The following is a 113,250-nucleotide window of genomic DNA, read 5'->3' on the forward strand; positions in this document are numbered from 1 at the left end:
CGTCGCGGTCGCGCTGGCCGCCTGGCCGGGGTTCAACGTCCCTGGTGTGCCCGGCCAGGTGACGGTCGGGGCGGACAACCCCGGCAGCGGGTCCGCGATCGTGACGCCGGTCAGGGTCACGTTGCCTGTGTTGGTCACGGTGAACGAGTAGTCCACCGTGTCGCCCGCCATACCGGTCGCGCCGGCAGCGAGCCCACCGGACTTCACCAGAGCGATGGCCGGGGCGGGCGCGATCTCGATGGTCGTCGTGTCGTCGCCCGTCACATCGGCCCCTCCGGGGTCCGTGCCTGTGGCCGTCGCGGTGTTCACCACCGAGCCGGCGGCCACGTCCGCTGCCGTCAGTGTGTAGGTCGCCGTCGCTGTAGCCTCCTGTCCCGGGAGCAGGGTCCCCGGCACACCCGGCCAGGCGATGGTCAACGCGGACAGCCCCGGCAGCGGGTCCGTGATCGTGACTCCCGTCAGTGTCACGTTCCCCGTGTTGCCCGCGACGAATGTGTAGTTCACCGTGTCACCAGCGGCGCCCGTCGCACCTGCGGCCAGTTCGCCCGACTTCACCAGGCTGAGGCCGGGAGCGGGTGCGACATCGACCGTCGCCGAATCGACACCGGTCACCGTTCCACCACCCGGCCCCGTGCCCGTCGCCGTGGCCGTGTTCACGACCGACCCCGCATCCACATCCGCCTGAGTCAGAACGTAGGCGGCCACCGCAGAAGCGGCCTCCCCGGGCGACAGGGTCCCCGGCGTTCCCGGCCAGGTGAAGGTCAGCGCGGACAGCCCGGGCAGCGGGTCGGCGATGGTCACGCCCGTCAACGTCACGTTCCCGGTGTTGGTGGCGACGAACTTGTAGCTCACCGTGTCCCCCGCCACGCCGCCGGCGCCCGCAGCGAGCGCACCCGTCTTGACTAGTGTGATCGCCGCAGCGGAGGCCACCGAGACCGTCGCCGAATCCGTCGCCGTCACCGAAGCTCCGCCGGGATCCGTTCCCGTCGTCGTCGCCGTGTTCACGACGGACCCGGTGTCCGCGTCCGCCTGGGTCAGAAGATAGGTGGCCGTCGCCGCCACCGACTGTCCCGCCACGAGCGTCCCCGGGGTCCCCGGCCACGAGTAGGTCAGACCGGAGAGACCCGGCAGCGGGTCCGTGATCGTCACGCCCGTCAACGTCACGTTCCCGGTGTTGGTGGCGAGGAACGAGTAGTTCACGGTGTCCCCGGCGGCGCCGGTCGACCCGGACGCCAACGCGCCGGTCTTGACCAGGGTGATCTGACCGCCCTGCGCCAGCGGAACCTGCGTCGACGACGGACCCGACTGCGTGGGAGCCGGAGCACCGGGAGCGGTCCCGTGCGCGATCGCGGTGTTGTCGATGGTCCCGGCGGCGACATCGGCGGCCGTCACCACATAGGACGCCGTACACGTCGTCTGCGCGCCTGGAGCCAGATCGCCGGGCGGACACACCGGCGCCGTCATCGACCCGCTCCCGGTGAACGTCGTCTCGGTGATCCCGATGCCGGACAACGCCACCGTGCCGGTGTTCGTGACCAGGAACGAGTAGTCGATCGTCTCGCCCACCGTCAGCGCGGTCACCGGCAATCCGCCCGATGTCGCGGACTTCACCAGCGACAGCGACGGCGCATCCAGGACGGTCGTCGTGACCGAGCTCGTGTTATTCGTCTCGTTCACGTCGACGTCGGCACCCGAGACGCTCGCGCCGTTCACCAGCGTTCCGCCGGAGGTCGTCGGAGCCGTACCTGTCAGAACGATGGGGCCGAAGGTGGCGCCGGCGTTCAGGATGCCGGGTATCAGCGCGGAGGCGTTGCCTCCGGAGAGATCGATCAGGGACGGGACGGTGCCGTTCTGCGACGGCGTCCAGCCTGCCGGCGTGCGCGTGCACACCAGGTCGTTGCCCGACAGCGAACAATCCGCTTGACCCGACACGATGCTCGGGTTGGTCACGCCGGCGGGGACGGCGTCCTTGACGATGAAGCCGTGCGACGTCGAGCTTCCCGCCGCATTCGACACCCGAATCTGCCAGGTGATCGGGCCGCCCGCTTCCACCGAGGCAGGGCCGGTCTTCGTCAGGGACAGATCCGCCCGCGGCAACCAGGCCAGCAGATGCACTCCGCGTGTCGCCGACAGCGGGTCGCCGAAGGCTGTCCCCGGGGTGTTCACGGTGATCGTCCTCATCGTGTGGAAGGTGAAGGTCACGCTCGAGATCAGGCCGCCGACCCGGAGCATCGCGTACGGGGACGCGGGCGCCTTGCACGGCGTCGCCTGCAGGGCTGTCGGGAGGTACCTCAGCCGGTTGCTGGTGAAAGTCTGCTTGGACGGATCGAGCGGCGAGTTCAGCGTGATCTGCCCGGTGGCGGGCGCCGAGCCGTTGATCGCCGAGAACGAGACGTCCTGCCACTGCGCGGCGCACTGGGTGACCGGTGTGGTGTTGGTCTCCGTTCCTGTCGCGAGCCCCAGGACGGGATTGATCACCGGATGAGGGAAGGTCACGGTCGTCGTGTGCGTCACGCACTCCGCGGTGTACCCCACGGCCGTGTTGGAGCCCAGGCATCCGGACGGAATCGTCAGCGGCTTCATCTGGATGCTGGTGTCCGACTGATACGTGGGCGTCTGCGCAGGGGCGCTGATCGAGATCGGCCCGAGCGGGGCCATGTTCCCCGGGTACGGAGCCGTCGCCGTCGTTCCCGCTGTCGTCCACGGGAGGATCTGGGCGTGCTGGGACAGCGCCACATCGGAGATCACCGGATCCTCGAGGTCCTCGGCCGCCTGGGCCGGTGCGGACAGCACCGCGAGCGATGCCGCCACGGCCAGTGCGGCGATCACGGCGGTGAATCGCACCGGCAATGAACGCGTGAGGGTGTCCGACGACGAGTGGGACCGGGACCGGCGCATGGCAGCTCCAACGACTTGTGACTGCGATTCCCCCGCGGGGCTCTGGGTTCGCGCCTGGGACCGATCGGAGACCGACGGGCCTTCCGCGCGGCGCCACCCTGCCCGGACGGCCGGGTCGCGTCGTGAAGAGACAGCGAGACCTTATGACCGCCGCCGCTCCGGCGGAGCGACTCTGGGCGTCCGCGCAGAGGGCGTTCACAGCGGATCGGAATGCGCAATCCGGGCGAAAGAACGCCGATTTCCCGCGGTATCAGCGCTCTGACGCGGCAATGAAAGCACGCCGAGGACCACGCCGATGGCCCGTCGTCGTCGATCGACGTCCACCGGACACGCAGTGGACGTCACCTACAAGGTCACCTCGCGGGCTCTCCTGCTCGGCGCTATTTCGACCCGAGGAAGCTCGCGAACTCCTTCTCGTCGCTGATCGATCCGGTGTACTGCGTGCCGTTCACCAGAACGGTCGGCGTGCCCTGGATCGTGTCGAGGACCTTCTTGCCGTCCACGGTGATCGGTCCGGACTGGGAGTGCGCGGTGTTCGCCTGCGCCCACGCCTGGTACGGCCCGCTGCGGTCGATGCAAGCGGAGATGTCGGTGATCCCGAGGTCGGTTGCTCGCTTGGCGAGCTGCTTGTCGGTGAGACCGTTCGAGTTCTCGTCCGGCTGGTCCGTGAAGAGCGCCTGGTAGTAGTCGAGCACGTGATCGGGATCGTGCACACCGACGCAGACGAGGGCCGCCGCCGCCCGCGTCGAGTAACCGGTGCCGTTCGACGCGCGGTCGAGGAACGTCAACGGGTGAAGGCGCAGCGTGATCGAGCCGTCCTTGACCGCATTCGACAGCGTCTCGCCGTTCGTCTTCTCGAATGCGCCGCACACCGGACACATCGCGTCGAACCAGATGTCGACCTTCTTCGAGCCGGTGCCCGCCGAGACGAAGCCGCCGTCGAAGTCGACAGCGGCGTCCGTGCCGGTCGGCGGCTTCGCGGTCGCGACGGGCACGTTCGAGTTGCCGCCGAGCAGTGAGCACGAAGCGACGCCGACCGTCACCGCGACTGCCAGTACAGCTGCCGCGGCGATCCTGACGAGTCTGCGCCGCGCCTCCGTGCCCTCGCCTCTCATGCGCGCTGCGGGCGGTTCTGTGCGATCTTGGCGAGCAGTCCGTTCACGAAGCCCGCGGAGTCGTCCGTCGACAACACGGTCGCCGCCTCCACCGCCTCCGAGATCGCCACGCCGTCGGGAACCTCGTCGTTGAACAGCAGTTCCCAGACGCCGATGCGCAGGATGGCGCGATCGACGGCGGGCATTCGGGCGAGGGTCCAGCCCTGCGCGTACGTCTCGATCTGCTCGTCGATCTCGTCCTGGTGGTCGATCACACCGTCGACGATCTCGCGCGCGTACAGCCAGGAGGCCTCACGCGTCGGCTCGTTCGCGGCGCGCTCCGCCTCGGCGGCCAGGGCCTGCGGCAGAGTCAGCTGCCGCAGGTCGGCGCTGAACAGCACGTCGAGCGCGCGCTTGCGCGCCTTGGTCCGGGCGCTCACTAGTCGTTGACGCGGCCGAGGTAGTCGCCGCTGCGGGTGTCGACCTTGACCTTGGTGCCGGTCTCGAGGAACAGCGGGACCTGGATCTGGTAGCCGGTCTCGACGGTCGCCGGCTTGGTGCCGCCGGTGGAGCGGTCGCCCTGGAGGCCCGGCTCGGTGTAGGTGATCTCCAGCACGACGGAGGCGGGGAGCTCGACGTAGAGCGGCGAGCCCTCGTGCAGCGCGACCGTGACGTTCTGGTTCTCGAGCATGAAGTTGGCGGCGTCGCCGACGACCGGGCCGGGGATGGTGATCTGGTCGTAGTCGCTGGTGTCCATGAACACGAAGTCCGCGCCGTCCTGGTACAGGTACTGGTAGTCGCGGCGGTCGACGTTGGTGATCTCGATCTTCGCGCCGGCGTTGTACGTGCGGTCGACCGTCTTGCCCGTGGTGACGTTCTTCAGCTTCGTGCGGACGAACGCTCCACCCTTGCCCGGCTTGACGTGCTGGAACTCGATAACGCTCCAGAGCTGTCCGTCGATGTTGAGGACGATGCCGTTCTTGATGTCAGCGGTCGATGCCATGCGCGAGTTCCATTCGGTTTGCGGAAGATTCGGGTGGATGCGGCGCTCGGCGCCGCCCACGGAGGGCTCGGCGTACGGAGCCCCACAAGATTCTAGACGTCAGCGCGCGTTTCGGCGAATGAACGCCAACGCCATCCGGTACGACTCGAACCCGAACCCGGCGATCACGCCCGTCGACACCGCGCTGATGACGCTCGTGTGCCGGAACTCCTCGCGCGCGTGCGGGTTGGACAGGTGCACCTCGATGACGGTTCCTCCGGCCTTCGTCACGAGCGAGACCGCGTCGCGAAGCGCGTACGAGTAGTGCGTCCAGGCTCCGGCGTTGAGGATGACCGGCGCGCCGCTGTCGGCCGCTCCGTGCAGCCAGCCCAGCAGCTCGCCCTCGGTGTCGGTCTGACGCAGATCGATATCGAGGTCCGGCGCGTCCTCCTGCAGGACCGCCCTCAGGTCGTCGAGCGTTCCCGCGCCGTAGACGTCGGGCTCGCGGGTGCCGAGCCGGCCGAGGTTGGGGCCGTTGAGGACGAGGACGGTTGCCATGCCGATCACCCTATCGATGCTTCGCCGTCGGCGAGCGGACGGACGCGCACGGCCGACCACACGTCGTCGATCGCGACATTGCTGATCGGGCGCCAGCCGAAGGCTCCGGCCTCCCGGATGATCGTGTCGCGGTTGACATCGGCGCGGCCGCCCTTCGGGTACAGGAACCAGACCGCCCGAGCGCCGCTCAACGCGGGGAGCTCGGTGCCGAACCGTGCCAGAAGCTCGTCGCGCGTGCGCACGAACGTGACGGAGACGGCCGCCTCCGCAGGCGCGACCTCGACGACGCCGTCCGGCAGCTCGCCGAGCACCGTGCGCTCGTCCGGGCCCGCTCCGACGAGCAGTGTCTCCTCGGGCTTGATCAGCAGCTTCTCGGCGATCGTCTTGGGCATCAGGAGCCGATCTCCTGGTAGGCGGCGAAGAGCAGACTCTGGTCGGGACCGGCGAGGACGGTCGGCCTGGCGAGGTCGTCGAGCACGATGAACCGCAACAGGCTCCCGCGCGCCTTCTTGTCCCGCTGCATGGTCGCCAGCAGCGTCTGCCAGCGGCCGGCCGGGTACGTGGTCGGCAGGGTGAGCGACTCGAGGATCCGGCGGTGCCGGTCGACGACCTCGTCGCTCAACCGGCCGCTCAGGCGCGCAAGCTCCGCGGCGAAGACCATGCCGACCGACACAGCGGCGCCGTGTCGCCACTGGTAGCGCTCTGCGTGCTCGATCGCGTGGCCGAGCGTGTGCCCGTAGTTGAGGATCTCGCGGAGGCCCTGCTCGGTGAAGTCCTCGCCGACCACGCGTGCTTTGATCCCGACCGACAGCTCGACCAGCCGACGGAACTCCGGCGACTCGGGATCGGTCGCGACGTCGACGTCGCGCTCGATGATGTCCAGGATCTCCGGCTCGGCGATGAAGCCGTACTTGACGATCTCCGCGAATCCGGCCAGCAGCTCGTTGCGCCCGAGGGAGGTCAGGGTGTCCAGGTCGCAGACCACCGCCGCGGGCGCGTAGAACGCGCCGACGAGGTTCTTGCCCTCAGCGGTGTTGATGCCGGTCTTGCCTCCGACGGCGGCGTCCACCATCCCGAGCACGGTGGTCGGGACCTGGATCAGGCGCACGCCGCGCAGCCAGGTGGCGGCGACGAATCCGGCCAGGTCGGTCACGGCGCCGCCGCCGAAGCCGATCACGGCGTCGGACCGCGTGAAGTCGGCCTGGCCCATGATGCCCCAGAGGAAGGAGGCGACCTCGACGCGCTTCGCCGCCTCGGCGTCGGGGACCTCGGCCAGCAGCACCTCGTACTGCCCGGTCAGCGACTCACGCAGCTCCGCGGCGGCCGCCCCGAGCGTCGGCGGGTGCACGACGAGCACCTTGTTCACCCCGGAACCGAGGTGCGACGACAGACCGAACCGGAGGCCGCGCCCGATGACGACCGGGTACTGGTCCGCTCCGGCGACGAGGATCTCGGTGGGCTGGTCAGTCATGCGTCTCCTTCATCGGTCCTGAGTCTTCGATCCAACGCGCGATCTCCTCCACGATGGAGTCGATCGGCCGGGTCGAGGTGTCGGCGGTGTAGTCCGCCAGCGAGCGGTACAGCGGGGTGCGCGCCTCGACGAGCCGCTCCCACGATTCGAGATCGGTCACGAGCGGGCGTTTGCTGTTGGTGATGCGCGCGGCGATGGCGTCGGGCTGCACGGTCAGCAGCACGACACGCGTCGCGGCCAGGTCTGCCTGCGTGTCCGGGTCGAGCACCGCGCCGCCGCCGAGCGATACGATGCCCGGCCGGGCCACGGCTTCTGCGACCGCAGCCCGCTCCAGCGCACGGAAGTACGGTTCACCGTGCTCTGCGAAGATCTGCGCGATCGCACCGTGCTCGGCGACCACGACGGCGTCGGTGTCCACGAACGACAGGCCGAGCCGCCGGGCCAGGCGCTTGCCCAGCCGCGTCTTGCCCGCTGCGGGAGGGCCGATCAGGACGATCGTCACGGTCGTTCAGGCGTAGGGCGCGCTGACGCGCTCGGTCGCCAGATTCTCCGGGATGGCGTCGAGGTAACCGCGCAGGTTGCGGGCCGTCTCCGCGACGGAGTCTCCCCCGAACTTCTCGAGCACCGCGTTGGCCAGCACCAGGGCGACCATGGCCTCGGCTACGACGCCCGCGGCCGGCACCGCGCAGACGTCGGAGCGCTGGTGGTGGGCGGGAGCGGCCTCACTGGTCGCAATGTCGATCGTGCGCAGCGCGTGCGGGACCGTCGCGATCGGCTTCATGCCCGCACGCACGCGCAGGACGCCACCGGTGCTCATTCCGCCTTCGGTGCCGCCCGCCTTGTCGCTGGTCCGAACGATCGTCCCGTCTTCTGCGATGAGCTCGTCGTGCGCCTGCGACCCGCGACGCGTGGTCGTCAGGAATCCGTCGCCGACCTCCACACCCTTGATCGCCTGGATGCCCATGAGCGCTGCCGCGAGCTGGCCATCGAGTCTGCGGTCCCAGTGCACGTGCGAGCCCAGCCCCGGCGGGAGGCCGTAGGCCAGGACCTCGACGACGCCGCCGAGGGTGTCGCCGTCTTTGTGGGCGTCGTCCACCTCCGCGACCATGCGCTCGGAGGTCGCGGGGTCGAAGCAGCGCAGCGGGTCGGCGTCGAGCGCCTCGACGTCGGCCGGGGTGGGCAGCGGGGCGTCCTCCGGCACGCGCACCGGGCCGATCGACAGAGTGTGGCTGACCAGCGTGATGCCGAGCTCGGCGAGGAACGAGCGGGCGACCGCGCCCAACGCGACGCGCGCAGCGGTCTCGCGGGCGCTGGCGCGCTCCAACACCGGACGCGCCTCGTCGAAACCGTACTTCTGCATGCCGACCAGGTCGGCGTGGCCCGGGCGCGGACGCGTCAGCGCGGCACCGCGACCGGTCGCGAGCTTCTCGGGGTCCACCGGCTCCGCGCTCATCACGTCGACCCACTTGGGCCACTCGGTGTTGCCGATGCGCAGGGCGATCGGGCTGCCGAGGCTCAGACCGTGACGCACACCGCCCGAGATGTCGAGGGCGTCCTGCTCGAACTTCATGCGCGCACCACGACCATAGCCGAGCTTGCGACGGGCGAGATCGGCCCGGATCGCGTCCAGCGAGACGGGGACTCCTGCGGGGAGGCCCTCGAGGACGGCGATGAGTTCGGGGCCGTGGGATTCCCCGGCCGTGAGCCAACGAAGCATGATTCGATTCTGGCACAGCGGCGCGGTCGCGCTTCGCGCCGTTACGCCTCGCCCTTGCGGTCCCCGGACGTGAAGATGTCGGAGTGCACGACGAACGCGTGCAACAGCCTGTCGTCGTCCGACCGGAACCCGTGCCGCTCGTAGACCGGCACGGCGCGCGGGCTGGAGTGCACCGTGACGCGTTCGAGCCCGAGCGCGGCGGCGCGCGCCAGCACGGCATCGATCAGGCGGCCGCCGATCCCGGTGTCGCGCCGGTCGGGCACGACGTACGCGCACTGCAGATCGCCGGAGGCGCGCTCGAACCGCCGCGCGCTCGGCACCCGATCGAGGACGGCGAGCCAGGTCATACCGAGCACGCGGCCGTCCTCGACGGCGACGAAGCACTCGTGGGTGCCACGGCTCGCGGCCCAGGCCGCGAACCGTTCAGCGAAGACCTCCCTGGTGTCGTCGGGCTCTCCCCCGGCCTCCCGGAGGGAGTCCCACCGCAGGCCGCCGACGGCAGCCCACTCGTCCGGTCGCGCCGGACGCACCTCGACGTCGGACATTCCGCTCGGCTACTCGGCTTCTGCCGCGTCGGAGCCGTCGCCGAGCGGTGCGCCCTCCGCGTCGATCCCGACGGCCGTGAGCATGGCGTCGAGCACCTCGTCCTCGTCAGGAAGCGGCTGCAGCGGGTCGCCGGAGACGAAGATCCGCACCTGGAGCAGCGCCTGGTGGGCCAGCATCGCCAGGCCGGAGACCACCGTCCCGCCCACCAGCTGCCAGGAGCGGCCGAGCGAGCTGGGCCACGGGTCGTACGCGACGTCCAGGAGCACTGCCCTGCGCCGGGTCGAATCGGTGTAGACCGCCGCCGTAGAGGCGCCGCCAGGAAGCGTGCTGATGACGAGCTCCGGCACGTCGAGCGAGCGATCCGCCTGCGCGAACGAACGGATGCGCACCATCAGGCCGAGCTCGTGTGCGAGCGGTTCCAGCCAGAGGCTCTTCTGCAGGTCGCGCACGTGCACGTCGACCCGCTCCGCTCCCAGCTCGGCAGCGGCGACGAGCGCGGACGCGGCCGTCGCTCCCCCGCCGAGCACGTGGACGTAGCGGGCGCTCTGCAGCCCGGCGGCACCGAGCGCGCGCACGATGCCCGCAACATCCGTGTTGAAGCCGCTGACGGCGTCGGCGTGGAGCAGCACGGTGTTCGCGACCCCGGTCTGCTCCGCGACCCGGTCGACGGACGTCAGCAACGGGACGACGGCCTGCTTGAGCGGCATCGTGAGCGAAAGGCCGCGCCACTCCGGCCCCAGGCCGTCGATGAACGAGGCCAGGCCGTCCTCGGCGACGTCCACAGGCTCGTACGACCACGGCAGGCCGAGAGCGGCGTACGCCGCACGGTGCAGGGCAGGAGACTTGGAGTGCCCGATCGGCGAACCGAGGACGGCCAGGCGGCGCGTCGGCTCCGTCACGGGCGGCGCGGTGCCGGTCTCGGCAGCGGTCTCCGGGAGGTCGACGACGTTCTCCTCGGAAGATTCCGGCTCGACCACCTCGACGACTTCGACGACTTCGACGACTTCGACGACTTCGACGACTTCGACGACTTCGACGACTTCGACGTCAGGCTCTGCCTCGGTTGCGGCCCCGTCGACCTCGGCAGCGGCTCCGCCGTCGCTGTCGTCGCCGTCCAGGGGCTCCCCGCTGTCCGCTGCTTCCTCGGCCTCGGCGATGGCAGCCTCCTCGGCCTCCGCCTCGCGCTCGGCCTCGACCAGAGCGGCGATCCCCGCCTCCGCCGACGCCTCGGACACGCCGTCCTCGACCGAGAGGTCCTCGCTCTGCACATCCTCGACCGGCACGGCAGGCGCTTCCGCCGGCGTACTGCTCGCATCGCGACGCGACGGGGTCTTCGGTTTCTCATCCATAGCCGGGGTTGTCCTTCATCCACTGCTGCCATTTCGCGACAGCCGCGTCGTGCTCGTCGGCCGTCGTCGAGAAGATCGTCTCGCCGGTCTTGAGGTTCCAGGTCACGAAGAACATCCACGGACCGTCCGCGGGGTGGACCACCGCGTTGATAGCCAGGTCGCCCGGGTTCGAGATCGGCCCGACCGGGAGCCCCGCGTGCGCGTACGTGTTGTACGGGTTCGAGGCGTCGGCGCGCTCGGCGTCCGTCGTCTCCACCCGGTGCGTGTTTCCCGTGCCGTAGGCGACCGTGGCGTCCGACTGCAGATCCCAGCCCTGCGCGAGCCGGTTCAGGAACACACGGGCGACCTTGGGATAGTCGTCCTTGAGGCCGGCCTCGCGCTGCACGATCGACGCGAGGACGACCGTGTTCCACCGGTCGCCCGGAGCGACTCCTGCTTCGTCCAACGCCTGGAACGAGCGGTCGACCATGGTCTTGATCACGTCGTGCGCCGTCGCGCCCGGGACGAACGTGTAGGTCGCGGGGAACAGGAAGCCCTCGAGCGTCTTCGCCTCTGCGGGGACGCCGAAGTCGGCCGGGTTGGCTGCCGCCTGCTGCAGCTCGGCGAGCGGGATCTTCGTCGCATCGGACACCGTCTGGAGCGCATCCTTCTCGGCCGTCCCCTCCGGGATGACCGCGGTGTTCTGCATGCGGTTCGCGGGATCCTGCAGGGCCGTCAGCGCCGCCTGGGCGCTCATCCCCTTCGCCAGCTTGAACACACCGGGCTGGAACTCGACCTCCGGGTGCTGGCGGAGCAGCAGCTGGTAGAAGGCGTCGTAGCTCTTGGTGACGCCCGCCTTCTGCAGGTTCGTCGCGATCGAGCCCCCGTTGTCGCCGGACTTGATCGTGAACATGACCTGGCCGGTCCCCGACCCCGTGAAGTCGTTGTCCACCGGCGACAGCGCGGTGATGAGCTTGGCGACCTGGGGCTGGAACGCCGCGTACGCGCCCCCGGCGAGGCCGCCGAGCACCGCGACGACGACGGCGGTCACGACGACCGGCTTGACCCAGCGCCGTCGACGCTTGGGCGGCTTGTCGTGCGAGAGGTAGTTCTGCTGGCGCCACGCCAGCGGGTGCTCGGAGTCCCCGCCCCCGACCTCGCCGCGATCGTCGGACAGCGGCGAGAAGATCGCGTGCACCGGGCTCCCGACGTGATCGTCGGCGGCCGTTCCGTGCGCCGCCTCGTGCCGCGCCGCCGCGCCGACCGTCTCGCGGCCGCGCGTCGTGTCGGGCTCGCGGTCGACCGAGATCGGACCGGTCACCACGGAGTCGAAGTCCAGCCCGGCGAGCGTCGCCGACTGGGCGGTCGTCTCGGCAGGGGGCGGGGTCCAGGGGCCAGGGGTCTGCGGGTTGCGTTGGTCGGCGGGCACAACCGGGGAATCGGCTGCCGCGGGGGCAGGCTGAGGCTCCTGTGCGCGCTGAGCGCCCGTGGTGTCCTGAGCTTGCTTGGCCTCGTGCGCCTCCCTGGCCTCCCGCGCCTCGCGTCGGGTCATCGGCTGCCGGTTCACGGCGGGGAAGACGGGCGGCTCCGGCTTCTCCTGCGGGTTCTGCGACAAACTAGGGTCCAATGCTCGGTTCGATGGGACGGCCCGGCGGATGGCCTGAAGCGCGCTCCGCGTCGAGGGCGTGCTGCAAAATTATCGTGGCGGCCACCTGATCCACCACTGGACGCGCGCTTTTCGAGTTCTTGCCCGACGCTCGCAGGGCCGAGTGCGCCGAAACGGTCGACAGCCGCTCGTCCACCAGCCGCACGGGCACCTCGACCTCGGCTTCGAGCGTCTCCGCGAAGGAGACGGCGTCAGCCGTCGATGCGGTGTGCGCACCCGAGAGCGCCAGGGGTAACCCGACGATAATCTCGAAAACTCCGAGTTCGGTCACAATCTCACCGATCCTGCGGCGATCCGCAGCGTCTTCGGAGCGTGCGACCGTCTCCAGCGGCGTCGCCAGCATCCCGTGCGGGTCGGATCGGCTCACGCCGATCCGGACCTTGCCGACGTCGATGCCGAGCCGCACTCCGCTCCGCACGCGTCAGCCGATCGCCGCGACCACTGCCGAGAGCGCTGCGGGGATCGCCTCGGCATCGGTGCCGCCGCCCTGCGCGAGGTCGGCCTTGCCGCCGCCGCCGCCGCCGAGGACACCGGCCGCGGTCTTGGCGAGAGCACCGGCGTTCACGCCGGCGTCGCGTGCGGCCTGGTTCGTCGCGACGATGACCACGGGCTTGCCCGCGGCGCGTGCCGCGAGTGCGACCGCAGCCGGGTCGGAGCCCAGACGCTCACGCACGGTCGTCACCAGCAGGCGCAGATCGTCGGCGGAGTTCAGTTCGCCGGCGTCCTCCGCGACGACCGTGACGGCGCCGCGGCGGCTCGCCGATTCCAGCAGGGCCGGCACCTTGTCGAGCACCGCGCGGGCCTCGAACGCCTGGATGCGCTTCTCCGCGGCCTTGAGGCTCGCCATGAGATCCGCGATCTTCTCGGGGAGCTGCTCGCGCGGGGTCTTCAGCGCACCGGAAAGCTGGGAGACGATGGTGCGCTCGACGGCCAGATCCTGGAAGGCCTCCAGCCCCACCAGGGACTCCACGCGCCGGTTGGTCGAGCCCACCGACGACTCGCTGATCAGGTTGATCATGCCGATCTCGGCGCTGGTGGACACGTGCGTGCCCGCGCAGAGCTCGCGCGACCAGGGGCCGCCGATATCGACCACGCGCACGACATCGCCGTACTTCTCACCGAAGAGCGCCATCGCCCCGAGGGCCTTGGCCTCGGCGAGCGGAAGCTCGCGGGTCGTCACCTGGAGGTTGTCGCGGATCGCGTTGTTCGAAATCTCCTCGATCTCGCTGCGGGTCTCCGGCGACAGCGCCTGATTCCAGGAGAAGTCGAGGCGGAGGTAGCCCGCCTTGTTGAACGATCCCGACTGATGGGCGTTCGGGCCGAGCACCTGGCGCAGGGCCGCGTGGATGATGTGCGTGCCCGAGTGCGCCTGCGTCGCGCCCCGGCGGTACTGGGCGTCGACCAGGCTGGTCGCCGGAGCTCCGACGCCGACCTCGCCGCTGCGCACGAGCACCTTGTGGCTGATCAGGCCCTTGACCGGCTTCTGCACGTCGAGCACGTCGAGCTCGTAGCCCGGGCCCACGATCGTGCCGGCGTCGGCGCTCTGGCCGCCCGACTCCGCGTACAGCGAGGTGGCACCGAGGATGACCTCGGCGACCTGGCCCTCGCGGGCGACGGTGACCGACTGGCCGTCGACGATCAGGCCGAGCACGCTCGACTCGGTCTCGAGGTCGGTGTACCCGGTGAACACGGTCTCGCCCTGCGCGCGGAACGCGCTGTAGACGGAAAGGTCGGCGAGAGCGGTCTTCTTGGCCTTGGCGTCGGCCTTCGCGCGGGCGCGCTGGTCGGCCATCAGCGTGTCGAACGCCGCACGGTCGACGCTGAGCCCGGCCTCCTCTGCCATCTCGAGCGTCAGGTCGATCGGGAAGCCGTACGTGTCGTGCAGCAGGAACGCGGTGTCGCCCGCGAGCTGATCGCTGCCCGCCTTGCGCGTGTTCGCGACCGCGGTGTCGAGGATGCTGGTGCCCGACGCGAGCGTGCGCAGGAAGGTCTCCTCCTCCGCGTACGCGAGCTGCGACGTGCGGCCGAACTCGGCCTCCACCTCGGGGTAGGCCGCCTTCATCGCGTCGCGAGAGGCGGGGAAGAGCTCGGGGAACGTCGCCGTCTCCACGCCCAGCAGGCGCATCGCACGGACGGTGCGACGCAGCAGGCGGCGCAGCACGTAGCCGCGGCCCTCGTTCGACGGCGTCACGCCATCGGTCATCAGCATGAGCGCGCTGCGGACGTGGTCGGCGACCACGCGCAGGCGCACGTCGTCTTCGTGAGCCTCGTTGCCATAGGGCTTGCCGGCAAGCTCCGCTGCGCGATCGAGGACAGGGCGCACCTGGTCGATCTCGTACATGTTGTCGACGCCCTGCTTGATGAACGCGACGCGCTCGAGACCGAGCCCGGTGTCGATGTTCTTCTTGGGCAGGTCGCCGAGGATCTCGAAGTCCTTCTTGCCGGTGCCCTCGCCGCGCAGGTACTGCATGAAGACGAGGTTCCAGATCTCCACGTACCGGTCGTCGTCGGTCGCGGGACCGCCGTCGATGCCGTAGGCCGGGCCACGGTCGAAGAAGATCTCGGAGCAGGGGCCGGCCGGACCGGGCTGGCCGGTCGACCAGTAGTTGGTGTCCTTGCCGAGGCCCTGGATGCGCTCGTCGGGGAGGCCGGCGACACGGCTCCAGATCTCGCGGGCCTCGTCGTCCTCCTCATAGACGGTGACCCACAGGTCCTTCGGATCGAAGCCGAGGCCGCCGTCGGCTTCCGCCGAGGTCAGCAGCTCCCAGGCGAAGGTGATCGCCTGCTCCTTGAAGTAGTCGCCGAACGAGAAGTTGCCGCACATCTGGAAGAAGGTGCCGTGCCGCGGAGTCTTGCCGACCTCTTCGATGTCGAGGGTTCGGATGCACTTCTGGACGCTGGTGGCACGCGGGAAGGGTGCGGGGACCACGCCGGTCAGATACGGCACGAACGGGACCATCCCGGCGACCGTGAACAGCAGCGACGGGTCGTCGCTGACGAGCGAGGCGGACGGGACGACGGTGTGACCGCGCGTGGCGAAGAAGTCGAGCCAGCGGCGGTGGATTTCAGCAGTCTGCATGGGTTCCGGTCATTCGAGGTGGTGCGAAAGTCGAGTGGGAGGTGCGAAGAGGCCAGGAACGACGATGGTTCAGTCGCCGTCGATCGCGGAACGGATCTCGGCCTCGCGCTGACGGTAGCCGTCGGAGACGGCCTCCCCGAAGTCACGGGCCTTCTTGTCGAGCGTGCCGAAGAACTCGCGACCCTTGGGGGTCTCGTTGACCTTGTGGGCGACGACGAAGCCGACGGCGACGCCGATCAGGAGCCACAGGAAACTCTTCATTGCAGGATCTTCCCTCCGTGGATGTGTGCGTGAGCGCACTCGCGCAAGTCTAGTCCGCCTTGCGCCGGGAACGGCCGGTCGCGCCGGGCACCCGGAAGGCCGCGCGCACAGCGGCGCTGAACCCCGCCAGCTTGATCAGGGGGCCGCCGACGGTGGCCGCGAACAGGGCGACCAGCGCCGAGACGTTGCCGGTGACGTCGGCCACGTTCTTCGTGATGACGTCGACCCTCGCGAGTTGCTTGTTGGTCTCCTGCAGCGTGGTCGCCGTCTCGTCCAGGATGGGCGTGATGCCGTCGCTGGCCTCCTTGATGGCGTCGCGCGTCGAGTCGAGCACGCGCCCCAGTTTGAGCAACGGGACCGCGATGAACCCGACGAGCACGGCGAACACTCCCGCCGCGATCAGACCAGCGATATCGCCTCCGGACATGTCGGCTCCCTCCATTCCGAGACGGGCATGCGTCCCAGCGTAACGGGAACGCGGCAGACGGGAACCCTGTTGCCGGGAACGTCCGTGAAATGCGGAACGGGGCCGTGGCCGAAGCCACGACCCCGTTCGCGGGAGTCTCGCTGCCTCAGCGGGCCGCGTAGTACTCGACGACCAGCTGGACCTCGCACGTGACGGGGACCTCGGCGCGCTTCGGGCGGCGCACGAGGCGGGCCTGGAGCTTGTCGAGCTCGACCTCGAGGTAGCCGGGGACCTTCGGCAGGACGTCGACGTGACCGCCGGCGGCTGCGACCTGGAAGGGCTCGCTGCCCTCGGAGCGGGCCTTGACGTGGATGAGCTGACCCGGCTTCACGCGGAACGACGGGCGGTCCACGATCTTGCCGTCGACCAGGATGTGGCGGTGCACCACGAACTGGCGGGCCTGCGAGATGGTGCGGGCGAAGCCGGCGCGGAGCACCAGCGCGTCGAGACGCATCTCGAGGAGCTCGACCAGGTTCTCACCGGTCAGGCCCTGGGTGCGACGCGCCTCTTCGAACGCGATGCGGATCTGCTTTTCGCGGATGCCGTACTGGGCGCGAAGACGCTGCTTCTCGCGCAGACGCACGGCGTAGTCGGAGTCGGCCTTGCGCTTGGTGCGGCCGTGCTCACCGGGAGCGTACGGGCGCTTCTCCATGTAGCGGGCCGCCTTCGGGGTCAGGGCGATGCCCAGGGCGCGCGACTCGCGGGTCTTGCTGCGGGAACGTGAAGACACGGTTTCCTTTCGGTTTTCTCTCTACGAAATGTTGGTCGCACAGCGCGCAGGGGCGCTGTGCGCAGGGTTTTTCACCTGCAAGAGAGAGGGATTCACGCCAGGGACGCCCGGCTACAGGGCCAGTCCTTTCGATCGCGTGTCTCGGGCAGCCGCACCTTCAACACGCTTCTAGGCGCATCGATTCTAGCAGACCGCGATCAGCGTCCGCGCACGATGCGACGCAGCTTCGCCAGCCGGGCGGCGACGTCGCGCTCGTTGCCGTGCTCGGTCGGCGCGTAGTACGTCGTGTCGCGCAGTTCGTCCGGGAGGTACTGCTGCTCCAGCACGCCGAGCGCGTCGTCGTGCGGGTACTTGTAGCCCTTGCCGTGGCCGAGCCGTTTGGCTCCCGGATAGTGGGCGTCGCGCAGGTGCTTGGGCACCCGCCCGATCTTGCCGGCGCGCACGTCGGCGATAGCGGCGTCGAGCGCCATGTAGGCGGCGTTCGACTTGGGTGCGGTGGCGAGGTGCACGACGGCCTGGGCGAGCGGGATCCGTCCCTCCGGCATCCCGATGTACTGCACGGCGTCCGCTGCCGCGATCGCGACGACCAGGGCTTGGGGGTCGGCCATGCCGATGTCTTCGGAGGCCGAGACGATGATTCTGCGGGCGATGAACCGGGGGTCCTCCCCCGCCTCGATCATGCGGGCGAGGTAGTGCAGCGCGGCGTCGACGTCGGATCCGCGCACCGACTTGATGAAGGCGCTGATCACGTCGTAGTGCTCGTCGCCGTTGCGGTCGTAGCGCAGCAGGGCGCGGTCGACCGCCTGTGCGACGAGCTCGGCGGTGATGACCGGCTTCTTCTTCGCGGTCGCCGGCGTCGCCGACGCGGCGGAAACGGACGCGGCCTCCAGCGCCGTGAGCGCCCGGCGCGCATCGCCGGACGCGAGCCGGATGAGCGCGGCACGGGCCTCGTCGTCGAGAGCGTACTGGCCGGCGAGGCCGCGGTCGTCGGAGACGGCCCTGTCGATCACGACGCCGAGGTCGTCGTCGCTCAGCGTTTCGAGTGTCAGCAGCAGTGACCGCGAGAGCAGCGGCGAGATGACCGAGAAGGAGGGATTCTCGGTGGTCGCCGCCACGAGGATGACCCAGCCGTTCTCGACGCCGGGGAGCAGCGCGTCCTGCTGCGCTTTGGTGAACCGGTGGATCTCGTCGAGGAACAGCACCGTCGAGACGCCGTAGAGGTCACGGGTCGAGAGCGCCTCGTCCATGACGAGCCTGACGTCTTTCACGCCGGCCGTGACGGCTGACAGTTCGACGAATCGACGCCCCGACGAATGCGCGATGGCCTGGGCCAGCGTCGTCTTGCCGGTGCCGGGAGGACCCCACAGGATGACGGAGACGGAGCCGCTCTGTCCGTCCTTGTCGCTGGCGAGGGCGACGAGGGGCGAGCCGGGGCGCAGCAGATGACGCTGACCGGCGACCTCGTCGAGGGATTTCGGCCGCATGCGCACGGCGAGAGGCGTCGCTCCCGTCCGGAGCCCAGGTTGCACGTCGACCACCCGACAAGATTAGTCGCAGCCACCGACATCACTGTCGGCGGCTCGGGTTTGGGTGCTCATAGCCGCGACGGATCAGGTTCGTGCAGCATCCCATCCCGCTCGACGGTGACACAAAAACAGCGAGGGGCCTTGGACGTTAGCTCACCTAACGACCAAGGCCCCTCTATGAACGATTCAGTCCTCTACGATCCTGTCAACTTCAACTGGGCGCAGAGCCCTGACGCCGGTGGCAACGAGAACACAGAGTACGGCAGCAAGCGCACCGGCGCCGAACCAGAGCCAAGAATTCGGCTGACCTATCAGTTCGCCAAATCCAGATCCACCGAAGCCCGCACCCAGGACCGTCAGCGGAGCCCACTGTTTGACTGTCAATCGTCTATACCTAGTCATCAGATCACCCTAAAGCGAGAGCTGGCAGTAAGAGTTAGTGCAGTAGAACTCCGGTCCGCGTTGCGGTCCGATGAATCCGGCACGATAGGCGAAGTTATTGATCTTGAATGACTCGCCATTCGAGCAGAGCTGCGAGATTTGAGTCGGCACGCACAGCCTCATTGTCGCACTAGACACCCAGCCCGCATTGTCTGGGCCTGTGGTCAGCCGCTGCGTCGTGTTGTTGTCGAAACGCCAACCCGCCGCCATTCCAGCCGGCGAGGCACTCCAAGTCATGTTTGCAGTTGACGAAGACATGACGCTGCCATTCATGCAGATGTTGGTATTGAGCGTAATTGTGCCCAGCGGAAATGGAACAGACGCTTCATAGATCGCAAACTGCCTCTGAACCGGATTGCATGCCTCCGCTTGCGCGGGCGACGCGAAAAGCAAACTTGTAGACGCCAGTCCCATGATCGCCGCGGCCGCAAACCCAAGCCTGCGAAGCCCCCGAAGGCGCCGGGCCGTAATACTTAATATATTTCATCATTGAATCCTTCTGGTTGGATACGCCAACCCGTTGGCGCGGTTTCAAGTTATCGGCAATCAGCGCAGTGCCGCAATTACCGATGTAGTACTTTTGATTTCAATGTTCCAGATTCGGCATTGTGCGAGCACTGCTATCCCGGCCGGGCACTCTTGGCCCACCGCCGGGATCTGGTTTGGGCTTCACGTCAAACGGCGGATATCGTACTCATGGTCGGAAACAAGCTGCCCCGTGGCTCCGAACAGCAAGCCAATCATTTTCAATGGCCCGGAGGGTTGCGTGTCACCAAGCAATCAGAACGCTCGCGAAGCACGTCAAGCCCGTGAACGACTTCGTGCGTACCAGGCGCGCCAGGCGGTTCACGAACAGAAGCACCGACGCCGACGCCGGGACAACTGGATTTCTGGTTTTGCAGTCGTTGTGATCGTCGGACTAGCTGCAGCAACGCAATTACTCTACTTCAGTAAGCCCGTGGCTCCAGGCTCGTCACCATCACCGTCATCATCCGCTTTAGCGCTTCCGCCGAAGTCTCTTGCAGCGGATCGTACGTGGACGGGAAAACTCACAATCAACGGAATTCCACTCGAGGTGTCCCTCGATGGGGCAAAGGCGCCACAAGCAGTGTCATCCACGGTCTACCTAGCTCAGCGGGACTTTTACAGCGGACTAAGTTGCCACCGACTCACCAACGGCGGATTCTATATCCTCCAGTGCGGCGACCCCAAGGGGGATGGGACGGGCGGCCCGGGTTACTCTTACGGTCCGATCGAGAACGCCCCGGAAGACAACGTCTACAAAGCCGGAACGATCGCGATGGCGCGCCAGAGCGACAATGCGAACAGCCAGGGCAGCCAGTTCTTCATCGTCTATGAAGACACGACCATACCGACAGATTCGGCGGGTGGATACACAGTTCTAGGAACCGTCACAAGTGGGTTGGCAGAGCTAAAGAGCCAGGTAGCGGACAAGGGCGTCCAAGGCGGCGGCACGAACGGCAAGCCCGCCGTGACGACGAAGATCGACAGCTTCACGCTGCAGTGATCCTGCGGCGTGCAATAGGCTGATTCCCAACGTGGCACCGCAAGCAAGGTGAGGCTCTTGGCTACTTCTGAACAGCACCCCTGGGGTCGCGTCGACGAGACCGGCACCGTGTACGTCCGTGAGGGCGACGGCGAACGAGCCGTCGGCGAGTACCCGGACGGCACTCCGGAGGAGGCGATCGCGTACTTCGAGCGCAAGTACAACGATCTCGCCGGCCAGGTCGGCCTCCTGGAGCAGCGCGCCCGTCGCGGTGCGCCCGCCGCCGACGTCGCCAAGTCGGTGGCGAACCTTCGTACCGCGGTCGAGGGCGCGAACGCCGTGGGCGACCTCCCGTCGCTGATCACCCGCCTGGACGCGCTCGGCGGCACCGTCGAGGAACTCACCGAGCAGCAGAGCGCTGAGGCCAAGGCCGCCCTCGAGCAGGCCATCGCCGACCGCACGGCGATCGTCGAGCAGGCCGAGGCCCTCGCGGCGCAAGACCCCGCGCGCACGCAGTGGAAGCAGACCACCGCCGAGCTCGACGCCCTGTTCACCAGCTGGCAGACGCACCAGCACGACGGCCCGCGCCTGCCCAAGAACGAGGCCAATGAGCTCTGGAAGCGGTTCCGCGCCGCCCGCTCGACCATCGAGCACAACCGCAAGGCCTTCTTCGCCGAGCTCGACAACCAGCACCGCGACGTCCGCTCCCGCAAGAACGCCCTCATCGAGCAGGCGGAGCGCCTGGTGCCCCTCGGCGCCGACGGCGTGCCGGAGTACCGCCGCCTGCTCGACCAGTGGAAGCTCGCCGGCCGCGCAGGAAAGAAGAACGACGACGCGCTGTGGGCGCGCTTCAAGGCCGCCGGCGACGCGATCTACTCGGCCAAGGCCGAGGTCGACGCGCGCGATAACGAGGAGTACCAGGCCAACCTGGAGCTCAAGCTCGCTCTGCTCGACGAGGCGGAACCCCTCCTGAACGAGAAGGACCGCGAGACCGCGCGCACGAAGCTGCTCTCGATCCAGGAGCGGTGGGACGCCATCGGCCGCGTACCGCGCGACCAGGTCCGTCCGATCGAAGACCGGCTCCGCAAGGTCGAGGCGGCCGTCCGCCGCCTCGACGAGGAGCACTGGGAGCGCAACAATCCCGAGAAGAAGGCGCGCTCAGAAGGCCTTGCGAGCCAGCTCAACGCGGCAATTGCGAAGCTCGAGCAGGAGCTCGAAGACGCGAAGGCCAGCGGCGACTCCGCCAAGGTCAAGGCGGCACAGGAGGCCCTGGACGCCCGCAAGATCTGGCTCGACGCCCTGGGGTGACGGTACCCCTGGGTTGACGGCTCCGCGGGGTTGACCGCCCAGTTGGGGTGACTGCTCCACGTCCACCAGGCAGGGTCGACGGCTCGGAATCGACGGCCCCCGCACGGCGTCCCCAACTCGACAACTCCCGGTCGACGCCGCCGGGTCGATCGTCCTCCACAGTCTGGCCCGCCGACAACGTCTCCACTGATTCATCGATCGACGGTCGGTAGCGGACGTCCCCGCAGCAGGCTGGGGGCATGACCACAACGTGCCCACCGCTCCTCGACCGCACCGTCCTCCCGCTGGCCGAGCTGTTCGCTCTGGTACTCGACGGCCAGCTCTATCGCGTCGGCGACTCCTTCGCGTCGACCGACACCCCCGACACCCCGGCCCTGCGGGCGCTTGCGTTCAGCGCCCTGCGGCCCGGGCGCCTGGTGGCCGACCGCGGCACCGCGGCGTGGATCCACGGCGCCCGCTCGAGGCCTCCGGTGCAGCCGCAGGTCTGCATCGACCGGCGGAGCAGGAGCAGGGTGCCCGTGGGATTCGACGCGCACCAGCACGTCCTCGATCGCGACGACACCGAAGTGCTCAGCGGGGTCACTCTGACGGCGCCGCTGCGCACGGCATCGGATCTCGTGCTCACTCTGTCGAGGTTCGAACCGCCCGATGCCCTCGAAGTGCGGCACCTGCTCGCCCTCGCCCGAGCCTCGCCCGCAGACCTCGGTGAGCGGCTCAGGCGTTTACGCCGGCGCGGCAGCGCGCGCGGACTGCACCGGCTGGCGCTCGTCGAGCGGACCCGGCTGCCCGGGCCGGTCACCTGAGCGCCCGGAGGCGCGGCTCAGCCGCCGCTGACCCGATACACGTCGTAGACGCCGTCGATGCGGCGTACGGCGTTGAGCACCCGGTCGAGGTGCGTGGTGTCCCCCATCTCGAACACGAACCGGCTCAGGGCCAGCCGGTCGCTCGAGGTGGTGACCGTCGCAGAGAGGATGTTGACATGGTGCTCGGAGAGAACGCGGGTGACGTCGGAGAGCAAACCGGAGCGGTCGAGCGCCTCGACCTGGATCTGCACCAGGAAGACGCTCTTGGAGCTGGGCGCCCACTCCACGTCGATCATGCGGTCGGGCTCCTGCAGCAGCGACTGCACGTTGTGGCAGTTGGCCTGGTGAACCGAGACACCCTGGCCGCGGGTCACGAATCCGACGATCGGGTCACCGGGCACCGGCGTGCAGCACTTCGCGAGCTTCACCAGGATGTCGGGAGCACCGCGCACCAGGACGCCCGAGTCGCTGTTCCGGAGCTGCTTGGCGCGACCCTTGACCGGGATCTCCAGCTCGCCGTCCGACTCGACCTCGCTCTGCAGCGACGCGACGATCTTCTCGATCACGGACTGCGTCGAGATGTGACCTTCGCCCACGGACGCGTAGAGCGACGAGACATCGGGGTGCTTGAGCGACGACGCGACCTCGACGAGCGCGTCCTGCGTCATCAGCTTCTGCAGCGGCAGGTTCTGCTTGCGCATCGCGCGCGCTATCGCGTCCTTGCCCTGCTCGATCGCCTCGTCGCGGCGTTCCTTGGTGAACCACTGGCGGATCTTGTTGCGTGCCCGCGGGCTCTTGACGAAGTTCAGCCAGTCCTGGCTGGGCCCGGAGTCCGGGTTCTTCGAGGTGAAGATCTCGACGACGTCACCGGTCGAGAGCGCGCTCTCGAGCGGAACGAGCCTGCCGTTGACCTTGGCACCCATCGTGCGGTGGCCCACCTCGGTGTGCACGGCGTAGGCGAAGTCGACAGGGGTCGCGCCGGCCGGGAGGCCGATGACGCGTCCCTTCGGCGTGAAGACGTAGACCTCTTTGGCGCCGATCTCGAAGCGCAGCGAGTCGAGGAACTCCGACGGGTCCGCCGTCTCGGCCTGCCAGTCGGAGATGTGGGCGAGCCAGGCCAGATCCGTGTCGACCTTGCCAGGGCCCCCGGAGCTCTTGCCGGTGGTCTGCTCCTTGTACTTCCAGTGCGCGGCGACACCGAACTCGGCGCGCTGATGCATCTCCTCCGTGCGGATCTGGATCTCCACAGGGCGGCCCTGAGGTCCGATCACGGTGGTGTGCAGCGACTGGTAGAGGTTGAACTTCGGGGTCGCGATGTAGTCCTTGAAGCGCCCGGGCATCGGCGTCCACCTGGCGTGGATCGAGCCGAGCACCGCGTAGCAGTCGCGCACCGTGTTCACGAGCACACGGATGCCGACCAGGTCGTAGATGTCGTCGAACTCTCGCCCGCGCACGACCATCTTCTGATAGATCGAGTAGTACTGCTTGGGCCGACCGACCACCTTGCCGCGGATCTTCGCGGTCTTGAGGTCGTCGTTGATCGCGTCGATCACCTGCTGCACCAGGCGCTCCCGCTCCGGGGTGCGCTGCTTGACGAGGCTCTCGATCTCGGCGTACAGCTTCGGGTAGAGCACCGCGAACGAGAGGTCCTCGAGCTCCCACTTGATCGTCTGGATGCCCAGCCGGTGCGCCAGCGGGGCATAGATCTCGAGCGTCTCGGTCGCCTTCCGAGTGGCGTTGGCGGCCGGCACGAACCCCCAGGTGCGCGCGTTGTGCAGCCTGTCTGCCAGCTTGATGATGAGCACTCGGATGTCCTTCGACATCGCGACGATCATCTTGCGGACGGTCTCGGCCTGGGCGCTGTCGCCGTACTTGACCTTGTCGAGCTTGGTGACGCCGTCGACGAGCATCGCGATCTCGTCGCCGAACTGGTCGCGAAGCTCATCGAGGGTATAGCTGGTGTCTTCCACCGTGTCGTGCAGAAGCGCAGCGGCGATCGTCTTGGCGCCGATGCCCAGGTCCGCGATGATCTGCGCGACCGCGACCGGGTGCGTGATGTAGGGCTCCCCCGAGCGCCGCTTCTGGCCGTCGTGCGCCCGCTCGGCAACGGCGTACGCGCGCTCGATGAGAGACAGGTCGGCCTTGGGATGGTGCATGCGCACCGTGCGGATGAGGGTGTCGACCGCCCCCGCGGGCTGAGCGCGCGAGAAGATCCGCGGAACGAGGCGGCGCAGCGACGCAGACTGCGGTGTCGATGTGTCAACCATGTGCGCGCCTCCTCTCGTCCATTATGGCCGGTGGTCCGGCCCGGACAGCGCGCCCCCGGAAGCCTGCCAGGCGAGCATCCCGCCGGCGACGTTCGCCGCAGGGTAGTTCGCCTGCAGCAGCGCGTCGGTCACCATGCGGGAACGCGCCCCGCTGTGGCAGATCACCAGGATCTGGGCGTCCTCAGGCAATTCGTGCTGGCGGTTGCCGATCTCCGAGAGCGGGATGTGGTGGGCGCCCGGCGCATGACCGGCCTCCCACTCGTCCACCTCCCGGACGTCGAGCAGCCACGCTGCCCCGGATTCGATGAGCTCGCGCGCACGAGCGGCGCTCACCTCGTCGTCCGACAAGAAGAAACCGCTCACACGCCCCCGCTATTCCGCCGCGACGGGCTCGACGGCGGCGACGCTGGCCTTGGGACGAACCGAACGCACCTTCTGGTCGTGCTTCTTGATCGCCGCTTCGCCCTCGCGGAACTGCGAGTACATTGGGGCGGCCAGGAAGATCGTCGAGTAGGTTCCCACGATGATGCCGATGAGGAGCGCCAGCGAGATGTCGCGCAGCGTCGCCGCACCGAACGCGTAGGCGCCGATGAAGAGGATCGACGCGACCGGCAGCACGGCGACGACCGCGGTGTTGATCGAGCGCACCAGCGTCTGGTTGACCGCGAGGTTCACGGCCTCCGGGAACGTCCGCCTGGTGAGCTCCAGCTCTTCCTTCGTGTTCTCGCGGATCTTGTCGAACACCACGACGGTGTCATAGAGCGAGTAGCCGAGGATGGTCAGGAAGCCGATCATCGTCGCCGGCGACACCTCGAACCCGACGAGCGCGTAGATGCCCGCGGTGATGATGAGGTCGTGGAACAGCGAGACGATCGCCGACGCCGACATCTTCCACGTTCGGAAGTACAGCGCCATCGCGATGAACGCGAGGAGCAGGAAGACGATCAGACCTTGAATGGTCTGCTGCGTGACGTCAGCACCCCAGGACGGGCCGATGAAGGTCGAAGAGACTTCGGACGAGGAGACGCCGTAGGTCTTCGCCAACGCGTCGGCGACCTCCTTCGTCTGGCCTTCCGACAGCTGTTCGGTCTGCACCTGGATGGCGTTGGTGCCGACCACGCTGACGTGCGAGACGGCGTTGGGGACGACGCTCTGCACCGCGCCCTGTGCCTTCGAGGTGTCGGTGCTCTGCACGTCGCTGATCAGGAACTGCGATCCGCCGCGGAACTCGATGGAGAAGTTGAACCCGCCCTTGACGATCGGGATCAGGATCGAGACGGCGACCAGGACGATCGCGATCGCGTACCAGATCTTGCGCTTGCCGACGAAGTCGAACGAGCGCGCACCGGTGTAGAGGTCGTTTCCGAACTTGGTGAGGCGGCTGGCCATCAGTTGTCCTTCCCCTCGGACGAGCGATCCGACGACGAGGAGGTCGAGGCGGAGGCGAGCTCCGCCGCCTTGCGCTCGGCGATCGTCTGGCGGCGAGCGGCCTCCCCGCTGCTGCGGGCGGCCTTGCCGGCGGGAACCGAGGCCTGCGCCGGGGTGCGGAAGCGGGCGGCTCCGCGGTACACCGCACCGAGCGCGTCGGGGTCGAGGCCCGACAGCGGGTGGCCGCTGCTGAAGAAGCGGGTCTTCGCGAGCAGCTGCAGCGTCGGGTGGGTGAACAGCAGCACCACGATCACGTCGATGATGGTCGTGAGGCCGAGCGTGAACGCGAAGCCACGGACGTTCGCCGCTGCGAGCACGTACAGCACGATGGCCGCGAGGAGGTTGGTCGCCTTGGACGCGTAGATCGTGCGCCGGGCGCGGCCCCAGCCGGCCTCCACGGCCGATTCGAGACTTCGCCCGTCGCGCAGTTCGTCTCGTATTCGCTCGAAGTAGACGATGAAGGAGTCGGCTGTGAAGCCGATCGCGACGATGAGGCCGGCGACGCCCGCGAGCGAGAGCCGGTAGTCGTAGTGCCACGACAGCAGCGAGATCGTCAGCCAGGTGAGCGCGCCGGCAACCACGAGCGAGAAGATCGTGACGAAGCCGAGCAGGCGGTACTGGAAGAACGTGTAGATGCCGACCAGGATCAGACCGATCAGTCCGGCGATGAGACCGCTGATGAGCTGCGAGGTTCCCAGGGTCGCCGAGATGTCGTCCTGGCTCTGCACCTTGAAGCTGAAGGGCAGTGCGCCGAACTTGAGCTGGTCGGCGAGCGCCTTGGCGCTCTGCTCGGTGAAGTTGCCGGAGATCTGCGGCTTGCCGTCGGTGATGGCCGCGTTGGTGGTCGGCGCGGAGATCACCCGCCCGTCGAGCACGATGGCGAACTGGTTCTGCGCGCCTTGGAGGGCGATGAGCCGGGTCGTCACGGCGGCGAACTGCTTGGTGCCCGTGCCGTCGAACACGATGTTGACCGCCCACTGGCCGTTCGAGACACCCTGCGAGCTCTGCATGATCCCGGCGCTCGCGTCGGAGATGTTCTGGCCCTTGACCTCCACGGGGCCGAGCAGGTACTTGACCGAGTTGCTGTCATCACAGGTGATGAGCGGCTTGTCGGTCGGCGCCGCGCTGAGGTCCTTGTTCTTGTTGGCCGCGCAGTCGTACGCGGCGAACTGCGCCTGCAGCTCCGGGGTCACCCAGGCGAGGTCGCTGCCGTTCGTCGGCTTGGTCGACGGAGTCGACTGGAGGCCGGGCGCCGGGCTGGGTGCCGGTGTCGACTTGCCGTCGGCGCCCACGACCTCGTTGGTCGGGCCGCTGGTCGCCAGTACCGGGCGGAAGTCGAGCCGCGCACTGGCCTTCACGCGGTCGAGCGTCTGCTGGTCGGGCTTGCCCGGCAGCGAGACGACGATGTTCCGCGATCCCTCGGTGGAGATCTGTGCCTCGGACACACCCGACGCGTCGATGCGCTGACGGATGATCGAGACCGCCTGGTCGAGCTGCTGCTGCTGCACCGTCTGACCGTTCTCGACCTGGGGGGCGAGGATGATCTGGGTTCCGCCCTCGAGGTCGAGCGCGAGCTTGGGCAGCCACGTCGCATTGCTGAAGAGGACGCCGGCCGTAAGGGTCCCGAGAAGGACCACCACGATGACGCCGAGCCACGTCAGCGAACGCCAGGCTTTTTTGACCGGGGTCGACTTTGCCACCTAGGAACTCAGCTTTCTACGAGTGATCCGCGCACCCTCTCGGCGCGCGGAGCACAGGGATGCTATCAGTCGTCGCTCTTGGCGCCGGGCTTCTTCGGCGCGTCGTCGATCCGCTCGCCGAACTCCGGCTCCGACGGCTCGACCGAGATCGCGTGATCCTGGTTGAGCTCAGGACCGGCGACCTCGGTGTCGTCGACCTCGGGAGTCTTGGGCTCGACGACGCGGGCGAGCACCTGGCGGTGCACCTTCACGACGTGGCCCGGGCTGGTCTCGATGAGCGCGGTGTTGTCGTCCTCGTCGACGGACAGCAGAGTGCCGTAGAGACCGAAGTTGGTCATGACCTCGGCGCCAGGCACCATCTTCGAACGCGTCTCGTCCTGCTCCTTGCGCCGCTTGCGGCTGTTGCGGAACATGAAGAACACGAGGGCCGCCAGGATGACGACCATCACAATAGTCAACGGATCAAAGGTCATGGAGTACGTCGCACCTTCCGGTGAAGTCAAGGGGGTAGGCGAATGGCCAGCTTGAATTATAGGTCATCCATCAGGGACGGTTGCTGTGAGTGGGCCTGCTGCGGGCTGGGCATTCCGAAGTGACGCCACGCCGCCGGCGTCGCGACGCGCCCGCGCGGGGTGCGCGACAGCAGCCCGATGCGCACGAGGAACGGCTCGACGACCGATTCGATGGTCTCCGCCTCTTCTCCGACCGAGACCGCGAGCGTGTTCAGGCCGACGGGGCCGCCGTCGAAACGCTCCAGGATGGCGTGCAGCACGGCACGGTCGAGGCGGTCGAGGCCGAGCGCATCGACGTCGTAGAGCTCCAGTGCCGCGCGGACGGCCTCCAGGTCGGCGCGGCGGCCGTGGACGAGGGCGTAGTCGCGTACGCGGCGCAGCAGCCGGTTGGCGATGCGCGGCGTTCCGCGGCAGCGGCCGGCGATCTCGGCGAGGGCTTCGCGATCGATCTCGAACTCCAGCATGGCGGCGGCACGCGAGAGCACCTGGGTGAGCTCGCCCTCGTCGTAGAACTCGAGGTGCGCCGTGAAGCCGAAGCGGTCGCGCAGCGGGTTGGGCAGCAGGCCGGAGCGCGTGGTCGCGCCGACGAGCGTGAACGGCGCGAGGTCGAGCGGGATCGAGGTGGCCCCGGCGCCCTTGCCGACCATGATGTCGATGCGGAAGTCCTCCATGGCGAGGTAGAGCATCTCCTCCGCCGAGCGCGCCATGCGGTGGATCTCGTCGATGAAGAGCACCTCCCCCGGCGTGAGGGACGACAGCAGGGCCGCGAGGTCGCCCGCGTGCTGGATCGCCGGACCGCTGGAGAGCCGCAGCGGACGCTCGCTCTCGTGCGCGACGATCATCGCGAGCGTCGTCTTGCCGAGCCCGGGAGGGCCGGCGAGGAGGATGTGGTCGGCCGTTCGCTCCTGCATCTTGGCGGCCGTCAGCAGCAGCTGCAGCTGACCGCGGACCTTCGCCTGGCCGACGAACTCCGACAGCGTACGCGGACGCAGCGCGCCCTCGAAGGCGAGCTCGGACTCCGACTCCAGCTCGGGGGCGGTGAGGTCGTCGCTCATCGGGAGCCGCCCTTCGCCTGACCTGCAGCTGCCGGGCCGAGGCGGGCCAGGGTGAGCCGCAGCAGCGTCTGCACGGAATCACGCGCGCTCTCATCCGTCTCGGCGACGACGTCGGCCACGGCCTCCGCCGCGACCTTCTCGGGCCAGCCGAGACCGACCAGCGCGACGAGCACGCTGTCGGGGACCGTCGAGGGTGCTCCCCCGGCCTTCACGGCGCGCGTGGGGGCACGACGGGCGGCGGCGAGCTTCCCGGTCAGGGACACCACGATCAGCTTGGCGGTCTTGGGCCCGATGCCGGACACCTTGCGGAACGGCGCGTCGTCGTCGGCCGCGACCGCGTCGGCCACCTGGTCGGGGCTCAGCACGGAGAGCACGCCGATCGCGGACTTCGGGCCGACGCCGGACACGCCGTTGAGCAGCTCGAAGACCTGCAGCTGCTCGAGGTCGGCGAAGCCGAAGAGCTGCAGGGCGTCTTCGCGCACGATCAGAGTGGTGTGGACGAAGGCCTCGTCGCCGACGCGCAGCGAGAGGACGTGGTCGGGGGTGAGCTGCACGGCGAAGCCGACGCCGCCCACCTCGATCACAGCGGTACCGCCGATCGCAGAGAGAACGGTGCCGCGGAGGGAGGAGATCACCTGGCAAGCCTACGGGGCACCGCCGACGCGCGGGCGGAGCGCTCGGCGGCGCGCCATGCCGCCTGTGCGGGAGTCTGCGAGGCGCCCGCACCGTCGGCACTCGACGCATCCGTCGCGGGCGCACCGCGCCACGCGTGGCAGATCGCGATGGCGAGGGCGTCGGCCGCGTCGGCGGGCTTGGGCGCCTCCGCGAGCCCGAGGATGCGCGCCACCATCGCCTGCACCTGGCGCTTGTCGGCCGAGCCGTAGCCGGTGATGGCGGCTTTCACCTCGCTCGGCGTGTGCAGGGCGACAGGGAGGCCGCGGCGCGCGGCCGCGTGCAGTGCGACCCCGCTGACCTGGGCCACGCCCATCACGGTCCGGAGGTTGTGCTGGGCGAAGACGCGCTCGATGGCGACGACCTCCGGACGATGCTCGTCGAGCAGCGCGTCGATGCCGGTTCCGACCGCGAGCAGCCGCATCTCGAGCGGCATGTTCGCCGGGGTGCGGATCACCGTGACCTCGACCAGCGTCGCGCGGCGATCGGGGCGCACGTCGACCACACCGACGCCGCAGCGCGTCAGACCCGGGTCGATGCCGAGCACCCGGATCGTCATCGCGGCGCCCCCTCTGTCGTGACCGGACCGTCCGTCATCGAGGGACTGTCCCTCGTGATCGGACTACTCGTCGTCCTCGAGCTGCGCCTGCACCTCGGGGGTGAGGTCGAGGTTCGTGTAGACGTTCTGCACGTCGTCGGAGTCTTCGAGCGCGTCGATCAGGCGGAACACCTTGCGTGCCACCTCCGCGTCGGCCTCCACGTTGACCGTCGCGACGAACTCGGCGTCGGCCGAGTCGTAGTCGATCCCGGCCTCCTGCAGCGCCGTGCGAGCGGCGACGAGGTCGGTCGCCTCGGTCAGCACCTCGAAGCTCTCGCCGCGGTCGGTGACCTCTTCGGCTCCGGCGTCGAGGACCGCCGACAGCACGGCGTCCTCGTCGACACCGTCGGCGTGCGGGACCACGATGACGCCCTTGCGGTGGAAGTTGTACGCGACGCTGCCCGGGTCGGCCATGGTGCCGCCGTTGCGGGTCATCGCGGTGCGCACCTCGGCGGCGGCCCGGTTCTTGTTCTCGGTGAGGCACTCGATGAGCAGGGCGACACCGCCGGGGCCGTAGCCCTCGTACATGATCGTCGTGTAGTCGATGGACTCACCGGTGAGGCCGGCGCCGCGCTTGATGGCGCGGTCGATGTTGTCGTTGGGGACGGAGGTCTTCTTGGCCTTCTGCACCGCGTCGACCAGGGTCGGGTTGCCGGACAGGTCGGCGCCGCCGGTCTTGGCCGCCACCTCGATGTTCTTGATGAGCTTCGCGAACGACTTGGCGCGGCGGGCGTCGATGACCGCCTTCTTGTGCTTGGTCGTTGCCCACTTGGAATGCCCGGACACTGGTGCTCCCTCGAGTTGCGTTTGAACCTGTCCATAATAATGCCTCGGCGGACGCCGGCCCGAAGGCGCCGCAGGCGGTGCGTCGGCGGCCGGGAGCCGGCCGCCGACGGCCGTCTTCAGACCCTGGCGCCCGCTCGCGCCCGCACCTTCGCCAGGAAGTAGGCGTGGAAGCGCGTGTCGCCGGTGATCTCCGGATGGAACGACGTGCCGAGGAGGTCGCCCTGCTCGACCGCGACGACGCGGCCGTCCGGCACGCGGGCCAGCACGGTGGCTCGCTCCCCCACACTCTCGACGATCGGCGCGCGGATGAACACCGCGTGCACCGGCTCCACCCCCAGCTGCGGGATGTCGAGGTCGGTCTCGAAGGAGTCGACCTGCGAGCCGAACGCGTTCCTTCGCACGGCCACGTCGAGGCCGCCCAGGCTCTGCTGGCCGGCGATCCCGTCGACGATGGTGTCGGCGAGCATGATCAGTCCGGCGCAGGTGCCGTAGACGGGAAGACCTCCGGCGATCGCGGCCTTCAGCGGACCCGCGAGCCCGAACGCCCGGGACAGCTTGTCCATGACGCTCGACTCCCCTCCGGGGATGACGAGGCCGGCGACCTCGTCCAACTCCTCCGGGCGCCGCACCGGCACGGCGTCGGCGCCGAGGCCGCGCAGGACCGCGAGGTGCTCGCGGAAGTCGCCCTGCAGGGCCAGGACGCCGACGCGGGGTCCGGTCGGCGCGGTCGCCTGCTCGCCGCCGCGACTACCAGCCACGCTCGGCGAGCCGGTGCGGGGCCGCGAGGTCGGAGACGTTGATGCCGACCATCGCCTCACCGAGGCCGCGGGAGACCTCAGCGATGACCTTCGGGTCGTCGTAGAACGTGGTCGCCTTGACGATCGCGGCCGCGCGCTGCTCCGGGTTGCCCGACTTGAAGATGCCGGAGCCGACGAACACGCCGTCCGCGCCCAGCTGCATCATCATCGCCGCGTCCGCAGGGGTGGCCACACCGCCGGCCGTGAACAACACGACGGGGAGCTTGCCGGTCTCGGCGATCTCGGCGACCAGCTCGTAGGGGGCCTGGAGGTCCTTCGCCGCGACGTAGAGCTCGTCGCGCGTCATCGACTTCAGGGCGTTGATCTCCGACGTGATCTTGCGGATGTGCTTGGTCGCCTCCGACACGTCGCCGGTGCCGGCCTCGCCCTTGGAGCGGATCATGGCGGCGCCCTCGTTGATGCGGCGCAGCGCCTCGCCGAGGTTGGTGGCGCCGCACACGAACGGCACGGTGAACTTCCACTTGTCGATGTGGTTGACATAGTCGGCCGGCGACAGCACCTCGGACTCGTCGATGTAGTCGACGTCGAGGGCTTCCAGCACCTGCGCCTCGACGAAGTGGCCGATGCGCGCCTTCGCCATGACCGGGATGGACACCTCGGCGATGATCGCCTCGATCAGGTCGGGGTCGCTCATGCGGGCGACGCCGCCCTGCGCGCGGATGTCGGCGGGGACGCGCTCCAGCGCCATGACCGCGACGGCTCCCGCATCCTCGGCGATGCGGGCCTGCTCCGGCGTGACGACGTCCATGATGACGCCGCCCTTCAGCATCTCGGCCAGCCCGCGCTTGACCCGGCTCGACCCGGTGGCGCTGCCGTGTTCTGTGTCTGTCATCGTCGCCCTCTCTGCAGTACAAAAATTGTTTTGGCCTATGCCGAACGATAGCATCCCCGTCGCGGCTCGGTAGACTCGGGAGCCGGGGAGTGCAATGGACGAACAGGTCATCACGGGAACGACGGCGGCGGAGATCGCCGCGAGCGTGCGCGCGCTGCACGAGCGCGGGGCGCTGCGCCGGGGCGACGCCCTGCCGCCGGTCCGCGAGCTCGCCGCGCAGCTGCAGGTCAACCGCAACACCGCGGTCGCCGCGTACCGCCTGCTCGCGCAGGCCGGGGTGGTCGTCGCGCGCGGTCGCGCCGGCACGGTGATCGCCGGGGTGGAGGCCGTGGCCCAGGAGGGCTTCGCGGCCGACAGCGTGCTGCGCGACATCGGCACGGGCAACCCCGACCCCGGCCGCATCCCCGACCTGTCAGCGGCGCTGGCCCGCGCGGTCGGCCGCCCGGTGCTCTACGGCGAACCGGTGATCGACCCGGCCCTGCAGGCGCGTGCGCTGTCCTGGGTACGGGAGGACCTCCCCGACCACGACCTGCGCATCACGGTGACCAACGGCGCCGTCGACGCCGTCGAGCGGCTGCTCGCCCAGGCGCTCCTCCGCGACGACGCCGTGGCACTCGAAGACCCGTGCTTCCTCGCCAGCATCCACACGGTCCGGCACGGCGGCTACCGCGCGGTCGCCGTTCCGGTCGACGCCGAGGGGATGACGGTCGACGGACTCCGCGCCGCGCTCGAGGCCGGCGTGCGGGCGATCATCTGCACCCCGCGCGCGCAGAACCCGACGGGTGCGACGCTCTCCCCCGCCCGTGCGGCCGAGCTGCGAGCGCTGCTCGTCGACCACCCCTATGTGCTCGTGATCGAGGACGACCACTTCTCCATGCTGTCCCAGCGGCCGTACGAGACCCTGATCGGCCCGGGTCACCAGCGGTACGCGCTCGTGCGTTCCGTGTCGAAGTTCCTCGGCCCCGACATGTGCCTCGCCGTCGCCGCGACCGACCCGGAGACCGCGGAGCGTCTCGCCTTCCGGCTCAGTCCGGGCACCACCTGGGTCAGTCACATCCTCCAGCGCCTGGTGCTGGCCCAGCTGAGCGACGCGTCGGTGCTCGCCGAGGTCGCGGCGGCCGGTCGCCACTACGCGGAGCGCAACGCGGACTTCGCGGCGCGGCTCACGGAGCGCGGCCTTCCGACGGAGCCCGGCGACGGCCTCAACCTGTGGGTCGATCTCCCGGTCGAGGCGCGCATCGTGGCCGAACGGATGATGCGACGCGGCTGGCTCGCCCGCACCGGCGACGAGTTCGGGCTCGGCGAGCGCAGGGCGCCGTCGCACCAGCTGCGGCTGACCGTGCACGATCTCACGCCGGAGGAGACGGACAGGCTGCTCGACGATCTCGCGGACGTCGCAGGCCGACGCCCCTGAACGGACGGGAGCCGCCCCCGCGGGATGAGAGGATCGTGGGATGAAGATCCTCTCGATCCAGTCCGCTGTCGCCTACGGTCACGTCGGCAATTCAGCCGCCGTCTTCCCCCTGCAGCGCATCGGCGTCGAGGTGCTCCCCGTCTATACGGTGAACTTCTCCAACCACACGGGCTACGGCGCCTGGCGCGGGCCGCTCATCGCGCCGGACGACGTGCGTGCGGTGATCACCGGCATCGAGGAGCGCGGCGTGCTCGGGCAGATCGACGCGGTGCTCTCCGGGTACCAGGGCAGCGAGGGCATCGGCGATGTGATCGTCGACGCCGTCGCCCGGGTCAAGGCGGCGAACCCGGACGCGGTGTATGCGTGCGACCCCGTCATGGGCAACGCCAAGTCCGGCTGCTTCGTCGCCCCGGCGATCCCCGACCTCCTGCGCGACCGCGTCGTGCCGGTCGCCGACATCATCACGCCGAACCAGTTCGAGCTCGGCTACCTCACCGGAACGGAGCCTGCCGACCTGGAGTCCACGCTCGCCTCCGTCGACGCGGCGCGCGCGATGGGTCCGCGCACCGTCCTCGTCACGAGCGTCGAGCGTCCCGACCAGCCGGACGACACCATCGAGATGCTCGCGGTCGACGACGCCGGAGCGTGGATCGTGCAGACGCCGCGCCTGCCGATGAAGGCGAACGGCTCGGGTGACGTCACCGCCGCACTCTTCACGGCGCACTACGTCGCCTCGGGCAGCGCCGCGAGCGCCCTGAGCAAGACCGTGTCGAGCGTCTACGACCTCCTCGACCGCACCCTGCAGTCGGGCGACCGCGAGCTCCAACTCGTCGAGTCGCAGGACTCCTACGCGAACCCGCGCGAGCAGTTCGCCGTGACCCAGGTGCGCTGAGCCCAGCTGTTTTGCGCCGAATGCTGCGCGTCGCTACTCGCCGGGCTTCGGCCAGGCGTCCGCCAGCGCCGCGCGGACTTCGCCGAGCAACTGCGGGAGCGCCTTGGTGCGCGCGATGATCGGGAAGAAGTTCGCGTCCTGCGCCCAGCGCGGCACGATGTGCTGGTGGAGGTGCGCGGCAATCCCGGCTCCGGCCACGGCGCCCTGATTCATCCCGATGTTGAAGCCGTCGTTGTGCGACACCTCGCGGATGACACGCATCGCCGTCTGCGTGAGGCTGCCGATCTCGGCGACCTCCTCCGGCGTCGCCTCGTCATAGAGGGCGATGTGCCGGTACGGGCACACCAGCAGGTGCCCGCTGTTGTACGGGAACAGGTTGAGCAGGGCGTACGCGTGCTCGCCCCTGGCCACGATCAGGGCGTCCTCGTCGCTCAGGGTCGGCGCCACGCAGAACGGGCAACCCTCGTGTCCGGGATCTGCCTGCTGGATGTAGACCATCCGGTGCGGGGTCCACAGGCGCTGGAACTCGTCGGGCACGCCGACCAGATACGACGGGTCGTCGACGCGGACGGGACCGTCGATCCCGTCCGCGTCGCCCGTGGTCGAACCGCTCAGTCGGTCCATGCCGTGTCGACCAGCTCGTGGCTCCCGATGCTCGCGACGATCCGCTCGATCGCGTCGTCGACCGTGACGCCGTTGCGCTGCGTGCCGTCGCGGAAGCGGAAGCTGACGGTGCCGGCGCTCGCGTCCTCCTCGCCGACGATCAGCTGGAACGGCACCTTGGCCTTGGTGTGGGTGCGGATCTTCTTCTGCATGCGGTCGTCGGAGTGGTCGACCTCTGCGCGCACCCCGCGGGCCCTGAGGCGCGAGATGACGTCGTCGAGGAACGGTCCGTACGCGTCGGCGACCGGGATGCCGACCACCTGGACCGGCGACAGCCAGACCGGGAAGGCTCCCGCGTAGTGCTCCAGCAGGATCGCGAAGAACCGCTCGATCGAGCCCAGCAGTGCGCGGTGGATCATCGCGGGCTGCTTGCGGGTGCCGTCGGCCGCGTTGTACTCCAGCTCGAACAGCTCCGGCTGGTTGAAGTCGAGCTGGACCGTCGACAGCTGCCAGGTGCGGCCGATCGCGTCGCGCGCCTGCACCGAGATCTTCGGGCCGTAGAACGCCGCCCCGCCCGGGTCGTCCACGAGCTCGAGGCCGGACTCGATCGCGACCTCGCGCAGAGTCTCGGTCGCCGTCTCCCAGCTCTCGTCGCTGCCGACGTACTTCTCCGGGTCCTTCGTGGAGAGCTCGAGGTAGAAGTCGGTCAGACCGTAGCCGCGCAGCGTCTCCAGCACGAACTCGAGCTGCCGCGCGACCTCGTCCTTGATCTGGTCGTCGGTCACGTAGATGTGCGCGTCGTCCTGCGTCAGGCCGCGCACACGCGTGAGGCCGGAGAGGGTGCCCGACTTCTCGTAGCGGTACACCGTGCCGAACTCCGCCAGCCGCAGCGGGAGCTCGCGGTAGCTGCGCCCGCGCGCCCGGTAGATGAGGTTGTGCATCGGGCAGTTCATCGGCTTGAGGTAGTAGTCCTGCCCCTGCCGGGTGATGTTGCCGTCGGCGTCGCGCTCCTCATCGAGGTGCATGGGCGGGAACATGCCGTCCTTGTACCAGTTGAGGTGCTGACTGATCTCGTAGAGGTGCCCCTTGGTGATGTGCGGGGTGTTCACCATCTCGTAGTCGTTCGCGATCAGCCGATCGCGCATGTAGTCCTCGATCTCCTTGCGGATGATCCCGCCCTTGGGGTGGAACACCGCCAGGCCCGAGCCGATCTCGTCCGGGAAGCTGAACAGGTCGAGTTCTGCTCCCAGCTTGCGGTGGTCGCGCTTGGCGGCCTCCTCCATGCGGGTCTGGTACGCGCGCAGCTCGTCCTTGCTCGGCCACGCGGTGCCGTAGATGCGCTGCAGCTGCGGGTTCTTCTCCGAGCCGCGCCAGTAGGCGGCGGCGACGCGGGTGAGCGCCCAGCCGTTGCCGATCATGCGCGTGTTCGGGAGGTGCGGGCCGCGGCAGAGGTCCTTCCAGACCGTCTCGCCGCTCTTCGGGTCGACGTTGTCGTAGATGGTCAGCTCGCCGGAGCCGACCTCCACGGACTCGTCGCCGCCCTCGGCGGCTCCACCCTTGAGCCCGATCAGCTCGAGCTTGTACGGCTCGGACGCGAGCTCTGCGCGCGCCTCGTCGTCGGTGACCACCCGGCGCACGAAGCGCTGGCCGGCGCGCACGATGCGCGACATCTCCTTGTCGAGCGCCTTGAGGTCCTCCGGGGTGAAGGGCTCGACGACGTCGAAGTCGTAGTAGAAGCCGTCGGTGATGGGCGGCCCGATGCCGAGCTTCGCCTCCGGGTTCACCGCCTGGACGGCCTGGGCGAGCACGTGCGCGGTGGAGTGGCGCAGGATGTTGAGCCCGTCCGGCGAGTCGATCGTGACCGGCTCGACGGTGTCGGTGGTCGTGACGGTCGTCGCGAGATCCTTCAGCTCACCGTTGACGCGCATCGCGACAACGGAACGGTCGGTGAAGAGCTCGAAGCCGTCGGCCACCTGTCCACTCCTAGAGTCGTTTTCCAATGGGATGCGTCAACTCTAGTCGGCGCGGGCGCGGCGTCAGGACGGCAGGGTCGTCCGCAGGAGCGGAAGCAGCACGACGCGCGAGCGCCGGATGTCCTCCGCGCTGTACCGGATGAGCTCGGCCGGTCCCGAGAAGCGCATCGTCGCCCGCAGCCGCCGGACCGCCCAGACCCGGACCTCGGCTCCGTAGAGTGCGCGGGCGAAGTCGTGGATGTGGACCTCGATCCGCCTGCCCGCGGTGTGCCCGAACGTCGGGTTCTCGCCGACGCTGACGGTCGCACCGTGCAGGACCGCCGCGTCTCCGATGCGGACGATGGACGCATAGATCCCGTCCTGCGGCTCGTCGCCGTAGACCTCGGCGAGGTTCGCCGTGGGGAAGCCGAGCTGACGGCCACGCCGGTCGCCGGGGACGACGACGCCGCCGAACGCGGTCATGATGCTGCGGCGATCCGGTGGAAGGCGCTCTGGTGGAACACGAGGGGCGCCACCTCGGGGAAGGCCTCGGCTCCGTGCACCTCGAGCACCACGATCTCGTGGTCTCCCCCGTCGAACGTCTCCCGGACGCCGCACTCCAGCCAGAGCGCAGCTCCATCGATCAGGACAGCGCCGTCTGCGGTCGGGTGCCACTCGGCGCCGGCGAAGCGATCGCCCGTGCGCGCGGAGAGCTGACGGCACAGCGTTCCGTGGTCGGCGCCGAGCACGCTCAGGCCGAGCCGCGGGCGGTCGGCGAGAACGGGCCAGGTGGACGATGTGCGGGCGACGCTCACGGCCACGAGGGCGGGCTCGAGCGAGATGGAGGTGAACGAGTTCACGGCCATGCCGGCGGGCTGCCCCTCGCTCAGGGCGGCGACGGCGACGACGCCGGTGGGATAGGACGAGAACGCCCGGCGCAGCGTGACCGCGGTCGCCGGATCGACGCTCCCGCGTTCCTCGGTCGGTGAGGTGGTGTTGGCCATGAGTGTGCTGCCCTTCTTCTGACCGATCGGCCGGCTCCATCGCGAGGCCCGATTTAGTCAAGTTTGTCTATATTGAAGAATACTACCTAGATTTGAATAAGCAAACAATCGCGTTTTCCACGCGCATGGCTAGACTCGGGAACATGTCGACTACGACCCGGCTCGTGGTGCTCGGAGCGGTCCACCAGTTCCAGCCCGTCCACGGCTACTTCCTCCGCCGCGAGCTGATGACCTGGCATGTCGACGAGTGGGCGAACATCCAGCCCGGCTCGATCTACAACGCGCTGCGCTCGCTCGAGAAAGATGGCTACGTCGCCGAGAACACCACAGAGGTGGAGGGCAGGCGCCCGGCACGCACGACCTACACGATCACGCCGGAGGGCGAGGTGGAGTTCCTGCGGCTCTTCCGCTCCGCGCTCTGGGAGGTCGAGGTCTTCGACACCAAGCCGGTGATGTCGATCGTCTCGTTCATGCACGTGCTCAGCCGGCGGGAGGTCATCGAGGCCCTGGAGCACCGCATCACGAAGATCGACGCGATCGTGCTCACCAACGCGTACAACATCGAGGACACGGCACGGTCGTCGACCACACCGGACTACGTCCGTGAGATCTTCGAGCTCTCCACGATCCGACTGCGGGCCGAGCAGCAGTGGGCGCGGGATCTGCGCGAGCGCCTCCTCGCCGGCGAGTACGTCTTCGCCGACGAGAAAGCCGCCGGCTGACCGTACCGCCGAAGGCGTCACCCGACCTTCCGGCCGCGTCGGTGCCGGCGGAGAAAGCACAGAGCGGCTGCCAGAGGCCGGGTCTCCCCCACCTCCGGCAGCCGCCCCGGTCATACCGCCTACGCCACCCCTGCGGACACAGCGGCACGGTGGCCGGCGCCCGGGTGGTCGGCGGGCAGCGTCGGCTCGTCCTGTCCGATGAGCCGCTCGCGAAGCGTCGTCGCCGCGTAGCCGGTGGGGGCGACGCCGCGCTCGCGCAGGATGGGTAGCACCAGCTCCACGAAGTCCCTGGTCGAGCCCGGCTGCACCTGCGGCGTGAGCAGGAAGCCGTCGAGATCGGCGCCATCGGCGAGCGCGCACAGGTGGTCGGCGACCTCCTCTGCGCTTCCGACGAACGGGGTGACCCCGACGCCGTGGGCGTGCCAGTCCTTGAGCACGTCGCCGACGGTCTGCCCGGCGAAGCGGGCGATCTGCGTCTGGGACAGCTCGGTGCGCAGGTCCGTCATCGGTGTCTGCGGGTCGTACGACGACAGGTCGAGCCCGGTGAACCACGCGTAGGAGGCGACGGCCACGTCGGGACTCTGCGCGCCGAGGATCGCATCGTACTTGCGCTGCGCCTCCTCGCGGGTCGGAGCGACGACGCACGCGAACGCCGACATCAGCTTGACCGCGTCCGCTCGCCGGCCGGCGGCGACGGCCTCGGCGCGGATCGCCTTGACGTGCTCCGCGAGCTTCTCGACAGTGCCGCCGCCGAGGAAGATTGCTTCGCCGTGCTTGCCGCCGAACGCGCGACCGGCCGGCGACGTCCCGGCCTGGAACAGCACAGGCGTCCCCTGCGGGGTGTACGACGTGTTGCCGAAGCCGCGCGAGCGGAAGTACGGGCCGTCGTGCTCGATACGGTGCACCTTCGCCGGGTCGGCGAAGCGACCCAGCTTGTCCCGTTCGAGCGCGTCCGGCTCCCAGGCTCCCTCCCAGAGCTTGTAGACGAGCTCCATGAAGTCGTCCGCCATCCGGTAGCGCTCGTCGTGGGCGACCATCGGCACGCCGAACGCCTCGACGGCCGTTTCCGCCGTTCCCGTCGTCACGACGTTCCAGCCGATGCGGCCGCCGGAGAGGTGATCGAGGGTCGCCATCCGGCGCGCGAACGCGTACGGCTGCTCCAGGAGGGTGGAGCCGGTGATCACCAGACCGAGCTGCTCGGTGGTCGGGATGAGCGCCGCGGCGACGATCGCCGGGTCGAGGCGAGGAAGGTCGAGGCCCTCGACCGAGCAGATGTCCGGGCGGGTGCCGTTGACGTCTGCCCAGCCCCAGGCGTCGGCGAGGAACAGGAAGTCGAAGTTCGCGTCCTCGCAGATCTTCGCGATCTCCTGCCAATAGGCCAGGGTGTCGAAGAGGTGCCGCTTGTTCTCGGGATAGCGCCAGGTGGCGGTTCCGGAGTCGTTGGCCTGGGCGTTCTCGAAGAGCCCGAAGCGCAGTTGTCTCATGTTTCTCTGCTTCCTGATTCTGGTGGGTGGTTCTTGGGTGCGCTCAGCGGGCGACGGTCTCGCCGTCGCTCCACCAGAGCACCCGCTTGCGCACGATGGCGAGCAGCGAGACGAGCACGACGCCCATCACGCAGAGCAGAGCGATGCTGGCCCAGGTCACCGGCAGGTTGGCCTGCGCAGCGGACACGGTGACCAGCGAGCCGAGGCCCGCCTGCTGGCCCGCTGCGACGAACTCGGCGACCGCGGCGCCGACGATGGCGAGCGGCAGCGCGATCCGGAGGCCGGCGAAGAAGTACGGCATGCTGCCGGGGAAGCGCAGGTGCCGGAAGATCTCCCAACGGCTGGCGTGGAGCGTGCGCATCACGTCGAGGGCACGGCCGTCGACCTCCCGCAGGCCCGCCAGCGAGTTGACGAGCATCGGGAAGAAGACGACGAGGCCGGTGACGATGTACTTCGGCGTCATCCCGAAGCCGAACGCCACGACCAGGGCGGGAGCGATCGCCACGATCGGCGTGACCATGACCACGACGACGAGCGGCATCACCGCCCGCTCGACGATGTTGAACTCGGCCATCACGACCGCGAGCAGGAAGCCGGCGAGGATGCCGGCCGCCGCGCCGATGACGACCTCCTGCGCTGTCACGAGCAGGTTCGCGGCGTACATTCCGGCGTCGCCCACCAGGCTGGCGCCGATGGCGTCGAGCGTGGGGATGACGTACGGGTTGTTCAGGGCCACCAGCTGCCAGAGCACGGCGGCGATCACGAACGCGATGAGCGGAGGGAGCCAGAGTCCGATCCTCGTGCGCTTGGCGAGCCCCGGCCGGGCGGATGCCCCCGACCTCGCGGCCGTGGCGCTCCTGATCCGGGCGGTCGCCATCGTCGGCGTCTCAGACATGGGTCTCCTCCATCACGCTGTGCAGGGTGCGGCGCACGTGGCCCTCGAGATCGCGGAACTCGTCCGTCGCGTACGCCTCCACCGACCGCGGGCGCGGCAGGTCGACGTCGATCACCTCGGCGATGCGGCCGGGGTGGGCGGCCATGACGACGATGCGGTCGGAGAGCATGATCGCCTCCGGCACCGAGTGGGTGACGAACAGCACCGACTTGCGGTTCGACTGCCAGAACTCGAGTAGTCCGAGCCGCTGCTGGTCGCGGTTCATCTCGTCGAGCGCGGAGAACGGCTCGTCCATCAGCAGCACGCCGGGGTCGAACACGAACGCCCGGGCGATCGCCGCCCGCTGCTGCATGCCTCCGGACAGCTGCGACGGATACTTGTGGAGCGCGTGACCGAGCCCGAACGAGGTCAGCAGCTCCTCCGGCTGACGCAGAGCGCGTCCGGCGTTCGCCTTCGGGTTGATCCGCATCGGCAGGCGCACGTTGTCGAGGACCGTCTTCCAGGGCAGCAGCGCCGGGGACTGCGGGACGAGCCCGATGAGTTTGTCCCTGGTCGCGGTCTTGACGCTCTCCCCGTCGACCGCGACGGTGCCCTCGTCGGCCGGGATGAGCCCGGCGACGATCTTGAGCAGAGTCGACTTGCCGCAGCCGCTCGGGCCGATCACCGAGACGAACTCGCCGCGGCCGATCGTCAGGCTGACGTCGTCGAGGACGGTCGTGCGGTTCCCTTCCGGGCCGAAGCTCTTGGAGACTCCGGAGATCGCCACTCCGCCGGTCATTTGGCCGGCCAGTCGAGCGTGCCGTTCTTGTACAGGTCGGCGACGAGGGAGGCGTCCATCATGGTGGAGATCGGCGGCAGGTCCTTGACCCCGCCGTACTTCTTGACGAGCGCGTACTCCGGCTTCCATTCGGCCTCGGTCTGCACGCCGGGCGCTCCGGCCGTGCTCTCCTTCACCCACGTCGACTCGACGCCCCAGGTGCGGGCCTGCTGGTCCTTCGGGAAGGCGGAGCCCTGGTTGTTGTCGGCGGCGAGCTTGGAGATCATGTCGACGCACTTCTCGCTGTTGGCGAGGCAGTACTCGACCGCCTTGAGGTCGGCGCGCATGAAGTCGGAGACCACGGCGCGGTTCTTGGTGAGGAAGTGCGTGTTGACCTCCATCACGTTGTACGTGCCCTTCACGCCGTAGTCCTTTGGGAGGTACTCGGTGAACGGCAGCTTCGCCGCGCGCAGCTTCTCCGGCTGGTTGGAGGCGTAGCCGACGATCGCGTCGACCTGGCCGCGCGTGACGACGGTCGGGTCGTAGTTGGTCATCTTGACCAGCTCGACCTTGGAGACGTCGACACCGGCGTCGTCCAGCATCGCGGAGGCGATGGGCGTGAGGTTGATGAAGTAGCCGAGCTTCTTGCCCTCGAGGTCTTTGAGGCTCTTGACGTTCTCGTTCGCGAAGATCGAGAACGGCGACGTGGTGCCGTAGGTGGCGACCGCGGTCAGGTTCTTGCTGTTCGCGGCGGCGAGCATGACGTCGGACGCGGAGCCGAGCGCTGTGAACTGCGCCTGGCCGCTCGCGACGAGCTGCTGTCCGTTCGCGCCGGACGCGTTGATCTCGACATCGAGGCAGAGCGCCTTGAAGTAGCCGAGCTCCTTGGCGAGGAACACGTCCATCTGCCCTGCGCTGGCGGAGTAGCCGTAGCCGGAGATGTAGGTGATCGGCCCGGCCGCGCGGTTGCGGTCGCAGGACGCCTTGTCGATCAGGACACCTGCGTCGTCGCTGGACGCGGGAGCCCCCGCGTTTCCTGCGCAGCCGGTGAGGACGAGGAGCGCGGCGGCGAGGCCGACTGCCCCGGCGGCGAGCCGCCGCGTGCTCGAGTGAAGGTGGGGGGTCACGGGGATCGGATTCCTTCCTTGCCTACCCGTCGTTGGATGGCACAGTCAAAATAACATAGTCAAGCTTGACGAGCAAGCATTCCCGGATCGACTGTTGCGCGCCGGCGATCGTCCGGCAGCATCCCGCGCCGCATAGGCTTCCCCCATGCCGATGTCCACGTACGTGCAGTCCATCCGGGACCGGATCGGACACGACTTCCTGCTCCTCCCCGGCGTCACCGCGGTGATCCGCGACGGCGAGCGCTTCCTGCTCGCACGTCACGCCGCCACCGAGCTGTGGAGCCTGATCGGCGGCGGCATCGAGCCGGGCGAGGAGCCCTCGGAGGCTCTCCGGCGCGAGGTGCTCGAAGAGACCGGCGCCGAGATCCGGATCCTCCGACTCGTCGGCGCCTACGGCGGCGACAGCCTGGCAGCCGAGACTCCGAACGGCGACCGCGTGGGGTACGTGACCATCGCGTACGAGTGTGAGCTACTCGGCCCGGCGGCACCGGACATGGACGAACTCGTGGAGCTCGCCTGGTTCGACCGCGACGCGATTCCCGCGCTCGCCCGACACGAGTGGATCGACCGGGTCGTCGCGGACGCCGAGTAGCGCTCATGCGGCAGCCGCCGACTAGAGTCCGGTGGCATGGACGACGACGTGCGTAACGCACGATTCCACCGACCCGTGGTCGTGGCGATGCTGTTCGCGGCCGAGCACAGCGCCGACATCCTCGCCCTCTGCGCTTCTGCAGAGGGCGACGACTCGTCACTCCGAGAGGCGATCATGACCGCATGGGGATTCGACGAGGTCCAAGCGGACGCGATCCTCGCAATGCAGGTCCGGCGCTTCACCCCGCGTGCGATCGAGCAGTTGCGGGGGTTGCTCGCCGATCTGGACGAACGGATCCGCGGATCCGAGAGGGAGGACGGCGGTACTGTGAACCCATGATGGTCTGGATCCTCGGCGCCGCGCTGGCGCTCGCGACTGGCACGACGGTCTGGTTCGTCGTGACGGGCAGGAAGAACGGGCCGGGCGAGTACGACATCAGCGCGGAGGACGTGGCGAGGTACCAGACGTACGGCAAGGACCGCGGAGGCCTGCACGGATAGTGCGGCAGTCCCGCTAGCATCGTGACCAACCGCGACGAAGGGGGACATCCGTCATGGAATCGAAGCTGCGACCGAAAGTGGTGCTGTGGTGGGGCATCGGCCTCACCGTCGCCGGAGCGCTCGTCACCCTGCTGCTGCCGCAGCTCGCCTACACGGTCGCCCTGCAGCCGGGCACGGCTACGGGCGTCGACCAGGCCTTGCTCACGCTGGTCAACCTCGTGATCCAGGTCGTCGGGCAGGTCCTGTCACCGCTCGGCGTCGCACTCATCGCCGCCTCGGTGGTGATGGCGTACGTTGGCGCGCGACTTCCGGCGGCGACTCCTGCGCCGGGACAGGCGCCCGTCGGCCGGTGAAAGCGGCCGGTGAAGTCGGCCGGTGAAAGCGGATCCGCGCGCTCGGAGCCGTCGGGCTGCGTGCGCGGTCGTCGGCTCCTGCCCGGTCAGCTCCCGCCGCTGAGCGGGCAGAAGTAGTACGTGCTCCCGTCCCGCACGGCGATCCCGGTCGGCAACAGAAAGCCGGTCGGCGCGTAGATGACGCCCCCGCCGAGGGTGCGACCGCGCGGAACCATGCCCGCGATGTCCGCTGGTCGGGCCTCGGTGTGCGTGTTGCCGCACGTGAAGTCGCGGTCTTCGTACTGCACCCGCGTCGGCACCGCACTCGGCCGCCGGGGCCTGGTGCGGACGCACCATGTCGGCGGCCCACCCCTAAACTGACGTCATCGGCGAAGGGGGACGATGATGCGACGGGCGGCGGTAGCGGCGGTCGCCGTGCTGGTCGTCGTGCTCGCGCTGACCGGGTGCGCCGCGACCGCGCGGGTCTACCACCACGACGACCGGCTTCCGGAACCGCACCTTCCACAGCGCTGAGCCGTCGACTCGCTGCTCCGACCAGAAGGGACGACCGAGTGATCACACTGCTGGTGCACGCATCATGCGCCAGCCCGCCGCCGAGCGGGCAGGAATGCAACGACACCGTGGCTCTCGACCTGCCCGTGCCGACGTGGCTGCCGCTCGCGATCCTCGCGGCGATCGTGGTCGTCGGAGTGGTGATCGCGCTGGTCAGGACGCGCCCGAAGCGCTCGTGAGCGACGGCTGTCCCGACATCCTGCGGGAGCGCACCGACACCGCCCGCAGGTGGAGGATGGCCAGATGAAGCTGACGCTCGACCTCCACGACATCTACAACCGCGGCGGCGACATCGATCGCGCCCTGCGCGCGGTCATCGCGGAGGCCGTGGCGAAGAAGGCTCCGCTGGTCGAGATCATCCCGGGGAAGGGATCGGGCGCGCTGAAGAAGAGGGTGCTGCGCTTCCTCGACCAACCCGAGGTCAAGGCGCAGTATCACCGGGTCGAGAAAGACTCGAAGAACTTCGGCCAGGTGTTCGTGCACTTCCGGTGGAAGTAGGCGAGTATCCCTCGACCGACGCGAGTGGATCGACCGGGGTCGTCGCGGACGCCGAGACGAGTGACGACGCTCGCCGAGCCGCGACCTAGAGTGGAGCCATGCGGCGACCGACTCTCTTCCTGATGGTCGGCCTGCCGGGGAGCGGCAAGACGACCCGCGCGCGCGACCTCGAACGCGAGCACGACGCGATCCGGTTCAGTCCGGACGAGTGGATGAAGCCGCTGTTCGGCGTCAGCGACGTCGACGGTCGCAGGGATGTCCTCGAAGGCCGGCTCATCTGGACGGCCGGCCAGGTGCTGCGTCGCGGCGGGAATGCGATCCTCGACTTCGGCCTCTGGGGCAGGGACGAGCGCGCCGCGCTGCACTGGTTCGCCGAGGACTGTGGTGCCGGCGCCAGGACGATCTCTGCGAACGCCGACGCCGAGACGCTGCTGGAACGCGTCAGCCGTCGTTGGCACGAGGATCCGGACGCCACCTGGGAGATGGACGCGGCCGCCCTCGCCGAGTGGCGCGCGGCCTTCCAAGAACCGGCTGAAGACGAGCTCGCCGGCACCTGGCACCCCTCGCCACCGGCCGGATTCGCGACCTGGCGGTCGTGGATGGGCGAGCGCTGGCCGACATCGGTGCAAGGCGTCGATCGACCAGTGACGCGTCCGTGAATACTGCGCTGGCATCCGGACCCGAGTCGCGGCGCGCCTGATCACGCGGACGGCGCTTCGCCCGGCTCCTCCGACCTCCCCAGCCGCGTGTACGCCTCCGGCTGTCTCCTTCGCAGCCGCAGCGCCCACCACGCTCCGACCGCGCCGAGCACGAACAACGGTCCGACCAGTGCGAGGTTGATCCAGCCGCTCATCGCGGTCAGCAGGTCGAAGTTCGTCAGCATCAGCCACAGTCCGACGGCCAACCCCAGTCCGCCGAGCGCGGGCGCGACGAACACCCGGAAGGGCGAGTGGCCCCGACGGTCCCTCCAGAAGAACCGGATGACCGCGAGCATGCAGAGCGCCTGAAGGAAGACGATGCCCACGATGCCCACACCGTTCGTCCAGAGCAGCAGCTGGAGGTACGGGTCGCCGCCCAGCACGAGCGTGACCAGGATGAGCAGCACCGATCCCCCGCTCACCACGAAGCTCGCCAGAAACGGCGATGCGAAACGGGGGTGGATCCGCGCGAACGACCGCGGAAGCATCCCGTCACGACCGAGGGCGAACATATACCGCGAGGTCGCGTTGTGGAAGGCGAGAGTCGCCGCGAAGATGCTGGTCAGCATCAGCACGTCCATCGTCACCTTCGCCCACGGGCCGAGGTACGAGTCGGCGAGCATGAAGTACAGGTTCTGGAAGTCGGCCGACCGTGCGTACTTCTCCAGTCCGTCCACGCCGAGCGCCGCCGTCGCCACCCAGGTGATGAACCCGTAGAAGAGCGCGAGGAACGCGACCGCGAGGTACGTCGCGCGCGGCACCGTGCGGGCCGGCCGCTTCGCCTCCTCCGAATAGATCGCGGTGCTCTCGAAGCCGAGGAAGGCCCCCAGCGCCAGCACGAACATTCCGCCGGACCTGGGGTTGAAGACATTGGCCGGTGCGAACGGCTCCGCGCTGACGTTCTTCGCACCCTCTGTCGCGAGCACCGCGACCGCCAGGACGACGAGGATCAGCACCTCCAGCCCCATCAGCACGCCGAGCAATCGGGCGCCGACGGTGATCTGCCGGTAGCCGAGGACGCCGACGACCGCGGCGCCCGCGAGTGCGAACACCGACCAGTGGATGTCGACCCCGGTGAGGTCCTTGATCGAGCTCTCCGCGTAGAACCCGAGGAAGCCGAAGAAGCCGAAGCAGATCAACGCGTAGGAGACGAGCGCGACGATCGCGCTGCCGGCGCCCGCCGGACGGCCGAGCCCCTTGCCGATGAATGCGTAGAACGCCCCGGCGCTGCGGACGTGCTGCGAGAACGCCGTCAGCCCGGCGGCGCACAGCAGGTACACCACTCCGGAGAACACGTACGCCCCCGGCGCGCCGATCCCTCCGAGGTTGAAGGCGAGCGGTGCGGCGCCGGCCATGACGGCCAGCGGTGCCGCCGCAGCGACCACGAAGAACACGATGTCGGTGACTCCGAGGGATCCGCCCTTGAGCCTGCCGGTCGTGGCGTCGCCGGTCTCCCCCACTGCGCGCGTCGACTGCGTCCCGGCGCCGGGCACCGTGGTCTCGCCGCTCACAGGGCCGGCCACCAATCCGCGTTCGCGGTGAGTGCGAGCTCGGCCTCCGCGGCGGCACCGATCCGGAAGACCGTCGGGTCGTCGTAGGTGCGGCCGACGATCTGGACCCCGGTGGGGACGCCGTTGGTTGCGCGACCGGACGGGACGGCGAGCACGGGCACCCGGCCGACGACGTTGAAGGGCAGCGTCATCAGCTGGGAGAACACCGCGGCGCTGTCGGTGCAGGCGGCGTCCGCCGGCATGCCGGTGTTCGCGATCGTCGGGCAGATCAGCGCATCGTACCTCTCGAGCACGGCGCCGAGCGGGCGATAGAACTCGGTCTCGTCCGCCAGCCCTTCCGCGAAGCTGCCCGCGCCTGACGCGGAGTCGATGAACGCGCGCGTGTACGGCATGAGCTGGGCGACACGCGCAGGATCGTCGTCGCCGACGCTCTCGATGAACGGCCCCATGATCCCGCCGAAGTGCGCCCACGCGATCTCGAGCACCTGCTCGGGCGTCCACGGGAGGTCGACCTCCTCGACCACCGCGCCGGCAGCGCGCACGGCGTCGGCGAATGCGGCGGTGTTCGCGACGACCTCGGGTGCCGGAGCGTAACCGCCGAGCGTGTACGAGAGTGCGATCCGCATTCCGGTCAGGTCGGTCACCTCGCCACTGACCCGCACGGTGGGCCGCAGGGAGGCCTGGTCGCCGGCCCATGGTCCCGCGATGACGTTCTGCAGCAGGGCGGTGTCGGCAACGCTGCGGGCCATCGGGCCGTCGGCGCAGTAGGTGTCCTGGTTGAAAGGTGCGAGTCCGGGAATGCGACCGAACGGTGCTTTGAACCCGACGACGCCGCAGTACGACGACGGAATGCGGATCGAGCCGCCGATGTCGGAGCCGGTCGCCAGGACCGTCTCCCCCGCCGCCAGCACGGCGCCCGAGCCGCCCGAGGATCCTCCCGGGGTCATCGCGGTGTTGTGCGGGTTGCGGGTGACGCCCCAGAGGGTGGTGTGCGTGACCGGTGCGCAGCAGAACTCGGGGGTGGTGGTGCGGCCGTGGACGACAGCGCCGCTCGCCAGAATGCGGGAGATGATCGGGTGGGTCTCGTCGGCGATCCGGCCCTGCTCGAGTAGGGATCCCTCTTCCGAGAGCCGGCCGGCGATCGGCTGCTCCTCTTTGAGCATGAGCGGGACGCCCTCCAGTTCGCGGGCCGTGCCGTTGCGATAGCGCGCCTCGGACTCGCGGGCCGCGTCGTACGCCTCGTCGAGGAGCTCCTCGGTGACGGCGCCGACGACGGGTTCGACGGCGCGGGTGCGCGCGACGACGGCGTCCAGCAGTTCTACGGGCGACAGCTCGCCGCTCCGGAACAGCGCGACGGCGTCGGTCGCCGTCAGGTGGTGGAGACTCGTGGACTTCCGCTCACGGGTGGATTCCTGCGTCAAGAGATATCGCTCCTTTGCGAATCTTGGTACTAAGTACCGTACTAAGTACGATCTATTACCCTACTTTCATGGCCCCACGTCAAGCGACCCGTGCTCGAGACTCACGACCCCGCGGGTCGCTGGACCGTCGCACCGTCGCGGCAACCGCCATCGAGGTGATCGAGGAGCACGGAATCGACAGCCTCACCATGCGCGCCCTCGCCTCGGAACTCGACTGCGGCACGATGACCCTCTACAGCCACGTGCGCAACCGCGACGACCTGATCGTCGCCATCCTGGAGCGGCTGATCGAGGAACTCGACGTCGTCGCGAACACGTCGCATCCCGACGACGGCTGGCGCGACGTCCTGACCCGCCTCTTCGGTGCTTACCGCGAGCTCGGCGAACGCCACCCCCGCGCGTTCGAGCTCCTCGCCCTGGCGCCCTACGATGCCGAGCCGGTCGCCTCCCACCTCGAAGGGGTACTCGCCAGCCTGGTGCGCACCGGACTCTCACCCGACGACGCACGCACGGTCCTGGCCATCTCTGACGCCTTCGCAACCGGCTTCCTGGTCGTCCGGGCACGCTCGACGACCCGCCCTGGTACAGCGACCGGCGCCTCCACCCCGCTCGGCGACCTGCGCTCGGTCGGCATGTACGACCGCGGGATCGAGGCGGTGCTCGCCGGAATCGAGGGGACGCTCACCGGAGCGGCGACGGACCATCGCTCCGCGTGAAGGTCGCGCTGCCGACCGCTGCTCGTCGATGTCCACTCGGCTCCGCGCCCGGGCGCCAGGGGGCGCCGGCCCTCGCAGGCAGCGGCACGAGCTACGAACTCGTACGGGGTCTTACTCGTCAGCCGTCTCGGCCGTCCGCAGGTGGAGGATCGCACGGATATGCCCGTCGTATTCGTCGAAGTCGACCGGATTGAACAGCCGTTCGACGACGACGAGTACGAGCACGAGTGCGACGAGGCCGAAGTACGTGGCCATCACCGCGACGACGCCGTGTTGGAGCGAGCCGGGCGGCGCTCCTCGGGGCAGCCGGGCCAGGTACATCGGATCGATCGCGCGGCCGGCGAAGACGTCGTGCACGGCGGTGAGTCCCCAAACGACGGCGACAACCCCGAAGGCGATGAGGACCAGCACGTCCGACGCGCGGCTCCGCGCAACGCGGGCTCTCCCGAGCTTCAGCCTGTATCGGAGCCCGTCGTGGACGCTGAGGAGCTGCAGCATCGACGTCCACATGAAGAACGACAACGCGGTGATGCCGTCGAACGTGCCGATCCCGAGCTGAGCGATCCTCGGCGGGATCGAAAGCCCGACCAGGCTCGGGATCCCGAGAAGAGCTACCAGTCCGCCGACGGCCACGATCGTGAGTGCACTGGACAACCAGGCGCTGACGTGACTGTTCCGACGCACCCGGGCGTCTTCCGCGGTCTGATCCCACATGGCGGCTGAACTAGGCTTCCAGCTTCGTCCTGACCTCGGCGGCCAGGCGCCGGCTGTCGGCGGCAACCGCCAACCACTCCTCGCGCGAAGCGGCGAAGTGCGGAAGTGACGCGAGATAGTCGGAAGTGACGGCGCTCTCGTCGAGCGCTGCAGCGATGAACTGCCACAGTTCCTGGTTCAGAGTCACCGTGCACGTCTGTCCTGGAGCGGGCCAGCTCTGGAGCCCCTCCAGCTCTTTCGGCCAATCCGGAATCTGACGCCAACCCTCTTCGCGAACTCGTTCTGCACGCTTCCGGGTCTTCGTGTCGTGCGCGTCGATCGCATTCGAAACGGCGTTGTCCATCGTGCCGTCGATCATCACCCAGTTAGCCGTCTCCAGCGTCAGCGTCTGTTGGTTCGTCCCCACGCCCACAGTCGCAGCGTATGGGAGGCCGTGGCGAGCGGAACATCCCCCGTCCGGGAGTGACTGCGCGAGGAGAGCCAGGGGCTCTGGGCTCATCGCGGCAGCCGCACCGCTGGTCGCGCGTAGACCAGAGTCGGCACTCGTTCCGCCCACGACTAGGAGTCCCAGAGGGGACGCGCCTGCGAGGCCAGCGCGAGAAGCGGCGCACTGTCGAGCACCACATGCGACTCCTGAACGCCGAAGGCCGGCCACTGCGCGACGACCTCGAGCGGCCCTTCCGGCGGCAGCGGCCAGAGCCACATCCCATCTTCGAACGTGTAGAAGTCCTCCGATCCGTTGCCGCTGCCGCGGGTGTGCGCAAGAGAGTGTCGCTCGGGAGCGACACGGTGGAGCCCCGGCGGCAGATCGAGGATGAGCTTCTGGTCGTCCCCCAGAACGACGCCATACCTCAGTCTCTCGGGATCGGAGCGGCCGAAACGATCATGCATTCGCGGCTGCATCTCCCGCCAGTCCCGGCGACGTGTGTTCCCGCGTCGGATTCGCCGCTCGACGACGAGTTCGACACCGTTGCCGTATACGCGCGCGATCGTGAGGATCATGGCGACTCTTTCGGTGACGGCGATCGTCTCGCCGATCGGGAAGGTCGCCGGGAGCTCCTCGTCAGAGGGCTTCCACCACGGTTCAGGCACGCGGGCTGAGCCCTCGGCCTCGTCTTCGGGCGGGTCGGCCGGAAAGAAGTTCACGACGGCAAGATGATCACAGCGCCTCAACGCTTCGCAAGGGTCGACGTCCGCAGGCTCGGCACGTTCAGCGGCCGGCCCATTAGCATCGTCTCGAACCGCGACGAAGGGGGACGTCCGTCATGGAATCGAAGCTGCTCCGCCGGCGCAGCATCGCGGCGAACACCCTCGTCGCGCTCGCGGCGGTGGTCCTGGTGATGATGGCGGCCGCCGACGCCTTCCTCCTCACTCAGTGGAACTTCGTGACGCGGATGCTCATGCTGGGCGCGCTCGTCGCGGTCGGCTGGCTCCCGGCCGCCCTGGTCATCATCGCCGTGTGCCTCCGACCGTACCGGGTGACCTTCGTCGCACTCGGCGTCGTCGGCGGCGCAGTGCTGACGACGCTGGTCCTGGTGTGGGTGGTTCCCGACGCGCCCTACCCATACCCGGCGATCTCGTGGCCACGGCGCGGATGACGAGCGGCAGCTGCTGAGACCTGGCCTCTCGTCAGGAGCGGTTCGGGGCGGGCTCATTGACCTCAACCACAGTTGAGTTCCTAGGGTGGCGCCATGACCTCTGCCGACCGTGACAGCCCGATGCCCGGCGACGGCTCGCCGACTCCTCCCGATCCGTTCACGGGAGAGGAGGGAGTGTTCGGCCGGCGATTCCGGTGGGTCACTATCGGGATGTTCCTGCTGGCGATGCTCGCGGCTTTCGTGGTGATGGCCGTGCGGACGGTGATGCCCATCGTGGGCCGTGAACTGCACGCCGACGGGCTCTACACCTTCGCGTTCGGCGGACCGCTCGCGGTCAGTGTGGTCGGGATGGTCCTGGCCGGCGTCTGGTCCGATCGCGGCAACCCGAGACACGCCCTCTTCGCCGCGGTCACGCTCCTCACCGTCGGACTCACGGTGACGGGTTGCGCCCCGGATATGTTCTTCTTCGTCATCGGCCGGCTGCTGCACGGCCTCGGCGGCGGCGCGATCACCGTTGCGCTCTATGCGATCGTGGCTCGCGCGTACCCACCCGCGCTGCACGCGCGCGTCTTCGCCGCCTTCGATGCTGCGTGGCTCCTGCCGTCGCTCGTCGGACCGGCGGTCGCCGGAATCCTGGCCGAGGCGATCGGCTGGCGCTGGGTCTTCCTCGGCGCGGTCGCACTGGTCGTGGTGGCGATGCTGATGATCGTGCCCGCACTGGGCAGTGTGGGGGAAGCGAGGGAGAGCGCGGCACAGTCCCGCGGGGGCCTCATCGGGCGGATAGTGTGGCCGGCCCTCGCCGCAGCGTCCGTGCTCGCGCTCACCCTCGCGGCCGAAGCGGAGGGCATCGTGCTCTGGATCGTCCCCGTCGTGGCCACCGTGGTCGCCTTCATCGCCGTTCGTCCTCTGCTCCCCGCGGGCACCCTGCGCGTTCGACGGGGACTGCCGAGCGTCGTTCTCATGCGTGGGCTGGTGACGGGCACGTTCTTCGCCGCGGAGGTGTATGTCCCCCTTCTCCTGGTCATCCGGTACGAAGCATCCGCGGCGACCGCGGGCCTGGCCCTGACCGCCGCCGGCGTCACCTGGTCGGTCGCCTCGTGGGCGCAGGGCCGATTCCCGCGGATCACCCACCGGCTGGCCGCACAGGCCGGCGCGTTCGGACTCACCCTCGCCGTCGGCTTACTCCTGATGACAGCCGTCACCGGTGCGGGGCCTGTCGTCGTCCTGATCGGCTGGGCGTTCGCGGGCGCCGGAATGGGGCTGATCTACCCGCGGCTCGCCGTTCTCACCCTCGAATACTCCTCCCCGCACAATCAGGGGTTCAACAGCTCGGCGGTGTCCATCGCTGAGTCGATCGGATCGGCGATCGTGCTGACAGCGACCTCGATCGTCTTCTCGGCGTTCGGAGGGACCGCCTCCGACACGTCGTTCGCCGCAGTGTTCGCGCTGACCGTCGTCTTCTGCGCGCTCGCCTGGGTGTGGGGTCCGCGCATGCTCCCTGCCCGCGGTAGCCGCTCCCCGTTGGATTCGCGGTCGGCGACCTAGGGACAGGACCTCGAATCGTTCTGTCCGCTGATGGAGGAGCGCGTCGGCCGTGGGAGGCACGGTTCTCAGAGCCCCGTGCCCTCACCAACGGATCTCCACCGGCTGATACGACCACGGCCCCGGACACTGACCCCACAGGCCGGTACGTTCGGCGCGGGTCGGGAGCGTGTGCACCGCGTCGGTGAGCACAGCGTCGGCCGCCTCCACCACCACGCGGATCGTCGTCGGCTGCACTGTCCCGCCGTCCAGGAACGGCGCGCGCTGAGGAACCCGGTAGATCCCGTCGTCGTCCGCCGACACGGTCGCGGGGGTACACCCGCTCTCGAAGCACGCCGACACCGTCGACGCCGAAGGCAGCGAACTCACGAACGCCAACTCGACCGGCGCCGTGTCCAGATATCCGATCGCCGGGCAGGCATTCAACACGCAGCCGGAGAGACCGACCGCCGACGCAAGGGCTGCCGCCCCGACGGCGATGGCGGTGCTTCCGCGTCGTCGCATGCCAGCAGACTAACGCGATCACGGTCGGCCCGCAGGAACCCGGCAGAGGTCGGCACGGCGAGCCCGTGACGCGGTGAATCGCTCGTCCGGCCACGCCAGGAACAACAAAACCCCCGGTCTCCCGGGGGTTTCTCGCTGTGGGCGATACTGGGATCGAACCAGTGACCTCTTCCGTGTCAGGGAAGCGCGCTACCGCTGCGCCAATCGCCCGAGCCTGATGTTCTCGAAATCGAGGTTCTCAGGATCGAGGTGGATACGGGATTCGAACCCGTGTATACGGCTTTGCAGGCCGCTGCCTCGCCTCTCGGCCAATCCACCGAAGCCACAACACGGAAGAACCGTACCGTATTCGAGAGGCCCGGTATCCGAGGAAACCAGGCCGACTCGAGCGGATGACGAGACTCGAACTCGCGACCCTCACCTTGGCAAGGTGATGCGCTACCAACTGCGCTACATCCGCATTTCGCACCCCGGTCTCCCGCGGCACTTGAATGACTTTAGCCGATCCGCGGGCCGATGACAAAACCGGCCGCGTCATCCGGGTGTGTCGCGGCGCGCAACGCCCGGTGCGCCGCCCCGATGTGCATTCGGGGGTCGCGGTCGGCTAGTATCGAGACTCGCAGCCGGAACCATCCGGACGCAGCGACGGGCGATTGGCGCAGTTGGTAGCGCGCTTCCTTCACACGGAAGAGGTCATCAGTTCGAGTCTGGTATCGCCCACCACGAAACGCACGGCCCCCGATCAGCGGGGGCCGCTTTCGTTTGCGCCCTCCCCCGGCTCGTCTCGCCCAACCTTACGTTCCGTGACAGCGCCGCTCGCGCCCCCGCCCGCCGTACGGCACCCTTGCTCAATGACCTTCTCGCCGGCACGCCCCCTGGAGGCGCTCTTCGCGTCCAGGTCGAGCATCAAGTGGCGCCGGTATCCGGCCGACGTGCTGCCGGTGTTCGTCGCCGAGATGGATTTCGACGTGGAGCCGGCCATCCTCGACCGGGTCGCCGACACCCTCCGCAACTCCGACACCGGGTACCTCGACTCCGCCGGCCCGCTGGCGCCCGCGTTCGCCGACTTCGCGTGGAGTTCGTGGGCGTGGGGCGTCGACCCGGCGTGGGTGCACCTGGCCACCGACGTGACCGTCGGGGTCGTGGAGTCCCTGCGGCTGGTGCTGCCCGAGGTGGGCGGGCGGGTCGTGCTCACGCCGCCGGTCTACCCGCCCTTCTTCGAGATGATCGAGGAGGCCGACGCCGTCGCCGTCACGGTGCCGCTGCGGGAGGACGCCGACTGGGCGCTCGACCTCGACGGGCTGGAGCGCGCGTTCGCGGCGGGCGTTGACGCGATGCTGCTGTGCAACCCGCAGAATCCGACGGGTCGATGTCACAGCCGTCGCACGCTGGAGGCGCTCGCGCGTCTCGCCGCCCGGTACGGGGTGTTCATCGTCAGCGACGAGGTCCACGCTCCGCTCGCCCACCCGGGCACCTGCTTCACCCCGTTCGCTCCCGTCGCCCGCGCGGCGGGAGCACGTTCGGTCACCGTGACGTCCGCCAGCAAGGCCTGGAACCTCGCCGGCCTCAAGTGCGCGGTCATCGTCGCCGCTGAGCCGGCCACGGCGAGCCTGCTCGAGCGGCTGCCGGAGGAGCTCGCCGCTCGCACCAGCATCCTCGGCCTCCACGCCAACGTCGCAGCGCTCTCCTGCCTGCGCTGGCGTGACGGGCTGCTCGACCAGCTGGTCGCGAACGTCCGGCTGCTGGAGGCGGAGGTCGCCCTCCATGCCCCGGACGTGCGGGTCGTGCGGCCCGATGCCGGCTACCTGGCCTGGCTCGACTTCCGCGCCACCGGACTCGGTGACGACCCGGCCCGCACCCTCATCGATGTCGGCCGGGTGGCGCTCAACTCCGGGCTGGCGTTCGGCGTCGAGGGTCGCGGCTTCGCGCGTATCAATCTCGCCTGCGACCCGAGCACGGTCGTGGAGGCCGTGCAGCGCATCGCCCGCACCATCGCCGCCGTCAACTCCCCCGCCCTCGCGGGTTAGCCTGCGGCAGCGGACAGTCCGCGCTCTAGGTCAGCCATCAGGTCACGGGGGCTCTCCAGGCCGATGGAGAGGCGGATCAGGCCGGGCGTGATCCCCGCGTCCAGCCGCTCGGCCTCCGTCAGCTTGGCGTGGATGGTGCTGCCGAGGTGGATGGCGAGCGTCCGCACGTCGCCGATGTGGGTCATCGGGCTGATCAGCTCCAGGGCGTCCAGGAACCGGCGCGCAGCCTCCCGGCCGCCGACCAGGTCGATCGAGACGATGGAGCCGGCACCACGTGGCAGGTACCGGCTGGCGAGCCCGTGGTACGGGTCGCCCTCCAGCCCCGCGTAGTGCACCCTGGCCACCTCCGCCCGCCCTTCGAGCCATGCGGCGACGGCCTGCGCGTTCTGCACGTGCCGGTCCATACGCACCGACAGTGTCTCGATGCCGTGCAGCAGCAGGAACGTGCTGAGCGGCGGCACGGTCGGCCCGTACTCGAGCACGATCACCGCACGCAGGTAGGCGAGCAGGGCGCCCGCGCCGAACCGCTCCACGAACGAGGGGGCGCCGGGACGCGGGGATTCCGTCAGCTGCGGGAACCGTTCAGCATGCGCCGCCCAGTCGAACCGGCCGGCGTCGACCACGGCCCCGCCGATCACGGACCCGTGACCCGACAGCCACTTGGAGGTCGAGTGCACGACGATGTCCGCGCCGTCTTCGATCGGCCGCCACAGGTACGGCGTCGGCACCGTGTTGTCGACCACCAGCGGCACTCCCGCGGCGTGCGCGATGCCGGCCAGCCGTGCGATGTCGACCACCTGGTTCAGCGGGTTCGGCAGCGTCTCGGTGTACACCGCCTTCGTGTTCGGGCGGATGCGGCGCGCCCAGTCGTCCTCGGTCGCGTCGTCGTCGACGTACTCGAACGCGATGCCCTGCCGCTTCAGGATGCCGCGGAACATCTCCCGCGTCCCCTCGTAGAGCGAGCGCGTGGCGAGGATGTGGTCTCCCGACTCGGCGAGCGCGTTGATCGCCGCGGCGATCGCGGCCTGCCCGCTGGAGACGACGATGCCGTCGACTCCGCCCTCCAGGTCGGCGATGCGGCGGCCGGCGACCGCGTTCGTGGGGTTGTCGTTGCGCGAGTAGGCCCGGTAGCGGCTGCGGCCGGCGAAGCGCTCCTCGCCGTCGTCGAAGTCGTCGAAGACGTAGCCGGCGGTCTGATAGATGGGCGTGACCCTGGCGCGTGTCTCGGTGTCCACGACCGACCCCGCGTGGATCTGGCGGGTCTCGAAGTCGAGTGGGCGCGAACAGTCGTCAGCCATGCGGCCACTGTAGTGACGAGCCGGGGGCCTCGTGGGGTGGCCCTTCACCGTTCGTCATGGAGACGCAGGGCGGGAGGCGTCAGCGCCAGCCGTAGAGCTCCTGGAGCGCTGTGCGCACCGTGGCGAACCGGCGGGCGTCCAGCGCGGCGGCCTCCCGGCGCATGCCGTTCGGGTGCACGCGGAACACCCGGTCGAGCCGGACGAAGCTGGGGCGTCTCTGTGCGTCCCACGGGCCGGATCCGATGGCGAGGTACTCCGGTCGTCCCGGGTGGGCCTGGCTGGTCAGCGCGACCGCGATCACCGCGCCACCCGGCTCGGAGGCGACGACGAGCACCGGGCGGTCCTTGCCGCGACCGTCCGCCTCCTCGTACGGAACCCAGGTCCAGACGATCTCGCCCGGGTCCGGATCGCCGTCGACGCGGGGACTGTACGACGTGCGGAGGCGCGCGAGACGGTGCGGATCGACTTCCCTGGTGGCATCGACGCCCGACCGACCCGGCTCGGCGCCGCCGACGCCCGACCGGGCAGGAGCGGAACCCGCCCGCTCAGGGGTCTTCGCCGACGGGCGGAACAGTCTCGCGATCGCGGTCAGGAGTCGGCTCACCCTGGGCACGATAGCGGACCCGCGTGAGTCCGATCGTGTACCGGAGGGCGAACGCGAGGCCCAGGGAGACGACGAACGCGCCGATCAGCACCGAGAAGCCGGCGATGCCCTGGACGGTGAACAGGTCGAAATTGCCGCTGTAGACCATCCCGCCGCCCCCGGCGAAAAGGCCGATGAAGAGGAGGCCGACCAGGCTCGCGACGGTGACGATGACGATCAGCGCCATGGAGGCTCCGAAGCGGGCACGCGCGGCGAGGTCGACCATCGTCGCGCAGGCGAGAGCGGCGATGACGCCGAGAAGCAACGCCCAGCCGAGAGTCAGGGCGCCGGACGCCGGCGTGATCGCCACCAGTCCGGAGAACGCACCGCAGAGCGCGCTCGTGGTCGTCGGACGGCGGAGGAGCACCCGGTCGACCGCCATCCAGGCGAGGCAGCCGCCCGCCGACGCGAGGAACGAGTTGATCGCGATGAGCCCGGTGTAGGCGTCGACGGCGCCCTCCGAGCCGGTGGTGAGCCCGAGCCAGCCGACCCAGACCAGTGAACCGCCGATCGCGATGCTGGCGAAGCTGCGCTCTTCCGGAGGCCGGTGCTCGCCGCGTCCGCAGGCGAGGATCACCCCGGCCGCTGACGCTCCGGCCGCCACGCCGATCGGCAGCGCGCCGCCGAAGTCGATGACGCCCAGCAGCCCGGTCGCCCAGCCGTCGTCGAGCGCGAAGACGGCGTACCCGACCGGATAGAGGACGAGCAGCGTCCAGAGCACGATGAACACGAGCCACGCGCGCAGGGTGATCCGCGACGCGACGGCCACTCCGACGATCGCGACGGACACCGCGCAGGCGGCCAGCTGTGCGCCGGCTCGCGCGAGCTCGTAGAGGGAGGCGCCCCGCGGGTCCGCCGCGCCGAATCCGGTCGTGAGCCCGAACGACGGCGTCCCGACGACGTGGGCGATCCACGGGGCTCCCGCGAGCATCCCGTAGCCGCCGAGCACGCCGAGCACGATGGTCGCCGCGGCGGCGATCGATGCGAACAGCAGGGCGCGGGAGGCCGCCGCCCGGCCGCCGAGGCCGCCGACGAAGAAGGCGAGCCCGAACGGGATGAGCAGGGTGAGGGCTCCGCAGACGAACAGGAGCAGCGTGTCCACCTGCTCGCTCGTCGCGACCATCCCGCTCCTTCGCCTTACGCGCCTCCCTTACCCTAGCTGGCGGGCAATGACGAGACGGGGTGCCGCCCGAAGGCGGCACCCCGTCCGTGTGTGTCTGTGATGTGGTGAGCCGAACGGTCAGACCGTCTCGAGCGAGTAGCCCTCCTCGCCGTGCACCACGGTGTCGACGCCGGCCAGCTCGTCCTCGTTCTTGATCCGGAAGCCCATGGTCTTCTGGATGACCCAGCCAATCGCGTAGGCCAGGACGAAGGAGTAGATGAGGACGCTGAAGGCGCCGAGCGCCTGCTCGCCGAGCTGCGACCAGCTGCCGCCGTACCAGAGGCTGGAGAAGGGCGCCTTGGGGTCGCCGTTGATGTGGGTGAAGCCGAAGATTCCGATCCACAGCGTTCCGATGATGCCGCCGATGAGGTGGATGCCGACCACGTCGAGCGAGTCGTCGAAGCCGAGCTTGAACTTCAGGTCGATGGCGACGGCGCAGACCGCGCCGGCGACCAGGCCGAGCAGCATGCCGAAGCCGGGGGTCAGGATGTTACAGGCCGGGGTGATCGCGACCAGACCCGCGACGGCTCCGGAGGCGGCGCCGATGGAGGTGGGTTTGCCGTCCTTGATCTTCTCGACGATCAGCCAACCGATGGTCGCGGCAGCGGGAGCGGCCAGGGTGTTGACCCAGGCGATCGCGGCGACGCCGTCGACACCGCCCTCCGAGCCGGCGTTGAAGCCGAACCAGCCGAACCACAGCAGCGCGGCGCCCAGCAGCGTCAGCGGCACGTTGTGCGGCTTGCTCATGCCCTTCGAGAAGCCGACGCGCTTGCCAAGGACGAGGGCGAGGGCAAGCCCTGCCGCACCGGCGTTGATGTGCACCGCGGTGCCGCCGGCGAAGTCGTTCACGTGCAGGATCGTCGCGATCCAGCCGTCCTTCAGGTTGAACACCCAGTAGGCGACCGGGAAGTACACGACCGTCACCCAGATCCCGGCGAACACCATCCAGGAGCCGAACTTCGCCCGGTCGGCGATGGCGCCGGAGATCAGCGCGACGGTGATGATGGCGAAGGTGGCCTGGAAGCCCGCGAACGCGAGACCGCCCAGGTCGGGCGTCATGCCGTCCTTGCCCATCAGGCTCGACAGGAACAGGTCGGGAGCGCCGAGGACGTGCGGGATGAGCGGGGTGCCGAAGGCCAGGCCGTAGCCGTAGACCACCCAGAGCACGCCGACGATGGCCATCGCGCCGAAGCTCATCATCATCATCGACACCACGCTCTTGGCGCGGACCATGCCGCCGTAGAAGAACGCGACGCCGGGCGTCATCAGAAGAACAAGTGCTGCGGCTACCAGCAGCCACAGGGCGTTGACGGTTCCTGTGGATGCGTAGTCCGCTGCTGTGTGCAACACCATGCCGGATCTCTACCTCTCTGTGCGACGCCCTGGGGAGGGTTCGAGCTCATCGGAGCCGAGCCGGGCGCTTCGGGGTGGAGCCAGTCTGTTCTTGAGAGGTTTCGGGTGCGGGATGCCGGTGTTTCGCCGGTGTTACGCGATCCCGTGCTGTGTAAACAGTCTGTTTCGCGGCGGTGGGAGTGTGGCGAGGGCGGGAAGGCGGCCGCTCACTCGTCGTGCGGCGGCAGCTCCCCCGCGGTGAGCGCGATCATGCGCGAGACCGAGCGGAGGTACTTCTTACGGTAGCCGCCGCCGAGCATCTCGTCGTCGAAGACGTCGTTCAGCGGGGTGCCGGTCTGCACGATCGGGATCTCCGCGTCGTACACGCGGTCGATGAAGGCGACCAGCCGCAGCGCCGCCATCTGGTCGTGCAGCACGTGCACATCGGCCAGTCCGATCACGTCGACGCCGTCGAGCATCTTGATGTACCGGGACGGGTGCACGGTGGCCAGGTGCGCGATCAGCGCGTCGAAGGTGTCGCTGGTCGCGGTCTCCCCCCGGCCGGCGAGCGCCGTCAGCACCCGGTCGTACTCGGCGTCGTCGACCGTCACGGCCGAGCCCGTGGTGTCGCGGCGACGGTAGTCGAGACCGTCGATGCGGAGGGTCTGGAAGTTCGCGGAGAGCGACTGGATCTCGCGCAGGAAGTCGCTCGCGGCGAACCGGCCCTCGCCGAGCGCGTTCGGCGGCGTGTTGCTCGTCGCGGCGATGCGGGTTCCCGAGGCCACCAGCTCGCCGAGCATCCGCGTCATCATCATCGTGTCGCCCGGGTCGTCGAGTTCGAACTCGTCGATGCAGATGAGGGTGGAGCCCTTCAGGAGCTGCACCGCGCCCGCATAGCCGAGGGCGCCGACCAGGGCCGTGTACTCGATGAACGTGCCGAAGTACTTGGGGCCGGGCGCCTCGTGCCAGAGCGCGGCGAGGAGGTGCGTCTTGCCGACGCCGAAGCCGCCGTCGAGGTAGACGCCCGGTTTCATGGCCTCCACCTTCTTGCGGCTGCGGCTGAACAGGCCGGCCGGTCGCTGCGGCTCCCACGACTTGGCGAAGAGCTTGAGCGTGGCGACGGCCTCCGACTGCGACGGGTAGTCGTGGTCGGGACGGTAGGAGTCGAAGGTGGCGTGCTCGAACTGCGACGGCGGAACCAGGCTCGCGGCGATCTCGGCGCCGGTGATCTGCGGAGAGCGGTCGGCGAGGCGGGGCAGGGCTCCGGTCGTCTCGAGGGTCATGGCGGGGTGCACCTTCGGTCGTCGTGGCTGTGTCGTAAGTATTTGTGTCGAAGTATTGACGGAGCGTCCTGCTCGTGCGGCACGCCGCGTAGCCTGGAGGTCGCGCCCCGCGAAATCGCAGGGTTCCAGCCTAAGCCGTAAGGATCAGCAGCATGGCCATCGCCACCGACCCGTCGTCCGACTTCGCCGGCTACGCCCACCCCGAACGCCTGGTCAGCACCGGCTGGCTCGCGGAGCACCTCGGCGAACCGGGGCTGGTCGTCGTGGAGTCCGACGAGGACGTGCTGCTGTACGACACCGGGCACATCCCCGGTTCGGTCAAGATCGACTGGCACACCGACCTCAACGACCCGGTCGTGCGCGACTACGTCAGCCCGGAGCGGTTCGCCGAGCTGCTCGGCTCGAAGGGCATCGCCCGCGACACGACCGTCGTGATCTACGGCGACAAGAACAACTGGTGGGCGGCCTACGCGCTGTGGGTGTTCACCCTCTTCGGACACGAGGACGTGCGCCTGCTCGACGGCGGCCGCGACAAGTGGATCGCCGAGGGCCGCGAGCTCACGCGCGACGTCCCGTCGCCCGTCTCTGTCGAGTACCCGGTCGTGGAGCGTGACGACCACACCATCCGCGCCTTCAAGGACGACGTCCTCGCCCACCTGGGCCGTCCGCTCATCGATGTCCGCTCGCCCGAGGAGTACAGCGGCGAGCGCACCGAGATCCCCGGCTACCCGACCGAGGGTGCGCTCCGCGCCGGCCACATCCCCTCTGCCGCCTCCGTGCCGTGGGCACGCGCCGCCGCCCCCGACGCGACCTTCAAACGCCGTGCCGACCTGGAGGCCATCTACCTGGGCGACGCCGGCCTGAAGCCCGGTGACGAGGTGATCGCGTACTGCCGCATCGGCGAGCGCTCCAGCCACACCTGGTTCGTGCTGACCCACCTGCTCGGATTCGAGAACGTGCGCAACTACGACGGATCGTGGACCGAGTGGGGCTCCGCGGTGCGCGTGCCGATCGTCACCGGTGCGGAGCCGGGCGAGGTTCCCGGCCGGTGATCCCGCCGGTGTCCCCGACCCCTCCGCGCGCAGGTACCGTTAAGGGATGACCGCCCTCACCGGCACGCTCGCCGAGATCCGCGACGACTTCCAGGCGCTGGAGCAGAACGACCGCCTGCAGCTGCTGCTGGAGTTCTCGGACGAGCTTCCCGAACTCCCGGAGCGCTACCGCGACCATCCCGACCTCCTCGAACGCGTCGAGGAGTGCCAGGCCCCGGTGTTCATCTTCGTGGAGGTGGACGACGCGAACATCGTCCACCTCTACGCCACCGCCCCCAGGGAGGCCCCGACCACCCGCGGCTTCGCGTCGATCCTGGTACAGGGTCTCGCCGGTCTCACGGCGGACGAGGTGCTCGCGGTGCCCGACGACTTCCCGCAGACGCTCGGCCTCACGCAGGCGGTCTCACCGCTGCGCATCCGCGGCATGTCTGCGCTGCTCGGGCGCACGAAGCGGCAGGTGCGGGCGAAACTGGCGGCGTAGCGGCCGGACTCGCGGGGTTCGGGCGTGCAGGGTTCGGGCGTGCAGGGTTCAGCGGTAGTCCGCGAACACCCGTCGCGTCCCGCCGTCCAGCGTGATGCTCCCGCCGTACGGCACGATCCACTGCGGGGTGGTATGCCCGAACGGCACTCCCACGCAGACGACCGCGTCTGGGTTGTACTCGGCGACCGTCTCGATCACCGCATCGCGCTGGGCCGCGCGCAACCGGTCGCGTTCTGCGGCGTCGGGCCGGTGCTCGAATGTGCTCACCGCCGGTCGTGCCGCCAGCACGCCGGCGAGCGGCGCGAGCAACCCGCGTTCGCCGAGCGCGCGCAGCGTGTAGCGCACCCAGTGGGCCGGCGGGGTCAGCTCGCTCGTCTCGAGCAGGAGCACCGCGCCGTCGAGCGCGGCAGGCGGGAACGGGAAACGGTCCGCGAGCAGGATCCAGTCGACGACCTCCAGACACCCGCCCCAGGTGCTGCCGGTCACGCTCCGGGCCGGTCCCGCCCAGGCGAACCCCGTCGTCGGCTCCCGCTCCCCCGTCTCGGACAGCGCCCGCGGGTCGCCCCAGTCCGTTCCGAAGTCCTCGGACTCCCCCGGGTCGGTCAGTTCGAGCAGCCCGCCGCCGAGCAGCGCCGCACGCAGCGAACGCGCGTGGATGTCGTCGACCCGCGGTCCTGGACCGAGGTGCACCTGGGTGCTGCCGCCGTAGAAGCCGCCCACGCCGGCACTCCACAACCAGTGCAGGAGGTTCGTGTTGTCGCTGTAGCCGAGGAACGGCTTCGGGTCGGCAAGCACGGCCTCCCGGTCCAGGTACGGGATCACCCGGAGCTGGTCGTCGCCGCCGAGGGTGGCGATCACGGCTCTGATGTCCGGATCCGAGAAGGCGGCGTTGAGATCCCGCGCCCGCTCCCGCGGCGACGCGCCGAGCTGTCGCGTCGTGGGGTACTCCACCGGCGCGAGGCCGGTGAGCTCCTCCAGCCTCCGCAGTGCCTGCTCGTGCACAGCGGGCCAGCGGCCGGGCGCGGCAAAGGACGGCGATACCACCGCGATCCGGTCACCGGGGCGCGCGACCGGAGGCAGGACCGCCCGATGGACGCCCGTCATGACGACGCGCCCGCTGCGTTCCCCTGCAGTCCCTGCGCACTCTCCAACCATTCGCGGATGGCCGTCGTCCACTTCGCCTCGTCGTAGTTCCAGAGCTTCGTGTGCAGCGCGACCGTGAACGGCACGAAGGTCACGATGTCGCTGCGCGCCTTGGCGAGCGCACGGGAGCCCGTGTCCGGGACGAACCCGTCGTCCTCGCTGTGCAGGACGAGCATCGGCAGGCTGAGGTCGGCCGCGCGGGCGACGAAGTCCATGCTGCGCAGGTCGATCGGCGCACCGAGGCCGGTGATCGGCCCGCTCCAGTTCGCCTCGATCAGGCGGATCGCACCGCGCGCGATCGGATCGGGCAGGCGGAGGAGGTTGGCCTGGTACTCGAGCGTGTCGATCCAGTCGATCACCGGCGACTCCAGCACGAGGCCGGTCACGAGCCCGAGGTTCTCGGAGCGGGTCACGGTCTGCAGCACGACCGCACCGCCCATCGACCAGCCCATCAGCACGATGGACCGCGCCCCCTGTTCGGCCGCATACCGGATGGCCGCGTCGATGTCCCGCCACTCGGTGCCGCCGAGGCCGTAGCGACGGTCGGCGCTCTCCGGGGCGTCGCCGTCGTTGCGGTAGGACGCCAGCAGGCAGGTGTAGCCGGCGTCATGGAAGGTGCGCACCGCGCGCAGACCCTCCTGCCGGCTGGCACCCCACCCGTGCACCTGAATGACCCAGCGGTCGGAGCCCGCGTCGTCGGGCGCAGGGAACACCCACGCCGGCGCCGCTCCCAGGTCGGTCCCGATCTCGACGCTGGCGACCGGGAGGCCAAGCTCCTCGGGGTCGAGGTAGTAGTAGCCGCTGATCCGCGCCCTGCCGGGCCTGAGGTCGCCGAACTCGATCCGTTCGAGCTCGCGCACGACCACACCGTCGCTCCGCTCCAGGAGGCCGCCGAGCTTGGCGTACCCGGTCTCGGAGCCGAACCAGAGACCGAATCTCCCCGGCATCGCCGCGTCGGGGGTGTCTCGGAGGGTGATCGTGCCGCCCGCGGAGTCGACCCCGCGCACGACCTCCCGCTGCGGGCGCCTGCGGACCGGAGTGATCACCGTGCGGGCGACCCGTGCCATCGCATAGGCGGCTCCGGCCGCTGTGAGGAGCACGAGTCCTCCTGCGACGGCGGCGCTCACGCCGACCGCCCTGCCGAACCCGCTCTTTCCACCCGATCCGCTGCTGGTCGCCGCCATGGGCCACAGCGTAGCCGGGGCCGCCCGCGCGCGTCTTCAGGACATCCTCAGGCGGCGTGCCTTACCGATGCGAGCCCCCAAAGGCTTCTAGTGTTCCTAACGTGTCGACACCAACCTCGACCCCGCACCTCCCGGGGGAGTATGCCGCGGCGCTGCAGTCCATCCGCAGCGCTCACGCACGTCCGGAGCTCGTGGTCACGGAGATCCCGGCGCCTGCTCAGCTCGCGCCCTTCTCGGTCGCGTTGGCCGCCGACGTCCGTCCTGCGCGGCACGGCGACGACTCCGACCTCGGCACCGGCCGCTTCATCCTGCTCTACGACCCCGACGAGCCGGAAGCCTGGGGCGGCCCCTTCCGCGTCGTCTGCTTCGCCCAGGCGCCGCTCGAGACCGACATCGGCCTCGACCCGTTCCTCGCCGACGTGGCCTGGTCGTGGCTCGTCGACGCGCTCGATGCCCGGCACGCGAGCTACACCGCCGCCAGCGGCACGGCCACCAAGATCATCTCCACCGGCTTCGGCGAGCTCGCCAGCCAGGGCGACGGCGCCCAGATCGAGCTCAGGGCCTCGTGGAGCCCGCTGGAGACCGATCTCGCCGCGCACGTCGAGGGCTGGGGCGAGCTGCTCTGCATGCTGGCCGGCCTCCCGCCGACAGGAGAGGGCGTGAGTCTGCTGAACACGAGACGGTCACCGCGTGGCTGAACACATCGTCATCGACACCAGGGACGGCTACAGCGCAGCGGTCGACCGCATCGTCGCGGGAGAGGGACCGATCGCGGTCGACGCGGAGCGCGCCAGCGGCTTCCGCTATTCGCAGCGCGCCTACCTCATCCAGATGTACCGGCGCGGATCCGGGACCTTCCTGTTCGACCCGCCCGCGATCGGCCGCTTCGACGAGCTGAACGAGGCGATCGCGGCCGACGAGTGGGTGCTGCACGCCGCGACCCAGGACCTCACCTGCCTGCGCGAGGTCGGGCTCGATCCGGTCAGCATCTTCGACACCGAGCTCGCGGCCAGGCTGCTCGGGATGCCGCGTGTCGGTCTCGGCACGGTGGTGGAGGAGCTGCTCGGCATCCACCTCGCCAAGGAGCACAGCGCCGCCGACTGGTCGACGCGCCCGCTGCCCGAGCCGTGGCTCGACTACGCCGCGCTCGACGTCGAACTGCTGCCCGACCTGAGGGACGCCATCTCCGACCTGCTGGTCCAGGCCGGCAAGACGGAGATCGCCCGGCAGGAGTTCGCCGACGAGCTGACGCGCGAGCTGGCGGTGCCGCGCAGCGAGCCGTGGCGCCGGCTGTCCGGCATCCACTCGATCCGCGGCATCCGCAACCTGGCCGTGGCGCGCGAGCTCTGGCTGAGCCGCGACGCCCTGGCCCGACAGCTCGACGTCGCCCCCGGTCGTCTTGTGCCCGACGCCTCGCTCACCGCCGCGGCCAAGGCGATGCCCGACAGCAAGCGCGCGCTGGCCGCGATGCGCGAGTTCACCGGGCGGGCGAGCCGCACGGAGCTCGACCGCTGGTGGTCGGCCATCGAGGCCGGCCGCACGACCGACGACCTGCCCGTGCTGCGCGGCACGGGCGAGAGCCTCCCCCCGCCGCGCGCCTGGGCCGACCGCAACCCGGAGGCCGACGCCCGGCTCAAGGGCGCGCGCGCCGCACTGACGACGCGCGCCGAGGAGCTCGCGATCCCGCTGGAGAACCTGCTCACGCCCGACACACTGCGTCGCGTCGCCTGGGCTCCTCCCGCGGAGATCACGCCGGAGAGCATCGCGGAGGCGCTCGCGCAGCACGGCGCGCGCCCCTGGCAGATTGAGGCAACCTCACAGCCGATCGCCCAAGCGTTTGTGGAAAGCAGCCAAACGCCCGACGACGCGTCCGAAGCGGTTTCGTAGAAAGAATCAAACGATTCCCGCCCCGGTCGCGGGCCTCCTTAGGATCGATGTCGACCTGATTGGGAGGCACTGTGGCCGATAGAACGGAAGTCGTGTTCGTCGACGGAGTCCGTACTCCGTTTGGACGTGCGGGCGAAAAAGGGCAGTACTGGAACACCCGCGCTGACGACCTGGTCGTCAAGGCCATGATCGGCCTGCTCGAGCGGAATCCGAACGTGCCCAAGGAGCGCATCGACGATGTCGCCATCGCCGCGACGACGCAGCAGGGCGACCAAGGGCTCACCCTGGGCCGTACCGCTGCCCTGCTCGCCGGCCTGCCGAAGTCGGTGCCCGGATTCGCGATCGACCGGATGTGCGCCGGCGCCATGACCAGCGTCACGACGCTCGGCTCCGGCATCGCCTTCGGTGCGTACGACCTGGCGATCGCCGGCGGCGTCGAGCACATGGGCCGGCACCCGATGGGCTTCGGCGCCGACCCGAACCCGCGCTTCCTGTCCGAGCGCATGGTCGCGGAGGACGCGCTCAACATGGGCATGACCGCCGAGCGCATCCACGACCGGTTCCCCGCGCTCACCAAGGAGCGTTCCGACCGCTTCGCGCTGGGCAGCCAGCAGAAGACCGCCGCGGCTTATGCTGCCGGCAAGCTGCAGCCCGACCTGATCCCCGTCGCGATCCGCTCGGAGCAGGGCTGGGGTCTCGCCACGGAGGACCAGGGCATGCGCCCGGAGACCACGATGGAGGGTCTCGCCACGCTGAAGACCCCGTTCCGTCCGCACGGTCGCGTGACGGCGGGCAACTCGTCGCCGCTCACCGACGGCGCGACCGCCAGCCTGCTGGCCTCCGCCGACGCGGTCAAGGAGTTCGGCCTGACGCCCAAGATGCGCATGGTCAGCTTCGCGTTCGCGGGCGTCGAGCCCGAGATCATGGGCCTGGGTCCCGTCCCCTCGACCGAGAAGGCGCTGCGCAAGGCGGGCCTGACGATCGACGACATCGGCCTCTTCGAGCTGAACGAGGCGTTCGCCATCCAGGTGCTGTCATTCCTCGACCACTTCGGCATCGACGATCAGGACCCGCGGGTCAACAAGTGGGGCGGCGCGATCGCGATCGGCCACCCGCTCGCCGCCAGCGGCGTGCGGCTGATGATCCAGCTCGCCCGCCAGTTCGAGGAGCACCCGGAGGTCCGCTACGGCACCACGGCGATGTGCGTGGGCCTCGGCCAGGGCGGCACCGTGATCTGGGAGAACCCCAACTACGACAAGCGCGCGGCGCGGAAGGGCTGAGAAGAACAGTGACCGACTACAGCACCATCGACTTCTCCCCGCTCGTCGAGCTGACCGCCGACGAGGTCGTCACCCACTCCTACGTGAAAGACGTCCCGCTGCCCAGCGGCAAGACCCTCGCACTGGTCACCCTCGACAACGACCGGGACCACACCCGGCCGAACACGATGGGACCGGCCACCCTCCTGGAGCTCGGAAAGACGTTCGACGCGCTCACCGAGCGCGCCGCCCGCGGTGAGATCGACGCGGTGGCCGTCACCGGCAAGCCGTTCATCCTCGCCGCCGGCGCCGACCTCAGCCGCGTGAGCGACATCCCGAGTGTGGAGGTCGCGAAGCTGCTCCCCCAGCTCGGGCACTACGTGCTCGGAAAGCAGGCGACGTTCGGCGTGCCCTCGTTCGTGTTCACGAACGGCCTCGCACTCGGTGGCGGAGTGGAGATCGGCCTCAACGCCGACTACCGCACCATCGACCGCAACGCGGCGGCGTTCGCGCTGCCCGAGGTGTTCCTCGGGCTCATCCCCGGCTGGGGCGGCGCGACCATCCTGCCGAACCTGATCGGTATCGAGAACGCCCTCAAGGTCGTGATCGAGAACCCGCTCAAGCAGAACAGGATGCTCAAGCCGCAGGAGGTGTTCGACCTCGGGATCGCCGACGCGATCTTCGAGCCGGCGAACTTCCTCGAGGACTCGCTGAAGTGGGCCGACAAGGTCCTCACCGGTGCGATCGAGGTCAAGCGCCCGAACGTTCCGGGCAAGGTCGAGCGGATGGTCAAGTGGGACGCCGCGATCGGGATCGCCCGCAAGATGCTGGAGAGCCGGATCGGCACCGTGCCGAAGTCGCCGTACAAGGCGCTCGACCTGCTCAAGGCTGCAAAGTCCAACGACCGGGCCGCCGGCTTCGCGCTGGAGGACGACGCGCTCGCCGAGCTCATCTCGGGCGACCAGTTCCAGGCCAGCATCTACGCCTTCAACCTCGTCCAGAAGCGTGCCAAGCGTCCGGCGGGGGCACCGGACAAGAAGCTGGCCAAGCGGGTCACCAAGATCGGCGTCATCGGCGCCGGCTACATGGCCAGCCAGTTCGCGCTGCTCTTCGTCCGCCGCCTCCGCGTGCCCGTCGTGATCACCGACCTGGATCAGGCGCACGTCGACAAGGGCGTCGCCTACATCCACGACGAGATCGGCAAGCTGCAGGAGAAGGGGCGCATCAACCCCGACGAGGCCAACCGCCTGCGCGCGCTGGTGACCGGCACGACCGACAAGGCCGATTTCGCCGACTGCGACTGGGTCATCGAGGCCGTCTTCGAAGAGCTCACCGTCAAGCAGGACGTCTTCGCGGAGGTCGAGCAGTACCTCTCCGACGAGGCCGTGCTGGCGACCAACACCTCGTCGCTGTCAGTCGAGCAGATCGGCGCGAAGCTGAAGCACCCGGAGCGCCTGGTCGGCTTCCACTTCTTCACCCCGGTCGCGGTCATGCCGCTGATCGAGGTCGTGAAGACGCCGCACACCGACGAGGCCACCCTCTCGACGGCGATGGTCACGGCGGCCGCGCTCAAGAAGAACGCCGTGATCACGGCCGACACCCCCGGGTTCGTCGTGAACCGGGTGCTGGCCAAGATCCTCGGCGAGGCGATGCACGCGGTGGATGACGGCACTCCGTTCGAGACCGTGGACAAGGCGTTCGCGCCGCTCGGCCTCCCGATGGCGCCCTCCGTGCTGCTCGATCTGGTCGGCCTGAAGGTCGGCGCGCACGTGCTCGACACGCATCACGCGGCCTTCCCCGACCGGTTCTACCGCAGCGAGAACCTCCACCGGCTCGCCGAGTACGGGACGCTACTCGAGAAGGACGGCAAGGGCAAGGTGAAGGGCCTGGACAAGGGCGCCGCCAAGATCCTGGCCGGCGGCAAGAGCCCGTGGAGCGAGCAGGAGATCCTGCGCCGGCTGGAGGACGGCTTGGCCGATGAGATCCATCGGATGCTCGTCGACGACCACGTCGTGGAGGCGCCGGAGGACATCGACCTCTGCATGATCCTCGGCGCGGGCTTCCCGTTCCAGATGGGCGGCATCACGCCGTACCTCGACCGCGTCGGCGCCTCCGAGCGTGTCTTCGGCGACACCTTCCAGCACCCGCCCGTCCGCGGCGTGCGCTCCCCCGCGGAGGCCGTCGCCTAACCCGCGAGTACGCACGAAATCCGGCCGAGACCGCCGAGTACGCGGACAATCCGCGTACTCGGCGGTTTCGTCGTCCGCTGGGCCACTAGCATGGGGGCGTGTTCGGCCGTCGGATCGCACTGGCGGGCGCCGCCCTCTCCGTCGTCGGGTCCGCGCTCGTCGGCTGCAGCGCGCCTGGAGCGCCGAGCGCGCCTTCGGCCCACCGTACGGCACCCTCGCCCACCGCAGCTGCTTCGCCAGAGCCTGTCTTGAACGGCGTCATCGCGACGGGCACCTTCACCTCGGCGGACGGCCGCACCACGGGCGAGGTCGTGCTCACGGCCGCGGGCAACACGGTGACTGCCGCCCTGCAGTCCTTCACGACTCCGGCGGTCGGCCGGCTCGAGCTCCAGCTGAGTCCACACCCGGTGGACGTGACGTGTGCGGCAGACAGCTGGTCCTTCGTCATGAACCAGGACGCGGGCACCCCGAACACCTGGACGCTGCCCATCGCTGTCCCCAACGGCGGCCCGTTCGACGTGGACCCGACGTACTTGCGCACGGTCATCGTGCGCGCGGACGCGGATGCCGGCAAGCCGAACGTCGACGGCTGCGTGTATCCGGCGCTGGCCGCGGCCCGACTCGACTGGAATCTCGCGCCGTCGCACACGGGGCTCGTCGTCTCGGACCACGGAGCCCGGGATCACGCCACCGGCGCGGTGACGATGGCGGACGGGCGGCCGTCGACCTACACAGTGGCCCCCGGCGACACTCTCGAAGCGATCGAAAGCCGCTTCGGCCTCACCGCCGACGACTTCCGCTACCTCAACCCGTTCGACGGCGCCGTCACCACGGAAACGTTGCGGTACGGGACGGTCTTCAACCTCACCCCTGCACACCGCGGCGCCCCGCCGAGCTGACCCCGGCGCCGGGGCGCCTGAGTGCTCACCTCACCCGGAGCGGGTCCGGCGCGAATTGCCGGAGTCGAGCCAAGGTCTCGTCGACGGCCCCGACAGCTTGTGTGTCGCACCTGATCACCGGTCCCCTCAGGTCGAGCACCTCGGCGCGCCCATCTCCGAGGCTCGCCCGGAACCCGTCGGCACGCTCGCCGTCGACATGTCCGGGATGTCGATCACCGTCCTGCCAGCGCTTCGTGAACCTCCGGACCAGCTCGTCATCCGACGCCGTGCAATGCACCTGGACCGCGGTGAACCCGTACTCGTCCTGCCAGGCCTGGAACTTCGCGTTCTCGAAGGCCGCGTTGTACGCGGCATCGACGATGAATGACGCGCCCGCGCGGAGCTGCACGTCGATGACGTAGTCCAGCAAGGCGAAGCTCGCCGTGCCGAGCATCTCGGACCACGCCGCGTCAGCGTGACCGAGCGTGTCGAACAGGATCTCCTTGAGTGCGTCCTTCGCGATGATCGGGAGGCCCAGTTGCTCGGCGATGCGCGCGCTGATGGTGCTCTTCCCCGAAGCGGGGCGTCCGACGACGAGGATCACGATCTGATCGGACAGTCCAGCGGGCTCGGCATTCACGGCTACTCCATGGTCGGTGCATCGAATCTACCCCCGAAGCTCCGCCGTTCAGGTCGTCCCGCGAGCGCACACCGACAGTCTGCGCGACGAACCACCGGCAGAATCCGCGTACTCGGCGGTTTCGGTTTTTCACCCGTGACGGGTCTTGACCGGCGGGAAACGAGGTCGTTAGCGTCGGTGACAGACAGGTGTCGACGGAGGGGAACCGCGTGACCGATCAGAAGACGACAGCCCCGCCGACGCAGTCCGCACCCGCCAAGCTCTCCATGATCACGATGACCGGCATGGTCGTCGGCAGCATGGTCGGCGCCGGCGTCTTCTCGCTCCCCCGCCGGTTCGCCCAGGAGACCGGCGTCGCCGGTGCGCTGATCGCCTGGAGCATCGCCGGCGTCGGCATGCTGATGCTCGCGTTCGTGTTCCAGTTGCTCGCCAACCGCAGGCCGAAGCTCGATGCCGGCGTCTACGCGTACGCCAAGGCCGGCTTCGGCGAGTACCTCGGCTTCTTCTCCGCTTTCGGCTACTGGGCCAGCGCCTCCGTCGGCCTGGTCTTCTACTGGGTCTTCATCATGTCGACCATCGGTGCCGTGGTGCCGGCGTTCGGCGAGGGCGACACCATCATCGCCATCGCGATCTCGTCCGCCGCGCTGTGGGGGTTCTTCTTCCTCATCCGCCGCGGTATCAAGGAGGCCGCGGCGATCAACCGCATCGTCACCGTCGCCAAGCTGGTCCCGATCGTCGTGTTCGTCCTCCTGGCGCTCTTCGTGTTGAAGCCCGACGTCTTCGCCGCCAACTGGGGTGGGGCCGACTACGCCGGCTCCCTGTTCGACCAGGTGCGGAACACCATGCTGGTCACGGTGTTCGTCTTCCTCGGCGTCGAGGGGGCGAGCACGTACTCCCGGCACGCGAAGCGGCGTGAGGACGTCGGGCGTGCCACGATCCTCGGCTTCGTGAGCGTGTTCGCCGTCTTCGCCTCGGTGACGATCGTGTCCTACGGCGTCCTGCCGATGGGCGAGATCGCCAAGCTGCGCCAACCCTCGATGGCCGGCGTCCTGGAGGCCGCTGTCGGGCCGTGGGGAGCGTGGTTCGTCAGCATCGGGCTGATCGTGTCCGTGCTCGGCGCCTACCTCGCGTGGTCGCTGATGGCGGCAGAGGTGCTCTTCGTCGCGGCGAAGGACCACGACATGCCGCGCTTCCTCGGCCGGTCGAACAGCCAGGACGTGCCGGTCGCGGCGCTGCTGCTGACGGCGCTGTTCGTCCAGGCCGTGCTCGTGATCATCTACTTCGCGCACGACGCGCTCAACCTCGCGCTCGACCTCACGAGCGCGCTGACGCTCATCCCGTTCTTCCTCGCCGCGCTCTACGCGCTCAAACTCGTCGTCACCCGCGACACCTACCGGGATGCGCCGCACGGCTGGGGGCGCGACCTGGTGGTCGTGGTGCTGGCCACGATCTATACGGCGTTCCTGCTGTTCGCGGCCGGGCTGACGTTCGTGCTGCTGTCGTTCATCATCTACGCGCCGGCGACCATCCTGTTCATCATGGTCCGGCGCGAGCAGGGGCGTCGGTGGTTCAGCGGCCGCGAGCTCGTGATCCTGGCCGTCTCGGTACTGGGAGCGGTCGCGGGCATCGTGGCGCTCTCGGTGGGCTGGATCCGACTGTGACGGTCGCGTCGAGACGCAGACCTCGAACCGAATGCGAGAAGAAGGGCGACACATGACGGAGACGACGTTCGGCGTGCACTCGGAGGTCGGGCAGCTGCGGCGCGTGCTCGTGGCCTCCCCGGGGCTCGCGCACCACCGGCTCACCCCCTCGAACGCCGACGAGCTGCTCTTCGACGACGTGCTGTGGGTCGAGAACGCGAAGCGCGACCATGCCGCGTTCGTCGCAGACCTGCGCTCGAACGGCGTGGAGGTGCTCGAGCTGCACGAGGTGCTGGCCGAAACCGTCGCGCAGCCGGAAGCCCGCGCCTGGCTGCTCGACCGCAAAGTCGTCCCGAATCAGGTCGGGCTGGGGCTGGTGGAGGGCACGCGCGCGTTCCTGGATTCCCTTCCTGCCGATCGGCTGGCCGAGTTCCTCATCGGCGGCCTGTCAACCGTAGACCTCCCCGAGGACTACCGCACCGACTACGTCGCGCTCGCCCGCGAGTCGACCGGCATCCGGGAGTACCTGATGCCGCCGCTGCCGAACACGCTCTACACGCGCGACACGACGTGCTGGATCTACGGCGGCGTCACCCTCAACCCGCTCTACTGGCCCGCGCGTCACGACGAGACACTGCTGATGAAGGCGATCTACCGGTTCCACCCCGCGTTCGCGGGCGCGACCGTGTGGTGGGGCGACCCCGAGCAGGACTGGGGCCAGGCGACCCTGGAGGGCGGCGACGTCATGCCGGTCGGCAACGGCGCTGTGCTGATCGGCATGAGCGAGCGCACGTCCCGGCAGGCGATCACGCAGACGGCGGCGGCGCTGTTCGATGCGGGCGCAGCTGAGCAGGTGATCGTGGCCGGCATGCCCAAGCTGCGCTCGGCCATGCACCTCGACACCGTGTTCACCTTCGCCGACCGCGACCTGGTGACGCTCTACCCGGAGATCATGAACCGCGTGCACACCTTCACCCTGTGCCCGGGTGACGGAGCATCGCGGGTCGACGTCCGAGACGAGGGCGACCGCGCGTTCGTCGACGTGGTCGCGTCCGCGCTCGGACTCCCCCGCCTCCGCGTGATCGAGACGGCAGGCGACAACTACGAGACCGAGCGCCAGCAGTGGGACAGCGGCAACAACGCCGTGGCCCTGCGGCCGGGCGTCGTCTACGCGTACGACCGCAACACGGCGACGAACGACGCGCTGCGGCGCGCGGGCGTGGAGGTCATCCCGATCGTCGGAGCCGAGCTCGGCCGCGGCCGCGGCGGCGGACACTGCATGACGTGCCCGTTGCTGCGCGACGCGATCGAGTTCTAGGACGCATCCGCCTCCGGGACGATGACCAGCTCCAGATACGCGCGGAGCGCGTCGCCGGCTGCCACCCGGTCCGGAGCGTAGAGCCACTGCAGCTGCGCGCCCTCCCACAGCGCGACCACGGTCGTCGCGGCGAGCGCCGGCTGCACGCCGGAACGAAGCCGGCCTCGCTCCCGCAGGACGATGAACTCCGCCTCGTATTCCGAGCGCAGGTCGTCGTACCGTTCGGCGAAGTACGTGTGGCCGGGATGCTCGGGCGTGACCGCCTCTGCCGACAGGATGCTGTAGAGGGCGATGAGCCCGGGGATACCCTCGTTCGCCTTCGCCTGAGCGATGATGTGCTCGCGGAATGGCAGCCCGGCCGGCCCGGCGATGATCTCCCCGCCCTGTTCGTCCCGTCGGGCCAGAACGGCGACGAGCAGCTCCTCCTTGGTGGCGAAGTGGTGCTGGAGGTTGCTGAGGCTGATGCCGGAGGCGGCGGCGATCTCGCGCAGCGAGCTGCCGTGGTACCCGCGGGTCGCGAACGCACGGTAGGCCTGCTCGACGATCTGCTGACGCCGCTCCGCGGACTTGGCGTACGGTCCGCGTCTGGTCCGGGTCGGGTCGGACACGCTGCGCCTCCAAATTAGGTCACTTGCATTATTTTCGACTAGCGTCGATGCTACCGCTCCCACGATGAAGTGAAGGCTATGACGCGACTGACACGACGATCCCTCCTCGGCCTCGGAGCCGCCGGCGCAGCAGCACTGCTCGCCGGCTGCACCACTCCCGGTACCACTTCGGCGAACAGCGGGTCGGTGATCCGCCCGGCCGCCGCGGGCGAGAAGATCACACTCACCTACTGGGCGTGGCTCAAGGATCTCCAGAAGGTCGCCGACGTCTGGAACGCGACGCATCCCGATGTGCAGGTCGAAGCCGTCTGGATCCCCGGCGGCAACTCCGGCGGGTACCAGAAGCTGTACTCCGCCCTCGCTGCCGGCGGCGGCCCCGACATCGCCCAGGTCGAACTCCGGAGCGTGCCGGAGTTCATGCTGGTCAACGGCCTGATCGACCTCCGCCGCTACGGCGCCGACGAGTTCGCCGAGCGCTACGACCCGACGCTCTGGAGCCAGGTCAGCTTCGTCGACGGGGTGTACGCCATCCCGCAGGACTCCGGTCCGATGGCTCTCTACCACCGCCCCGATCTCTTCGAGAGGGTCGGCGCGACGGCCCCCGCCACCTGGGATGAATGGGCGACGGTGGGCGCCGAGCTGAAGAAGACCGGCGTGTACATCGACGCGTTCAACTTCGCCGATCCCTCCTGGTTCGCCGCCGTCTCCGGCCAAGCGGGCGCATCCTGGCTCAGGGTCGACGGCGACCGCTGGGTCATCGACATGACCGACGAGGCGACCCTGAACACCGCGCGCTTCTTCGACAGGGCCATCGACACCGGGATCCTGCAGACCGGCTACGGCGCATTCTCGAGCGGTTGGTTCGCCGCGGCCGCGCGCGACACGATCGCCTCGTGCGCCAGCGCGAGCTGGGGTGACGCGCTCTTGCAGGGCGTCTCGGGAGGAGAGGGCAAGTGGCGGGTGGCGCCGCTTCCCCGCTGGGGTTCCGGCGGCTACGGGTCGAGCGCGCTCGGCGGCTCCACCGCCGCCGTGCTGGCGAACAGCCGGCACCCGCGTGAGGCGCTCGAGTTCGCTGTCTGGATGACGACGAGCCCGGAGGGCATCGACGCGATGATCCGCAACAGCGGGATCGGCTGGTCGCCCGCGCGCGACGACATCGGCTCGTCCCGCACGAAGCCCTCCGCGTGGTTCGGCGGCCAGAGCTACAACGAGGAGGTCTTCCTCCCGGCATCGCGGGAGCAGAACCCGGACTGGTCGTGGTGGCCGATCACCCAGCAGTCGTTCAACATCCTCGCGGACGGCTTCCGCAAGAAGCCCTCCGGGTCGACGCTGGTCGACGCCGTGGCGCAGAGCGAGCGGAACATCATGCGCGCGTTCCGCGACAAAGGGCTCCGTTCCTCGCGCTGTTCGCGCTGACCTTCGTCCTCCCGATCATCGTCGCCGTCGTGAGCAGCTTCACGAAGGTGACCAGGTCCGGCGTCTTCGGCGAGAAGGGGGTGACCACCGAGTTCGCCTGGTTCGCCAACTACGCGCAGGCGATCGGCAACCCGAACTTCCTCGCGTCGATCGGCCGCGTCCTGCTGTTCGGAATCGTGCAGGTCACGCTGATGATCGCACTCTGCACGGTGCTCGCCCTGCTGCTGGAATCGGCCTCCGCCCGCTGGCCCGGACTGTTCCGGGCGGTCTACTTCCTCCCGTACGGGATTCCTGGCGTGATCGCGACGATCCTCTGGTCGTTCCTGTACATCCCGGGTCTCAGCCCGCTGGTCGATCTGGGCGCGGCCTTCGGCCTGCAGCTCGACTTCCTCGGACCGGACACCGTGCTCTGGTCCATCGCGAACATCGTGACCTGGACCTACACCGGCTACAACATGATGATCATCATCGCCCAGCTGAAGTCGATCCCGACCGAGGTGTACGAGGCGGCGAAGGTCGACGGCGCGAGCCCGTGGCGGGTCGCGCGGAGCATCCAGCTGCCGCTCATCCGGCCGGCGCTGACCCTGACCGTGGTGTTCTCGATCATCGGCACCCTCCAGCTCTTCGCCGAACCGCAGGTGCTGCAGACCTCCTCCCCCGCGATCGACAGCGAGTACACGCCGAACCTCAGCGCGTACACGACCGCATTCGCCTACAACGACTACAACGTGGCGGCCGCGCAGGCCGTGCTCATCGCCCTCGTCGCGTTCGCCCTGTCGTTCGCCTTCCTGCGCCTGACCAACCGGAGGACCCGATGACCGCGACCCTCGAACAGCGCGAGCCGACCCCCACCATCTCCCTCAGCGCGCGCGCCCCTCGATCGGCGCACGACCGGTCCGCCGGGCGGACGCCGGGGATGCGCATCCTCGTCACGAGCATCCTCGTGGTCGTCGCGGTGTACTTCCTCGTACCCGTCTACTGGGTGGTGGTCGCGGCGACCAAGACGACCCAGGATCTCTTCGCGACGAACGGGTTCTGGTTCGCCGGCGACGTGGCGCTCTGGCACAACCTGACCGAGGTGCTGACCTACGACGACGGGATCTTCCTGCGCTGGTTCCTCAACTCGGTGATCTACGCCGGAGTCGGTGCGCTCCTCGCCACCTACTTCGCCGCTGCGGGCGGTTATGCGCTGGCCAAGTACGAGTTCCGCGGCCGCGGGTTCGTGTTCGGGCTCGTCCTCGGCGGGGTGCTCGTGCCCGGCACCGCCACCGCCCTCCCACTGTTCCTGCTGTTCAGCGAGCTGGGGCTGGCGAACACCTACTGGGCGGTGCTCCTGCCCTCCCTGGTGTCGCCGTTCGGACTGTTCCTCTGCCGGATCTACGCCGACGCGACGGTCGACGGCGCCCTCCTGGAGGCGGCACGGCTCGACGGCGCGGGCGAGCTCCGGATCTTCCACACCGTCGGCCTGCGCATCCTCACGCCGGCACTGGTGACCGTGTTCCTGTTCCAGCTGGTCGGGATCTGGAACAACTACTTCCTCCCGCTGGTCATGCTCTCCGACGACCGGCTGTACCCCATCACGCTCGGCCTCAACACATGGCGCAGCCAGACCGACCGGCTGCCCGAGTTCTACGAGCTGACCACCGGCGGCGTCCTGCTGTCGGTCATCCCCCTCGCCATCGCCATGATCGTCCTGCAGCGGTTCTGGCGCGGCGGTCTCACCGAAGGAGCAGTGAAATAGTGCCCGTCCCCCGCCTCCTCTCCGACACCGCGCCCGCCCACGGCGCCGTGCGCACGCCGCGTTCGTGGCTGCACTCCGACGCCCCGTCGCTCTCCCTGAACGGAGAATGGAGGTTCCGGCTCTCGCCGAGCGCCGACCTCCCCGATGATGTCGCGTCGCCGAGCCTGGACGATGCCGCCTGGGACTCGCTCCCCGTTCCGGCGCACTGGGTCCTGCAGGGCGACGGCCGGTACGGGCGGCCGATCTACACCAACGTGCAGTTCCCGTTCCCGATCGAGCCTCCCTTCGTCCCCGACGAGAACCCGACGGGCGACTACCGGCGGCACTTCGACCTCCCGACCGGCTGGCCGGACGACGCACGCATCGTACTGCGCTTCGACGGGGTGGAGTCGCTGTACCGGGTGTGGGTGAACGGTACGGAGGCGGGCGCGGCGAGCGGCAGCCGGCTCGCCCACGAGTTCGACGTCACCGACCTGGTGCGCGCCGGAGCCAACCTGCTCTCGGTCCGGGTGCACCAGTGGTCGGCCGCCAGCTACCTGGAGGACCAGGACCAGTGGTGGCTTCCCGGGATCTTCCGCGACGTCACACTGTCGGCGCGGCCTGCCGACGGCCTGGAGGACGTCTGGCTGCGCACCGGGTTCGCCGAGGGCCGCGGAACGATCGACCCGGAGGTCACGGCGACCGAGGACGCCTTCCCTGTGACCCTCCGCCTCCCCGAGCTCGGCGTCGAGGTCGTCTGGGCGGCCCCGGCCGAGGTCGCGCCCGTCGCGGTCGGTGCCGTCGACCCCTGGACCGCCGAGTCGCCCCGGCTCTACGACGCGACGGTGACCTCCCGTGGTGAGACCGTCTCGCTGCGCCTCGGCTTCCGCACCGTGGAGATCCGGGGCGACCGCTTCCTCGTCAATGGCCGGCGCGTCGTCTTCCACGGGATGAACCGCCACGAGACGCACCCCGAGCGCGGCCGGGTCTTCGATGAGGAGCACGCCAGGGCCGACCTCATGCGGATGAAGCGGTTCAACGTCAACGCGATCCGTACCAGCCACTACCCGCCGCATCCCCGCCTGCTCGACCTGGCCGACGAGCTGGGATTCTGGGTCGTCCTCGAGTGCGACCTCGAGACGCACGGCTTCGAGAAGGCGGGCTGGCAGGACAACCCGAGCGACGATCCCCGCTGGCGCGAGGCCTATCTCGACCGGATCCGCCGGACGGTGGAGCGCGACAAGAACCATCCGGCGATCGTGATGTGGTCGCTGGGGAACGAGTCGGGTACGGGCGCCAACCTCGCGGCGATGTCGGCGTGGGTGCACGAGCGCGACCCCGAGCGTCCGGTGCACTACGAGGGCGACTACACCGGCGAGTACACCGACGTCTACTCGCGGATGTACTCGTCCGTGCCCGAGACCGAGCAGATCGGCACCGATGGTTCGCTCACGCCCCTGCTCGGCTGCACGCCCGCGCAGGGCGCGCGGCAGCGCACCAAGCCGTTCCTGCTCTGCGAGTACGCGCATGCCATGGGCAACGGCCCGGGCGCACTCGACCAGTACGAGGCCTTGGTCGACGCCCACCCGCGGCTGCACGGCGGTTTCGTGTGGGAGTGGCGGGATCACGGCATCCTGACGCACACCGCCGACGGCACGCCGTTCTACGCGTACGGCGGCGACTTCAACGAGGTCGTCCACGACGGAAACTTCGTGATGGACGGCATGGTGCTGTCGAACGATGTGCCCACGCCTGGCCTCCACGAGTTCGCCGCGGTGGCGCAGCCGGTCGCGCTGACCTTCTCGGACGACGGCTCCGAGCTGATCGTGACCAACCGGCGGCACAGCGCGAGCAGCGCGGACCTGGCCGTGCGCTGGCGGGTCGAACACGACGGCAGGGAGGCCGCCTCCGGAACCCTGGACGCGCCGGCGGTCGCGGCCGGGGATGCCACGCGCGTGACCCTGCCGGCCATCCCCGTCGCCGGCGACGGCGAAACGTGGGTCACGGTGGAGGCGGTGCTCGCGGAGGACGTTCCCTGGGCGACCGCCGGGCACGTGGTCGCACGCGCGCAGCTCGACCGGACTCCGCCGCGGGCGGTGCGACGCAAAGCACCTGCGGCCGTGTCCGGGTGGCGGGACTCGTCCGGCAGCATCGACATCGCCCTCGCCTCGTTCGACCGCGGCTCGCTCGTCCGTCTGGCCGGCCGCCCGGTCGCCGGGCCGCGCCTGGAGCTCTTCCGCGCGCCGACGGACAACGACGAGGGCGCGGCCGCCGCCGACCCGGTGTACAGCGACGTGAGCATCCCAGGAGTCTCCAGCGCCCGGCTCTGGCGGGAGCAGGGCCTCGACCGGCTCACGCACCGGCTGGTATCGGTACAGGAGGCACCGGGCGCTCTGCGCACGGTCACGCGCGTCTCGGCCGCGAACTCGGTGGACTCCGTGACGGTCGAGACGATCTGGACGGCGCACGACGACGAACTCGAGCTGCGCATCGAGATCGAGCCGTCCACGGGCTGGTCGACCGTCTGGCCCCGGATCGGCGTCCGATTCGACCTGCCGGACGACAGGAACCCGATCGACACCGCCGAATGGTTCGGGCTCGGCCCGCTGGAGTCGTATCCGGACAGCACGCGCGCCGCGTACGTCGGTCGCTTCCGCGCCACGATGGACGAGCTGAACGTGGAGTACGCCCGCCCGCAGGAGACCGGCCACCGCACGGCCGTACGCGAGGTCGACCTCGGCGCCTTCGGTTTCACCACGACCGCGGACAGCCGCGGGCGGCTCCCCGGCTTCTCACTGTCGCGGCACACCCCGCAGCAGGTCGCAGCCGCAGGCCACCCGCACGAGCTGCCGCCCTCCGACACGACCTACCTGTTCGTCGACGCGGCCCAACACGGCCTGGGCTCCCGCGCCTGCGGTCCTGACGTGTGGCCCGCGTTCGCGCTGCGGCCGGAGGCGCGCACGCTGCGGATGCGGTTCCGGGGGTGAGCGCAAAGGGACGCGACTCGACGGTGTGATCCAACCGTCGAGTCGCGTCCCTCGCTTCGGCTACTTGTTCAACGGGCTCATGTCCGCATACCGATCCCCCACCGGCGCGGCGACGCGGTCGAGGCGGGCGAGCTGCTCCGGTGTGAGGTCGAGGTCGGCCGCCGCCACGTTCTGCTCGAGGTTCTCGACGCGTCGCGTTCCGGGGATGGGGGCCAGGTCGTCGCCCTTCGACAGCAGCCAGGCGAGCGCGACCTGCCCGGGGGCGGCCCCGGCCTCGCGGGCCACCGCGTCGACCTCCTCCACGATCCGGATGTTGGCCTCCAGGTTGTCGCCCTCGAAGCGCGGGTTGAAGCGGCGGAAGTCGTCGTCGGCGAGCTGGTCGAGGGAGCGGATCGAACCGGTGAGGAACCCGCGGCCGAGCGGAGAGTACGGCACGAAGCCGATGCCGAGCTCGCGCACGGTCGGCAGCACCTCCGACTCCGGGTCTCGCGTCCACAGCGAGTACTCGGTCTGCACCGCGGTGACCGGGTGCACTGCGTTCGCGCGCACGATCGTCTCCGGCGCGGCCTCCGACAGACCGTAGTGGCGGATCTTGCCCTCCTCGATCAGCTCCGCGAGCGCGCCGACGGTGTCCTCGATCGGCGTGCCCGGGTCCATCCGGTGCTGGTAGTAGAGGTCGATGTGGTCGGTCTGCAGTCGCCGCAGCGACCCCTCGACCGACAGGCGGACGTTCTCGGGCGAGCCGTCGAGGCCGCGCTCGTCCTTCGAGCGGTGCAGGATGGTGCCGAACTTCGTGGCGATGACCACCTTGTCGCGGCGCCCGCCCGCGAAGGCGCGTGCCAGCAGTTCCTCGTTCGTGTACGGTCCGTAGATCTCGGCGGTGTCGAAGAAGGTGACTCCGAGGTCCATCGCGCGGTGGATGGTGCGGATCGAGCCCGCGTCGTCGGTGCCGGCTCCGGTGTAGAACGCGCTCATCCCCATGCAGCCGAGGCCGAGCCGCGAGACCTCGAGCTTCTCCGTTCCCAGTGTGATCGTCATCAATGCCATACCGTCACGATAGACCCGCGGACCTCTGGTGTCCGACCCTCCTGATACGGTCGCCGACATGACCCTCACCAAGTACTACGTCGCGTCCTCCATCGACGGATTCATCGCCGACACCCACGACCGCATCGAATGGCTCGAGCAGTTCGGCTTCGAGGAGTTCGACGAGCACTACCAGGCTTTCCTGTCCAGTATCGGCGCGCTCGTGATGGGCGCCACCACGTACGAGTTCGTGCTCGCGCAGGGCGCCTGGCCGTACGCCGACATCCCCACCTGGGTGGTCACGCACCGCGCGCTGCCCACCATCGAGGGCGCCTCGATCACCGTCTTCGCCGGCGACGTCGAGCAGCTCGACGCCGAGGTGCGGGAGGCCGCGGACGATCGCGACGTCTGGCTGGTCGGCGGCGGCGCTCTGGCCGCGCAGTTCGCCGACCGCGGGCTCATCGACGAGCTGCACGTGACCTACGTCCCCGTGCTCGTCGGATCGGGCAAGCCGTTACTCCCCGTGGCCGAGGCGAGCCGTCCGCTGGTGCTGTCGAGCAGCAAGACGTTCCCCTCCGGCAGCATCGAGCACGTCTACCGCTTCGCCTGAGCCGCGCCCCCGTCCAAACCCCGCCCACCGCAACGCCGAGGGGCACGTTGTTGTCCCCTTCGAGCGTCGAAGGGGACAACAACGTGCCCCTCGGCGGCGGCGGAGCGCGCAGGAGCGTCAGGCGCGGCGCTTCTTGGCGTCGACGCCCTCCGGTGCCGGCTCCTCGACCGGCAGCGGCCGGGCGATCGGGATGCGGCTGCCGAGCACCTGGGCGACCAGATCGCGGGCGATCTTCTGCGGGGTGAGCCCGGCGTCGTCGAGGATCTGGTCGCGCGTCGCGTGGTCGATGAACGCGTCGGGCAGGCCGAGCTCGTCGACGGCCGTGTCGATCCCAGCCTCCCGCAGGTCCTGGCGCACCCGCGTTCCGATGCCGCCGACCCGCACGCCGTCTTCGATGGTGACGACGATCCGGTGCTCGGCCGCCAGGCTCAGGATGCTGCGCGGCACGGGCACGACCCAGCGCGGGTCCACGACCGTCGCACCGATGCCCTGCGCAGCGAGTCGGTCCGCGACCTTGAGGCCGAGGTCGGCCATCGGGCCGACCGTCACCAGCAGCACATCGCGCGCGTCCGACTCGCGCAGCACGTCCACACCGTCGTCGAGGCGGCGCACGGCGGGGATGTCGGCCTGCACGTTCCCCTTCGGGAACCGCAGCACGGTCGGCGCGTCGTCGACCGCCACGGCCTCTCCCAGCTCCTCGCGGAAGCGGGTGCCGTCGCGCGGCGCCGCCAGCCGGATGTTCGGCACCACCTGCAGGATCGCCAGATCCCAGATGCCGTGGTGGCTGGGGCCGTCGGGGCCCGTGACACCGGCCCGGTCGAGCACGAACGTCACGCCCGCCTTGTGCAGGGCGACGTCCATCAGCACCTGGTCGAACGCGCGGTTGATGAAGGTCGCGTAGATCGCGACGACCGGGTGGAGGCCGCCGTAGGCGAGGCCCGCGGCGCTCGTCGCTGCGTGCTGCTCGGCGATGCCGACGTCGTGCACGCGGTCGGGGAACCGCTCGGCGAACTTGTGGAGTCCGGTCGGCCGCAGCATCGCGGCGGTGATGCCGACGATCTTCGGGTTCTTCTCGGCGAGCTTCACGATCTCGTCGGCGAAGACGCCGGTCCAGCTCGGCTTGGTGGAGCTCTCGATGGGCTCGCCGGTCTCCGGGTCGATCTGCCCGACGGCGTGGAACTGGTCCGCCGCGTCGCGCAGAGCCGGCTCGTAACCGCGGCCCTTCTGGGTGATCGCGTGCACGATGACCGGGGCGCCGTAGTTCTTCGCCTGGCGGAGCGCCTCCTCCATCGCGTGGATGTCGTGCCCGTGCACCGGCCCGATGTACTTGATGTCGAGGTTGGAGTACAGCGCCTCGTTGTTCGAGAACCGGCTCAGGAAGCCGTGCAGGCCGCCGCGGATGCCGCGGTAGAACGACTGACCGGGCGACCCGAGCTTGTCGAACGCCTTGCGGCTGCTGAGGTAGAGGTTGCGGTAGCTCCTGCGGGTGCGCACGGTGTTGAGGAACCGAGCCATGCCGCCGATGGTCGGAGCGTACGAGCGACCGTTGTCGTTGACGACGATGATCAATCGGCGGTTGTTGTCGTCGGAGATGTTGTTGAGCGCCTCCCACGTCATCCCGCCGGTGAGCGCGCCGTCGCCGACGACGGCGACCACGTGCCGGTCGTCCTGGCCGGTCATGCCGAACGCCCGGGAGATGCCGTCTGCCCAGCTGAGCGACGAGGAGGCGTGCGAGCTCTCCACGATGTCGTGCTCGGACTCGGAGCGTTGGGGGTAGCCGGCGAGCCCGCCGCGCTGCCGCAGCCGCGAGAAGTCCTGGCGGCCGGTGAGCAGCTTGTGCACGTACGACTGGTGGCCGGTGTCGAACACGATCGCGTCGCGCGGCGAGTCGAAGACCCGGTGGATCGCGATCGTCGTCTCGACGACGCCGAGGTTCGGACCGAGGTGGCCGCCGGTCTTCGAGACGTTGGCGACCAGGAAGGTCCGCACTTCTGCGGCGAGCTGGTCGAGCTCCTTGTCCGTGAGCCGGTCGAGATCACGCGGCCCGTGGATGGTTTCGAGGATGCTCATGGATTTCAGTGTAGAACCGTGTGAATCGGAGGAGGCTCGGAACCGTGCGATCCCGAGCCTCCCCTTGACAACGGTCTGATTACACCAGGCTCCGCAGCACGTACTGCAGGATGCCGCCGTTGCGGTAGTAGTCGGCCTCACCGGGGGTGTCGATCCGGACCACCGCGTCGAACTCGACGACCTGCTTGCCCGCGGGCGAGTGCTCGGTGGGCTCGGCGACGACGTGCACGGTCTTGGGCGTGCGGCCCTCGTTGAGCTCCTCGAGGCCCGTGATCGAGAACGACTCGGTGCCGTCGAGGCCCAGCGACTCGATGCTCTCGCCGGCCGGGAACTGGAGCGGAACGACGCCCATACCGATCAGGTTCGAACGGTGGATGCGCTCGAAGCTCTCGGTGATGACCGCGCGGACGCCGAGGAGGCTCGTGCCCTTGGCCGCCCAGTCGCGCGACGAGCCGGAGCCGTACTCCTTGCCGCCCAGGACGACGAGCGGGGTGCCCTGCGCCTGGTAGTTCTGCGACGCGTCGTAGATGAACGACTGCGGGCCGTCGGCCTTGGTGAAATCACGCGTGTATCCACCCTCGACGCCGTCGAGGAGCTGGTTGCGCAGGCGGATGTTCGCGAACGTGCCGCGGATCATCACCTCGTGGTTGCCACGGCGCGAGCCGTACGAGTTGAAGTCCTTGCGGTCGATGCCGTGCTCGGTCAGGTACTGGCCGGCCGGGCTGTCCGCCTTGATGGAGCCGGCGGGCGAGATGTGGTCGGTGGTGACCGAGTCGCCGAGCTTCGCCAGCACGCGGGCGCCGGTGATGTCGGCGACCGGAGTGGTCTCCAGCGTCATGCCCTCGAAGTACGGAGGCTTGCGCACGTAGGTCGACTTCGCGTCCCACTCGAACACCGAGCCGGTCGGGGTGGCGAGCGACTTCCAGCGCTCATCGCCCTCGAAGACCGAGGAGTACTGGTGGACGAACATGCCCTCGTTGATGGAGGAGTCGATCGTCTGCTGCACCTCGGCTGCATCGGGCCAGATGTCCTTCAGGAAGACGTCGTTGCCGTCGGTGTCGGTGCCCAGCGGGTCGACCTCGAAGTCGAAGTTCATCGAACCGGCGAGCGCGTACGCGATGACCAGCGGCGGGCTCGCCAGGTAGTTCATCTTGACATCGGGGTTGATGCGGCCCTCGAAGTTGCGGTTACCCGAGAGCACGGCGGTGACGGCGAGGTCGCTGTCGTTGACCGCCTGCGAGATCTCGTCGAGCAGCGGGCCCGAGTTGCCGATGCAGGTGGTGCAGCCGTAGCCGACCGTGTAGAAGCCGAGGGCCTCCAGGTCCTTCGTGAGTCCGGCCTTCTCGTAGTAGTCCGTGACGACCTTCGAGCCCGGGGCGAGCGTGGTCTTGACCCACGGCTTGGCCTTGAGGCCCTTCTTGGCCGCGTTGCGAGCCAGGAGGCCGGCCGCCAGCATGACCGACGGGTTCGACGTGTTCGTGCACGAGGTGATCGCCGCGATGGCGACCGCGCCGTGGTCGATCACGAAGTCGGTGCCGTCGCCCAGCTTCACCGGGGTCGGGTTGGAGGCCGTCTTCGGGGCGTGGCTGTGGTGCGTGTGCACGTGGTGGCTGTAGGAGTCCTCCGGCTGCAGCTCGCCGGGGTCGGACGCCGGGAACGACTCCGAGATGGTCAGGTCGACCAGGTCGTGCGAGATCTCCGCGTAGTCTGTGAGGTCCTTCTCGAACTGGCTCTTGGCCTCGCTGAGCTCGATGCGGTCCTGCGGGCGCTTCGGGCCGGCGATCGACGGGACGACCGTCGAGAGGTCGAGCTCGAGGTACTCGGAGAAGACCGGCTCGCTGGCCGGGTCGTGCCACAGGCTCTGCGCCTTCGAGTACGCCTCGACCAGGGCGACCTGCTCCTCGCTGCGGCCGGTGAGGCGCAGGTAGTCGAGGGTCACGTCGTCGACGGGGAACATCGCGGCGGTCGAGCCGAACTCCGGGCTCATGTTGCCGATGGTGGCGCGGTTGGCCAGCGGGACCTCCGCGACGCCGGCGCCGTAGAACTCGACGAACTTGCCGACGACGCCGTGCTTGCGCAGCATCTGGGTGATGGTGAGCACGACGTCCGTCGCGGTCACGCCGGTCGGGATGGCGCCGGTCAGCTTGAAGCCGACGACCTTGGGGATGAGCATGGAGACCGGCTGGCCCAGCATGGCCGCCTCCGCCTCGATGCCGCCGACGCCCCAGCCCAGCACGCCGAGGCCGTTGACCATGGTGGTGTGCGAGTCGGTGCCGACGCAGGTGTCCGGGTAGGCCAGGAGCTCGCCGCCGACCTCACGGGTCATGGTGACACGGGCGAGGTACTCGATGTTGACCTGGTGGACGATGCCGGTGCCCGGCGGGACGACCTTGAAGTCGTCGAACGCGGTCTGGCCCCAGCGGAGGAACTGATAACGCTCGCCGTTGCGCTCGTATTCGATGTCGGTGTTGCGCTCGAGCGCGTCCGGCTGGCCGAAAAGGTCGGCGATGACGGAGTGGTCGATGACCATCTCGGCCGGGGCCAGCGGGTTGATCTTGTTCGGGTCGCCGCCGAGCGACGACACGGCCTCGCGCATGGTGGCGAGGTCGACGATGCAGGGCACACCGGTGAAGTCCTGCATGATCACGCGGGCCGGCGTGAACTGGATCTCGGTGTCCGGCTCCGCCTGCGGGTCCCAGCCGCCGAGTGCGCGAATGTGGTCGGCGGTGATGTTGGCGCCGTCCTCGGTCCGCAGGAGGTTCTCCAGCAGCACCTTGAGGCTGAACGGGAGCTTCCGGTACCCCTCGACCGTGTCGATCTTGAAGATCGTGTAGTCCTTCGACCCCACCGTCAGGGTGCTCTTCGCACCGAAACTATTTACAGCTGACACTGTGCCTTCTCCTTCGTCGGCAGGCGATTCACCGCGAGCCGTGTCCATCTTGGTCGTGCGTCGAAGCGTGTTTCCAGCAAGGTAAGCCTAAGTGTTCCGCTCAGGAAAGTATCTTGACGTCAAGATAAAATCTAGCACGTTCACTCCCGGTCGAACACCAGGCCACGCCGCCTGGCGAACCGGTAGAAGAGCTCGATTCCGGCCGAGCCGACGATGCCGACCGCGACTCCCCAGGCCAGCGCGGTATCGAGGGAGAGGTGCATCTCGAAGAACGTCGCCGTGGCCGGGATCACGCACACCAGCACGAAGGCCGCCGCGACCCCGCCGAGCAGGAACCACCGCCACATCGTGAGCGGGCGCGTGAGCACGCACAGGATCCAGAGCGAGACGCAGAACAGGGCGACCGTGGTCACGCTGCGCGCTTCGTGCAGCGGGATGGCGCTGTGCAGCGGCGCGTACGCGACGACCGCCGTCAGCCCGGCGATCACGCCTGTCGGGATCGAGTACCGCAGGATGCGCGGGAGCACGCCAGGGGTGTAGATGCGCTTGTTCGGCGCGAGGGCGAGGAAGAAGGAGGGGATGCCGATGGCGAGGGTCGACACCAGCGTCAGCTGCCGCGGCAGGAACGGGAACGGCCACAGCACGACCGCGCTGACCAGGGCCAGCAGGATGCCGTAGACGGTCTTGGCCAGGAAGATGTTCGACACCCGCTCGACGTTGGCGATCACGCGGCGGCCGGAGGCCAGCACATCGGGCAGCCGGTCGAAGCGGTTGTCGAGCAGCACCAGCCGGGACACCGCCTTGGTCGCCGCCGTCGCCGTCCCCATCGCGATGCCGAGGTTGGCGTCCTTGATGGCCATGGCGTCGTTGACCCCGTCGCCGGTCATCGCGACCGTGCGGCCCTCGCGCTGCAGCAGGCCGACGGCGGTGCGCTTCTGCTCGGGGCTGACCCGGCCGAAGATGCTCGCGCGGCCGAGGGCGTCGGCGAGCTCCTCGTCGGTCGCGAGCGTGGAGGCGTCGATCGCCTCGCCCTCCATGTTGAGGGCGCGGGCGATGGCCTCCACGGTGACGGGATTGTCTCCCGACATCACGACGACGCGCACGGCCTGCTCGCTGAAGTAGCCGAGGGTCTCCGGCGCCTCCGATCGCAGGTTCTCCCCCAGGATCACGAGCAGCGCCGGCGCGACCCGCACGCCGGTGAGCGGCACGTGGGTGCCGCTCGGGAGCGGGTCGAGCGCGCGGGCGAGGGCGAGCGTGCGCCGGCCGGTGGCGGCGATGGCGTTCGCCCGCTGCAACGGCTCGGCGTGGTCGGCGAGCACCCGCTCGGGAGCGCCCAGCACCCAGGAGGTCTCCTCGCCGTCGACCTGCATCACGAGCCCGCTGTACTTGGTCGCCGAGCTGAACGGGATGCGCCGCTCGATCCGGAACCGGTCGCTGCGGAACCGGGTCGACAGGATCCCGGACGTCGCGTTGCCGGTGTCGTCGGCGCCGAACGCCGCGAGGGCCGTCTCGGCCAGCTCCGCGGGTTCGTCCCCGATCGACTCGGTCCCCTCGAGCTCCAGCTCGCCCGTCGTGAGGGTGCCGGTCTTGTCCAGGCAGAGCACGTCGACGCGGGCGAGCACCTCGACCGCCGCGAGCTCCTGCACGAGCACCTTGCGCGCGGCAAGCTGGATCGCGGCCACCCCGAACGCGAGGCTGGTGAGCAGCACCAGGCCCTCGGGGATCATGCCCACGACCGCCGCCACCGCGTCGAGGAGGGCGCGCCGCCACCGGCTGTCGGTGAAGAGCTCGGCGAAGCCGCCGTACGCGAGCACGCGGCCGATCAGGGTCACCAGGATGACGGGCCCGAGGATCCAGGACAGGTAGACGAGGATGCGGTTGGTGGCGTCGCGCAGCTCGGAGTGCACCAGCGAGTGGCGGCGGATCTCGCTGGTGAGCTTGCTCGCGTAGGAGTCGGCGCCGACGGCCGTCACGACCGCGTAGCCGGTGCCGGTCGCGACGTGCGAGCCGGAGAGCAGCTGCGCGCCGTCGTCTTTGAAGACCGGGTCGGACTCGCCCGTCAGCATCGACTCGTCGAGCGAGAGCCCCGTGCTCTCTGCCACGACCGCGTCTGCGGGGATCTGGTCGCCCGGGCGCAGGACGAGCAGGTCGTCGAGCACGACCTCCTGCAGCGGGATGGCGACGACCTCTCCGCCGCGGCGCACCCTGCTCTCCGGAGCGGCGAGCAGTGCCGCCTTGTCGAGCACCCGCTTCGCGCGGACCTCCTGGACGATGCCGATGAGCGCGTTCACGACGACGACGCCGTAGAAGAAGCCGTCACGCAGATCGCCGAGCAGCAGCACCGCGATGAAACACCCGGTGAGGATGCCGTTGAACAGCGTGAAGATGTTCTCGCGCAGGATGTCGCCGAGCGAGCGCGAACCCGCCTGGCGTTGGAGGTTGACCCGGCCGTCGGCCTGGCGCTCCGCCACCTCCGCGGCGCTCAGTCCCTCTCTGGTGCGCGCGTCGAGCATCCCTCCCCCTCCTGGACGCGTGGCCGGCTAACCGGCGTTCTTCTCCGGCGAGCGCGGCGTTTGCTGCGGCTTCTGCGGGAACTGGCCCTTGACCACGAACCAGGTCACCAGCAGCAGCGGCGCATAGAGCGGCACGCCCATCAGCAGCTTGGTGAGCGCGAGCGCGCTCGTGGCCCCGTCGGTGTGCGCGAGATAGAGCGGGACCTGGACGAGGAGCCGCGCGGCGAACAGCAGGAACCAGAGGAACGTGAGCGCCTGCATGACGCGGAACTTCGACTTGACCGACCGCCAGGCGAGCCCGTCGCCCATCAGGTAGCCGGCTGCGAGACCGATCAGCGGCCAGCGCACCAGGATCGAGATCAGGAGGGCGGCCGCGTACGCGGCGTTGGTCCAGATCCCGAGGATGAAGTTGTCCTCGCCGCGGCCCGTGATGAGCGCGAAGATCGCCGAGAGCCCGACGCCGATCAGGCCGGCCAGCGCCTGGGTGATCGGCGTCTTGCCGATGATCCGCACCGCGGTGAACACCACAGCGACAGCCACCGAGACGCCGATGGAGAGCGGCACGTTCTGCGTGAACGTGAAGAGGATGAGGAAGACGAGCCCGGGGAGGATGGTCTCCAGGAGGCCGCGCACGCCGCCGAGAGCGGAGAGGAGCGCCGTGCCCGTGGGAGCGCCGCCGTCGACGAGCTGACCCATGCCCGAGTTGCGGGCGGCACGCGCGAGGGACTCGCCGACCGTGGACGCGACCTGGTCGTCGCGCGCCTCAGCGCCCGTCCCGTCCGCGCCCTGCTGCGGGTCGCGCTGCTGCTCGGTCACGTCGCCACCGCTCACAGGGACGAGTAGCCGCTGTCGCCGGTGCTCGGCGCCGACGGCATCCGCAGCGGGATGAGGTCTCGCGGGGGCATCGGCACGTTGCCGCGCACGACGACGATGCTGCGGAACAGGTCCTCCACCAACGCGGCGGCCTCCGGCTTCACGGCCGCGTCGCCCGCGATCACTCCGCGCAGGAACCAGCGGGGACCGTCGACGCCGACGAAGCGTGCGACGCGGGTCTCCCCCGGTGCACCCTGCGGAGGGGCGACGGGGATCTCGGCGACCAGCTCCGGGCCGAAGACGCCGTCGCGCTCGCTCACCCGGCCGCCCTGGCGCTGCACCTGCTCCGCGATCTGCTCGCGGATCTCGTGCCACAACCCGGTGGAGCGCGGCGCGGCGAACGGCTGCACCTGCAGGGTGGAGTTGGCGTAGTCGAGCCCGACCGCGACGACGCGCTGGGACTCCTCCTCGACCTCCAGCCGCAGGTGGAGACCCTCGCGAGGCAGGATCTTGACGCCGCCGAGGTCGACATAGGGACGGACCGGGTTCGCCTCGCTCTCGTCGAGGGGACCTTCCGTCTCACGATCCTCCGGTGCGGACTTGTCTGCGTCCTGAGGAGCCGTGAGGTCCTCGCCGGGGGTGTCGCTGCTGTCGGTCAAGCGTGTTCTCCTGCCTGGGTGACGGTGTAGCCGGACGAGCCGAAGCCCGCGGTGCCGCGGTGGCTGTCCGGGAGGGTGTCGACGGGGACGAACCGGGCCTGCACGACCGGCATGACGATCAGCTGGGCGATCCTGTCGCCGACGGCGATATCGTACGACATCGACCTGTCCGTATTCAGAACGGTCACCTTGATCTCGCCGCGATAGCCGGCGTCCACGGTGCCAGGCGCGTTGACGATGGTGATGCCGTGGCGCATGGCGAGACCGCTGCGCGGCACGACGAACGCGAGATAGCCCTCCGGAAGGGCGATCGAGACGCCGGTGGCGACCGTGTGCCGCTCGCCGGGGGCCAGCGTCACCGCCTCCGCCGCACACAGGTCGGCGCCGGCGTCACCGGGGTGGGCGTACGCCGGGAGGTGCTGGGCGATGATCGGGACGTCCACGGTTTCGGTCACGTGTCGAGGGTAGTGCACGAAGGATGATCGAATAGGCGTATGGACCTCTATCGCGAACGGCTCTGGGCGACCCCCTGGCTCTTCATCTCCACCATCCTCATCGTGCCGGCCGTGATGCTCGTGTTCGCCCCGATCAACTTCGCCGTCGGCGTCGTGCTCGCGATCGTCTTCTATGCCGCCATCGTGATCGCGCTGCTGGTCTCCGCGCCCGTCATCCGGGTCACCTCCGCCGAGCTGCTCGCGGGCCACGCGCGGATCCCTCTGGAGTTCATCGGCGAGCCGGTGGCCTTCCGGGGCGGCGAGGCGACGCTGCAGCGCGGCCAGCGGCTCGACGCCCGCGCCTGGCTGCTCATCCGCGGCTGGATCAAACCGGTCGTCAAGGTGCCGGTCCTCGACGTCGACGACCCGGCGCCCTACTGGCTGATCTCGACAAGAAACCCGGACCAGTTGGTCCGGGTTCTCGATGAGGCCCGACGTTCCTCCAGCCCCCTCGGGGACTAGCCGGCGTCGTAGCGGTGCGGTGCGACGCTCAGGCGGCGCACTCCACGCAGATCGGCCCGAGCTTGCTCTCGTGGTCGATCTGCGAGCGGTGCTTCACCAGGAAGCAGCTCACGCAGGTGAACTCGTCAGCCTGAGGAGGCAGCACCACGACGTCGAGGTCGAGGTCCGACAGGTCGGCACCGGGGAGCTCGTAGCCGCCGGGGTTGTCGGCGTCTTCGACGTCGACGACACCAGACATCTTGTCCGGAACTCGCTCCTTGAGGGCCTCGATCGACTCGGAGTCGTCCTCGGTCTTCCGCGGTGCGTCGTAATCCGTTGCCATGCCCATCCACTTCTCGTCGTAACGGCCGATTCTCGCAATCGGCGGCCATAGTTTGCATCAATCCCCTGCGAATAGCAAAACCACGCAGGAGGCTCTCAGCGATTGCTCGGTGTTCAACTTCCGGCACGCCCGGGGTATTCCCCGGAAAGCCCCCGTTCTCGTGGCATTCTGGGCCGGAACGAACGCGAGCTCGGAAGGCATCACCATGCAGGATTTGAAGGTCATCGGGGTCGAGAACGGCGCGATCGTCGCCGTCGGCGACGACGGTGAGCGATTCCGCATCGCCGTCGACGACACGCTGCAGTCGAAGATCCGGCAGGTGCGGCAGCAGGCGTCCACCGAAGGGCCCAAACTCTCGCCGCGCGAGATCCAGGCGCACATCCGCTCCGGGATGTCGGCCGACGACGTCGCCGCGGTCACCGGGGCGCCCCTGGACTACGTCCAGCGCTTCGAGGGTCCGATCGTCGCCGAACGCGAACACGTCGTCGCGAGCGCGCTCAGCGTGCCGGTCCGCACCTCCGCGGAGGTCGACCCGATGGGCGACCCCGACACCTTCGGCTCGGTGATCCGCGACCGGCTGGCCTCGCTCGGCGTCTCCGGCGAGCGCTGGGCGAGCTGGAAGGACGAGGAGACCGGCTGGATCGTCAAGCTGGAGTTCACGGCAGACGAGATCGACCACGACGCCCGCTGGAGCTACGACCTGCGCAAGCACGCGCTCGCGCCCCTCAACTCGGAGGCGACGACGCTCTCGCAGGCGGGCGAGCTGCGCGGCGGGGCGCTCATCCCCCGACTGCGCGCCGTGCTGCCGCACGAGGGCGAGCCGGACACCTCCCGCTTCGACAGCGGCGCCTTCACCTTCCCCGCTCCCGGCGCCGACCTCCTCGGCCCCGAGGTGACGCAGCCGATCGAGCCGCTGGAGCCCCACGTGCCCGGCCGTGCCAGCAACTCCATCGCCGTCTCCGCGATCAAACGGGCCGACGACGAGACGCCGCGCGACCTGCACCAGACCGCCGACCTCCTCGAGGCCCTGCGCCGTCGCCGCGGCGAGCGCGAGGCCGCGAACTACGACGACCGCGGCCCGCAGCGCACGGAGCTCCCCGAGCGCCGCGACACCGGCCGACCGGAGGCCGGGCCGACGGATGTCGAGCAGCCGACACTCCTCGACCCGCTGCCCTTCCGTCTCGTCGAGGAGAGCATCACCGTCATCGAGGAGTTCGCACCGGCGCCCGAGCAGCCCGCACGGCCCGCAGCCACGCCGTCCGCGCCCTCCCCCGCCCAGCAGGAGCAGGTGCCCGCCTCGGGCGGACGCCGCAAGGGACGCGCCGCGATGCCGAGCTGGGACGAGATCGTCTTCGGCGCGCGCACGGACGACGACCTGGCCTGAGCCGGTTCAGACCGCCGCGCCGAACCGCAGCAGCGGCACGCGTGTCTCCTCCGGCGTGAGCGACCCGTGCTGGCCGATCATGCTGCGTCCGGTGCGCTGCGGGTCGCGCGAGTCGTAGTAGGCGATGCGTTTGCGCGCGGCGACGAGCACGTCGCCGATCCGCGGGGCGACCTCCGGAGCGACGGTGGGACCGAACCAGCCGGCGGCGATGGCCTCGTCGCGGGTGGCGACCCAGGACCTGCCGCCCTCCACCGCGTTCCAGCGTGCTGCGATGTCCGCCGCGGTCGCACCGGGTCGCACGTAGAGGTGGAGCAGTCGTGGCTCGCCGGCGACCTCGTCGACGCCCTCCAGCAGCTCCGGCGCGGTGTCGTACAGCACGTGGCCGCTCTCGGGGATGTCGACGATCCCGTGGTCGGCCGTCACCAGCACACCGTGGGCCGGACCGAGGGCGGCGGCCAGCTGCGCGACCAGGCCGTCGAGCGTCTCGAGCTCGGCCGTCCAGCGCGGCGACTCCCAGCCGCGCGCGTGAGCCGCCTGATCGAGCTCGGCGACGTAGAGATAGGTGAGACCAGGGCCGGGCGTGCGGAGGATGTCCCGCACGGCGTCGAAGCGATCCGCCATGGTGCGGCCGGCGATGAACTCGGCTCCGCGGAGGATCGCGTGGGTGAACCCCGAGTCCGCGTAGGCGGGCACCCCCACCGCGTAGGCGGCGACTCCGGCGGCCGACGCCGCCTCGAAGACCGTCCGCGAGCGCTGCCAGACGGCCGGGTCCATCTTCTCGTCCCAGCCGTTCAGCTGGTTGGTGAGCCGGCCGGCATCGTCGCGCACCCGGTAGCCCACCAGCCCGTGCTCCCCCGGCATCGTGCCGGTCGTGAGCGTGGCGAGCGCTGCGGCCGTCGTCGTCGGGAATCCCGCGTCGATCGTCGTCGCCTTGCCGAGACGGGAGGCCAGAGTGCGGGCGTGCCCCTCGCGCGCCTTGAGCGCTGCCGCGCCGAGGCCGTCGACCACGACGACCACCGCGTGCTGCAACGGGCGGAGACCGAGCGCGTTCGGCCGCCCCTGCACCGCTGCCAGCGAACTCGGAAGAACCGTGGCGAGGCTCGCCGGGGTGGTGAACGCGGCCGGTAGCATGGAGGGCATCCGGCCCAGTCTGTCACAGCTGGACGGACGGGAGCCGTCGAACCCGCGCCTCCTGCCGCCCCATCACCGAATGCACGAATGACACCAGCAGACGATCAGGCCCCGGTAACAGAACGCATCGAAGACGTCGACGTCACGACGGAGATGCAGGGGTCGTTCCTCGAGTACGCCTACTCGGTCATCTACTCCCGCGCCCTCCCCGACGCCCGGGACGGCCTGAAGCCCGTGCAGCGCCGCATCCTCTACATGATGACCGAGATGGGCCTGCGGCCCGACCGTGGTCACGTGAAGTCCGCGCGCGTCACCGGCGAGGTGATGGGAAAGCTGCACCCGCACGGCGACAGCGCCATCTACGACGCCCTGGTGCGGATGGCGCAGGACTTCACCCTGCGCGTTCCGCTGGTCGACGGCCACGGCAACTTCGGCTCGCTCGACGACGGTCCCGCCGCCGCCCGGTACACCGAGGCCAGACTCGCGGCCGCCGCGCTCGCGCTGACGGAAGACCTCGACGAAGACGTCGTCGACTTCGTCCCGAACTACGACAACCAGCTGCTGCAGCCGGATGTACTGCCCGCGGCCTTCCCGAACCTCCTCGTCAACGGCGCGAGCGGCATCGCCGTCGGCATGGCCACCAACATGGCCCCGCACAACCTCGTGGAGGTCGTCGGCGCCGCACGGCACCTGCTCGCGAACCCGGAGGCGACGCTCGACGAGCTGATGGACTACGTGCCGGGGCCCGACCTCCCGAGCGGCGGCACCATCGCCGGCCTCGCCGGGGTGCGCGACGCCTACGCCACCGGCCGCGGCAGCTTCCGGATGCGCGCGAAGGTCTCCGTGGAGTCGATCACCGCCCGCAAGAACGGCCTCGTGGTCACCGAGCTGCCCTATATGGTCGGCCCGGAGAAGGTGATCGAGAAGATCAAGGACGGCGTCAACGCGAAGAAGCTGAACGGCATCTCCGACGTCACCGACCTGTCCGACCGTCAGCACGGTCTCCGTCTCGTCATCGGCATCAAGACGGGCTTCAGTCCAGAGGCGGTGCTCGAGCAGCTCTACCGGCACACGCCGCTGGAGGAGGGCTTCGCGATCAACAACGTGGCCCTCGTCGCCGGCGGCCCGCAGACCCTCGGTCTGCGCGAGCTGCTGCGGGTCTACCTCGACCATCGCGTCAGCGTCGTCACCCGGCGCTCGGAGTTCCGGCTGGCCCGGCGCAAGGAGCGGCTGCACCTGGTCGAGGGCCTCCTGGTCGCGATCCTCGACATCGACGAGGTCATCCAGGTCATCCGCACCTCCGACGACACCGATGCGGCGCGCACCCGGCTGCAGCAGGTCTTCGACCTGAGCACACTGCAGGCCGACTACATCCTCGAGCTGCGACTGCGCAGACTCACCCGGTTCTCGCGCATCGAGCTGGAGACCGAGCGCGACCAGCTGCGGGCCGAGATCGCCGAGCTGGAGGAGCTCCTCGCCAGCCGGGCGCGCATCGAGACGCTCGTGTCCGACGAGCTGGAGCAGGTCGCCGCGAAGTTCGGCACCCCGCGCCGCACGCTGCTGACCGAGGCCAAGCCGTCGATCGCCGGGTCCGGCTCCCGCAGCAAGGCCACGACCGTGCAGCTGGAGGTCGCCGACGTCCCGTGCCGGGTGTATCTGTCGACCACGGGCCGGATCCTCCGCGTCGATGCGGTGGCAGACGGGGCTGAGGGCGACGGACTCGACCGCATCCAGCCGCCGGCCCGCCGCAGCAAGCACGACGCGATCCTCTCCCAGCTCGACACCACGAGCCGCAGCGAGATCGGCGCGATCACCGATCGGGGCCGGCTCATCCGGTTCTCGCCCGTCGACCTCCCCGCCGCGCCGGTCAACTCCGTGCAGCTCGGCGCCGGGGTCAAGGTGACCGACTACCTGGCGCTCGCCGACCGCACGGAGCGAGTGCTCGCGGTCGTGTCGCTGTCGTCGGATCAGCCGATCGCGCTCGGGACCCGGCAGGGCGTCGTCAAGCGCGTCACCCCGGGCGACTGGGCCAACAAGCCGGAGTTCGAGGTCATCACGCTGAAGTCCGGCGACGCCGTCGTCGGCGCCGCGCAGACCGCGGACGACGCCGAGCTCGTGTTCGTGGCGAGCGACTCGCAGCTGCTGCGGTTCGCCGCGAAGTCGGTGCGGCCGCAGGGCCGGTCGGCCGGCGGCATGGCCGGCATCAACCTCGCCGCCGACGCGCGCGTGGTGTTCTTCGGTGCGGTGGAGGCCGCCGACCGCGACCGGGCGGAGGTCGTCACGATCGCCGTCAGCGACCAGACCCTCCCCGGCGCAGACCCGGGCAGCGGCAAGGTGAGCGACTTCGGCGAGTTCCCGGCGAAGGGCCGGGCGACCGGCGGTGTGCGTTCGCAGCGCTTCCTCAAGGGCGAGACCGAGCTGGCGCTCGCCTGGGTGGGCGCGTCCCCACTCGCCGTCGGCCCCGACGGCGCCGCGCGCGTGCTCCCCGAGGGCGGCTCGCGCCGCGACGGCTCCGGAACCCCGCTCGACATGGTCGTCGGCTCCCTCGGTCACCGCCTGGCGTAGCCAACGGAGGAGATCCGGCGGCCGTCCCGGCGCGCCGTCAGCTAACGGAGGAGACTCGGCCTCTTTCTGCCCCGATCTCCTCCGTTACCGACGCGCCGAGGCGCGGGCAACGGAGGAGTGCCGGGTCCAGCAGCGTTGGATCTCCTCCGCTACCTGCGACCCGCCGGGCGGCAGGCGCACATCTCCTCCGCTACCGACTACGCGTCGATGCGGGCGCGGGACAGGTCGTCCGCGCTCGCGATGAGGAACTCCTTGCGCGGCGCGACGTCGTTGCCCATCAGCAGCTCGAACACGCGGTTCGCGGCCTCCGCGTCGGAGACGCGCACGCGGCGCAGCGTGCGGTGCGCTCGGTCCATCGTCGTCGTCGCCAGCTGGTCCGCGTCCATCTCGCCGAGGCCCTTGTAGCGCTGGATGGGCTCCTGGTACTTCCTGCCGCGCTTCTTCAGATCGGCGAGTACGGCCTGGAGCTCCGCCTCCGAGTACGTGTAGATCGTCTCGTTGGGCTTCGAGCCGGGATTGATCGCGACCACCCGGTGGAGCGGCGGCACGGCGGCGAACACCCGGCCCTCCTCGATCATCGGGCGCATGTAGCGGAAGAACAGCGTCAGCAGCAGGGTGCGGATGTGCGCCCCGTCGACATCGGCGTCCGACATGATGATGACCTTGCCGTAGCGGGCCGACCCGATCTCGAAGGAACGGCCGGAACCTGCACCGATCACCTGGATGATCGCCGCGCACTCGGCGTTCGACAGCATGTCGGACACCGAGGCCTTCTGCACGTTCAGGATCTTGCCGCGGATCGGCAGCAGCGCCTGGTACTCGCTGTCGCGGGCGCGACGCGCGGTTCCGAGCGCCGAGTCGCCCTCCACGATGAACAGCTCGCTGTTGGCGACGTCGCTCGACCGGCAGTCGACGAGCTTCGCGGGCAGGGAGGAGGTCTCCAGCGCGTTCTTGCGGCGCTGCGTCTCCTTGTGCGCCCGCGCCGAGATCCGGGACTTCATCTCGGCGACGACCTTGTCGAGCACGAGCGCCGACTGCGCCTTGTCGTCGCGCTTGGACGACGAGAAGCGCTCGGCGAGGGCCTTCTGGATGACGTTCGCGACGATCGTGCGCACGGCAGGGGTGCCGAGCACCTCCTTCGTCTGGCCCTCGAACTGCGGTTCGGGGAGGCGCACCGTGAGCACAGCTGTAAGGCCCGCCATCACGTCGTCCTTCTCGAGCTTGTCCGTCCCCGCCTTGAGGCGGCGCGCGTTCTGCTCGACCTGCTGGCGCAGGAACTTGAGCAGGCCCTGGTCGAAGCCGGTCTGGTGGCTGCCGCCCTTGGGGGTGGCGATGATGTTGACGAACGACCGCATCACGGTGTCGTAGCCGGTGCCCCAGCGCAGCGCGATGTCGACCTGGCACTCGCGCTTGAGCTCGGTCGGCACCATCGCGCCGCTCTCGGACAGCACGGGCACGGTCTCGGTGAAGTGGCCCTCGCCGCTGAGCCGCCAGGTCTCGGTGATCGGGCTGTCCGGCGCGAGGAAGTCCACGAACTCAGAGATGCCGCCGTCGTAGCTGAAGGTGGTCCGCTCACCCTCGGCCGAGCGCTGGTCGTCGATCGTGATGGCGAGACCCGGCACGAGGAACGCCGTCTGCCGCGCGCGGCCGATCAGGTCGTCGACAGAGAACTCGGCGCCCTTGGTGAACACCTGACGGTCGGCCCAGTAGCGGATGCGCGTGCCGGTCACGCCCTTGGCGACCTTGCCGGCGATGCGCAGCTCGCTGTCGCTGACGAACGGGGAGAAGGCGGCGTCGGGGCTCGGGGCGGCGGAGCCGTCGGCGAACACGCCGGGCTCGCCACGGTGGAACGACATCGCCCAGGTCTTGCCGTCGCGGTCGACCTCCACGTCGAGCCGCTCGGACAGCGCGTTGACCACCGACGCGCCGACGCCGTGGAGGCCGCCGGAGGCCGCGTACGAACCAGAGCCGAACTTGCCGCCGGCGTGCAGCTTGGTGAACACGACCTCCACACCGGTCAGCCCGGTCTTCGGCTCGACGTCGACGGGGATGCCGCGCGCCTTGTCGCGGACCTCGACGCTGTCGTCCGGGTGCAGGATGACCTCGATGGCGCTGCCGTGCCCGGCGAGCGCCTCGTCGACGGAGTTGTCGATGATCTCCCACAGGCAGTGCATGAGGCCGCGCGAGTCGGTGGAGCCGATGTACATGCCGGGACGCTTGCGCACCGCCTCCAGGCCCTCCAGCACCGAGAGGTGCCTCGCCGAATAGTCCGAGCTCGCCACGAGCGCTCCTTGTGTTCCGTGCCTGTTCCGTGCGGGCCCGCTGTCGTTCCGGGCGCCGTGCATCCTCCAGAGTAAGCGGTGCGCGGGGTGAACCCACGATCGACACCCGCGAGGCCGGAGGCTACGCGTTGAGCGAAATAGCAGCCAATACGCGCCTTGCGGCCGGGTTTACGTGGTTCTATAGAGATACCGAGTTCACCGGTTGCGACGGAAAGGAGCATCACATGTCTACTATCACCTCGGAGAACGGTGCGGTTGACGAGCTCGAGTCGGGGCCGCAACTCACGGCCGCGGACCGCTGCGACAGCTGTGGCGCTCAGGCGTACATCCGCGTCGTCGTCAACAACGGCGAACTCCTCTTCTGCGCCCACCACGGCAAGAAGCACCAGGAGAAGCTCTCGCAGATCGCGCACAGCTGGCACGACGAGACCGCGCGTCTCTTCGAAGAGCAGCGCGCTTAGGCCCACCCGGAGTCCGCGGTACGAGCCTCGAGACGGAGCTGATCGGGCGATGGCAGGAGCCACCGGCGTGCGCAGACGCGCATTCGTCGACCTCGACGCCATCCGATCGAACGCCTCCGCTGTCGCCTCTGCACCCCTCCCCGACTGCACCGCCGATCTTCGCGCCGACGCGTACGGCCACGGGCTCATCCCCGTGGCGCGTGCGCTGACCGACGCGGGGGTCGGCGGTTTTCTCGTCTCCCGGGTGGAGGACGCCTCTGCGTTGGCCGATGCCGGCATCCCCGCCCCCGCGCACGTGGGAGCTCCGGCCGGCCGGCACGCGAGCGGCGCGCAGAATCTGCTCGGCCCGCAGCTCCTCGGCCTCGACGCCTCCCATCCGACGACGCCGGCGCTGCGCCTGACGGCCGAGATCATCGCCGTCAAGCGCGTGGGCGCCGACCGCGGCGTGTCGTACGGCTACACGTACCGCACCGAGCGGCCGACCACGCTCGTGCTCGTCGCACTCGGCTATGCCGACGGCATCCTGCGGGTCGCGTCGAACAAGGCGCCCGTGCTCGTCGGCGCGACGACGGGGCGCGTCACCGGACGCATCGCGATGGACCAGTTCGTGGTCGATGTCGGCGACACGGACGCTGCGCCCGGCGACCCGGTCGTCCTGTTCGGCGACCCTGCACGCGGCGAGCCCGCCGCCACCGACTGGGAGGCGGCGCTCGGCGTCGCCGCACCCGTCATCACGAGCCGGCTGGGCCGGCGGATCGAACGGGTCTACACGCCGTGACCCACGACTACGGCCACCCGACGAGGAGCGCGAGCGCATGACCATCGTGGACGCGATCGACGAGCCGCTCCCCCGCGCGGTCATCGACCTGGCGGCCCTCCGCCGGAACGTGGCGCATCTCACTCGGCTGATCGCTCCGGCGCAGACCATGCTCGCGGTGAAGGCCGACGCCTACGGCCACGGGCTCATCCCGATCGCCGAGGCGGGGCTCGAGGCTGGAGCGACCTCCCTCGCCGTCCTGGAGGTGACGGCCGGGCTGGTGCTGCGCAGCGCGGGCATCACCGTGCCGCTGCTGGCGTGGCTGCACGGCCGCGACACCGACTGGCGCGCGGCCATCGAAGCCGACATCGAGCTCGGCATCTCCGCGATCTGGCAGCTCGAGGCGATCGCGGAGGCCGGCGCCGACCGGCGAGCGGTCATCCACCTCAAGGTCGACACCGGCCTCAGCCGCAACGGCGCCACGCGCGAAGACTGGCCGCACCTGATCGACGCCGCGCTCGAGCTGGAGCGGCGCGGGATCGTCCGCATCCGCGCCGCCTGGTCGCACCTGGCCGACGCGTCGCTCGCGGATGACGAGGCCGCTCTGGCGGAGTTCCGCAGCGCGGTCGCGGAGGCCGAGGCGCGCGGCGCACGGTTCGAGGTGCTGCACCTCGCCGCGAGTTCAGCGGGCATCCGGATGCCCGAAGCGCGCTTCGACTTCGTGCGGTTCGGCATCGCCGCCTACGGCTTCTCGCCGTTCGACGACAGCACGGGCGCCGAACTCGGGCTGGAGGCCGTCATGCGTCTGGAAGCTCCGGTCACCGAGGTGCATGTCGGCGGCACCACGCGGGCGCGACTCGCGATCGGCTACGGCGACGGCATCCCGACGCTCGGGATCGCGAAGACCTCGGTGCTCCTGGCCGGCCGCCGCTGCCCCGTGATCGAGGTGGACGTCGACTCCATGCTCGTCGAAGCGGGTCCCGCGCGGGTGAACGTCGGCGACACGGCCGTGTTGTTCGGCACCGGGCGCGACGGCGACGTCACCGCCGAGAAATACGCCGACTGGGCCGAGACGATCGCCGATGAGATGGTCACCGGCGTCGCCTCGCGCGTCCCCCGCGTCTACATCAACTAGGCCGTGTCTGACAAATGAATCTGCGGTGTGCTGGAAGTCTTGATCCGCGTCGCGGTTTCAGATCCTGTCGGATGCTCAGTGGTCGCTGATTAAGGAGATGCTTCCGCGTCCGACCGGGCGCAAGGGAAGGCCGTTAGCGGATGCACGTCTAATGGTGGAGGGGATCGTCTACCGGTATCGGACTGGGATCGCATGGCGCGACCTGCCCGAAGTGTTCGGACCCTGGCAGACGGTGTGGACCTGGCACCACCGGATGGCGACCGGCGGGACCTGGGACCGGGTGCTGGCGAAGCTGATCGCTGCCGTGGACAGGGCGGGCCTGATCGACTGGTCTCTGTCGGTGGACTCGACAATCGCACGGGCGCATCAGCACGCGACGAACACGACCCGCACCACGGGGGGGCTGCATCGAATTACACGGATCCGCGGGTCGAGCCGCCTGACCACGGCATCGGCCGGTCGCGCGGCGGCCTGTCGACGAAGATCCACCAACTCGTCGATGGCGATGGGCTCCCCTTGGTCACGTTGATCAGCCCCGGGCAGGCGGGTGACTCGCCGATGTTCCTGCCGCTGATGGCGCAACTGCGTGTCGGCCGCGACACAGGTCGGCCACGCACTCGTCCCGACGCGGTCCGGGGTGATAAGGCGTACTCGTCCCGTGCGATCCGCGCTCACTTGCGTTCCCGTGGGATCAAGGCGGTGATCCCGGAGCCCGATGACCAGAAGGGGCATCGCAAGCGTCGAGGATCACGCGGCGGCAGGCCCGTCGCGCTGGATGCCACCGACTACCGGAATCGGAACGTGATCGAGCGCAACTACTGCAACATAAAGCAGTGGCGCGGCCTTGCCACCCGCTACGACAAGCACGTCGTTGTCTACCGCGCCGCCGTCGTCCTCAACGCCGTGCTCGCCCGGTCTCGGCTACTTGTAGAGGTGGCGAGAGGGTGACCCATTCCTCGTCGACCACATACCCGAGGCTCATGTTGGAAGCGAGAATGGCGACATTCTCCGCGGCCCCTCCGGTTCGGAAGATCTCGATGCCGTCGCGAAGAAGGGCGAGCACGGAGGCCGCTTTCACTGCGGAGCCGATGCCAAGTCCCCGAGACCCTGCGGCGACCACTGTGAAGTCAGTCTCAGCGCGCCGCCCGTCGATATCGACGAAGGTGACCGCGACGACTCGACCCTCATCATCGAAGACACCAAAGCCTCGCCTCGCGCCCGTCACGCGAGCGGTCGACATCGTCAGAGCGCTGTGCCGGTTCGCGACTCCACCCGGATAGTCAGCCAGCGTCGCCGAGTCCAGGGCGAGAACCGACGTGAGGTCTGCGTCGCCGATCTCGCGAATGTCGCCGTGACGGCGGCCGCGCTGAACCATGGTCGACAGCGCATCGACATCGATGCGCGACGCGGTCAGCTGCGCGGCCCAGGAACGCGAAGAAACGACCCACCCAGCAGCTTCGAGCTCCGCGCGCCTCGTATCATCGGAACGCACCACCACCTGTTCACGCTGCACCCATCCAGTGTGACCCAAAGCTCAGGCCGGGACCGAATTCTCAGACACGCCCTAGCCGCCCGCGTGAATCAGAGCGTGACGCCGAGGCGGTCGGCGATCGCGCGGCGGGCGTTGCTGGCGTAACGGTCGACGCGCTCGGTCTGGGTGACGGGCGGCAGCTCGCCGCGCACGGCCGTCTGGAGCATCCGGTCGGCGAGCACGGGGTTCATCGGCAGGACAGGGCCGTGCAGGTGCGTGCCGATCGCGCTGCCGATGACGACGCCCTCGGTGCGGTCTCCGTTGCCGAAGCCGCTCACGACAGCGCCCAGCGGCTCCCCGCCCTCCAGCGTTGTGGTCGCGGAGTGGTTCTCGAATCCGGCGAGGGTGAGGCCGTCCCGACTCTTCACGACGACCTCGGCGACGTGGCGGCGCGAGCCCAGCACGGCACGCGTGGGGAACACCCCGGCGCCCGTGAGCGTCTCGCCCTCCGGCGTCACGATCTCGGTGCCCAGCAGCTGCCAGCCTCCGGCGATGGCGAGGATGGGGATGCCCGCATCGCGCCACCGCCGCAGCTGCGGGGCGATGCGAGCGACGTCGCCCACGACCGCGCGCTGCGAAGAGAGCGGCCCGGAGCCGATGTGCACGATGTCCACGCTGGCGGGCAACTCGCCGCCCGGCGCGTGGGTCACGACCTCGGCCTCCAGGCCCCGCCAGCGGGCACGCTCGGCGAGTGCGAGCACGTTGCCCGCGTCGCCGTTGATCCCGAGCTCGCGCGGGTAGAGGTGAAGGATGCGTAGGACGCTCACGAAGCGCCGCCTTCCAAGTCGAGGAAGCCCAGCTGCTTGCGGATCGCCATCATCTGCTCGTAGTTCACGATCATCGTCTTGGTGCCGCGCGACGGCTTCGGCAGCGCGAGGAACGCCTGCAGCGCCGGCTTGAGCTCCGGCATCACCTGGTCGACCTCGATGCCGGCGTAGGCGAACCGGGTGGCGAACTGCCAGGCCTTGGTGCCGGACACGATGTCGACGTGCTCCAGCTTGGAGAGGTCGATGTCGTACACCCACGACGGATCGGGGGTGCCCTCGTCGACCGAGACGAAGACCTGCTCCGGACTGTGGCTCAAGTAGTCGAGGTTGAGTTGCAGGCTCGGCGGGTTCTTCATCATGATGATCTCGATGTCCTCGTCGCCGACCCGCAGCGTCTCGCCGCGACCGTAGACCGTCCGCAGGGAGCTCATGGCGGCGACGACGGCCTCCGACCGGAAATCGTCGCCCAGCACCCGGCGGGCCATCGCCGTCGCTCCGGCGGCGTCGACTGCGTAGTGGAGGCCGCGAGCGGGCAGGCCGATGCGCACGGACTCGCCGCCGATGGTCAGCTGCGCGCTCTGGGTCTCCAGCTTGCTGACGAAGACCGCGGGCACCGGCAGCGTTCCCGCGGCGGCACCGGAGAAGTCCGTGACGTTGGCGAGACCGTTGGGCGATGACTCGATGATCGCGGGGGCGACGGCGAACGTGGTGACGTCCCGGCCTTCGGCCGCGAGCTCCGCGCCGACGCGCGCCAGGCTGTCGTCGTCGGCGTTCACGACGACGAACTCACCGGAGCGCTCCGCGATCGTGCGGAGCATCCCGATGACGCGGGTGGGCTCGAAGAAGCGGTTGAGCTGGTCGATCTGCACGTTGAGCAGCAGGGAGCCGCGCGGCTTGAGCACCGTCGCGAGATCGACGCCGTAGGCCTCGTCGACCTCGATGACACCGACATCGCCGCGAACGTAGCCGTCGAGTGGCACGTCCGCCAGCAGCGCGGAGGCGATCCCCTGCGGGAGGTTGCCCCCCGACGGGTTCGTGAAGACGTTCAGACCGTGCTCGCGCAGGATCGCCGTGAGCATGTTCGTCGTGGTCGACTTGCCGTTCGACCCGGAGACGAAGACGACGCCCAGCGGAAGGCGGCTGACCGCACGTTCGAGGAACTTGGGCGCGATCGCGAGCGCGACCCGCCCCGGCACCGCGGAGCCGCCTCCCCGCAGGCGCAGAAGCCAGCGGGCGAGGCGGCCGGCGATGACCGCCAGTCGATAGCGCACCTTACTCGAGGTAGTCGCGCAGCGACTGCGAGCGGGACGGGTGGCGCAGCTTCGCCATCGTCTTCGACTCGATCTGACGGATGCGCTCACGCGTCACGCCGAAGGTGTCGCCGATCTGGTCGAGCGTCTTCGGCATACCGTCGCCCAGCCCGAAGCGCATGCGGATCACGCCCGCCTCGCGCTCGGACAGGGAGTCGAGGAGGCTCTCCAGCTGCTTCTGCAGCATGGTGAACCCGACCGCGTCGGCCGGGACGACCGCCTCGGTGTCCTCGATCAGGTCGCCGAACTCGCTGTCGCCGTCCTCGCCGAGCGGCGTGTGCAGCGAAATGGGCTCGCGACCGTACTTCTGCACCTCGATGACCTTCTCAGGGGTCATGTCGAGCTCCTTGGAGAGCTCTTCCGGGGTGGGCTCGCGGCCGAGGTCCTGCAGCATCTGCCGCTGGACGCGGGCCAGCTTGTTGATGACCTCCACCATGTGCACGGGGATGCGGATGGTGCGGGCCTGGTCGGCCATCGCGCGCGTGATCGCCTGACGGATCCACCAGGTGGCGTACGTGGAGAACTTGAAGCCCTTGGTGTAGTCGAATTTCTCGACAGCACGGATCAGGCCCAGGTTGCCCTCCTGAATGAGGTCGAGGAACTGCATGCCACGCCCGGTGTAGCGCTTGGCGAGGCTGACCACGAGGCGCAGGTTGGCGCCGAGCAGGTGGCTCTTGGCACGCTGGCCGTCGCGGGCCACCCACCGCAGCTCGCGCTCGAGCTCCTTGGGCATGTTCGGCGTGTTGGCGAGCTTGTCCTCCGCGAACAGGCCGGCCTCGATGCGCATCGCGAGCTCGACCTCCTCCGCGGCGTTCAGCAGCGGGACCTTGCCGATCTGCTTCAGGTAGTCCTTGACCGGGTCGGCCGTGGCGCCGGTGATCGTCGTCGAGTACACGGGGACGTCGTCGTCCTCGTCGACCGCGCGGAGCACGAGGGCGTCGGTCGGCAACGGGGCGTCGGCGGCAGCCTGGACGGCCGCGTTCTCGCCCTTCGGACCGGACTCGTCGGAGTCGTCGCCATCGCCCTCGGACTCGTCGGAGTCCTCGGCGTCCGTGTCGTCGCTCTCGGCGACGTCGTCCTCGTCGATCTCGACCTCGGCGTCCTCGTCGAGCTCCTCGTCGTCGTCGCCCTTGGCGGCCTTCTTCGTCGTCGCCTTCTTGGCGGGAGCCTTGGCGGCCTTCTTCGCGGTCGGCTTCGCGACCGCGGCGCCCGAAACGCCGGCGACCTCTTCGGTCTCGACGGTCTCGGTCTCGGCCTCTCGGGCCGTGGTTGCTGCACGGGTTGCCATGTGCCTACCTTCCATACAAAGCTGGCTTTCATACCGGGCGGGGGCCGTGATGCGGCGGCCGGGCGCCCGACTGAGGTCGCGTGCGGACATTACTAAGACCCATGTCAAGTCCTGAGCTTTCTCGCCGGGCGCCATCAAGCGCTCCAACCTCAGGACATGAACGGGTCCAGGTATCAATTATTGCACGTTCTCGCCGGGCTCCTGACCACGTCGCCTCCGCCAAACGTCTACCAATGCAACCCAGAGAGGCCCCACTTCTATTCCCTCGTCCTCCGCCAGTCGACGGCGGGTGCGGCGGCGCGCACGCACGAGGAATACGACGCCGAGCCCGATGATCACGTACTGGATCGCGAACGCCCAGCGGAACGAGTCGAGCGCGTACAACCCGGCCGTCGTGTGGGCGGTGTTCTGCGCGTCGAGGGCGACTCCGATCAGGAACATCATCACGAAGCTCGCGAGGAAGCCTCCCACGTTCACGATCCCGTTGGCGGAGCCGAGGCTGTGCAGCGGGTTCGACGTGCGGGCGAAGTCGAAGCCGATCAGGGATCCGGGGCCGCCGACCCCGATGGCCACCAGCAGCAGGACCAGCAACCAGAGCGGAGGCGTTCCCGGCCACAGCAGCACCAGCGCCCAGACGATCCCCATCATCCCGACGATCCCGAGCACCAGGTTGCTGCGCCGCAGCGGGAACCGCGCCGTCAGCAGACCGAGGATCGGGCCGGAGATCAGTCCGGCGACGACCGACACGATCAGGAGGCCACTGGCCTCCGCCGGGTCGATGCCGAGCGCGAAGACCATGAACGGCAGCCCCCACATCAGGCTGAAGACCGTGCCGGAGGACTGGGTCGTGAAGTGCGACCAGAAGCCCAGCTGCGTCCCGGGCCGCGCGAGGCTGATGCGCAGCTGGCGCATCGACTCCAGCCACGTCGCCGGACGCGGCCCCTCGCTCGATCCCACCGGGCGGTCGCGGATGGCGGCGACGATCCCGACGAGGGCCACGACCGACACCGACGCCGCGCTGAGGAAGGCGGTCGTCCACCCGGACTGGTGCAGCAGCAGGGCGAACGGGACGGCCGACAGCACCTGTCCGAGCTGGCCGATGTTACCGATCCACTGCGACAGCTGAGGGACGAGCCTGCCGCGGAACCAGGAGTTCACCAACCGCATCAGGGAGGTGAACACCGTGGCGTCGCCCGCGCCCACCAGGATGCGGCCGACGATCGCCAGCGTGATCGTCGGAGCGAACGCCACCGTGACCTGCCCGACCACCATCAGAGCGGTGCCCGCGATCATCAGCGCGCGGGAGCCCACCCGGTCGATCAGGACGCCGACCGGCACCTGCATCGCCGCGTACACGATCAGCTGGACGACGGCGAGCGACGAGAGAACGGCGGCCGAGACGTGGAAGCGCTCCGTCGCCGCGACGCCGGCCACACCGATGCTGGTGCGCTGCATGACGGCGACCAGATAGGCGAAGACTCCGATCCCGAAGATGACCCAGGACCGCCGCGAATTCACCCCACGATCCTACGCCCGGCTCAGACTCGGCCCATGCCGGGCGATGCCCGCCTGACCGGGCTCAGCGGTCGCCGCGAGGGTTCTCGTCGTCGCCGTGGCGGCGGAAGGCGAGGAAGTTCTCCAGCTCGGCGGCGATCTCGTCGGCGCTCGGCAGCTCCCCGTCGCGGTCGGTCAGCGGCGAGCGCACCTGCGTGTCCTCCATATAGCTGTCGTGCCGCTCCTCCAGCGTGCCCACCAGCTTGCCGAGCTCGGGGTTGCCCGCGACCTGCTCGTCGATGTTCGCGACGAACTCGCGGTCCTCCTCGCGCAGGCGGTCGGTCGGGAAGATGAGCCCGGTCGCCGCGCTGATGCTCTCGAGCCCGGCGATCGCCGCCGCCGGGTACTCGGTGTCGGCCAGGTAGTGCGGGATGAGGAGGACGAACCCCGCGATCGGGTACGACAGCTGCTGCAGCCGGAACTCGAGGAGGTGGAGGGCGTTGCCCGGCACCTGGGTCTGCGGCTTCCAGATCGACATCGCCTCGATCAGGTCGCTGCGGTTGCCGCTGACCGTCACGCCGATCCGGCGCGTGTGCGGAACCGGCATCGGGATCGAGTGCACCCACGTCACGTTCTTGACCTTGAAGCGCTCGATCAGGCCGAGGACCGCCTCGGTGAACGCCTCCCAGCGGAAGTCCGGCTCGAACCCGGAGAGGAAGAGGAACGGCTGGCGCAGCTCGTCATACACCAGGTGCAACCGCAGCGTGGCCGGCTGGTAGTCGGCGAGGTGGTCCTGATCGAAGTAGATGATCGGCCGGCGGGCGCGGTAATCGAGGAGGATGTCGGCGTCGAAGGTCGCGACGACCTCGCTGTCCAGCGTGCCGAGCAGGTAGGTGCCCAACTGGCTCACACCGGATCCGGCGTCGGCGAAGCCGGTGAGCCCCGCGATCAGCGGGAGGCCCTCCGGCACGTCCAGTGCCGGGTTCAGCTCGTACAGTTCGCCGGGGTCTCGCATACCTCAACTCTAGGCCGAGCTCCGGGCGTCGACCCTGCGGCCGGCCCCGCTCGCAGCACGCCCACAGCGAACAGGCGGCATCCGCGAGGACGCGGGCGCCAGCGGCTAATGTCGAGACATGACCGCTCCCGCACTCCTCCTCTCGTCCGCCCCCTCTCCGGACGCCGCCGTCCTCGTCGTCGCGGCCCGCACCGGCTCCGACGGCGTCACCGTGCTCTCGTCGAGCGCCCGCGACGGCCTGGCGGACGAGCTGGCCGCCGTCGGCTTCGGCGGGGGCAAGGATGAGCTGGTGCGCCTCCCCGGCTCTGCGGGCGGCCCCGGGCTCGCCGTCGTCGGGCTCCCTGAGCCGGTCGACGAGGACGCCCTGCGGTATGCGGCGGGCACCGCGATCCGGCAGCTCGCGGGCATCGGCCACGTCGCCGTCGACCTCCCCGCGGCCGACGACGCGCAGCTCGGAGCGGTGCTCGAAGGAGCGGCCCTCGGCGCGTACGCCTTCACCGAGTACCGCTCGGCGAGCCGCGCCGGCGTGAAAGCGCCCGTCGAGACGATCGAGGCGATCGGGTCCTCCGACGACGCGGAGGCTCTCATCGCGCGGGCTGCCGCGGTGTCGGGCGCCGCCTCCCTGGTGAAGGATCTGGTGAACACTCCCCCGATCGACCTCTACCCCGCGTCGTTCGCCGCTCGCGTCGAGGAGGCCGCGGAGGGCCTCCCCGTCACCGTCGAGGTCTGGGACGAGCGCCGGCTCGCCGCCGAGGGCTTCGGGGGCATCCTGGGCGTCGGGCAGGGCTCGACCCGCCCGCCGCGGCTGGTGAAGGTCGACTACGCGCCGGCGGACGCCGGCAAGCACCTCGCACTCGTCGGCAAGGGCATCACCTTCGACTCCGGCGGCCTGTCGCTGAAGCCGGCCTCAGGCATGGTCGGGATGAAGTACGACATGACCGGCGCGGCCACCGTCCTCGCCGTGGCCCTCGCCGCCGCACGCCTCGCTCTGCCCGTGCACGTCACCGCATGGCTCTGCCTCGCCGA

General features: G+C 69.4%; 110 protein-coding genes and 4 tRNA genes (2 of these 114 cut by a window edge). 42 read left to right on the forward strand and 72 right to left on the reverse strand.

Features of this window, described 5'->3' with window-relative positions; all coding sequences use genetic code 11:
* The 18 genes from JNB50_RS07165 to JNB50_RS07250 all read right to left on the reverse strand — a co-directional run.
* On the reverse strand, positions 1 to 2,898 hold the 5' end (the start) of the coding sequence (locus tag JNB50_RS07165; protein ID WP_208039422.1) for a DUF11 domain-containing protein. 3,732 nt of this gene lie to the left of the window's left edge; 2,898 of the gene's 6,630 nt are visible here — the first part of the coding sequence; the start codon lies at positions 2,896 to 2,898; the stop codon falls past the left edge of the window.
* Between the two features lie 380 nt (positions 2,899 to 3,278).
* Positions 3,279 to 4,013 carry a thioredoxin domain-containing protein gene (locus JNB50_RS07170; RefSeq protein WP_208039423.1) on the reverse strand — a complete coding sequence of 245 codons (735 nt, stop codon included), beginning with the start codon at positions 4,011 to 4,013 and terminating at the stop codon, positions 3,279 to 3,281.
* Entirely contained in the window at positions 4,010 to 4,432 is a 423-nt protein-coding gene (gene nusB, locus JNB50_RS07175; protein ID WP_208039424.1) for a transcription antitermination factor NusB, read from the reverse strand. Before nusB ends, JNB50_RS07170 begins: the two co-directional genes overlap by 4 nt.
* On the reverse strand, positions 4,432 to 4,995 hold the full coding sequence (gene efp / locus JNB50_RS07180) for an elongation factor P (protein ID WP_055915862.1): 564 nt from the start codon (positions 4,993 to 4,995) through the stop codon (positions 4,432 to 4,434). The genes nusB and efp overlap by 1 nt, the downstream gene beginning before the upstream one ends.
* Positions 4,996 to 5,094: 99 nt before the next feature.
* On the reverse strand, positions 5,095 to 5,532 hold the full coding sequence (locus tag JNB50_RS07185; protein ID WP_208039425.1) for a type II 3-dehydroquinate dehydratase: 438 nt from the start codon (positions 5,530 to 5,532) through the stop codon (positions 5,095 to 5,097).
* A gap of 5 nt (positions 5,533 to 5,537) precedes the next feature.
* Entirely contained in the window at positions 5,538 to 5,924 is a 387-nt protein-coding gene (locus tag JNB50_RS07190) for a hypothetical protein (protein WP_243768129.1), read from the reverse strand.
* Entirely contained in the window at positions 5,924 to 7,003 is a 1,080-nt protein-coding gene (aroB, locus tag JNB50_RS07195) for a 3-dehydroquinate synthase (RefSeq protein WP_208039426.1), read from the reverse strand. The genes JNB50_RS07190 and aroB overlap by 1 nt, the downstream gene beginning before the upstream one ends.
* Positions 6,996 to 7,505 (reverse strand): shikimate kinase, encoded by a 510-nt coding sequence (locus JNB50_RS07200; RefSeq protein ID WP_208039427.1) that lies wholly within the window; start codon positions 7,503 to 7,505, stop codon positions 6,996 to 6,998. Before JNB50_RS07200 ends, aroB begins: the two co-directional genes overlap by 8 nt.
* 6 nt (positions 7,506 to 7,511) lie before the next feature.
* Positions 7,512 to 8,720, reverse strand: coding sequence for a chorismate synthase (aroC, locus tag JNB50_RS07205; protein WP_208039428.1), 1,209 nt, complete (start codon positions 8,718 to 8,720; stop codon positions 7,512 to 7,514).
* 41 nt (positions 8,721 to 8,761) lie between these two features.
* On the reverse strand, positions 8,762 to 9,265 hold the full coding sequence (locus tag JNB50_RS07210; RefSeq protein ID WP_208039429.1) for a GNAT family N-acetyltransferase: 504 nt from the start codon (positions 9,263 to 9,265) through the stop codon (positions 8,762 to 8,764).
* Positions 9,266 to 9,274: 9 nt separating this feature from the next.
* Positions 9,275 to 10,615, reverse strand: a complete 1,341-nt coding sequence (locus JNB50_RS07215) for a shikimate dehydrogenase (RefSeq protein WP_208039430.1) — start codon at positions 10,613 to 10,615, stop codon at positions 9,275 to 9,277.
* On the reverse strand, positions 10,608 to 12,209 hold the full coding sequence (gene mltG, locus JNB50_RS07220) for an endolytic transglycosylase MltG (protein WP_243768130.1): 1,602 nt from the start codon (positions 12,207 to 12,209) through the stop codon (positions 10,608 to 10,610). Before mltG ends, JNB50_RS07215 begins: the two co-directional genes overlap by 8 nt.
* 1 nt (position 12,210) lies before the next feature.
* Entirely contained in the window at positions 12,211 to 12,678 is a 468-nt protein-coding gene (gene ruvX / locus JNB50_RS07225; RefSeq protein ID WP_208039431.1) for a Holliday junction resolvase RuvX, read from the reverse strand.
* Between the two features lie 3 nt (positions 12,679 to 12,681).
* Entirely contained in the window at positions 12,682 to 15,339 is a 2,658-nt protein-coding gene (gene alaS, locus JNB50_RS07230; protein WP_208039432.1) for an alanine--tRNA ligase, read from the reverse strand.
* A gap of 69 nt (positions 15,340 to 15,408) precedes the next feature.
* The gene (locus tag JNB50_RS07235) at positions 15,409 to 15,600 is read right to left on the reverse strand and encodes a hypothetical protein (RefSeq protein ID WP_055915845.1); all 192 of its coding nucleotides are present in this window, start codon (positions 15,598 to 15,600) and stop codon (positions 15,409 to 15,411) included.
* 49 nt (positions 15,601 to 15,649) lie between these two features.
* Positions 15,650 to 16,027, reverse strand: a complete 378-nt coding sequence (locus JNB50_RS07240) for a DUF948 domain-containing protein (RefSeq protein ID WP_208039433.1) — start codon at positions 16,025 to 16,027, stop codon at positions 15,650 to 15,652.
* 145 nt (positions 16,028 to 16,172) lie between these two features.
* The gene (gene rpsD / locus JNB50_RS07245; RefSeq protein ID WP_208039434.1) at positions 16,173 to 16,796 is read right to left on the reverse strand and encodes a 30S ribosomal protein S4; all 624 of its coding nucleotides are present in this window, start codon (positions 16,794 to 16,796) and stop codon (positions 16,173 to 16,175) included.
* 197 nt (positions 16,797 to 16,993) lie between these two features.
* Positions 16,994 to 18,334 (reverse strand): replication-associated recombination protein A, encoded by a 1,341-nt coding sequence (locus tag JNB50_RS07250; protein ID WP_208039435.1) that lies wholly within the window; start codon positions 18,332 to 18,334, stop codon positions 16,994 to 16,996.
* Between the two features lie 165 nt (positions 18,335 to 18,499).
* On the opposite strand from JNB50_RS07250, the gene JNB50_RS07255 reads away from it, so the two are divergent.
* The 4 genes from JNB50_RS07255 to JNB50_RS07270 all read left to right on the forward strand — a co-directional run bounded on the left by JNB50_RS07255 (position 18,500) and on the right by JNB50_RS07270 (position 22,381).
* The gene (locus JNB50_RS07255) at positions 18,500 to 18,835 is read left to right on the forward strand and encodes a hypothetical protein (RefSeq protein ID WP_208039436.1); all 336 of its coding nucleotides are present in this window, start codon (positions 18,500 to 18,502) and stop codon (positions 18,833 to 18,835) included.
* A gap of 517 nt (positions 18,836 to 19,352) precedes the next feature.
* Positions 19,353 to 20,291 (forward strand): peptidylprolyl isomerase, encoded by a 939-nt coding sequence (locus tag JNB50_RS07260; RefSeq protein ID WP_243768203.1) that lies wholly within the window; start codon positions 19,353 to 19,355, stop codon positions 20,289 to 20,291.
* Between the two features lie 108 nt (positions 20,292 to 20,399).
* Positions 20,400 to 21,578 (forward strand): DUF349 domain-containing protein, encoded by a 1,179-nt coding sequence (locus tag JNB50_RS07265; RefSeq protein ID WP_208039678.1) that lies wholly within the window; start codon positions 20,400 to 20,402, stop codon positions 21,576 to 21,578.
* A 239-nt stretch (positions 21,579 to 21,817) separates the two neighbouring features.
* Positions 21,818 to 22,381 carry a type IV toxin-antitoxin system AbiEi family antitoxin gene (locus tag JNB50_RS07270; protein ID WP_208039437.1) on the forward strand — a complete coding sequence of 188 codons (564 nt, stop codon included), beginning with the start codon at positions 21,818 to 21,820 and terminating at the stop codon, positions 22,379 to 22,381.
* 17 nt (positions 22,382 to 22,398) lie between these two features.
* Here the strand turns inward: JNB50_RS07270 and JNB50_RS07275 are convergent, their stop codons facing one another.
* The 11 genes from JNB50_RS07275 to pdxS all read right to left on the reverse strand — a co-directional run bounded on the left by JNB50_RS07275 (position 22,399) and on the right by pdxS (position 33,049).
* Positions 22,399 to 24,648 (reverse strand): bifunctional (p)ppGpp synthetase/guanosine-3',5'-bis(diphosphate) 3'-pyrophosphohydrolase, encoded by a 2,250-nt coding sequence (locus JNB50_RS07275; RefSeq protein WP_208039438.1) that lies wholly within the window; start codon positions 24,646 to 24,648, stop codon positions 22,399 to 22,401.
* 21 nt (positions 24,649 to 24,669) lie between these two features.
* Positions 24,670 to 25,011: a rhodanese-like domain-containing protein gene (locus tag JNB50_RS07280; RefSeq protein WP_307794635.1), complete on the reverse strand. Its 342-nt coding sequence runs from the start codon at positions 25,009 to 25,011 to the stop codon at positions 24,670 to 24,672.
* 9 nt (positions 25,012 to 25,020) lie between these two features.
* On the reverse strand, positions 25,021 to 26,037 hold the full coding sequence (secF, locus tag JNB50_RS07285) for a protein translocase subunit SecF (RefSeq protein WP_208039439.1): 1,017 nt from the start codon (positions 26,035 to 26,037) through the stop codon (positions 25,021 to 25,023).
* Entirely contained in the window at positions 26,037 to 27,776 is a 1,740-nt protein-coding gene (secD, locus tag JNB50_RS07290; RefSeq protein WP_208039440.1) for a protein translocase subunit SecD, read from the reverse strand. Before secD ends, secF begins: the two co-directional genes overlap by 1 nt.
* 65 nt (positions 27,777 to 27,841) lie before the next feature.
* Positions 27,842 to 28,249, reverse strand: a complete 408-nt coding sequence (gene yajC / locus JNB50_RS07295) for a preprotein translocase subunit YajC (RefSeq protein ID WP_208039441.1) — start codon at positions 28,247 to 28,249, stop codon at positions 27,842 to 27,844.
* A gap of 56 nt (positions 28,250 to 28,305) precedes the next feature.
* Entirely contained in the window at positions 28,306 to 29,343 is a 1,038-nt protein-coding gene (gene ruvB, locus JNB50_RS07300; protein ID WP_208039442.1) for a Holliday junction branch migration DNA helicase RuvB, read from the reverse strand.
* Positions 29,340 to 29,978 carry a Holliday junction branch migration protein RuvA gene (gene ruvA / locus JNB50_RS07305; RefSeq protein ID WP_208039443.1) on the reverse strand — a complete coding sequence of 213 codons (639 nt, stop codon included), beginning with the start codon at positions 29,976 to 29,978 and terminating at the stop codon, positions 29,340 to 29,342. Before ruvA ends, ruvB begins: the two co-directional genes overlap by 4 nt.
* Positions 29,975 to 30,568, reverse strand: coding sequence for a crossover junction endodeoxyribonuclease RuvC (gene ruvC / locus JNB50_RS07310; RefSeq protein WP_208039680.1), 594 nt, complete (start codon positions 30,566 to 30,568; stop codon positions 29,975 to 29,977). Before ruvC ends, ruvA begins: the two co-directional genes overlap by 4 nt.
* Positions 30,569 to 30,637: 69 nt before the next feature.
* Positions 30,638 to 31,399 (reverse strand): YebC/PmpR family DNA-binding transcriptional regulator, encoded by a 762-nt coding sequence (locus tag JNB50_RS07315; protein ID WP_208039444.1) that lies wholly within the window; start codon positions 31,397 to 31,399, stop codon positions 30,638 to 30,640.
* Positions 31,400 to 31,515: 116 nt separating this feature from the next.
* Positions 31,516 to 32,157 (reverse strand): pyridoxal 5'-phosphate synthase glutaminase subunit PdxT, encoded by a 642-nt coding sequence (gene pdxT, locus JNB50_RS07320; protein WP_208039445.1) that lies wholly within the window; start codon positions 32,155 to 32,157, stop codon positions 31,516 to 31,518.
* Complete coding sequence (gene pdxS, locus JNB50_RS07325) at positions 32,147 to 33,049, reverse strand: pyridoxal 5'-phosphate synthase lyase subunit PdxS (protein ID WP_208039446.1); 903 nt, start codon at positions 33,047 to 33,049, stop codon at positions 32,147 to 32,149. The genes pdxT and pdxS overlap by 11 nt, the downstream gene beginning before the upstream one ends.
* Positions 33,050 to 33,143: 94 nt before the next feature.
* On the opposite strand from pdxS, the gene JNB50_RS07330 reads away from it, so the two are divergent.
* Together JNB50_RS07330 and pdxY are read left to right on the forward strand one after the other, a co-directional pair.
* Positions 33,144 to 34,463, forward strand: a complete 1,320-nt coding sequence (locus tag JNB50_RS07330) for an aminotransferase class I/II-fold pyridoxal phosphate-dependent enzyme (protein ID WP_208039447.1) — start codon at positions 33,144 to 33,146, stop codon at positions 34,461 to 34,463.
* A gap of 40 nt (positions 34,464 to 34,503) precedes the next feature.
* Complete coding sequence (pdxY, locus tag JNB50_RS07335; protein ID WP_208039448.1) at positions 34,504 to 35,355, forward strand: pyridoxal kinase PdxY; 852 nt, start codon at positions 34,504 to 34,506, stop codon at positions 35,353 to 35,355.
* Positions 35,356 to 35,388: 33 nt separating this feature from the next.
* Here the strand turns inward: pdxY and JNB50_RS07340 are convergent, their stop codons facing one another.
* The 4 genes from JNB50_RS07340 to JNB50_RS07355 form a co-directional block, all read right to left on the reverse strand.
* Positions 35,389 to 35,979, reverse strand: coding sequence for an HIT domain-containing protein (locus tag JNB50_RS07340; protein WP_208039449.1), 591 nt, complete (start codon positions 35,977 to 35,979; stop codon positions 35,389 to 35,391).
* Entirely contained in the window at positions 35,967 to 37,931 is a 1,965-nt protein-coding gene (thrS, locus tag JNB50_RS07345) for a threonine--tRNA ligase (protein WP_208039450.1), read from the reverse strand. Before thrS ends, JNB50_RS07340 begins: the two co-directional genes overlap by 13 nt.
* Before the next feature lie 63 nt (positions 37,932 to 37,994).
* Positions 37,995 to 38,393 (reverse strand): riboflavin kinase, encoded by a 399-nt coding sequence (locus JNB50_RS07350; RefSeq protein WP_208039451.1) that lies wholly within the window; start codon positions 38,391 to 38,393, stop codon positions 37,995 to 37,997.
* Positions 38,390 to 38,914, reverse strand: a complete 525-nt coding sequence (locus tag JNB50_RS07355; protein ID WP_208039452.1) for a flavin reductase family protein — start codon at positions 38,912 to 38,914, stop codon at positions 38,390 to 38,392. The genes JNB50_RS07350 and JNB50_RS07355 overlap by 4 nt, the downstream gene beginning before the upstream one ends.
* A 143-nt stretch (positions 38,915 to 39,057) precedes the next feature.
* On the opposite strand from JNB50_RS07355, the gene JNB50_RS07360 reads away from it, so the two are divergent.
* A complete protein-coding gene (locus JNB50_RS07360) occupies positions 39,058 to 39,636 on the forward strand; it encodes a PadR family transcriptional regulator (protein ID WP_208039453.1) in 579 nt (192 codons plus the stop codon).
* A gap of 119 nt (positions 39,637 to 39,755) precedes the next feature.
* Here JNB50_RS07360 and JNB50_RS07365 read toward each other — a convergent pair whose 3' ends face one another.
* From JNB50_RS07365 to JNB50_RS07380, 4 genes are read right to left on the reverse strand one after another with little or no spacing between them, the layout of a single operon-like run.
* The gene (locus JNB50_RS07365) at positions 39,756 to 41,120 is read right to left on the reverse strand and encodes an NtaA/DmoA family FMN-dependent monooxygenase (RefSeq protein WP_208039454.1); all 1,365 of its coding nucleotides are present in this window, start codon (positions 41,118 to 41,120) and stop codon (positions 39,756 to 39,758) included.
* 43 nt (positions 41,121 to 41,163) lie between these two features.
* On the reverse strand, positions 41,164 to 42,015 hold the full coding sequence (locus JNB50_RS07370) for an ABC transporter permease (RefSeq protein ID WP_243768133.1): 852 nt from the start codon (positions 42,013 to 42,015) through the stop codon (positions 41,164 to 41,166).
* Complete coding sequence (locus tag JNB50_RS07375; RefSeq protein WP_208039455.1) at positions 42,008 to 42,793, reverse strand: ABC transporter ATP-binding protein; 786 nt, start codon at positions 42,791 to 42,793, stop codon at positions 42,008 to 42,010. Before JNB50_RS07375 ends, JNB50_RS07370 begins: the two co-directional genes overlap by 8 nt.
* Positions 42,790 to 43,899, reverse strand: a complete 1,110-nt coding sequence (locus JNB50_RS07380; protein ID WP_307794636.1) for an ABC transporter substrate-binding protein — start codon at positions 43,897 to 43,899, stop codon at positions 42,790 to 42,792. Before JNB50_RS07380 ends, JNB50_RS07375 begins: the two co-directional genes overlap by 4 nt.
* A gap of 145 nt (positions 43,900 to 44,044) precedes the next feature.
* Here JNB50_RS07380 and JNB50_RS07385 point away from each other — a divergent pair, with 145 nt between their 5' ends.
* Genes JNB50_RS07385 through JNB50_RS07400 form a run of 4 tightly spaced genes read left to right on the forward strand, consistent with a single transcriptional unit; the run spans position 44,045 to position 45,344 of the window.
* On the forward strand, positions 44,045 to 44,491 hold the full coding sequence (locus tag JNB50_RS07385) for an NUDIX domain-containing protein (protein WP_243768134.1): 447 nt from the start codon (positions 44,045 to 44,047) through the stop codon (positions 44,489 to 44,491).
* Between the two features lie 36 nt (positions 44,492 to 44,527).
* The gene (locus JNB50_RS07390; protein ID WP_208039456.1) at positions 44,528 to 44,830 is read left to right on the forward strand and encodes a hypothetical protein; all 303 of its coding nucleotides are present in this window, start codon (positions 44,528 to 44,530) and stop codon (positions 44,828 to 44,830) included.
* Positions 44,827 to 44,991, forward strand: a complete 165-nt coding sequence (locus JNB50_RS07395) for a hypothetical protein (protein ID WP_208039457.1) — start codon at positions 44,827 to 44,829, stop codon at positions 44,989 to 44,991. The genes JNB50_RS07390 and JNB50_RS07395 overlap by 4 nt, the downstream gene beginning before the upstream one ends.
* Before the next feature lie 53 nt (positions 44,992 to 45,044).
* Positions 45,045 to 45,344 (forward strand): hypothetical protein, encoded by a 300-nt coding sequence (locus tag JNB50_RS07400; protein WP_208039458.1) that lies wholly within the window; start codon positions 45,045 to 45,047, stop codon positions 45,342 to 45,344.
* Between the two features lie 86 nt (positions 45,345 to 45,430).
* Here the strand turns inward: JNB50_RS07400 and JNB50_RS07405 are convergent, their stop codons facing one another.
* Entirely contained in the window at positions 45,431 to 45,631 is a 201-nt protein-coding gene (locus tag JNB50_RS07405) for a hypothetical protein (protein WP_208039459.1), read from the reverse strand.
* A 94-nt stretch (positions 45,632 to 45,725) separates the two neighbouring features.
* On the opposite strand from JNB50_RS07405, the gene JNB50_RS25445 reads away from it, so the two are divergent.
* From JNB50_RS25445 to JNB50_RS07420, 4 genes are all read left to right on the forward strand, one after another.
* Positions 45,726 to 45,857 (forward strand): hypothetical protein, encoded by a 132-nt coding sequence (locus JNB50_RS25445; RefSeq protein WP_279553892.1) that lies wholly within the window; start codon positions 45,726 to 45,728, stop codon positions 45,855 to 45,857.
* Positions 45,858 to 45,895: 38 nt separating this feature from the next.
* A complete protein-coding gene (locus tag JNB50_RS07410) occupies positions 45,896 to 46,075 on the forward strand; it encodes a hypothetical protein (RefSeq protein WP_208039460.1) in 180 nt (59 codons plus the stop codon).
* Positions 46,076 to 46,139: 64 nt separating this feature from the next.
* Positions 46,140 to 46,394, forward strand: coding sequence for a Smr/MutS family protein (locus JNB50_RS07415; protein ID WP_208039461.1), 255 nt, complete (start codon positions 46,140 to 46,142; stop codon positions 46,392 to 46,394).
* Between the two features lie 98 nt (positions 46,395 to 46,492).
* A complete protein-coding gene (locus tag JNB50_RS07420; protein WP_208039462.1) occupies positions 46,493 to 47,053 on the forward strand; it encodes an ATP-binding protein in 561 nt (186 codons plus the stop codon).
* 41 nt (positions 47,054 to 47,094) lie between these two features.
* Here the strand turns inward: JNB50_RS07420 and JNB50_RS07425 are convergent, their stop codons facing one another.
* Positions 47,095 to 48,603, reverse strand: coding sequence for an APC family permease (locus JNB50_RS07425; protein WP_307794637.1), 1,509 nt, complete (start codon positions 48,601 to 48,603; stop codon positions 47,095 to 47,097).
* Positions 48,600 to 50,024 carry an amidase gene (locus JNB50_RS07430; RefSeq protein ID WP_208039463.1) on the reverse strand — a complete coding sequence of 475 codons (1,425 nt, stop codon included), beginning with the start codon at positions 50,022 to 50,024 and terminating at the stop codon, positions 48,600 to 48,602. The genes JNB50_RS07425 and JNB50_RS07430 overlap by 4 nt, the downstream gene beginning before the upstream one ends.
* Before the next feature lie 68 nt (positions 50,025 to 50,092).
* Between JNB50_RS07430 and JNB50_RS07435 the strand changes: the two genes are divergently transcribed.
* A complete protein-coding gene (locus JNB50_RS07435) occupies positions 50,093 to 50,740 on the forward strand; it encodes a TetR/AcrR family transcriptional regulator (RefSeq protein WP_208039464.1) in 648 nt (215 codons plus the stop codon).
* 111 nt (positions 50,741 to 50,851) lie between these two features.
* Here the strand turns inward: JNB50_RS07435 and JNB50_RS07440 are convergent, their stop codons facing one another.
* The 3 genes from JNB50_RS07440 to JNB50_RS07450 all read right to left on the reverse strand — a co-directional run bounded on the left by JNB50_RS07440 (position 50,852) and on the right by JNB50_RS07450 (position 52,600).
* Complete coding sequence (locus JNB50_RS07440; RefSeq protein ID WP_208039465.1) at positions 50,852 to 51,424, reverse strand: hypothetical protein; 573 nt, start codon at positions 51,422 to 51,424, stop codon at positions 50,852 to 50,854.
* Positions 51,425 to 51,464: 40 nt separating this feature from the next.
* Positions 51,465 to 51,866 (reverse strand): hypothetical protein, encoded by a 402-nt coding sequence (locus tag JNB50_RS07445; RefSeq protein ID WP_208039466.1) that lies wholly within the window; start codon positions 51,864 to 51,866, stop codon positions 51,465 to 51,467.
* 146 nt (positions 51,867 to 52,012) lie between these two features.
* On the reverse strand, positions 52,013 to 52,600 hold the full coding sequence (locus tag JNB50_RS07450; RefSeq protein WP_208039467.1) for a hypothetical protein: 588 nt from the start codon (positions 52,598 to 52,600) through the stop codon (positions 52,013 to 52,015).
* A gap of 119 nt (positions 52,601 to 52,719) precedes the next feature.
* Here JNB50_RS07450 and JNB50_RS07455 point away from each other — a divergent pair, with 119 nt between their 5' ends.
* Both JNB50_RS07455 and JNB50_RS07460 read left to right on the forward strand, forming a co-directional pair.
* Complete coding sequence (locus tag JNB50_RS07455) at positions 52,720 to 53,052, forward strand: hypothetical protein (protein WP_208039468.1); 333 nt, start codon at positions 52,720 to 52,722, stop codon at positions 53,050 to 53,052.
* Positions 53,053 to 53,145: 93 nt separating this feature from the next.
* Positions 53,146 to 54,597, forward strand: coding sequence for an MFS transporter (locus JNB50_RS07460; protein ID WP_243768135.1), 1,452 nt, complete (start codon positions 53,146 to 53,148; stop codon positions 54,595 to 54,597).
* 81 nt (positions 54,598 to 54,678) lie between these two features.
* Here JNB50_RS07460 and JNB50_RS07465 read toward each other — a convergent pair whose 3' ends face one another.
* From JNB50_RS07465 to JNB50_RS07480, 4 genes are all read right to left on the reverse strand, one after another.
* On the reverse strand, positions 54,679 to 55,098 hold the full coding sequence (locus tag JNB50_RS07465) for a hypothetical protein (protein WP_243768136.1): 420 nt from the start codon (positions 55,096 to 55,098) through the stop codon (positions 54,679 to 54,681).
* Between the two features lie 138 nt (positions 55,099 to 55,236).
* Positions 55,237 to 55,308 (reverse strand) — tRNA-Val (locus tag JNB50_RS07470).
* Positions 55,309 to 55,345: 37 nt separating this feature from the next.
* Positions 55,346 to 55,416, reverse strand: a tRNA-Cys gene (locus JNB50_RS07475).
* A gap of 69 nt (positions 55,417 to 55,485) precedes the next feature.
* Positions 55,486 to 55,558 (reverse strand) — tRNA-Gly (locus JNB50_RS07480).
* A 187-nt stretch (positions 55,559 to 55,745) separates the two neighbouring features.
* Between JNB50_RS07480 and JNB50_RS07485 the strand changes: the two genes are divergently transcribed.
* Both JNB50_RS07485 and JNB50_RS07490 read left to right on the forward strand, forming a co-directional pair.
* A tRNA-Val gene (locus tag JNB50_RS07485) sits at positions 55,746 to 55,821 on the forward strand.
* Between the two features lie 128 nt (positions 55,822 to 55,949).
* Positions 55,950 to 57,125 carry a MalY/PatB family protein gene (locus JNB50_RS07490; protein WP_208039469.1) on the forward strand — a complete coding sequence of 392 codons (1,176 nt, stop codon included), beginning with the start codon at positions 55,950 to 55,952 and terminating at the stop codon, positions 57,123 to 57,125.
* On the opposite strand, the gene JNB50_RS07495 is transcribed toward JNB50_RS07490, so the two are convergent.
* The 5 genes from JNB50_RS07495 to zapE all read right to left on the reverse strand — a co-directional run bounded on the left by JNB50_RS07495 (position 57,122) and on the right by zapE (position 62,843).
* A complete protein-coding gene (locus JNB50_RS07495; RefSeq protein ID WP_208039470.1) occupies positions 57,122 to 58,423 on the reverse strand; it encodes an O-acetylhomoserine aminocarboxypropyltransferase/cysteine synthase family protein in 1,302 nt (433 codons plus the stop codon). The two genes, JNB50_RS07490 and JNB50_RS07495, sit on opposite strands and share 4 nt — an antisense overlap.
* 79 nt (positions 58,424 to 58,502) lie before the next feature.
* Complete coding sequence (locus tag JNB50_RS07500) at positions 58,503 to 59,027, reverse strand: type II toxin-antitoxin system PemK/MazF family toxin (protein WP_307794638.1); 525 nt, start codon at positions 59,025 to 59,027, stop codon at positions 58,503 to 58,505.
* A complete protein-coding gene (locus JNB50_RS07505; RefSeq protein ID WP_208039472.1) occupies positions 58,969 to 60,189 on the reverse strand; it encodes an ammonium transporter in 1,221 nt (406 codons plus the stop codon). The genes JNB50_RS07500 and JNB50_RS07505 overlap by 59 nt, the downstream gene beginning before the upstream one ends.
* A gap of 117 nt (positions 60,190 to 60,306) precedes the next feature.
* Entirely contained in the window at positions 60,307 to 61,581 is a 1,275-nt protein-coding gene (locus tag JNB50_RS07510; protein WP_208039473.1) for an ammonium transporter, read from the reverse strand.
* Positions 61,582 to 61,787: 206 nt separating this feature from the next.
* On the reverse strand, positions 61,788 to 62,843 hold the full coding sequence (gene zapE / locus JNB50_RS07515) for a cell division protein ZapE (protein WP_208039474.1): 1,056 nt from the start codon (positions 62,841 to 62,843) through the stop codon (positions 61,788 to 61,790).
* A gap of 152 nt (positions 62,844 to 62,995) precedes the next feature.
* Between zapE and JNB50_RS07520 the strand changes: the two genes are divergently transcribed.
* Both JNB50_RS07520 and JNB50_RS07525 read left to right on the forward strand, forming a co-directional pair.
* A complete protein-coding gene (locus JNB50_RS07520; RefSeq protein WP_208039475.1) occupies positions 62,996 to 63,895 on the forward strand; it encodes a sulfurtransferase in 900 nt (299 codons plus the stop codon).
* A gap of 46 nt (positions 63,896 to 63,941) precedes the next feature.
* Positions 63,942 to 64,376: a SufE family protein gene (locus JNB50_RS07525; protein WP_208039476.1), complete on the forward strand. Its 435-nt coding sequence runs from the start codon at positions 63,942 to 63,944 to the stop codon at positions 64,374 to 64,376.
* Between the two features lie 48 nt (positions 64,377 to 64,424).
* On the opposite strand, the gene JNB50_RS07530 is transcribed toward JNB50_RS07525, so the two are convergent.
* Positions 64,425 to 65,480 carry a S66 peptidase family protein gene (locus JNB50_RS07530; RefSeq protein ID WP_208039477.1) on the reverse strand — a complete coding sequence of 352 codons (1,056 nt, stop codon included), beginning with the start codon at positions 65,478 to 65,480 and terminating at the stop codon, positions 64,425 to 64,427.
* On the reverse strand, positions 65,477 to 66,703 hold the full coding sequence (locus JNB50_RS07535) for a S9 family peptidase (protein WP_208039478.1): 1,227 nt from the start codon (positions 66,701 to 66,703) through the stop codon (positions 65,477 to 65,479). The genes JNB50_RS07530 and JNB50_RS07535 overlap by 4 nt, the downstream gene beginning before the upstream one ends.
* Before the next feature lie 101 nt (positions 66,704 to 66,804).
* Between JNB50_RS07535 and JNB50_RS07540 the strand changes: the two genes are divergently transcribed.
* From JNB50_RS07540 to JNB50_RS25730, 5 genes are all read left to right on the forward strand, one after another.
* Positions 66,805 to 67,401 carry a DUF3000 domain-containing protein gene (locus JNB50_RS07540; protein WP_208039479.1) on the forward strand — a complete coding sequence of 199 codons (597 nt, stop codon included), beginning with the start codon at positions 66,805 to 66,807 and terminating at the stop codon, positions 67,399 to 67,401.
* On the forward strand, positions 67,394 to 68,590 hold the full coding sequence (locus tag JNB50_RS07545; protein ID WP_208039480.1) for an HRDC domain-containing protein: 1,197 nt from the start codon (positions 67,394 to 67,396) through the stop codon (positions 68,588 to 68,590). The genes JNB50_RS07540 and JNB50_RS07545 overlap by 8 nt, the downstream gene beginning before the upstream one ends.
* Positions 68,591 to 68,661: 71 nt before the next feature.
* Positions 68,662 to 69,870, forward strand: coding sequence for a thiolase family protein (locus JNB50_RS07550; protein ID WP_208039481.1), 1,209 nt, complete (start codon positions 68,662 to 68,664; stop codon positions 69,868 to 69,870).
* 8 nt (positions 69,871 to 69,878) lie between these two features.
* On the forward strand, positions 69,879 to 72,038 hold the full coding sequence (locus JNB50_RS07555; RefSeq protein WP_208039482.1) for a 3-hydroxyacyl-CoA dehydrogenase NAD-binding domain-containing protein: 2,160 nt from the start codon (positions 69,879 to 69,881) through the stop codon (positions 72,036 to 72,038).
* Between the two features lie 98 nt (positions 72,039 to 72,136).
* Entirely contained in the window at positions 72,137 to 72,937 is an 801-nt protein-coding gene (locus tag JNB50_RS25730) for a LysM domain-containing protein (RefSeq protein WP_208039483.1), read from the forward strand.
* 25 nt (positions 72,938 to 72,962) lie between these two features.
* On the opposite strand, the gene JNB50_RS07565 is transcribed toward JNB50_RS25730, so the two are convergent.
* Complete coding sequence (locus JNB50_RS07565) at positions 72,963 to 73,556, reverse strand: ATP-binding protein (RefSeq protein WP_208039484.1); 594 nt, start codon at positions 73,554 to 73,556, stop codon at positions 72,963 to 72,965.
* A 209-nt stretch (positions 73,557 to 73,765) separates the two neighbouring features.
* Between JNB50_RS07565 and JNB50_RS07570 the strand changes: the two genes are divergently transcribed.
* Positions 73,766 to 75,217 carry a basic amino acid/polyamine antiporter gene (locus tag JNB50_RS07570; protein ID WP_307794639.1) on the forward strand — a complete coding sequence of 484 codons (1,452 nt, stop codon included), beginning with the start codon at positions 73,766 to 73,768 and terminating at the stop codon, positions 75,215 to 75,217.
* Between the two features lie 52 nt (positions 75,218 to 75,269).
* Positions 75,270 to 76,514, forward strand: coding sequence for an arginine deiminase (locus JNB50_RS07575; protein ID WP_208039485.1), 1,245 nt, complete (start codon positions 75,270 to 75,272; stop codon positions 76,512 to 76,514).
* On the opposite strand, the gene JNB50_RS25450 is transcribed toward JNB50_RS07575, so the two are convergent.
* Positions 76,511 to 77,122: a TetR/AcrR family transcriptional regulator gene (locus JNB50_RS25450; protein WP_208039486.1), complete on the reverse strand. Its 612-nt coding sequence runs from the start codon at positions 77,120 to 77,122 to the stop codon at positions 76,511 to 76,513. The two genes, JNB50_RS07575 and JNB50_RS25450, sit on opposite strands and share 4 nt — an antisense overlap.
* Before the next feature lie 78 nt (positions 77,123 to 77,200).
* Here JNB50_RS25450 and JNB50_RS07585 point away from each other — a divergent pair, with 78 nt between their 5' ends.
* The 4 genes from JNB50_RS07585 to JNB50_RS07600 are packed head-to-tail and all read left to right on the forward strand — an operon-like array spanning position 77,201 to position 83,245.
* On the forward strand, positions 77,201 to 78,538 hold the full coding sequence (locus JNB50_RS07585) for an ABC transporter substrate-binding protein (RefSeq protein ID WP_208039487.1): 1,338 nt from the start codon (positions 77,201 to 77,203) through the stop codon (positions 78,536 to 78,538).
* Positions 78,526 to 79,356 (forward strand): carbohydrate ABC transporter permease, encoded by an 831-nt coding sequence (locus JNB50_RS07590; RefSeq protein WP_208039688.1) that lies wholly within the window; start codon positions 78,526 to 78,528, stop codon positions 79,354 to 79,356. Before JNB50_RS07585 ends, JNB50_RS07590 begins: the two co-directional genes overlap by 13 nt.
* Positions 79,353 to 80,279, forward strand: a complete 927-nt coding sequence (locus JNB50_RS07595; RefSeq protein WP_208039488.1) for a carbohydrate ABC transporter permease — start codon at positions 79,353 to 79,355, stop codon at positions 80,277 to 80,279. Before JNB50_RS07590 ends, JNB50_RS07595 begins: the two co-directional genes overlap by 4 nt.
* Positions 80,279 to 83,245, forward strand: a complete 2,967-nt coding sequence (locus tag JNB50_RS07600; RefSeq protein ID WP_208039489.1) for a glycoside hydrolase family 2 TIM barrel-domain containing protein — start codon at positions 80,279 to 80,281, stop codon at positions 83,243 to 83,245. Before JNB50_RS07595 ends, JNB50_RS07600 begins: the two co-directional genes overlap by 1 nt.
* Before the next feature lie 60 nt (positions 83,246 to 83,305).
* Here the strand turns inward: JNB50_RS07600 and JNB50_RS07605 are convergent, their stop codons facing one another.
* Positions 83,306 to 84,286, reverse strand: a complete 981-nt coding sequence (locus JNB50_RS07605; RefSeq protein ID WP_374222253.1) for an aldo/keto reductase — start codon at positions 84,284 to 84,286, stop codon at positions 83,306 to 83,308.
* Between the two features lie 64 nt (positions 84,287 to 84,350).
* On the opposite strand from JNB50_RS07605, the gene JNB50_RS07610 reads away from it, so the two are divergent.
* The gene (locus tag JNB50_RS07610; protein ID WP_208039491.1) at positions 84,351 to 84,881 is read left to right on the forward strand and encodes a dihydrofolate reductase family protein; all 531 of its coding nucleotides are present in this window, start codon (positions 84,351 to 84,353) and stop codon (positions 84,879 to 84,881) included.
* A gap of 117 nt (positions 84,882 to 84,998) precedes the next feature.
* On the opposite strand, the gene dxs is transcribed toward JNB50_RS07610, so the two are convergent.
* From dxs to dut, 6 genes are all read right to left on the reverse strand, one after another.
* The gene (dxs, locus tag JNB50_RS07615) at positions 84,999 to 86,951 is read right to left on the reverse strand and encodes a 1-deoxy-D-xylulose-5-phosphate synthase (protein ID WP_208039492.1); all 1,953 of its coding nucleotides are present in this window, start codon (positions 86,949 to 86,951) and stop codon (positions 84,999 to 85,001) included.
* A 79-nt stretch (positions 86,952 to 87,030) separates the two neighbouring features.
* Positions 87,031 to 89,841: an aconitate hydratase AcnA gene (acnA, locus tag JNB50_RS07620; protein WP_374222249.1), complete on the reverse strand. Its 2,811-nt coding sequence runs from the start codon at positions 89,839 to 89,841 to the stop codon at positions 87,031 to 87,033.
* Positions 89,842 to 89,981: 140 nt separating this feature from the next.
* A complete protein-coding gene (locus JNB50_RS07625; RefSeq protein WP_208039494.1) occupies positions 89,982 to 92,354 on the reverse strand; it encodes a cation-translocating P-type ATPase in 2,373 nt (790 codons plus the stop codon).
* 27 nt (positions 92,355 to 92,381) lie between these two features.
* On the reverse strand, positions 92,382 to 93,170 hold the full coding sequence (locus tag JNB50_RS07630; protein ID WP_307794640.1) for a DUF3159 domain-containing protein: 789 nt from the start codon (positions 93,168 to 93,170) through the stop codon (positions 92,382 to 92,384).
* An 11-nt stretch (positions 93,171 to 93,181) separates the two neighbouring features.
* Positions 93,182 to 93,826, reverse strand: coding sequence for a DUF3710 domain-containing protein (locus JNB50_RS07635; RefSeq protein WP_208039495.1), 645 nt, complete (start codon positions 93,824 to 93,826; stop codon positions 93,182 to 93,184).
* Complete coding sequence (gene dut, locus JNB50_RS07640) at positions 93,823 to 94,281, reverse strand: dUTP diphosphatase (RefSeq protein ID WP_208039496.1); 459 nt, start codon at positions 94,279 to 94,281, stop codon at positions 93,823 to 93,825. The genes JNB50_RS07635 and dut overlap by 4 nt, the downstream gene beginning before the upstream one ends.
* Before the next feature lie 39 nt (positions 94,282 to 94,320).
* On the opposite strand from dut, the gene JNB50_RS07645 reads away from it, so the two are divergent.
* Positions 94,321 to 94,782 carry a DUF3093 domain-containing protein gene (locus JNB50_RS07645; RefSeq protein WP_208039497.1) on the forward strand — a complete coding sequence of 154 codons (462 nt, stop codon included), beginning with the start codon at positions 94,321 to 94,323 and terminating at the stop codon, positions 94,780 to 94,782.
* 28 nt (positions 94,783 to 94,810) lie between these two features.
* Here the strand turns inward: JNB50_RS07645 and JNB50_RS07650 are convergent, their stop codons facing one another.
* Positions 94,811 to 95,104 (reverse strand): DUF4193 domain-containing protein, encoded by a 294-nt coding sequence (locus tag JNB50_RS07650; protein WP_025155643.1) that lies wholly within the window; start codon positions 95,102 to 95,104, stop codon positions 94,811 to 94,813.
* A 205-nt stretch (positions 95,105 to 95,309) separates the two neighbouring features.
* Here JNB50_RS07650 and sepH point away from each other — a divergent pair, with 205 nt between their 5' ends.
* Positions 95,310 to 96,488: a septation protein SepH gene (gene sepH / locus JNB50_RS07655; RefSeq protein ID WP_208039498.1), complete on the forward strand. Its 1,179-nt coding sequence runs from the start codon at positions 95,310 to 95,312 to the stop codon at positions 96,486 to 96,488.
* Positions 96,489 to 96,494: 6 nt separating this feature from the next.
* Here the strand turns inward: sepH and JNB50_RS07660 are convergent, their stop codons facing one another.
* Positions 96,495 to 97,628, reverse strand: a complete 1,134-nt coding sequence (locus tag JNB50_RS07660; protein WP_243768137.1) for an alkaline phosphatase family protein — start codon at positions 97,626 to 97,628, stop codon at positions 96,495 to 96,497.
* A 78-nt stretch (positions 97,629 to 97,706) separates the two neighbouring features.
* Here JNB50_RS07660 and JNB50_RS07665 point away from each other — a divergent pair, with 78 nt between their 5' ends.
* The gene (locus JNB50_RS07665; protein ID WP_208039499.1) at positions 97,707 to 100,184 is read left to right on the forward strand and encodes a DNA topoisomerase (ATP-hydrolyzing) subunit A; all 2,478 of its coding nucleotides are present in this window, start codon (positions 97,707 to 97,709) and stop codon (positions 100,182 to 100,184) included.
* Between the two features lie 197 nt (positions 100,185 to 100,381).
* On the opposite strand, the gene JNB50_RS07670 is transcribed toward JNB50_RS07665, so the two are convergent.
* A complete protein-coding gene (locus JNB50_RS07670; RefSeq protein ID WP_208039500.1) occupies positions 100,382 to 102,466 on the reverse strand; it encodes a type IIA DNA topoisomerase subunit B in 2,085 nt (694 codons plus the stop codon).
* Between the two features lie 224 nt (positions 102,467 to 102,690).
* On the opposite strand from JNB50_RS07670, the gene JNB50_RS07675 reads away from it, so the two are divergent.
* The 4 genes from JNB50_RS07675 to JNB50_RS07690 all read left to right on the forward strand — a co-directional run bounded on the left by JNB50_RS07675 (position 102,691) and on the right by JNB50_RS07690 (position 105,767).
* Positions 102,691 to 102,927, forward strand: a complete 237-nt coding sequence (locus JNB50_RS07675; protein ID WP_055915732.1) for a hypothetical protein — start codon at positions 102,691 to 102,693, stop codon at positions 102,925 to 102,927.
* 67 nt (positions 102,928 to 102,994) lie between these two features.
* On the forward strand, positions 102,995 to 103,705 hold the full coding sequence (locus tag JNB50_RS07680; protein WP_208039501.1) for an alanine racemase: 711 nt from the start codon (positions 102,995 to 102,997) through the stop codon (positions 103,703 to 103,705).
* A gap of 37 nt (positions 103,706 to 103,742) precedes the next feature.
* Entirely contained in the window at positions 103,743 to 104,819 is a 1,077-nt protein-coding gene (locus JNB50_RS07685) for an alanine racemase (protein WP_208039502.1), read from the forward strand.
* A 97-nt stretch (positions 104,820 to 104,916) separates the two neighbouring features.
* A protein-coding gene (locus JNB50_RS07690) for an IS5 family transposase (RefSeq protein WP_208039503.1) occupies positions 104,917 to 105,767 on the forward strand; the annotation gives its coding sequence in 2 pieces (ribosomal slippage) (positions 104,917 to 105,216 and positions 105,219 to 105,767; 849 coding nt in all).
* On the opposite strand, the gene JNB50_RS07695 is transcribed toward JNB50_RS07690, so the two are convergent.
* From JNB50_RS07695 to JNB50_RS07720, 6 genes are all read right to left on the reverse strand, one after another.
* A complete protein-coding gene (locus tag JNB50_RS07695) occupies positions 105,715 to 106,332 on the reverse strand; it encodes an acetyltransferase (protein ID WP_208039504.1) in 618 nt (205 codons plus the stop codon). The two genes, JNB50_RS07690 and JNB50_RS07695, sit on opposite strands and share 53 nt — an antisense overlap.
* A 68-nt stretch (positions 106,333 to 106,400) precedes the next feature.
* Positions 106,401 to 107,117: a type 1 glutamine amidotransferase gene (locus JNB50_RS07700; protein ID WP_208039505.1), complete on the reverse strand. Its 717-nt coding sequence runs from the start codon at positions 107,115 to 107,117 to the stop codon at positions 106,401 to 106,403.
* Positions 107,114 to 108,388, reverse strand: a complete 1,275-nt coding sequence (locus JNB50_RS07705) for a MurT ligase domain-containing protein (protein ID WP_208039506.1) — start codon at positions 108,386 to 108,388, stop codon at positions 107,114 to 107,116. Before JNB50_RS07705 ends, JNB50_RS07700 begins: the two co-directional genes overlap by 4 nt.
* A 1-nt stretch (position 108,389) precedes the next feature.
* Positions 108,390 to 109,715 carry an RNA polymerase sigma factor gene (locus JNB50_RS07710; RefSeq protein WP_208039507.1) on the reverse strand — a complete coding sequence of 442 codons (1,326 nt, stop codon included), beginning with the start codon at positions 109,713 to 109,715 and terminating at the stop codon, positions 108,390 to 108,392.
* Positions 109,716 to 109,892: 177 nt separating this feature from the next.
* On the reverse strand, positions 109,893 to 111,233 hold the full coding sequence (locus JNB50_RS07715) for a nitrate/nitrite transporter (protein ID WP_208039508.1): 1,341 nt from the start codon (positions 111,231 to 111,233) through the stop codon (positions 109,893 to 109,895).
* A 61-nt stretch (positions 111,234 to 111,294) separates the two neighbouring features.
* Positions 111,295 to 112,224: a proteasome assembly chaperone family protein gene (locus JNB50_RS07720; protein ID WP_208039509.1), complete on the reverse strand. Its 930-nt coding sequence runs from the start codon at positions 112,222 to 112,224 to the stop codon at positions 111,295 to 111,297.
* 118 nt (positions 112,225 to 112,342) lie between these two features.
* Here JNB50_RS07720 and JNB50_RS07725 point away from each other — a divergent pair, with 118 nt between their 5' ends.
* Positions 112,343 to 113,250: the 5' portion of a leucyl aminopeptidase gene (locus JNB50_RS07725; protein ID WP_208039510.1), read on the forward strand. Its footprint extends 574 nt past the window's final position; only the first 908 of its 1,482 coding nucleotides appear in the window; the start codon lies at positions 112,343 to 112,345; its stop codon lies off the right edge, out of view.

This window comes from Leifsonia sp. TF02-11 (assembly GCF_017565305.1).
Lineage (GTDB): Bacteria > Actinomycetota > Actinomycetes > Actinomycetales > Microbacteriaceae > Leifsonia.

Bases quoted from the DNA above. Each gene is read 5' to 3' on its own strand.
- JNB50_RS07675 (WP_055915732.1), top strand. From the start codon at position 102,691: ATGTCTACTATCACCTCGGAGAACGGTGCGGTTGACGAGCTCGAGTCG.
- JNB50_RS07170 (WP_208039423.1), bottom strand. From the start codon at position 4,013: ATGAGAGGCGAGGGCACGGAGGCGCGGCGCAGACTCGTCAGGATCGCC.
- ruvB (WP_208039442.1), bottom strand. From the start codon at position 29,343: ATGAGCGACGACCTCACCGCCCCCGAGCTGGAGTCGGAGTCCGAGCTC.
- JNB50_RS07190 (WP_243768129.1), bottom strand. From the start codon at position 5,924: ATGCCCAAGACGATCGCCGAGAAGCTGCTGATCAAGCCCGAGGAGACA.
- JNB50_RS07240 (WP_208039433.1), bottom strand. From the start codon at position 16,027: ATGTCCGGAGGCGATATCGCTGGTCTGATCGCGGCGGGAGTGTTCGCC.
- JNB50_RS07650 (WP_025155643.1), bottom strand. From the start codon at position 95,104: ATGGCAACGGATTACGACGCACCGCGGAAGACCGAGGACGACTCCGAG.
- JNB50_RS07385 (WP_243768134.1), top strand. From the start codon at position 44,045: ATGCCGATGTCCACGTACGTGCAGTCCATCCGGGACCGGATCGGACAC.
- JNB50_RS07395 (WP_208039457.1), top strand. From the start codon at position 44,827: ATGATGGTCTGGATCCTCGGCGCCGCGCTGGCGCTCGCGACTGGCACG.
- JNB50_RS07215 (WP_208039430.1), bottom strand. From the start codon at position 10,615: ATGGATGAGAAACCGAAGACCCCGTCGCGTCGCGATGCGAGCAGTACG.
- JNB50_RS07260 (WP_243768203.1), top strand. From the start codon at position 19,353: ATGTTCCAGATTCGGCATTGTGCGAGCACTGCTATCCCGGCCGGGCAC.
- JNB50_RS07415 (WP_208039461.1), top strand. From the start codon at position 46,140: ATGAAGCTGACGCTCGACCTCCACGACATCTACAACCGCGGCGGCGAC.
- JNB50_RS07185 (WP_208039425.1), bottom strand. From the start codon at position 5,532: ATGGCAACCGTCCTCGTCCTCAACGGCCCCAACCTCGGCCGGCTCGGC.
- JNB50_RS07330 (WP_208039447.1), top strand. From the start codon at position 33,144: ATGGACGAACAGGTCATCACGGGAACGACGGCGGCGGAGATCGCCGCG.
- JNB50_RS07235 (WP_055915845.1), bottom strand. From the start codon at position 15,600: ATGAAGAGTTTCCTGTGGCTCCTGATCGGCGTCGCCGTCGGCTTCGTC.
- JNB50_RS07375 (WP_208039455.1), bottom strand. From the start codon at position 42,793: ATGACCGGCGGAGTGGCGATCTCCGGAGTCTCCAAGAGCTTCGGCCCG.
- JNB50_RS07455 (WP_208039468.1), top strand. From the start codon at position 52,720: ATGGAATCGAAGCTGCTCCGCCGGCGCAGCATCGCGGCGAACACCCTC.
- JNB50_RS07495 (WP_208039470.1), bottom strand. From the start codon at position 58,423: ATGGCTGACGACTGTTCGCGCCCACTCGACTTCGAGACCCGCCAGATC.
- secF (WP_208039439.1), bottom strand. From the start codon at position 26,037: ATGGCCAGCCGCCTCACCAAGTTCGGAAACGACCTCTACACCGGTGCG.
- alaS (WP_208039432.1), bottom strand. From the start codon at position 15,339: ATGCAGACTGCTGAAATCCACCGCCGCTGGCTCGACTTCTTCGCCACG.
- JNB50_RS07645 (WP_208039497.1), top strand. From the start codon at position 94,321: ATGGACCTCTATCGCGAACGGCTCTGGGCGACCCCCTGGCTCTTCATC.
- aroC (WP_208039428.1), bottom strand. From the start codon at position 8,720: ATGCTTCGTTGGCTCACGGCCGGGGAATCCCACGGCCCCGAACTCATC.
- JNB50_RS07595 (WP_208039488.1), top strand. From the start codon at position 79,353: ATGACCGCGACCCTCGAACAGCGCGAGCCGACCCCCACCATCTCCCTC.
- JNB50_RS07460 (WP_243768135.1), top strand. From the start codon at position 53,146: ATGACCTCTGCCGACCGTGACAGCCCGATGCCCGGCGACGGCTCGCCG.
- sepH (WP_208039498.1), top strand. From the start codon at position 95,310: ATGCAGGATTTGAAGGTCATCGGGGTCGAGAACGGCGCGATCGTCGCC.
- JNB50_RS25445 (WP_279553892.1), top strand. From the start codon at position 45,726: ATGATGCGACGGGCGGCGGTAGCGGCGGTCGCCGTGCTGGTCGTCGTG.
- JNB50_RS07610 (WP_208039491.1), top strand. From the start codon at position 84,351: ATGACCCTCACCAAGTACTACGTCGCGTCCTCCATCGACGGATTCATC.
- JNB50_RS07390 (WP_208039456.1), top strand. From the start codon at position 44,528: ATGGACGACGACGTGCGTAACGCACGATTCCACCGACCCGTGGTCGTG.
- JNB50_RS07420 (WP_208039462.1), top strand. From the start codon at position 46,493: ATGCGGCGACCGACTCTCTTCCTGATGGTCGGCCTGCCGGGGAGCGGC.
- JNB50_RS07365 (WP_208039454.1), bottom strand. From the start codon at position 41,120: ATGAGACAACTGCGCTTCGGGCTCTTCGAGAACGCCCAGGCCAACGAC.
- JNB50_RS07490 (WP_208039469.1), top strand. From the start codon at position 55,950: ATGACCTTCTCGCCGGCACGCCCCCTGGAGGCGCTCTTCGCGTCCAGG.
- efp (WP_055915862.1), bottom strand. From the start codon at position 4,995: ATGGCATCGACCGCTGACATCAAGAACGGCATCGTCCTCAACATCGAC.
- JNB50_RS07505 (WP_208039472.1), bottom strand. From the start codon at position 60,189: ATGGTCGCGACGAGCGAGCAGGTGGACACGCTGCTCCTGTTCGTCTGC.
- JNB50_RS07340 (WP_208039449.1), bottom strand. From the start codon at position 35,979: ATGGACCGACTGAGCGGTTCGACCACGGGCGACGCGGACGGGATCGAC.
- zapE (WP_208039474.1), bottom strand. From the start codon at position 62,843: ATGACCCTCGAGACGACCGGAGCCCTGCCCCGCCTCGCCGACCGCTCT.
- JNB50_RS07510 (WP_208039473.1), bottom strand. From the start codon at position 61,581: ATGGTGTTGCACACAGCAGCGGACTACGCATCCACAGGAACCGTCAAC.
- JNB50_RS07255 (WP_208039436.1), top strand. From the start codon at position 18,500: ATGAACGATTCAGTCCTCTACGATCCTGTCAACTTCAACTGGGCGCAG.
- JNB50_RS07355 (WP_208039452.1), bottom strand. From the start codon at position 38,914: ATGGCCAACACCACCTCACCGACCGAGGAACGCGGGAGCGTCGATCCG.
- JNB50_RS07685 (WP_208039502.1), top strand. From the start codon at position 103,743: ATGACCATCGTGGACGCGATCGACGAGCCGCTCCCCCGCGCGGTCATC.
- JNB50_RS07400 (WP_208039458.1), top strand. From the start codon at position 45,045: ATGGAATCGAAGCTGCGACCGAAAGTGGTGCTGTGGTGGGGCATCGGC.
- JNB50_RS07360 (WP_208039453.1), top strand. From the start codon at position 39,058: ATGTCGACTACGACCCGGCTCGTGGTGCTCGGAGCGGTCCACCAGTTC.
- JNB50_RS07660 (WP_243768137.1), bottom strand. From the start codon at position 97,628: ATGCCCTCCATGCTACCGGCCGCGTTCACCACCCCGGCGAGCCTCGCC.
- JNB50_RS07210 (WP_208039429.1), bottom strand. From the start codon at position 9,265: ATGTCCGACGTCGAGGTGCGTCCGGCGCGACCGGACGAGTGGGCTGCC.
- JNB50_RS07520 (WP_208039475.1), top strand. From the start codon at position 62,996: ATGGCCATCGCCACCGACCCGTCGTCCGACTTCGCCGGCTACGCCCAC.
- JNB50_RS07710 (WP_208039507.1), bottom strand. From the start codon at position 109,715: ATGGCAACCCGTGCAGCAACCACGGCCCGAGAGGCCGAGACCGAGACC.
- JNB50_RS07625 (WP_208039494.1), bottom strand. From the start codon at position 92,354: ATGCTCGACGCGCGCACCAGAGAGGGACTGAGCGCCGCGGAGGTGGCG.
- pdxY (WP_208039448.1), top strand. From the start codon at position 34,504: ATGAAGATCCTCTCGATCCAGTCCGCTGTCGCCTACGGTCACGTCGGC.
- JNB50_RS07270 (WP_208039437.1), top strand. From the start codon at position 21,818: ATGACCACAACGTGCCCACCGCTCCTCGACCGCACCGTCCTCCCGCTG.
- JNB50_RS07275 (WP_208039438.1), bottom strand. From the start codon at position 24,648: ATGGTTGACACATCGACACCGCAGTCTGCGTCGCTGCGCCGCCTCGTT.
- JNB50_RS07370 (WP_243768133.1), bottom strand. From the start codon at position 42,015: ATGTCTGAGACGCCGACGATGGCGACCGCCCGGATCAGGAGCGCCACG.
- JNB50_RS07585 (WP_208039487.1), top strand. From the start codon at position 77,201: ATGACGCGACTGACACGACGATCCCTCCTCGGCCTCGGAGCCGCCGGC.
- JNB50_RS07535 (WP_208039478.1), bottom strand. From the start codon at position 66,703: ATGGCGGCGACCAGCAGCGGATCGGGTGGAAAGAGCGGGTTCGGCAGG.
- JNB50_RS07350 (WP_208039451.1), bottom strand. From the start codon at position 38,393: ATGACCGCGTTCGGCGGCGTCGTCGTCCCCGGCGACCGGCGTGGCCGT.
- JNB50_RS07465 (WP_243768136.1), bottom strand. From the start codon at position 55,098: ATGCGACGACGCGGAAGCACCGCCATCGCCGTCGGGGCGGCAGCCCTT.
- pdxS (WP_208039446.1), bottom strand. From the start codon at position 33,049: ATGACAGACACAGAACACGGCAGCGCCACCGGGTCGAGCCGGGTCAAG.
- JNB50_RS07530 (WP_208039477.1), bottom strand. From the start codon at position 65,480: ATGACGGGCGTCCATCGGGCGGTCCTGCCTCCGGTCGCGCGCCCCGGT.
- aroB (WP_208039426.1), bottom strand. From the start codon at position 7,003: ATGACTGACCAGCCCACCGAGATCCTCGTCGCCGGAGCGGACCAGTAC.
- JNB50_RS07575 (WP_208039485.1), top strand. From the start codon at position 75,270: ATGACGGAGACGACGTTCGGCGTGCACTCGGAGGTCGGGCAGCTGCGG.
- JNB50_RS07525 (WP_208039476.1), top strand. From the start codon at position 63,942: ATGACCGCCCTCACCGGCACGCTCGCCGAGATCCGCGACGACTTCCAG.
- yajC (WP_208039441.1), bottom strand. From the start codon at position 28,249: ATGACCTTTGATCCGTTGACTATTGTGATGGTCGTCATCCTGGCGGCC.
- JNB50_RS07435 (WP_208039464.1), top strand. From the start codon at position 50,093: ATGGCCCCACGTCAAGCGACCCGTGCTCGAGACTCACGACCCCGCGGG.
- dxs (WP_208039492.1), bottom strand. From the start codon at position 86,951: ATGAGCATCCTCGAAACCATCCACGGGCCGCGTGATCTCGACCGGCTC.
- JNB50_RS07720 (WP_208039509.1), bottom strand. From the start codon at position 112,224: ATGCGAGACCCCGGCGAACTGTACGAGCTGAACCCGGCACTGGACGTG.
- JNB50_RS07665 (WP_208039499.1), top strand. From the start codon at position 97,707: ATGACACCAGCAGACGATCAGGCCCCGGTAACAGAACGCATCGAAGAC.